The sequence below is a fragment of the Arthrobacter sp. Ha26 genome (genome assembly GCF_059091705.1).
In genome coordinates, this window is record NZ_JBNHGX010000001.1 from 396,959 (window position 1) to 511,039 (window position 114,081).

A 114,081-nucleotide genomic window follows, 5' to 3' on the forward strand; every position below is an offset into this window, starting at 1 on the left:
CGATGGTTTCCAGGGCGTCGCCCTTGGTGTGGCCGATCAGGCCCACCGGTCCGCGCTTGATCCACCCGGTGGCGTAGATGCCCGGCACCGGATTGCCTTCGGCATCCAGCACTCGCCCGCCCTCATTGGGGATGACACCGCGTTTTGGGTCGTACGCCAGCTCATCCAGCGCCGAGCCGTGGTAGCCGATGGCGCGGTAAACGGCCTGGACCGGGTACTCGATGAACTCTCCGGTCCCTTTGGCGTTCCCCGTGCCGTCAAGCTGCATGCGCTCAAACTTGATCCCGGCCACTTTGCCCGTACCGCTTTTTCCACCTTCGGCGAATATCTCCACGGGGCTGTGCAGGAAGTGCAGGTGCAGGCGGCGGGAGGACGGATTCTCCGACTCGGTGTGCTCCTCCACCAGCCAGTTGGTGAGCGTGTTCACCATGGTTTTGATCTGGTTGTTGCTGCGGATCGCCTCGTCCGAGGCCTCATCGAACTCGAAGTCCTCGGGGTAGAGCACAATGTCCACATCGTTCATGTGGCTGAGCTCCCGCAACTCCAGCGGCGTGAACTTCACTTGGGCCGGGCCCCGGCGTCCAAACACGTGAACGTCCGTGACCGGTGAAGCCTTCAGTCCCTGGTAGACGTTGTCCGGGATCTCGGTGCTGAGGAGCTCCTCCGGGTGCTTGACCAGCATCCGGGCCACATCCAGCGCTACGTTCCCGTTGCCGATGACGGCGATTTCCTTCGCCTCCAGGGGCCATTCCCGCGGCACGTCCGGGTGCCCGTCGTACCAGGAAACAAAGTCGGCGCCGCCGAAGGAGCCCTGCAGGCCGATGCCCGGGATGGCCAGGTCGGCGTCCTTGACGGCGCCGGTGGAGAAGATGACGGCGTCGTAGAAGGCGCGGAAATCGTGGAGTGTGAGGTCGCGGCCGTAGGTGACGTTGCCGAGGAACCGGATGTCGCCGCGGTCCAGGACCTTGTGCAGGGCGTTGACGATGCCCTTGATGCGGGGGTGGTCAGGGGCCACACCGTACCTGATCAGTCCGTAGGGAGCCGGGTAGGCCTCAAAAAGGTCGATGCTGACCTCGAAGTCGCCGTCCTTGACACCGCTGGACTTGGTGAGGATGTCCGCAGCGTAGACTCCGGCCGGTCCTGCGCCCACAATGGCTACCCGGAGCGGACGTGTGGGGGTGGTTTCGCCGTGGTTGGACACTCGGAGCCCTTCTGACCGATGAGGATGCGCGGTAAGAGCAGCGCACAGTCATCTATTCTAATTGGCCGGCACACTAGAATTGCGGGCTTCGGCCAGGCCTCATCCGCTTTTGGCCAGCGGAACCACGTTGCCCTCGCGGTAGAGCAGCGCGCGCAGCTCCGATTCAGCGGAGTCCGGCCGCTTGGGGTCAATCGTTTCGCCCTCGTGGTAGTGGTCCAGCACGCGGGGATCCACATAGCTTTTGCGCGCGATCGACGGCGTGTTCCCCAGCACGTCCGCGGCGTCGTACATCGCCCGGCTGATGGCCCGCTTCCGCTTTGCCGCCGTCCTTTGGGCGCCGGTCCTGGCCAGGCTGGCGGCCGCCGCCACGGTTCCCCGCAGGGTCCGGAAATCCTTTGCGGTGAAGTCCGAACCGGTCCGCTCCTTCACGTAGGCGTTGATGTCGGCGCTGGTGACGGGCCGCCACTGCCGGCCTTCTTTGTAGGCCAGGAGCCTCGCGTTGGGGCCCCTCCTCTTGAGCAGGCGGAGCAGGGCGGCAAGGTCGGCGTCGCGGATTTCCGATTCCCAGTCCTTGCCGCTTTTGCCCGGGAACCGCAGGAGGATCCGGTCCTTGCGCACCTGGACGTGGGCGCAGAGCAGGGTGGCCAGGCCCCGGCTGCCGTTTTCGTTGGTGTACCGCTCGGATCCGACGCGCAGGGAGCCGCTGTCCAGCATCCGGAAGGCCGCTGCCAGGACGCGTTCGCGGGAAAAGCCTTCGCTGCGCAGATCCATGGTCACCCGGCGGCGGGCTGCCGGCAGGGACTCGGCCAGCTGCAGGGCACGGTCGAACTTCAGCCGGTCCTTCCGCTCCCGCCACTCGGGGTGGTAGATGTACTGCCGCCGGCCCACCGCGTCCACGCCCGTGGCCTGGATGTGCCCGTTTTCGAACGGGGCAATCCACACGTCCGTCCAGGCAGGCGGTATTCCAATGCTGTCCAGCCGTTCCCGGACCGGGCCCGCGGGCAGGGTGGAGCCGTCCAGGTCCCGGTAACTGAACCCCTTGCCCGCTGCCACCCGTCGGTAGCCACGGCCCGAGGCGTTGCTGCGCCGGAGCCTCATGGGGAAGTCTCCGGCCGGTCGGCGTTTATCATAAAAGCAAGCCTACTGACTATTTGCCGGAATACGTCCCCTCGAACTGATGTTATGGATGTCGTGCCCTCTCCCGATGGATCCTTCTCCCCCGCCCATGTCCCTGCTCCTGCCGCCACTCCCGCGGCAGCGCCCGCGCCAGGAGCTGCAGCACCTGTAAGCGGCGCATCAGCAGGCGGGGGCAGCAGGGCGCCGTTGCCCAAAGCGGTGGACAAGGAGACGACGGCGGGAATCCTCTTTGGCATCGGCGCGTACGGGCTGTGGGGGCTGCTCCCGCTGTACTTCTTTGCGCTGATGCCTGCGGGCGCCGTCGAAATTGTGGCCAACCGGGTGGTGTGGTCGCTGCTGTTCTGCGCGCTCCTCATCACGGTGACCCGCTCGTGGGCCACCCTGGGACGTGCGCTGCGGAACCGGGCCGTGTTTGGCAGCCTTGCCCTGGCCGCCTTCCTGATCGCCGTCAACTGGCTGACCTACACCTACGGGGTGACCACCGGACAGGCCGTAGAAGCCTCGCTCGGCTATTTCATCAACCCCTTGGTTTCCGTCCTGCTGGGAGTATTTGTCCTGAAGGAAAGGCTGCGGCCGCTGCAGTGGGCAGCCGTGGCCATCGGCTTTATCGCCGTTGGCGTGCTCACCTATTCCTACGGCAAACTCCCGTGGATCGCGCTGACCCTGGCCTTCAGTTTTGGCCTGTACGGCTTCGTGAAGAAGCGGGTGGGGCCCAAGGTGGACGCCGTCACCAGCCTCAGCGTGGAAACCATGGTGCTGGCTCCGTTCGCCGCTGTCACCATGATCTACCTGGCAACTGCCGGAACCGCCACCCTGACCACCCAGGGCCCGGGACATTTCTGGCTCCTGCTGGCCAGTGGCGTGATCACAGCGGTGCCGCTGCTGTTCTTCGGCGCCTCAGCCCGCAGGCTCCCCATGACCACCATCGGGCTGCTCCAGTACTTCGCACCCCTGCTGCAGTTCATCCTCGCGCTACTGGTGTTCAAGGAGGCCATGACCCTGGACCGCTGGATCGGGTTCGGCGTGGTGTGGGTGGCGTTGCTGGTCCTGACACTGGACATGCTTCACACTGCCCGCAAAACCTCGGTGGCCCGGCGGCAAAGCAAAGCTTCCCTGAAATCCTCCTGACACACTGTTGCCGGGAAGCCCGGTGGAGTAGGTTGCTCGGATGGAGGACTCATATCAGGTCATCGTGATCGGGGCCGGATTCGCCGGCATCGCCGCCGCAAAAGAGTTGGGCCGCAAGGGCGTCCGCGTGCTGCTCATCGACTCGAACAACTACCACCAGTTCCAGCCCCTGCTCTACCAGGTGGCCACCTCCCAGATCGGCGTGTCCGCTATTGCGCGGCCCATCAGGTCCGTGTTCCGGCGCCGGCGGAACGTGCGGGTCCTCACGGCGGAGGTGACCGCCATCGACGCCGCCAACCACACCGTCACCACGGCCGAGGGTGAGACGTTCCGGGCCCACATCCTGGTTGTTGCCGTCGGCGCCGTACCGAACTTCTTCAATACTCCCGGTGCCGAAGAACATGCTTTTCCGCTCTACTCGGTCACCGACGCAACCCGCCTCGGAACCAGCGTGACCCGCCTGCTGGACCGGGCCGACCGGGACCCAGGCGCGCCGGTGGACATGGTGGTGGTGGGTGGCGGGCCCACAGGCGTTGAGACGGCGGGCGCCCTGGCGGAAAACATCAAGTTCGTCGTGGCCAAGTATTTTTCCCCCGAACTAGCCGCACGGTGCCGCGTGCACCTGGTGGACATGGTGCCCAACGTACTGACTATGTTTTCGGCGAAATCGCAGGAGTACACGCGGAAACGCCTGGGCAGGATCGGCGTCCAGCTGCACATGGGGGTTGGGGTTACGGAGGTCAGGGCGGACGGCGTGACGCTGGCTGACGGGACGGACGTCCCCGGTGGAATCGTGGTCTGGGCGGGCGGCTTGAAGGGCGGGGACCTCCTTGCCGGTTCCGGCCTGCCACAGGGAAAAGGCGGTCGGATCGACGTCCGGCCGGACCTGACTGTTCCGGACACCGAAGGCGTCTACGTCCTCGGTGATGCCGCCAACATCACCGATTCAACAGGAGCCAAACTGCCGCAGCTTGGGTCGGTTGCCCAGCAGGCCGGCAAGTGGGCGGCCCGCAACATCCACGCCGAGCTCAACGGCGGTACCAGGCAGCCCTTCCGCTACGTGGACAAGGGCTACATGGCGATGATCGGGCGGGGCGCCGCCGTCGCCGAGCTCGGCCGCAAGCGCCTCCAGCTCCAAGGCCCGCTGGCTTTCCTGTCCTGGCTCCTGGTGCACCTGGCCCTCCTGTCCGGTTTCCAGCAGAAGGTGCGCGCCCTTTTCTCCTGGCTCAATGGCTATGTCCTGCACAGTCCTGCCCAGGTGGTCATCGGCGGCTCGGATAACGGCAGCAGGTAAACGGCTTAAAACCCCTGGGCCCCGGAACGGTAGTTCCGGGGCCCAGGTTTTGTTCGCGCCGTTGCGAGGGGACGCTAACTCTATGCGGTGTTACGCGTTGGCCTTGATGGCCGAGGCCAGGACCTCAAGGCCGTCGTTCAACAGTTCATCGGTGATCACCAGGGGCGGCAGGAGACGGATGACGTTGCCGTAGGTGCCGCAGGTGAGGATGATGACGCCTTCCTTCAGGCAGGCCGCGGCAACCGCCTTGGTCAGCTCCGGGTTCGGTTCCTTCGAACCGGCCTGGACCAGTTCGATCGCCAGCATGGCGCCCCGGCCACGGACGTCGCCGATCACGGCAGTTCCGGCGTCGGCCAGTTCCGTCTGCAGTTCGCGCAGCCGGGTGGTGGCGAGGGATTCGATGTGGCGGGCGCGGCCGTTGAGGTCGTACTCCTCCATGGAGCCGATGGAAGCCAGCGCGGCGGCGCACGCCACCGGGTTGCCGCCGTAGGTGCCGCCCAGGCCGCCCGGGTGGACGGCGTCGAGCAGGTCGGCGCGGCCGGTAATGGCGGACAGCGGCATGCCGCCGGCGATGCCCTTGGCCATGGTCATGATGTCCGGGACCACGCCCTCATGGTTGACGGCGAACCATTCGCCCGTGCGGCAGAAGCCCGACTGGACTTCGTCGGCGATGAAGACGATGCCCTTTTCCTTGGCCCACTCGGCCAGGGCAGGCAGGAAGCCCTCGGCCGGAACGATGAAGCCGCCCTCGCCCTGGATGGGTTCGATGATGATCGCGGCAACCTGGTCTCCGCCGATCTGCTTCTCGATCATGGTGATGGCGCGCTTGGCCGCCTCGGCCCCCGTGATTGAGGGTTTTTCCTCGCGGTACGGGTAGCTCATGGGCATGCGGTACACCTCGGGCGCGAACGGGCCGAAGTTGGTCTTGTACGGCATGGCCTTGGCGGTCAGCGCCATGGTGAGGTTGGTGCGGCCGTGGTAGGCATGGTCGAAAGCGACGACGGCGTCGCGCCCGGTGGCGAGGCGGGCCACCTTGACGGCGTTTTCCACGGCCTCGGCACCGGAGTTGAACAGCACGGTGCGCTTTTCGTGGTCGCCGGGGGTGAGCCGGTTCAGCTGCTCCGCTACGGCCACGTAGCCCTCGTACGGGGTCACCATGAAGCACGTGTGGGTGAAGTGCTCCACGGCTTCCTTCACGGCGCCGACGACGGCGGGATCGGACGCGCCCACGCTGGTCACCGCGATGCCCGAGCCGAGGTCGATGAAGGAGTTGCCGTCCACGTCGTGGATGATGCCGCCGTCGGCGTCTGCAACGTAGACCGGGACGCCCGAGGCGACGCCGGCTGCGACGACGGACTTGCGCCGTTCAGCAAGGGCCAGGGACTTGGGGCCCGGGAAGTCGGCCTGCACGCGGCGCTTCTGCTCCAGCCGGAAGGTGATGTCTGATGCGGTGGTGGTCATTGGGTGGTGCCTTTCTTGAAAACCGGGAGAATGTCAGGCGTCGAGTGCGGACATCACGTGCTTGATGCGCGTGTAGTCCTCGACGCCGTACATGGAGAGGTCCTTGCCGTAGCCGGACTGCTTGAAGCCGCCATGGGGCATTTCGGCGGTGAGCAGGATGTGGGTGTTGATCCAGACGGCGCCGAAGTCCAGGTCGCGGCTGAGGCGCATGGCGGTGCCGTGGTTGGAGGTCCACACACTGGAGGCCAGGGCGTAGTCCACGTCGTTGGCCAGTTCCACCGCTTCTGCCTCGGTGCTGAACTTCTGCACGGTAATCACGGGGCCGAACGTTTCCTGCTGGACGATGCTGTCCGTCTGTTTGGCGCCGGTGACGATGGTGGGTTCAAAGAAGAAGCCCTTCTCCCCCGCCCGGTGCCCGCCGGTTTCGATCCGGCAGTGCGCGGGAAGGTTCTCCACCACCGAGGAAACCTGCTTGAAGTGGTTCACATTGTTCAGCGGGCCGAAGTAGTTGTCTTCGTCGTTCTGCGAGCCGGTGTGCAGGGTTTTGGTGTGCTCCACCATCGCGGCCACAACGTCGTCGTGGACGGATTCCTCCACCAGCACGCGGGTGATGGCGGTGCAGTCCTGGCCGGCGTTGAAGAAGGCAAACTCGGCAATGGCCGCTGCGCTCTTCTTGATGTCGGCGTCCTTGAACACAATCGCCGGGGCCTTGCCGCCGAGCTCCAGGTGGGCGCGCTTGAGGCTCTTAGCGGCACCGGAGGCCACGGCGATGCCGGCCCGGACCGAACCGGTGATGGACACCAGTCCGGGAACTTTGTGGTCCACCATCATCGCGCCGGTCTGGCCGGTGCCCAGCACAACGTTCAGGACGCCGGCGGGCAGGATGTCGCCGGCGAGGCGGGCAAGAACCAGGGTGGATTCGGGGGTGGTGTCCGAGGGCTTCAGGACAACGGTGTTGCCCGCTGCCAGCGCCGGGCCGATCTTCCAGATGGCCATCAGGAACGGGTAGTTCCAGGGGGCCACCTGGGCCACCACGCCGATGGGTTCCCGGCGGACGTAGGAGGTGTGGCCCTCGAAGTACTCACCGGCGGACTTGCCCTCAAGGATGCGGGCGGCTCCTGCGAAGAAGCGCAGCTGGTCCGCGCCGGCGGCAACTTCCTCAGAGGCAATCAGCGAGCGCACCTGGCCCGTGTTGCGGTGCTGCGCCTCCACCAGTTCGTCGCTGTTGGCCTCGATGGCGTCGGCGAGCTTCAGCAGCATCAGCTGGCGCTGGCCCGGCGTGACGTGCTTCCAGCTCTTGAAGGCTTCCTTTGCTGCGGCCATGGCCGCGTCCACATCTGCCTGGTTGGAGATGGGTGAGTGGGCCACTACTTCACCGTTGGTGGGGTTCACGATGTCCAGCGTGCCGGTACCGGCGGGCGTGACGAAGGAACCGTTGATGAAGTTCTGCAAGGTTTGGACCACGGTGTGCAACCTCTTTCCTGGGGGCCATCGGCGTCGAACAGATGGATCTGACTGCCTTGAGCCTATGCCAGCACCCCAGCGCGGTGAATAGCCACCTGCACACCCTTCCTGCTGCTTTTTAGTGCGGTTGACTAGCGCCCGTTTATCCTTGGTTCATGGCCATTTCCCTTGCCGCCCTCCTGGCTGTCAAATCCCTGAACCTGTCCAAAGTGGGGGTCGCCGAGACCACCTGGCACCAGGACATCAACTGGGTGGCAGTGACCGAACTGGAGGACCCGCAGCGCTTCATCAACGGCGGCGAACTCATCCTCACCACCGGCCTGCGGCTGAAGTCGGCGCCCGAGCAGCGGCGTTTTGTCCGCCAGGTGCAGCGGGCGGGCGCCGTGGGCATCGGTTTCGGCGTGGGGCTCTCGCATGAGGCAGTGCCGCCGGCGCTGCTTGCCGAGGCCAACCGCTGGGGACTTCCCGTGGTGGAGGTGCCTTACGAGACGCCGTTCATCGCCATCGGCAAGCTCGTGGCGGACGCCCAGTCGGCGGACCACTATTCCAAGCTGGAACGGCTGATCGCCGGGCACCAGGTCCTGGCGCGGGCGCTCCTCACGGGCGGCGGCCTGGCGGAGCTGCTGAAACACCTGGGCGGCATGCTGCGGACGGAAATCGCGCTGACCCAGTTCACGGCCCAGCTGTACAACAGCAGCAAGGACAATCCGCAGGCGGACACCTGGGCCTCCTACCCCATCCCCACCGGCCGGCGCGACGCCTGCACCCTGTGGGTCCGCAAGCCCTTTGAGGACTCCGGGATCGTCGGGTACGCCCAGAACCTGATCAGCGTTGAGCTGAACAACATGGTCAAGCAGCGCCAGGCCGAGCGCGCCCTGTGCGGGCAGGTGCTGGAGGACGTGATCCACGGATCCCTCGAAACCAGCGAGGCGCAGCGCCGCCTGGCCGGGGTGGGCATCAACAGCACCCGCAAGAACGTGGTGCTGCTGGCCGTTTCGGCCGCCCATCACAAGGCCTTGGTGAGTACCTCGGTGCCGCGGGAACTGGAAAAGTGCGTTGCCGCGGTGGTGGGAAAGGATCTGGTGCTGGTGATGAATGACGACGGCGGAGCGGCGCCGGCACTGGCGCGGAAGTTGAGTGACCACCTGGCTGAGGCGGGCATCCATGCCACGATCGGCATCGGCGGCGCCTACACGAAGCCGAACGGTCTGCGCTGGAGCTACTTCGAGGCGCGGGATGCGGCCGGCCACGGGCTGCCCGTCAACGAGCCGGAGCGGCTGAGCCTGACGTCGCTGCTCCTGGCCAGCGAGGACGTGCCGCTGGCGGATATGGCGCACGAATCGCTGAATCCGCTGCGGACGTTCGACGCCGCCCACGGTGCCGAGCTGATGACCACGCTGGAAAGCTACCTGAACAACAACGGTTCCGTTGCCGCCGTCGCCGAGGAACTCACCCTGCACCGGAACACTGTCCGCTACCGGCTTGCGCAAATCACGGAACTGACGGGCTACGACCCCGCGGTCACCACCGACCGCGTGCAGCTCTGGCTTGCACTTGCGGTGGCCCGGCTGTCCGCCCGGCAGGGGAAGTAGATCCGCACGCGCTACATGACCCCGCGGCGCAGCAGGCTGCGGGACTTCTTCCGGGCCTTGCGGTACTTGGCCGCAGCAGCATCCATGTGTTCCGCCTGGCGCATCTGGAGGGCCGCCAGGGCTTCGGCGGTGGATTCTGCCACGCCGGGGCCGGATTCGAGGTCCTGCAGCAGGTTCCGGACGACCAGTGCGTCGTGGAAATCGCCGAGGATTTTCTGCTGCTTGTGGGCGGCCTTGGCGACTTTGCCTGCACGTTTTGCCGTTACCAGTGCCGCCGACTCAGCCACATGGCGCAACCACTTGGCGTCCTTGCGCACCTGGTGGAGTGCGTTTTCGTGGTCATTGCCGCGCCTGGCCTCGCGGGCCGCCTTGTGGGAACGCCGGAGCCGGCGGACGGCTTTATCCACGGCCTTCGCCGCGAGCCTGCGGCCCGGTGCCACGGCCTCGGCGCGCACCGGCGGGTGGTCACGGAAGTCTTCAAGATTGTCCAGCAAGCGGAAATAGCGCTCGGACTGCAACGCCTCCTGGACGCGGCGGTAACCGGCGTCGAACGCGGGCCCGACCTTTCGCTCCACCTGCTCCCGGACGGCGTCCTTGCCCGCCCCCGGCGGGAGCGCGTCAAGATCCCGCCGCAACCTGTCCAGCACCACCTCCGAGTCCCGGGGATCCCCCAGGATCCCGCCCAGCCAGTCGAGCTCATCGCGCAGGCGCCGGACGGGTACCGCGCGGTAAAGCTTCCGGTACGCGCCCAGCACTGAGCGGAGCCGGCGCAGGGCGGACCTCATGTTGTGGATGCCCTCGGGCTCCTCGAGCCTCACCGCAGCGTCCTGGCCAAGGAGTTGGCGCAATTGCTCCGTCACATAGACGGTGACCACGGCGGCCGCCGGAGCCTTCTTCCCGGCAAGGAGCGGCGTTGTGCTTTCCTGCTCCTCCACTGCGGCGCCGCCCCCGCCGCTGCCGAGGGCGCGGGCCAGCTTGCTGGCATGGGCGGCAGGCCGTGCACCGGCCGTCGAGAGGAGTTCTCCGGCAGGGGCAAAAAGCTCCGGTCCGCCGTCGACGAGTTCAAGTTCCCACTCGCGCCACCTTTCCGGTTGACCCGCCGTGTCCTCCTGGCCCAAGCGGCTGGCTTCCACATGGTCGTCCGCCAGGTCGGCCAGATGGACTCCGTCCTCGCCGTACAGTGCGTGTGTGGTCCGCCGGGTCTCCAGCCGGACCACAGGCAACACGGCGGTTCCGCGCAGATATGCCTGCACGTGCGCCAACAGGCTGTCCGGGACGGCGTCGGGCCGGCCCAGGGGCGCGTGCACCTCGCGGCGCTGCTGCGCTGCTGCCCCCGCGGATGTTGCCGGAGGCAGCTTCAGGTGCCATCCGGCGTCGGTTCCTCCGGTCCGGCGGCGCAGGGTGATCCGGCGGGAAGCGAGAATGTGCTCGCTGGTATCGAAATAGACAGCCTCAAGGACGGCAGTATGGGGACTTCCAACGCGGACCACGCCGGGCAGTTCTTCCAGCGCCGGCACTGCGGCGTCGTCCCCGACGTCGAACTTCTTCTCGATCTCGATTCCCTGGGAAGCCACCACAGCCGTCCTTCCGCCTTGATCCCTGCCTGGGCGGACCGTATCGGCGTCCTGCCCCCGCTGGCAGTCTATTGCCCGGTGGAATGAGCCGGGAGAGGTTCCCCACAAAACTGGAAACATCAAACGTCTAACCTTTAGCCTTGAAAGATGCCCGCCCCTTCCTCCCCCGCCCCCACTCCTGTCGCACCTTACAAAGCACCTTCCCCCGCCGTCCGCGCGTCCGCCCCGGCTGCCGCTGCGTCCGCTCCCGGCAATGTGGCCGCGGCGGCGCCGGCGCCCGCCGCCGCAGGCACGCCGGCAAGCGCACCGCCTAAACCGCGCTCCGCCGTCGTGTTCGGTGTGATCGCCCTGGTGCTGATCGGGCTCAACCTGCGGGCAGGAATTACCGGAGCGTCGGCCCTGCTGCACGATTTGCAGCTGGTTCTTGGTTATGGGGCGCTGGTGGCTGCGATCATCCCATCGATCCCTACGCTGTGCTTTGCCGTCGCGGGCGCGGGCACGTCCTGGCTCACGGGCAAGCTGGGCGTGGAGAAGGCCATCCTGCTCTCCCTTGCCATGCTGGCCGGCGGGCTCCTGCTCCGCGGTATCCCCGCCACCGGCATGCTGGTGCTGGGCAGCATAGTGGGGATGTCCGGACTGGCAATCTGCAATGTGGCCGTGCCGTCCTTCATCCGTGAGCACTTCGCGCAGCGGACGTCCCTGATGACTGCCGTTTATACGGTGACGATGACCACCGGCGCCACGGTCACCGCCGTCGCCGTGGTTCCGCTGGCGCAGGCCCTCGGATCGCCGTCTGCCGCTGTGGGCGCCATCGGCTTCACCGCTGTGGCCGCTTTCCTGGGCTTCCTCCCGGTGGCCCTGCACGCACACCGCAACCGCACCCGGACCACCACTCGGCCTGTGTCCCCCTGGCCCCTGCTGCGGACCCGGAGAGGGCAGCTGCTGACCGCCATCTTCACGCTTCAGGCCCTGCTGGCCTATGCCCTCCTGAGCTGGTTCCCCTACATGCTCACCACCATGGGCATGGACGCCTCGGACAGCGGGCTGATGTTCGGGCTGATGCAGCTGGTGTCCGTTCCTGCCGGCATGCTGCTGATTGCCCTTGGCTCCCGTCCCGGCATGCTGCGCCCGGCGTTCTACCTGGTGAGCATCACCATGGCCGTGGGGCTGGTGCTGCTCCTGGTGCTGCCGGTGGCGCTGGCGGTTGTTCCTGCCGTGCTGCTGGGGTTCGGGCTGGGCATCTTCCCCCTGGTGATGGTGATGATCAGCCGCAGTGGAGCAAGTACAGCCGAAACCACGGCCCTGTCCACGCTGGCCCAGTCCAGTGGATATCTGCTCGCCACCGCGGGCCCTTTCGGCATGGGCCTGCTGCACAGCGCCACCGGCGGCTGGATCCTGCCCCTTGCCCTGCTCCTGGCCCTTGCACTGGTCCAGATCGTGGTGGCGCACCTGATCACGGGCAAGGCGATGACCCGCGGCGCGGCGGGCGGGGCCGGGGTTGCCGCCGTCGGCTCTGCCGGATCCACCCGTTCCGCCGCCATCGAGGGGAAGTAGGACGCCGTGGCTCTTAGCCCTTCCCACCGCCCGCCGCTTGCAGAGGAAGTCACGGCAAAGCTGCGCGCCATGATCCATTCGGGCGAATGGCCGCTCCACCAGCGCATCCCCTCCGAAACCGGCCTGATGACCGGCTTGGGCGTCTCGCGCGGCACCCTCCGCGAAGCCATCAAAGCCCTGGCTCACAGCGGAATGCTGGAAGTCCGCCGCGGCGACGGCACCTACGTGCGGGCCACCAGCGAAATCTCCGGCGCCGCCCGCCGCATGTACCAGGACCACACCGAGGCGCACATCCTGGAAGTCAGGCTCGGCCTGGACACCCAGGCGGCCCGGCTGGCGGCGCGCAATGCCACGGCCGACGACGTCGCCGCCCTGGGTGCCCTCCTTACCGACCGCACCCATGCCTGGAACAGCGAGGACTACGAGGCCTGGGCACGAGCCGACTGGGGTTTCCATGAGCGGGTGGCCCAGGCTTCCGGCAATCCCCTGCTGCATGAGCTCTACGTCAGTTTCGGCGCCGTGGTGCATGAGGACATGCTCAAGCAGCTCCGCCGGCCGGGGTTCGACGGGCTACAGCATGAGGGGCACGACCTCCTCCTTGAGGCCATCGAGCAGCGCGATGAGGACGCGGCCGTGGCCACCGTCAACCGGAACCTCAACTCCTGCGCGGAGTGGTTGGCGGCATAGCCCGGCGGGGTTTCACGCTCTCCAATCAGTCAGTAGGCTTACTATTTGACACAAGGTTGTCTCCTGCGGGCATATCCGCGCACCACAGGGCACACGGGCACCTGCCGATGATTGAGGAGTCTCCATGGCGCAACCAACACGCCTGACAGAACAGGTGCCGGGCACCGACACCCCGCAGCCGCTGCCGCCGGCAGGTGCGGACAAGCACGGCAACACCGCTGAGGGCGTCCCCCACGCGCAAGCCCCGGATGTGGCCGGAAAGAAGCTTGAAGCCAAACAGCCCGGTGCGCTCTGGGCTGACGGGCTGGGCAGGGTGGGCGCCCGCTCCGCCCAGGTCCTGCTGATCCTCACCGTAGCCGTGGTGTCCGTCTACGCGCTGATGCAGATCAAGCTGCTGGTCATCCCGGTCCTGATCGCACTGATCCTGGCAGCGGCGATCGGACCCTTCGTCAACATGCTCCGGCGCCGCGGCATCCCGGGAGGAGTGGCCACCGGCATTGCCTTCGTGGCATTGCTGGCGTTGCTCGCCGGCATTTCCACCGTCATCTTCTTTTCCGTCCGGAACCAGTGGGGCGAGCTGGCGGCACAGGCGTCCTCCGGCCTGGACGAGCTGGAGCAGTTCCTGCTGACCGGCCCGGTTCCCGTCCAACAGGAGCAGCTGGACCAGGCCCGTGAGGGGATCGTACAGTTCGCTGCCAGCAGCCAAGTCCGCTCCGGCGCCATCACAGGCCTCTCCGTGGTCACCGAGTTCATCGCCGGGGCCAGCCTGATGGTGGTCATCCTGTTTTTCTTCCTCAAGGACGGCGCGAAAATCTGGAGCTTCTTCCTCCGGCCTTTCAGCGGCCAGCGGGAAGCGAAGCTGCGGCGGGTAGGCAGCCGCACCCTTGAGGTGCTGGGCGGGTATGTGCGCGGCACCGCCATCGTGGCACTGGTGGACACCGTGGCCATCGGCGCTGCGCTGCTGATCATGCAGGTTCCCTTGGCCTTTCCATTGGCCATCATCGTGTTCATCGGCGCGTTTGTGCCGCTGGTGGGCGCCACCGTCGCGGGAATCCTGGCCGCCCTGGTTGCACTGGTGGCAAACGGGCCCATTGTTGCCCTGATCGTGGTGGCCGTGGTGGTGGCCGTCAACCAGCTCGAGGGCGACCTCCTGCAGCCCATCGTGATGGGCAAGTCCCTGCAGCTACACGCCCTGGTTATCCTGATGGCACTGACAGCCGGGACCATCCTGGCGGGCATCGTAGGTGCGGTGCTCTCCGTGCCGCTGGCCGCCGTCGCCTGGGCCATCATCCAGGTCTGGACCGCGGAGGATCCGAACATGGAGGACATGAACCCGAACCTGCCGCCGCCCAACAGCCAGCCCGTCTAAGCCAGCGCCGGTCCGGTTCGTTTTCGAGGCGCAAAAAGGCTGGCGCACCCGGCATTCCGGGTGCGCCAGCCTTTTTCCGCGTCGCTTACTTTTCTGGTTGCAGGTTAGCGCTGCAGGCCGGCGAACACGTTCTTGGGCCGCTGCATCTCCCCGTGCTTCGCGCCCAGGATGACCACGAGGCCGGCGAACGCGGGGATGGCCCACTGCAGCATCTTGAGCTGCTGCTGGGCCGCCTTGAGTTCATCGGAAGCATCCGGCCGCGGCTCCGTGGCACCCTCGGCACCCTGGTCCGCCAGCTTCTCCACCTTCTTGCCAAGGATGCCGGAGTACAGCGTCACGGCAGCGCCCGCCAGCGTCACCGCCGTTTTGATCGCGGTGTCCCTGGCCACGCCGTCCTGCTTGGCGATCCGCTCCTTGTTTTCCCAGGCGATGGCGAGGTCCGCCACCAGGTGCGAGGCGAACGCCGCCGTCTGGAACGGCGCCCACTTCATCCAGCCCGCGCTGGAAAGCCGGGTGCGCTCGGATGGGTCCTTGGCCGCCGCCGCTGCGCCGTTCAGGCCGATGGCACCCATCAGGGATCCACCGAACCATGCTGCTGCCGTCAGGTCGTGAACTGACCGGGCAATGAGGTTTCCTGCCATGATGTGCATTCCTAACGTTGAACTGGTTTCAGATGCCGCGCCTGTGGACTTCACTTGCCGTGTCCCATCGAGGTCATGGTCCGCCTATGGTAAGCACACTTACTAATGTTACGAAAGCCCGTCTTACACATGCGGACCGCGTAATATCTTCGGCATGGGAACTACAGGCAGTTTGTTCGGCTGGGCCTTCGGGGACCCCGCCCGTGAAGATGACGACAGCTACGTGGACCGGCTTCAGCGTGAGGCTTTCGGCAATGCCCGGGACACAGCAAAAGCGAAGGGCGTAGCTGTGGTGCCGGGCTCCGAGGTCTTCACGGTGCTGAGCGGACACGATTCCCTGGTGGAGCTTGAGAACGCTCCCGGACAGCTGGTGGTCCGCTGCACGGTCCACGTCGAGGGGCCCGGCGCGGAGAAGATCCGCGCCGAAGGACCCATGAACGGCTAGCAGATGTCGGACAGCGAATCCACCCTTAGCCAGGCAGCGGATGCCGTCGAGGAGGCCTCGAACCACCCGGCGCTGGACGTCCTGGCGCGGACCGGGTTCGCCGTGATGGCCCTGCTGCATGTCATTATCGGGGCCATCGCCATCGCCGTGGCGTTCGGCCAGCCCGGAGAAGCTGAACCCACCGGCGCCATCGAACAGCTCGCGGCCAACGCGTGGGGTCCCGTAGTGATGTGGGTGTGCGTGGCGGCTTGTCTCGGCCTGGCTCTGTGGCAGGCCAGCGAAGCCACGCTCCGGGCCCGCCGCCAGCCCCGCAAGGAGCGCATATCCAAGCTGATCTCGTCCGGCTTCCTGGCCATCGCCTACGGCAGTGTGGGCCTCAGCTTCGCGGGTTTCGCCGTGGGCCTGCGGGGCGACTCCGGCGAGAGCACCAAGGATTTCAGCGCTTCACTGATGGCCACTCCCTGGGGCCTGTGGGCGTTGGTGGGACTGGGCCTGACCATCATCGGCATAGGCATCTACTTCGTCTTCAAGGGTGTCCGGCGCGGCTTCAAGGAAGAGCTTTTCCACTTTGACGGCACCCGCCGCGGCCGGCTTATCGACGGACTGGGCATTTCCGGCCACATCGCCAAAGGTGCCGCCCTGGGCCTCACCGGGCTGCTCTTTGTGATTGCCGCCGCCAAGCACGACGCCAACGAATCAACAGGGCTGGACGGCAGCCTCAAGGCGCTCCGCGACCACCCGTTCGGCCCCTCCCTGCTGGTGGCCATTGGCGCCGGATTCATAGCCTACGGAATCTTCGCCCTGATCCGGTCGCGGTTCGGCCGGATGTAGTTCCGGTTTTTCTGGGTAGGAAGGAAGCATGACGGACTTGCTGCAGGACCGCCCGATACAGCGCGGCGCCGCCCCGCCGGACCCCGCCCCTGGGGTTTCGGAGGCGGCAGGCCGTGCCTTCGCGGGCCTGTTCAGGGTCCTCAAGATGGCCCGGCCCGGGCGCCCCATCCACCCCAAGGGCATTAGCCTCAGCGGAGAACTGACCCGGACCGGGAACTCCGGCGAGCCGAGCGGCCTGGACTGGCTCGACACCCCAGGCATCGACAGCATTGAGGCACGCTTCTCGCGTTCGGTGGGCTTGCCGTCCAAGCTCCCTGACATCCTGGGCCTGGCCCTTCGCGTCACGCCGTCCGGGGCGTCGGCGACAGCGTCGGACGGCGGGGCTTCAGGCGGAGTGCCCGTCGGCAGCGAGGCGGATGTTCTCTTCGCCTCCACCGGCTGGCAACTGCCGGCCAGGTACCTGCTCCGGCCCAAATACAACATCTCCACCACAACCCTGACCACGTTGATGCCCTACCGCGGCCGGAGAGGTCCCGTGCTGCTCGGGCTGCGGACCATCAGTATGCCGGGCGGCTCGGTGGTGTCCGCGCGCTGGGTTCTCGGGCTGTACTGGGCCAAGCCTGCAGGTGCGTGGCGGCAGTGCGGCGAACTGAGGCTGCAGGCCGCCCCGGAACCAACCGATACGCCCCTGCGCTTCAACCCGCTCGAAAACGTGCCGCCCGGCGCCCAAGCCTACCCATGGACCCGCCGCCTCCGGGAGCGCTCCTACCAGACCGCGCAGCAGCCCGCACCGCCCGCCGTCGTGCGTCCCGGAGTCGAACAGGCCGCCGTGGAACGTCCGGAAACCGCAGGCAGCCAGCAGAGCCCAGCCACTATAGGAAGGACCGCCATGTCCACCGTGTCACAGCTGTTCAACACCCCCGCCGCCGATGTGTGGCGGGTCATCGCCGATGGCTGGCTCTACTCCGGCTGGGTGGTGGGCGCCTCGCGGATCCGTGCAGTGGATGACACGTGGCCGCAGGCCGGATCGCGCCTCCACCACTCCGTGGGCGCCTGGCCGATGGTGATCAACGACAGCACGCGGGTGACGGCTTCCGAGCCGGGTAAGTCGCTGGAACTGGTGGCGCGCGGCTGGCCGCTGGGTGAGGCGAAAGTGCTGATCACCCTGCAGGACCAAGGCAACCAGTGCCTGGTCACCATCGCTGAGGATGCCATCCGGGGGCCCGGCCGGAAAATCCCCAAGGCGCTGCGCGACCCCATGATCACCCTGCGCAACCGGGAGACGCTCAAGCGGCTGGAGCTGATGGCAGCGGGCGGGGCAGGAAAGTAGCCCGGGCGGGTTAACTGCACCAGGCCGCTTAAACCAGGGCGGAGCCTTTTCGCGCCCGCTACCCTCCCGGGCCGGGCGCGAAAAAGCTCCGCCTCTCTGTGCTGGTTAGACCTGGGCGGCGACGCCGTCGCGGGAAATGGCGACCATGTCCTCGCGCGGCACTACCTTGATGCGCTCACGCTTGACCTCAACACCGTGCGAGCCGCCGGCCTCCGTGGCAGCGGCGCCAAGGGCGAGTTCGTGGGCGTCCAGGGCCAGCCAGCCTTCCCAGCTGGTGAACTTCACGCCGCGGGCGTCGAGGAGCTCCACGACGGCGTCCTCTGCCGGAGCGGCAGCCACGGGAAGGTTTTCGCGGTCTTCGAGCAGGTAGGTCACGGTCTCCAGGGCATCGCCCTTGGTGTGGCCGATCAGGCCGACGGGTCCGCGCTTGATCCAGCCCGTGGCGTAGATTCCCGGCACGTGGGTGCCTGAGGCATCCAGGACGCGGCCGCCATCGTTCGGGATGACGCCCTTCTTGTGGTCGAACTCCACCTCGGGCAGTGCGGAACCGAAGTAGCCGATGGCGCGGTAGACGGCCTGGACGGGGTAGTCGACGAATTCGCCGGTGCCGCGGGCGTTGCCCGTTCCGTCCAGCTCGGTGCGCTCGAACTTGATGCCGGCCACTTTGCCCGGCGTCTCGGCGTCGTCATAGATTTCCACCGGGCTGTGCAGGAAGTGCAGGTGCAGGCGGCGGGAGGCCTTGAGCTCGGAGAGGTCCTCGGGCTGCTCGGCGATCCAGTTGGTGAGCGTGCCCACCATGGTTTTGGTCTGGTTGTTCGTCTGGATCTGGCGGTCGGATTCCTCGTCGAACTCGAAGTCCTCCGGGTACAGGATGATGTCCACGTCCTTGGAGTGGGACAGCTCGCGCAGCTCCAGCGGGGTGAATTTGACCTGGGCCGGGCCGCGGCGGCCAAAGACGTGTACGTCCGTGACGGGCGAGGCCTTCAGTCCAGCGTAGACGTTGTCCGGGATTTCGGAGACCAGAAGGTCGTCGGCGTGCTTGGACAGGACGCGGGCCACGTCCAGGGCCACGTTGCCGTTGCCGATCACGGCGATTTCCTTGGCGTCCAGCGGCCATTCACGGGAAACGTCGGGGTGGCCGTCGTACCAGGAGACGAAGTCCGCGCCGCCGTAGGAGCCGTCCAGCTCGATGCCGGGGATGTTCAGGTCCGCGTCCTTGATGGCGCCGGTGGCGAAGATGACGGCGTCGTAGTGGGTGCGCAGGTCCTCGATGGTGAGGTCCGTGCCGTAATCCACGTTGCCGAAGAAGCGGATGTCGCCGCGGTCCAGGACCTTGTGCAGGGCGTTGACGATGCCCTTGATGCGGGGGTGGTCCGGGGCCACGCCGTAGCGGATCAGGCCGTAGGGTGCCGGGTAGCGGTCAAAGAGGTCGATGCTCACGGTCAGCTCGCCGCTCTTGACGGCTTCGCTTTTGGTGAGGATGTCCGCGGCGTAGACGCCTGCCGGGCCGGAGCCCACGACGGCGACGCGCAGCGGACGGTCGGCAGAACCTACGGTGGTGCTTGATGACACGGCTGTGTTCCTTTTCTTCGATCCGTCCCAACCAAGTAGCGCTAAGTGCCGTTATGAGGGTTCAAAACGACACGTGGCGCTACCCGGTTGGGTGGGGGCTAGGTGGTGAGGACGCGGGGCTTGTCCGCGGTGGAGCTTTGGGTCTTGGAGCTTTGGGTCTTGCGGGGGCTGTTGGGGGTGGTGGTGCCGTAGTCAGCGGTTTTGAAGTGCAGCGGGGCGAACGGGCTCACGCGCACCACGTCGCCGATGACTATGACTGCCGGGTTGGCCACACCGGCGGCTTCCGCCTGGTCAGCTATGGAACCCAGCGTGCCGATGGTGACGCGCTGATTCGGCAGGTAACCGTTCTCCACGATACCAACCGGTGTGGAGGCGGGCAGGCCGGCTTCGCCCAGCGCGGACGCCGATTCACGCAGCTGGCCCACGCCCATCAGGAGCACCACGGTGTGGTCCGGGCGGGCCGGCACCTCCGAAAGTTCCTCGTGGCCGGTCACCACGCTGAAACCTTTCGCGAGGCCGCGGTGGGTCACCGGAATTCCCGCGGCGGCGGGAACGGAGATCGCGGACGTGACGCCGGAAACAACTTCAACCTCGACGCCGTGCTGGCGGCAGTATTCAGCTTCCTCGCCGCCACGGCCCAGTACGTAGGGGTCCCCGCCCTTGAGCCGGACCACGCGGTGGCCCTTGAGGGCTTCCTCGACCAGGATCCGGTTGATGTCCGACTGCGGCACGGGGTGGTGGCCGGGAGTTTTGCCAACCTCGATGACGCGGACATCCGGTGCCAGCTCATTGAGCAGTTCGCGGGGGCCCAGGCGGTCTGCGACCACGACGTCCGCCTGGCCCAGGAGCCGGCGGCCGCGGACGGTGATGAGGCCGGCGTCACCGGGACCGCCCCCCACCAGGGCTACGGAACCGTTGCGGGCGGCCCGGCGGCGGCGCAGCGGCAGGTCACCGGTTTCAAGCGCGGTGGCGACGGCGTCACGGACCGCCATGGCCCGGCGCGGGTCACCGCCGGCGTTTACGGCGACTTTGACGTCGTCCACTTCTGCGACGGCGGGGGTCCAGGCGGCGGAGGCTTCGTGGTCCGAGGCGTTGACGCACCAGACGCGCTGCGCCTCGGCGTCGGCAGAGACCTGGGCGTCCACGGCCGAATCACCGGTGGCGGTCTGGACGAACCACACGCCGTCGACGTCGGACGGAAGGTAGGTGCGCTGCTCCCAGGTAAGGAGGCCGGCGTCGGCCAGTTCCTGAAGCGCAGCGGAGGCAACCGGAGCCACGACGGTGACGCGGGCACCGGCATCGAGCAGGCCCTTGGCGCGGCGGGCAGCCACCGGGCCGCCGCCCACCACCAGCACGGGGCGGCCCAGGAGGCGCAGTGCTGTGGGGTAGATATCCTGAATTGCCATGAATCAACGGTAGGGCCGCGTCACAATCGCCCACAAAGGCCGAGCAACAACAGGTCACGCAAGGTAACGCTGCGTAACGTACCGGGGGCTGCCGTCGTACGGACACGGCAAAGCCCGACGGCGGGAGTCGCCGTCGGGCTTTGTTGAACGCAAGTGCGGGCTCGCTTAGCGCGTGCTCCCCGAGAGGAGGCCGCGGCTGCGCAGGAGGCGCTTCTCAATGGGCGCGAACACCAGCAGCTCGATCAGGATGCCAACGGCGAGGATCAGCAGGATTGCCGCCATCACCACGGCCATGTCGGACAGCTGCCGGCCCTGGTCCAGCAGCGAGCCCAGGCCGAAACCGATCGTGCCGCCCACAGCGATGATCTCCGCGGCCATGAGCGAGCGCCACGAGAAGGCCCAGCCCTGTTTGAGACCGCTCAGGTACCCGGGCAACGCAGCCGGAAGGATGATCTGCAGCGCCATCTGGAGCCGTGATGCGCCCAGGACGGTCCCCACGCGGCGGTACTGCGGCGGGATCTGGTCCACGCCGGAAATGAGCCCGTTGATGATGGAGGGAATGGCGCCCATAAAAATCACGAAGTACACGGTGGCGTCGGTGAGGCCGAACCAGATGATGGCCGCCGGAACCCATGCCACGGACGGGAGCACCTGGAGGCCGGAAATCAGTGGCCCAAAAGCCCGGCGCAGCGGAGCCACCTGGGCCAGCAGCAGGCCCACAGGAGTTGCGATGGCAACGCTGATCACAAAACCCACCACCCCGCGCTGCATGGAGGTCCAGACCGCTTCCTGGAGTTTGCCGTCACTCCAGAGGACACCCATCTGGCTCACCACATCCAGCGGACCGGGCACCAGGTCGCGGCGCTTCAGCCCCAGGGAGACGTAGAACTGCCAGATGAGCACCAAAGCCACCAGGGCGGCGATGGGCAGGAGCACCCGGCTCCAGTCGATCCGGTGCTTACGGTCGGCGTCGGACTGCAGGGAGTCCAGCCCGGACTCAAGCTCCCGCAGGTCCTCGTGCCCGTTCGAAGTCCTCGTCAAGGCGGCATGGATGTGCCGGGTCTCAGTGGGTTCGGAAGGCGCTTCGGCGAGAGGTGTCTGATTACTTGGCATGGCGGCGAATCTCCTCACGCAGCCGGGCGGTGATTACCCCGGTCAGCTGGCCGGCAAGTCCGGCGTCGGTTCGGTGTTCCTCGGTGACTGCCCATTCCTGGACCACGCGTCCCGGGCGGGAGGAAAGCAGCAGAACGCGCTGGCCCAGCCGGACGGCCTCACGCACGTTGTGGGTCACGAAGACGATGGTGCGGCCGGTTTCCTTCCAGATCCGCTCCAGTTCGTCGTGCAGCAGGTCGCGCGTGATGGCGTCCAGGGCGGCGAAGGGCTCGTCCATGAGCAGCAGCTGCCGGTCCTGGGCCAGCGACCGGGCCAGGGACACCCGTTGGCGCATGCCGCCGGACAGCTCGTGGGGGCGCTTGTCGCCGGCGGTCCCGAGGTGCACCAGTTCAAGGAGCTCCTGCGCCTTGGCCTTGCGCTCGGCTTTTCCCATGCCGCGGAGTTTGAGGGCCAGTTCGATATTCTCCCGGGCCGTGAGCCAGGGGAACAGCGCAGCGTCCTGGAACATAAACGCGGCACCGTCGCTCGGCACTTCCAGGGCGCCCGACGTCGGCGCTTCAAGTCCGGCGATGATGTTCAGCAGGGTGGACTTGCCGCAGCCGGAGGCACCGAGGAGGGCGACGAACTCGCCTTGGCCGATGTTGGCGTTGACGTCGTCCAGCACCGGGGCGCCGTCGCCGAAGCGCTTGCCCAGGTTTTCCAGTACGACTGGCATGGTGCCGTCCTTAGGTAGGTGGGTGGAGGGTCAGTCAGTTTTGGCCGAGGCCGGCAGCGGACAGCGGGTCAATACCGCTGCCGCCGTCTTTAATCACGTCATTGAGCGGGCGGAGGTCGAAGAGCCCGTTGAGGTCGGCCTGCTTGGTGGTGCCGGCCTCCACACCGTCCTGCAGCAGCCGGGGATAGCTTCCGGCCAGCGGGTCCAGGGTGAAGGTGATGTTGGTGAGGGACCGGGCCAGGACGTCGTCCGCCAGGGCTGCGCCCGCTGATTCCTGCAGGGCCGCGTTGATGACCGCGGCTTTCTCCCCGGCGGGAGCTTCATTCAGCCACGCCACGGACTTCGCGTGGCCGGCCAGGAGCGCCTTCACCGTATCGGGGTGGCTTGCCGCGAACTTCTGGTTCACGATCAGGACCGTGGTGGGGAATTCGCCAGGCTTGCCGGTGCCCGTACCGTCCCACAGGTCCTTTTCGTCCACCAGTACTTTCGCTCCGGCCTGGAGCACCAGGCGTGACGCCCAGGGCTCGGGCAACCACGCGCCGTCGAGCTTTCCATCCTGGAACAGCTTCAGGGTCTGGGCATTCTCGGTGGGGTTGATGGCGACGTCGCCGCTGCCGTCAACGTTGGTTTTGTAGCCCTGGTCCGCCAGCCAGGCCCGCAGGGCAACGTCCTGGGTGCCGCCCAGTTGGGGGGAAGCCAGGGTCTTGCCCTTGAGGTCTGCCGCCGAGTTGATCTCCGGTTTCACCACCAGCTGGGCGCCACCGGCAGCGGCACCCGCAATGATCCTCACCGACTCCCCCTGGCTTTTGGCGAAGGAGTTGATGGCAGGGTTGGGGCCGACGTACGCGGCGTCGATGGCGCCGGCATTCAGCGCCTCGATGGCTGCCGGGCCGGCGTTGAAGGTCTCGGTGCTGAGCGCGGTGCTGCCCAGGGCTTCGGCCAGGAAGCCCTCCTTGATGCCCACGAGCGCAGGCGCGTGCGTGACGTTGCCGAAATAGCCCAGCTTCAGTTCCGCCGCGGGCGTGGGTTCAACCGCCTGGGCCTCCGTGTTACGGGAAACGGTGGAGGCCACCACGGCGCCAAGGGCGATCAGCAGGACCAGCCCAATGGCCAAGGCGGCCTCGATGGCACGCTTGCGCTGGGGAACAGCGCTTTCGCCTGCCACGATGCGGGTCATCCCGGGCTTGGAACTAGTCATTGTTTCACCATAGGGAGTGACCCAAACCCGTTCAATGAAGTGGAAACGGGGGGTCACGCAGGTTCATCCAGCGTCACATTTCACCAGTCTCCGCACTACCACTTGGAGACCGCTCCGGCTGCTGCACGCAGGATTCGAGTACCCACTACTCGTGTTTCCAGGGCCCCTGCCACGTAGCGTCCATAAATAGTCCTGCTGGGAGGCTCATGGATGAATTGACTTCTAGGGGCATGTCATGGGTATCGAGCTATGCAGGCATGTGGGTCACCCGGTCGCGTCGGGCGCTGGCAGTGGAGGCGGGCGGTGACCCAGGCAGACGGTTATCCACCGCTCCTGGACCCCTCCGTGCTGGAGAGGCTGCGCGAAGAACTAGAAGACGATGAAGGTGTCTGGAAAGTGTTCGTGCAGAATTTCATCGCCCAACTGCCCGAACGGAATGAAAAACTGCGCCAAGCCCTGACCACAGGTGATGTGACAGGGGCCCTGGACGCTGTCCTCAGCCTCAAGACATCAAGCCAGATGGTGGGAGCGGAACGGCTGGCGGGCCTGGCCTACGACCTGGAACAGGACATGCGCCACGACATCATCGACACTGATCCGACGGTAGCGCTCCCCCACCTGGCTGCGGCCCACCTGCGGCGGATTAAGCAGTGCAGCCGGCAGACCACCTACCTGCTCCAGGCCACCCTGAAGAGGAAACCGGACCTGGGCTGAGCGCGCGAACGGCTTCAGTTTCCCTTGACATTGATCAGTTGCCGCAGCTTGTGCCGGACGGTCACGAGGTCCGCGGCGTCCTGCATCACCTGGTCGATGGGTTTGTAGGCGGCCGGGATTTCGTCGATGAACGCCTCCGAAGCCCGGAATTCGATCCCCCGCATCGCCTTCTTCAGCTCGTCCAGGGTAAAGGTCCTGCGGGCGGCATTGCGGGAGTACTCCCGGCCCGCCCCGTGGGGCGAGGAGTTCAGGGATGCGGGATTGCCCAGGCCTTCCACCACGTACGACGCCGTCCCCATGGACCCCGGGATCAGTCCCGGATCGCCGCTCTCGGCTTTGATGGCGCCCTTGCGGGACACCCAGACGGCCCTGCCGTGGTGGGTTTCCTGTTGGGTGAAGTTGTGGTGGCAGTTGATCCTTTCCTGCTCCTGCACCGGCCCGCCGGCCCAGCGGCCGAACTGGGCGCTGACCCGGTCCATCATTTCCTCCCGGTTCAGGAGCGCGAAGTGCTGGGCCCAGCGCAGCTCTGCCATGTACCGGTCGAACTGTGGCGTGCCCTCGTCGAGGTAGGCAAGGTCCGGGTGGGGCAGGCGGATCTGGTTTTTCCGCGATACATGCTGGGCGACGCCGATGTGGTGCTGGGCGATCTTGTTGCCGATGCCGCGTGAGCCCGAATGCAGGAAGAGCCAGATGTCATCAGCCTCATCGGCGCAGACTTCGACGAAGTGGTTGCCTGACCCCAGCGACCCCAGTTGCAGCTCCCATTTGGCGACGTACTGGGCAGGGCTGAACCCGGCCTTCGCAGCCAGCTGCTTCAGCTCCGCCACCCGGGGCTCGGCGGTGGGCAGCACTGTCCTGTTGTTGTGCCCCGCGGACAGCGGAATAACGCGCTCGATGTCTTCCCGGAGTTTCCTGCGGTCCCTCGGGAGGTCCGCCAAAGAGTACTGGGTCCGGACGGCGATCATGCCGCAGCCGATGTCCACTCCCACCGCGGCCGGGATGATCGCGTGCAGCGTGGGAATCACTGAACCGACAGTGGCACCCTTGCCCAGGTGGGCGTCCGGCATCAGCGCCAAGTGGGGGTAGATGAACGGCAGCCCGGCGGTCATCAGTGCCTGCTCCCGGGTCTGGTCATCCAGGATTGAAGCCCAGTTGAGCAGCTTGCTGTTGATGGTTTCCATGCTGCGCCTCCCACCGCCGGATGAGGACTAACGTGAGTCCTAGGCTACCGCCCGGTCCCGGTGACCGCCCGTGCAACCCGACCCACTCAAGGAGCCACACCCATGGTGAACGTCCAAACCCAGATCCTCATCCGCCGGCCCAGGGTGGAAGTGGCGGAGTACGCGGCCAACCCGGACAACGCCCCGAAGTGGTACGTGAACATCCACAAGTCCCAACGGCTGGGCAGCGGTGCGATGGGGACGGGTTCCAAGGTTGCCTTCACCGCCAGGTTCCTGGGCCGCGAGCTGAACTATACCTACGAGTTCGTGGAGTACATTCCCGGCGAGAAATTGGTGATGCGCACGGCCCAGGGCCCGTTCCCCATGCAGACCACCTACACCTGGAGCGATTCCGACGGCGGCACGCTTATGACCCTCGGCAACACCGGCAAGCCGTCGGGGTTTTCGAAACTCGCCGGACTGGTGATGGCCCCGATGATCCGGCGGGAAACCCGCAAGGACCTGCAGAAGCTGAAGACGGTCCTCGAGGAGCAAAAGTAACCTGTCCCGGAAACGCGGAATCGGGCGAAAACTAGATGCTGTAGCGCTCGTCCTCGTGGTCGCCCGGGTGGTCGTTGACCAGCCCGGCGGCCAGGGTGTTGCCATCCAGCGGGTCGATCACCAGGAACGCTCCGGTGCGGCGGTGGTGCAGGTAGTTTTCCAGCGGCAGCGGCGCGGCGAGCCGGAGCTGCGCGTGGCCGATGTCGTTCAGCTCCAGGGTGGACGCCGGCTCCAGCTTGAAGGTGGACAGGTCCAGCTTGCCGTTCACGTTGCGGACCAAGGCCTGGACGGTGCGGGTACCGTGCTTGACCAGTACCTTCTGGCCCTCACGGAGCGGCTTCGGGGACAGCCAGCACAGCGACGCGTACAGGTCGGCCGATGCTTCACGGACGGTGCCTGCCGCAGCGATGGTGTCACCGCGGGCGACGTCGAATTCCTCGGCCAGGCGGATGGCCACAGACTGCGGGGCGGCGGCTTCCTCCAGGGAAGCCCCTGCGAAGTCGATGCCCACCACCGTGGTGGTGCGCGGGTCCTGGCCGGGAGTCAGGACGGACACCTCGTCGCCCACCTTGACCGAGCCTTCGGTGATCTGGCCGGCGTACGCGCGGTAGTCGCGGTAGGCCTCCACGTCCAGGCCGGCGGCGACGGCGTCCGGGGCCAGTGCGCCCTGCGGCCGGATGACCAGCTGCACCGGGAAGCGGAAGCTCTCCAGGTGGCTTTCCAGCTCGTCGGCAGCCGGGAGGGTTTCCAGGACCTCGAGCAGCGCGGGGCCGGTGTACCACGGGGTCCGTTCGGAGCGCTCCACCACGTTGTCGCCGTCGAGCGCGGATACGGGGACCACCAGCAGGTCCGCAATTCCGTCTGAACCGAGGCCCAGCTCGCGGCCCACCTGCTGAACATCGGCTTCGATCTCGCGGAACACGGACTCGCTGAAGTCCACCAGGTCGATCTTGTTCACGGCCACGATCACGTGGGCCACGCGCAGCAGCTGCAGCACGGACAGGTGCCGGCGGGTCTGCTCCAGCACACCCTTGCGCGCGTCAATGAGTACGACGACGGCGTCCGCAGTGGACGCGCCGGTCACCGTGTTCTTGGTGTACTGGACGTGCCCGGGGCAGTCGGCCAGGATGAAGCTGCGGCGGTCGGTGGCGAAGTAGCGGTAAGCCACGTCGATGGTGATGCCCTGTTCGCGCTCGGCACGCAGGCCGTCGGTCAGCAGGGCGAGGTCGATGCCGCCCTTCTCGCCGCCGAAGCCGCGGTCCGCTGAGGTGCGGGCAACGGCGTCGAGCGTGTCAGCCAGGATCGCCTTGGAATCGTGAAGGAGGCGGCCCACCAGAGTGGACTTGCCGTCGTCGACCGATCCTGCGGTGGCGAACCGGAAAAGCGTAGTGGGGAGGGCCTTCTCGAGGTCGGCAGCCAAAGTTTGCGTGCTCATTTAGAAATACCCGTCCTTCTTGCGGTCTTCCATGGCTGCCTCGGAGATGCGGTCATCCGCACGGGTGGCGCCACGTTCGGTGAGGGTGGAGGCGGCGACTTCGACCACAACGTCGGACACGGTGAATGCGTCCGATTCCACGGCGCCGGTGCAGGACATGTCCCCCACGGTGCGGTAGCGGACGGTCTTGGTGATGACTTCCTCGGTGGGCAGCGGCTGGGACACCTCGCCCACCGCGCGCCACATCCCGTCGCGGGCGAAGACTTCGCGTTCGTGGGCGTAGTACAGACCGGGCAGTTCGATGTTCTCGCGCTCGATGTAGCGCCAGATGTCCAGCTCGGTCCAGTTGCTGATGGGGAACGCGCGGACGTGCTGGCCCACCGTGTGGCGGCCGTTGTAGAGGTTCCACAGCTCGGGGCGCTGGTTCCGCGGATCCCACTGGCCGAACTCGTCACGCAGGCTCAGGATGCGCTCCTTGGCGCGGGCCTTGTCCTCGTCGCGGCGGCCGCCGCCGAAGACGGCGTCGAACTTGTTCCGCTGGATGGCGTCCAGCAGCGGGACGGTCTGCAGCGGGTTGCGGGTGCCGTCGGCGCGCTCGGCGAGCTCGCCGCGGTCAATGAACTCCTGGACGGAGCCCACCACAAGCTTCAGGCCCAGGCGCTCCACCGTCCGGTCGCGGAACTCGATGACTTCGGGGAAGTTGTGGCCGGTGTCCACGTGGAGCACGGGGAACGGGACCTTGCCCGGCCAGAACGCCTTGGTGGCCAGGTGCAGCATCACCACGGAGTCCTTGCCGCCGGAGAACAGCAGCGCGGGCTTCTCGAACTCGGCGACAACCTCGCGGATGATGTGGATGGCCTCGGACTCGAGGGTGTCCAGGCTGCTTAGTCGGGTGGAGACGGCGGAGTCGGTCACCTGGGTAGTCTCCTCGGTTAGGAAAGTGCTCATACGTGTAGTCCGCATTCTGTCTTGTCGGTGCCTGCCCAGCGGCCGGCGCGGGGGTCGTCGCCGGGCGCAACCTTGCGGGTGCAGGGCTGGCAGCCAATGGAGGGGTACCCCTGGGAAAGCAGCGGGTTGACGGGCAGGAGGTTGTCGTCCGAGTACTCCACCAGCTGGTCGAACGTCCACGCGGCCATCGGGTTGACCTTGACCAGGCCGTTGGCCTCGTCCCAGGTCACCAGCGGGGTGTTGGTGCGGGTGGGTGCTTCGTCGCGGCGGACGCCGGTGAACCAGAGCTCGTAGCCCGCGAGGGTCCGGCGCAGCGGAGCCACCTTGCGCAGGGCGCAGCACTGGGCGGCGTCGCGGGCGAAGAGGTCCTTGCCCAGGAGCCGGTCCTGCTGTTCCACGGTGTTCTCCGGAAGCACATCCACCACGTTGACGCGGAGGTTCGCGGCCACCTCGTCGCGCGTGGCGTAGGTTTCCGGGAAATGGTAGCCGGTCTCCAGGAACAGGACGTCGACGCCGGGCAGCTGGTCCGCCACCAGGGCGGGCAGCACGGCGTCAGCCATGGAGCAGGCGACGGCGACGGCGGGCAGGTCGAAGTTGCGCTCCACCCAAGCGATGACGTCGCGGGCGGGGGCGTCCCAGCCGAGCTCGGCAGCGCCGGACTCAGCGAGGGCCTTCAGTTCTTCCTTGGAGCGGAGCTTGGGGGCTGCTGCCGCGACGGTGGCATCAACCTCGGCAGTGGCGGCGGCCGGCGGGGCAACGGGGTCTACTCCGAGTGCATGCTTGCTCATTGAAGTGCCTCCTCGTCTGCTGCGTGCGCCCATTCGGCGAAGGTCTGGCCTTCGGCGCGCTGGGCTACGAAGGTGCGGACTACGCGCTCCACGTAGTCCGGCAAGTCATCGACGTAGACCTTGAGGCCGCGGACGGTGCGTCCCAGGCCTGCTTCCTCGCGGTCGTTCGAGGCCAGCCCACCGCCCAGGTGGACCTGGAATCCCGGGGAGGGGTCGCCGTCGGGCGTTGGAAGCATCATGCCCTTGAGTCCGATGTCCGCCGTCTGGATGCGGGCGCAGGAGTTGGGGCAGCCGTTGATGTGCAGGGACAGCGCGTGCGGCAGTTCGCCGGAGGCTGCGAGGTCGGCCAGGCGGCGTTCCAGCTCGGCCACGGCCGTGGCAGCCGTGTGCTTGGTTTCCACAATGGCCAGCTTGCAGTACTCGATGCCGGTGCAGGCGATGGTGCCGCGGCGGAACACGGACGGGCGGGCGGACAGGCCCAGCGCGTCCAGCTCAGCCACCAGCGGCTCCACCTGTTCCTTCTCGACGTCCAGGACAACGAGCTTCTGGTGCGGCGTGGTGCGCAGCCGGTACGAGCCGCGGGCCTCGAGGGTGTCCGCAAGCTTCACCAGCGCAGCGCCGGACAGGCGGCCTGCCAGCGGGGTGGCGCCGATGAAGAACTTGCCGTCCTTCTGCTCGTGCACGCCGATGTGGTCGCCGGGTGTGGTGGGCTTGGGGGCGGCGGGGCCATCGGCCAGCTTGTAGCCCAGGTATTCGTCCTCGAGGATCTGGCGGAACTTCTCGGGTCCCCAGTCGGCCATCAGGAACTTCAGGCGGGCCTTGGTGCGCATGCGGCGGTAGCCGTAGTCACGGAAGATGCTGGTGACGCCGAGCCACACATCGGCAGCCTGCTCAGGGGTTACGAAGGCGCCGAGGCGCTTGCCGAGCATCGGGTTGGTGGACAGTGCACCACCGGCCCAGAGGTCGTAGCCGACGCCCAGCTCAGGATGCCGGACACCCACCAGCGCAAAGTCGTTGATCTCGTGGACCACGTCCTGGCTGGGATGGCCGGTGATCGCGGTCTTGTACTTGCGGGGCAGGTTGGACAGCAACGGATTGCCGATGAACCGCTCCCCCAGTTCCTCGATCAGCGGGGTGGGGTCGATGATCTCGTCCTTGGCGATACCGGCCACGGGCGAACCGAGGATGACGCGCGGAACGTCGCCGCAGGCTTCGGTGGTGGACAGGCCAACACCTTCCAGGCGGGTCCAGATCTCGGGGATGTCCTCCACGCGGATCCAGTGCAGCTGGATGTTCTGGCGGTCGGTGAGGTCAGCGGAGTCCCGCGCGAAATCCACCGAGATCTGGCCGATGACGCGCAGCTGTTCGGTGGTGAGCGCACCGCCGTCGATCCGCACGCGGAGCATAAAGTACTTGTCCTCGAGCTCGTGCGGCTCAAGCGTTGCGGTCTTGCCGCCGTCGATCCCGGGCTTGCGCTGGGTGTACAGGCCCCACCAGCGGAACCGGCCGTGCAGGTCCTGGCCGGGGATGGCGTCGAAGCCCTCTTTGGAGTAAATGGTCTCGATACGCTCGCGCACGTTGAGGCCGTCGTCTTCCTGTTTCCAGGTTTCGTTGGCGTTCAGGGGCGTTTTGCCGTCCACTTTCCACTGCCCGTGCGGTTTCGCGGCGGGTCGGGAAGGGCGGGCCGGGCGCTTCGGGGCGGCGGGGTCCGCGGACGCTCCGGCTAGAGCTGTATCAGTCATGCATCGACTGTAGGTCCCGTCCGAATAGCGTCACAAAGGCCCCGGAAACGCTAAGTCACCTAGGGAAATATTTCGTCACGAAACGCCGGACGGCCTTGAAGAAGCCACCCTCCTGTGCATCGGCGGGTGCTGCTGAAGGCGCCTCAGTTGGCACTTCAGCAGGGGTTGCCGCAGGTGCCTTAGGCACGGTATTGCCGGCCTTCGCGACGGCGGCGTCATACCGCTCCAGCGCAATCTCGGCCAGCACGGGTGACGGCAGGAGCGGTGCCGTCACGACGTCGGCCCCGGCCTTGGCGAGCTGGTCGTGGAAGTAGCCCGGCGCCAGGAGGTAGGAGGCAATCACCACCCGCCCGCCGACGTCCACAGCCCCGGCGGACTCCCCCGCGCCGGCACCGCCTTCCAGTTCCTCGCGAAGCATCGCAACGGCGTCGGGCACGGAAGGCTTGGCGGAGGCACCATAGGCGGCCACCATCCGGTTGGGCCGGAGCTCCTGGAGCTGGCCCAGCAGTTCCTCAACGCTGACAGCTGCCCTGGGATTGGACGAACCGGCCGCGGCCAGGACGATTACGTCCCGGTCCGTGACGCCGGCCTCGCGCAGCCGCTGGTCCAGCAGTTTGGCGAGCCGCGGGTCGGGCCCCAAGGGAGCGGCCGCAGCATTGCCCGGACGGCTCTTCACGGCCCGGGCGATGTCCACTTTCACGTGGTAGCCCACGCTGAGCAGCAAGGGAACAACGACGGCGGACTCCCCCGCCGGCAGCCCAGCCACCACGTCCACCAGGTCCGGCTGCTGGACGTCCACATAGGCTTCACGGACGTCCAGGCCCGGGCGAAGCTCAGCGATGTCAGCGCGCAGGGCGTTGACCTCCGCGGCGCCCTGTGTGTTGGACGTCCCATGGGCGCAGGCGATCATGATGGGGCTGTTCATAGGGGCTAGCGTAACGTTGGAGCCGCCCTGTCCGCCCTCTTTGAAACTGCCGGGACGCTCCATGACATTCGCCTTTGACAACGCGCCCGTGTGGCTGGATCTGCTGGGCGTCTTCTTCTTTGCCGTCTCGGGTTCGCTGCTGGCGGCGCGCAAGCAGATTGACATTGTGGGGTCCCTGCTGCTGGCTTCCCTCGTGGGCCTTGGCGGCGGGGTGATCCGGGACATTATCCTCGGCGTCGTCCCGGCGGCCTTCACCAACCCTGCCTACCTGGTGCCGCCGGCGCTGGCCACGGTCCTGGTGTATTTCCTGTTCTCCAGCGTCCAGCGCTACACGTCAATGCTGACGCTGTTCGACGCCGGCGGACTGGCCTTGTTCTGCATGACCGGCACCCTCAAGGCGCTGGCCACTGGACTCAACCCGGTGGCATCGGTACTGCTCGGCGTGACTACGGCCGTGGGCGGCGGCCTGCTGCGGGACGTCACCGCCAACGAGGTTCCGGAGCTTTTCAATCCCAGGGACATCTACGCCCTGCCGGCCTTCCTGGGGGCCGCAATGACCGCCGTCCTATCGGTCCTGGGCGTGTTCAACGTCTTGACTGCTGCCGTCATCGCGGCCCTGGTGTTCACGTTCCGGGTCCTGGCCTGGCGCCGCTCCTGGCAGGCCCCGCTCGCGGTTCGCGGGTGGCATCGGGCAGGGGCCGGGAACGGCGAATCGCAGGTCCGCGATTAGCTAGGATATGAGCATGACTGACATGTTCCTCGAGAAGTTCCGTGCGCTTGTTCCGAAGTATCTCGAGGATGAATGGCAGGAAGAGGACGGCCTGTCCGCTGAGGAGCTGGACAAGGCCCTCGCCGACCACCAATTCCAGATTCCCCTGGTCCTGCGCGAGTTCTACCTGGCCATCGGTGGGTGCGAGGACCTGATGGAGGCGTACCACTACTTCTGGGACCCGGACGAGCTCGAAGTGGATGATGAAGGCTTCCTGATGTTCCTCGAGGATGAGGAAGAGGAATACACCTGGGGCTTCCGAGTGGGCGACCTCAGCGTCCCGGACCCCATCGTGTACCGGCGCAACAACGCCCGCGGGCAGTGGAAGTCCGAAGAGGGCACGTTCTCCGAGTTCGTGTTCGACATGTTCGAGTGGGCTTTCGAGGACGACGAAGACTAGGTTCTGCGGCCGCTTGGCCTGTACGTGACGGGAATGCGTGATTTATAGGCTCGGCCCTGCTCCAGATCCCTGAGTTATCTGGGTTGATCCTGAGTTATCTGGGTTGATTCAGCGGGCGGCACTAAGAGTTACGCAAATCGGGCGCTGGCGGGAACCGCCTGCCCCGCCACAGTCTCAGTACCGCCTGGACCTCTTCGACCATGGCATCTGGGGCATGGACGACGTCGTCGTAGTAGCAGCGCAACACCAGGTAGCCATCGATGATGCTCCGGTTATTGCGTCGCTGGTCGCGCTTCACAGAACGTGGCTCGAAATGGGTTGACCCGTCAGTTTCAACTACAAGGCACTCCTCCACAAGGAAGTCCACCTCGCCCACACCGGGAATGTTGACGTGCCTCCGGACCCGCAGCCCCGCCTTCGCGAAATGCGCATTGGCCAGAACCTCAAGCAACGAGTCGGCCCTGGGAATCACCAGATCCAACACTGATCGCACTTTGCCGTTCCGCCGTCCTTGGCATTTCGCAAACAGGAACTCCAGGGAGATGCTCCCGCAGCCCACCGCAGACTGGACCATGACAAGTGCTTCAAGCTCGGGGAGGCAGCGGAGCGCATGAAGCAGGACGTCCGCCAACCCAAGGACCGGCAGCCTGGCATGCGGTGGATGCACGGGGCGCCCATGGTCCTTCAACCCGGGAGTATTTGCGGGATGGCTGCGGGAAAGGTGAACACAAGCAGCGTTGTTCAAGGTCCAGAGTCCGTACACCGGTGCTGCCGAGAGACAGGTCAGCTTGCCCGCGCCAGCCAAAGCCGTTGTGAGGACGCCAGAATCGGCTAACGCGTAGACCCCGCGCCGGGCTCGAATCACTAATCCAACCGCAACCGCCTGCCTGACAGTGGTCCGGCTAAAGCCCGCGTTGTTTAGCTGGCCTGCACGGGCAACGCCGCCACGCCGGTTCAGGTAGTCCGTGATGTCCACAAATTCAGACTGCCGCTGCGGGGCACCGGGGTGCGAGCCGCAACCAGGGGTATGTGGACAAAGGCCGCTTACTGCCTGGAGCGGCCCTACTTGAACCGGATTGCGGGACTTATGAAGACCTCCGCCAACACAGACCCCGCCGTTCAGCGGAGCGCACTGCCTCAACCGCCTAAAAGTTACGCATTCGGGGGAGGCCTCTGGGGGAATCCCGGCGGAAAAATTTTTGACATGGACAGTAACAAGGCACTTGCGCGTTATGACAAATCTGTCATAGACTATTCACGGATCCGCTAAACGCCTCCGGCGGGTCTGATGCGAACGGAGAGATAGCCTCGGTTCACAGCAACATATGACTCGTATTGTTGCTGCGGACCGGGGCTATCCCGTTTAAGCAGGCGTCTTCAGCTAGCAGCAACGAAGAAACCCGGCGCCATCAACGGGTCACGTTCAATGTGCCGGGCTTCCGCAGCAAACGGGCTAGCTGGCGCGGTCCACCACAGCCACCGCGAAGTTGGACAGCGATTCCTTAACCACGCCCTCGGGCAGCGGAGCCAGAGCGGCAATGGCTTCCTCGGACCACTGCCGCGCCACCACCCAGGACTCGGCAGTGACGGGGTGCTCGCGCAGCCCGGCAACCGCCTCGGCAAGGGCTTCATCAGAGCTGAGGTCGCCGTCGATCAGCGTCAGAAGTTCGACGGCGGACTGGTCACCGTCCAGGGCAGCCTTGCGCAGGAGCAGCACCGGAAGGGTGGGAACGCCCTCGCGCAGGTCCGTACCCGGGGACTTGCCGGACTTGACCTTGACCCCCGTCACGTCAATGACGTCGTCGGCAAGCTGGAAGGCAACACCCACCTTCTCGCCGTACTCCACCAGCACGGATTCGTACGCGGGATCGGCCTCCGCAAAGATGGCGCCGAGCTGCCCCGACGCAGCAACAAGGGAGCCGGTCTTATCCGCGATGACCGAGAGGTAGTGCTCCACGGGGTCCTCGTCCGGGCGCGGCCCCACGGTCTCGTGCAGCTGGCCCAAGCACAGCCGCTCGAAGGTCCGGGCCTGGATTCCGAGCGCCCGGGAGCCGAGTTCGGACACCAGGATGGACGCCCGCGCGAAGATCAGGTCCCCCGTGAGGACAGCCACCGAGTTGCCCCACACCTCGTGCGCCGTGGGAGCACCGCGGCGGAACGGGGCGGAGTCCATCACGTCATCGTGGTACAGGGTGGCCAGGTGCGTCAGTTCAACTACGACGGCGGCCTGCACCACAGCAGGCAGCGACGCGTCGCCGAGATGTGCGCAGAGGAGCGTCAGCAGGGGCCGGATGCGCTTGCCGCCGGCTTCAACGAGGTGGCGCGACGTTGCGTCAGCCAGCGGATCCGAGTTGGCGATGGCTTCGCGGAGCTTCTTCTCCACCCGGGCCAGGTTGTTGGTGATGGCCGGCCCCAGCTCGGCGTCCCCGGCGATGGCGGCGAACCCCGCGGGCAGCTGTAGGCCGGTGGCGATGGCTGTGGTGTTCAGGCTGGGCTCGGAGTCGGCGAGGCCGTGTCCGGCATGCGTCCAGCTGTGGTCTGCGGGGTTGGTCACGGGTTAACCCTAACTTTTTGTTGCGGATACCGCTGGTTCGAAGCCGACGGGGTGGCGGATGTATTGGATGTGGCCGGAACCAGCGATTCGAGGACCCGGATCACCCGGTCCTCGAAGCCCTTGGCGGACGGGTCCGTGAGGTTGGCCAGGAGACGGACCACGAACCGCATCAGCATGGGTATGGGCATGCCGGTCCGCAGCGCGAGCTTCATGACCGTGGGCTTGCCGATCAGCGCGGCGAACGCCCGGCCCAGGGTGAAGTGCGATCCCCACTGTTGCCGCACATACTCCGCGTACCGCGAAAGGTGCGCATCGGCGTCGTACGTTCCCTTCGCGGTCAAAGAGCGCGAGGAGACATCGATGATGAACTCGGCGGCGAAGCGCGCGGACTCCATCGCGTAGGAAATGCCCTCGCCGTTGAACGGGGAAACCATGCCGCCGGCGTCGCCCAGGAGGAGCAGGCCGGGCGAATAGTGCGGGGTGCGGTTGAAGCCCATGGGAAGGGCGGCGCCGCGGATGTCTCCCACCTGGTTCTCCGGCGTGAAGCCCCATTCGGCGGGCATGCCGGCGGTCCATTCGCGCAGGACCTGCTTGTAGTCGAGTTTGCCGAATTCCTTGGACGAGTTCAGGATGCCCAGGCCGACGTTGGACGTGCCGTCGCCGACGCCGAACACCCAGCCGTAGCCGGGCAGCAGCTTTCCGTCGCGGTTCAGAGAGCCGGCGCGGGCCCCGCGCCGGGCCTGCGAGGCGTGGGGAGCAGGCGAACGAAGCTCGAGCCAGCCTTCCATCCAGTCGTCGTCTGTGCGCGGGGAGGTGAAGTAGGTGCGGACGGCGACGCCGAGCGGGCGGTCGTCGCGCTTTTGGATGCCGAGGGACACGGCTGTGCGGGTGGAGTTGCCGTCCGCAGCGAGGACGACGTCGGCGCTGAACTCGCGCGTCTCCCCCGTCTTGCGTCCGGACTCGTCCAGGAGCGCTGCGCGGGCACCGGTGACCCGGCCGTCGTCGTTCCGCAGCGCTTCGGTGACGCTGTGCCGCTCAAGGAGGGTGGCGCCGGCGGCCTGGGCGTGCCGGGCCAGTTCCTCGTCGAAGCCGAGGCGGGTCCGGATCAGGCCGTACTGCGGAAAATCCGATACCTCGGGCCACGGCAGCTCGATGGTGCGGCCGCCCGCAATCAGGCGCAGGCCCTTGTTGCGGCGCCAGCCGTCTTCTTCGGGGTGCGGCAAGCCGAGCTTCTGGATTTCACGGACAGCCCGGGGTGTGAGGCCGTCACCGCACACCTTCTCGCGCGGGAAGCTCGTCTTCTCCAAAACGGTGACGTCGATGCCCGCCTTGGCGAGGTAATACGCGGCGGTGGAGCCAGCCGGCCCCGCGCCGACAATCAATACCCTCACAGGTCAGCGCGTGATGTTGCGGCGCAGCTTGGCCACCGGGCCCTTGTGCGCGGCGATGGCGGCAGCAGCAGTGTCCGGCGTTGACCCTGCAGGCTTGAAGGCACGGTGGACCGCCACGATGCCGCCGGTGAGGTTGCGGTACGTGACGTTTTCCCAGCCGGCTTCCTGCAGCCAGGCAGCCAGGTGGTCCTGGTCCGGCCAGGCGCGGATGGACTCGGCAAGGTAGACGTAGGCGTCCGGGTTGGAAGCAACCTTCACGGCGATGGCGGGCAGGGCACGCATGAGGTATTCGGTGTACATGGTGCGCCAAAGCGGGACCACGGGCTGCGAGAATTCGGCGATGACCAGGCGGCCGCCCGGCTTGGTGACGCGGAGCATCTCCTGCAGCGCCTTCTTGGGCTCGTTCACGTTGCGCAGGCCGAAGGAGATGGTGGTGGCGTCAAACGTGTTGTCGGCGAACGGTAGGTTGGTGGCGTCGCCGGCAATGAAGTCGATGTCCGGGCGGCGGCGCTTGCCCACCTTGAGCATCCCGAGGGAAAAGTCGCAGGCCACCACGTCTATGCCTGCATCCGCATATGGCTCGCTGGACGTCCCGGTGCCCGCCGCCAGATCCAGGACGCGCTGGCCCTTGGACACCTCCATCGCCTCCACCACAACCTTGCGCCAGCGGCGGGTCTGGCCCATCGACAGGACATCGTTGACGACGTCGTATTTCGGTGCGACGTCGTTAAACATCGTGGCTACTTCGTCCGGACGCTTATCCAAGGATGCTCGGTTCACCATGTCATTGTCTCAAATGTTCAGGAGGGTCCGGACCAAGGCGGGCCTCGGACCCCGGACCCCATCGTTGCAGGCCATCGGGCTGTGGTTGAGGCGTGGGTTCGGGGCGGGTGCTTCTTGCCAACCGGGCCCCGGAGTAAAAAGGAGTACCGTGGAGCCATCATGACCAGCACGTTCCGCACCTTGACAGTCCCCCTCGATGGCCAACGATTCGCCGGGGGGCTGCCGTCGTTTTTGGTTCGGGACGATGTCCTCTGCTGGACCCGCCGCGAGGCCGGGCTGGTGGGCTTCGGCGAGATCAGCCGCTTCACCGCCACGGGGCCGGAGCGTTTCCTTGAGGCGGACATCTGGTGGCGGCACCTGGTCCTCGAAGCCGAGATCACCGACGCCGTGGAGCTCCCCGGCACCGGTCCTGTCGCTTTCGGCTCCTTCGCTTTCTCCAAGACTTCGGCCCACGAATCCCGGCTGATCGTTCCCGAGATAGTTGTGGGTGTCCGCGACGGCCAGGCCTGGCTGACCCAATTGACCTTCGATGACGGCCCCCTCACCGAAGAGGGCGCCCTCGCCGGGCTTGAGCGCTGGCTTGCCGGCGGTTCGCCGGCCCACGGCCGGACGGCGGCCGCGGACCTTGCCGGGGGCCCGGCCGGGGACGGCACCTCCGGCGGGGCTCCCGTCCCGGGGGGCGGCGCCGTCGTACGTCCCCTGCCGCTTGCCGCCGGGGCGACCCTTCACACGGGTTCACTGACCGAGGAGGACTGGAAGGCGGCCGTCGCCGCGGGGGTGGCAGAAATCCGGACCGGGGCGCTGGAGAAGCTGGTGCTCGCGCGCGACATCGTGGCCACGGTTCCTACCGGCGTCAACGCCGCGAAAGTGCTGCGGGAGCTGGCCGGGCGCTACCGGGAATGCTGGACCTACGGTGTGGACGGGCTGGTGGGCGCGACGCCGGAGATGCTGATCCAGGTGGAGGGGCGGACTGCCCAGGCGCGTGTGCTGGCCGGTACCCTGGACCGCCGTGATGCCCATGGCGAGGACGGACTTCCCATGGACTACGCCACGCGGGTGCTGGCGGGGTCGGAGAAGCAGCGGCACGAACACGAGATCGCCATCCAGTCGCTGACCACCCAGCTGGCGCCGTTTTCCGAGGCCATGAACGCCCATGACGAGCCGTTCATCCTGGAGCTGCCCAATGTCTGGCACCTTGCCTCCGATGTAAAGGCAGAGCTGGCGGAGGTGGAAGGCCACGTGCCAACCTGCCTGGCGCTGATCAACGCGCTGCACCCCACGGCCGCGGTCTGCGGAACTCCCACCCAGGTAGCTGGGGCCTTGATCCGCAAACTGGAGCACCTGGACCGCGGTCCCTATGCCGGGCCCGTGGGCTGGCTCGACGCGGCCGGAAACGGGGAATGGGGCATCGCGCTGCGGGGGGCCGTCATCGAGGCCCCTGACACCGTGCGGCTCTATGCCGGCTGCGGAATAGTCGATGGTTCCCAGCCCGAAGCGGAACTCGCCGAGACCTGGGCCAAGTTCCGGCCCATGCTGGAATCGCTCGGAATCAGCAATTAAGCCAGCGAGTCCGGTATCTGAGACACGACTGCTTCGCCTAGGCTTGAAAACAGGAGTAATTTAGTTATCCAATAGTGAAACTAAGTTTCCTGTGATGCACATCTCTTATTGGGCGCTACACTATGAACCGATTTAGTACCGCATACTCCTGCAACAAAAGGTAAGAAACATGCAGCTCACGTCCCTGGCCACGGCCAAAATGACCGCCAAGGCAGCAGCACTCTTCGCCGTCGGCGCCCTCACCCTCACAGCCTGCGGCGGTGGAAGCTCCACCCCGGCAGCCTCCGAAGGCGGCGTCCAGCTCATCAACTCCGGCAAGCTCACGGTCTGCTCCGACATCCCCTACGAGCCGTTCGAATTCGAAAAGGACGGCAAGACTGTCGGCTTCGATGTGGACATCGCCAAGGAGCTCGCCAAGGACTTCGGCGCCGAACTGAGCATCGTGGACAGCTCCTTCGAGGCCATCGAGACCGGCACCGCGCTGACCCAGTGCGACCTCGGCATCTCTTCGATCTCCATCACGGACACGCGTAAGTCCGTGATGGACTTCTCCACCCCCTACCTGGACGACGACCTGGCCCTCGTGGCCAGCGACACCTCCGGCATCAAGAGCCTGGAAGACGCCAAGGGCAAGAAGGTGGGCGTCCAGCAGGCCACCACCGGCGCGGACTACGCCGAAAAGCAGGGAATCGACGCCCAGCAGTTCGAGGACACCGGCCTCCTGGTGCAGGCGCTTGAGGCCGGCACCATCGACGCAGCCCTGGGCAACCAGTCCGTCCTGGGCTACGCCATCAAGGACCAGCCCAAGTTCAAGAGCGTTGAGGACTTCGCCACCGGCGAGCAGCTGGGCATCTCCATCAAGAAGGGCAACACCGCCATGGCGGAGAAGGTCAACGGAACCCTGAAGCGGCTGACCGACGACGGCTCCCTGGAGAAGTTCAAGACCACCTGGTTCGGCGAGACCGCCAAGTAACCACCGCCCTGTAGTCGCCGTGCAGGACTGAGGCTCCCCCGCCTTGGCTCCTGCCCAGCCCTCAGAATTACGCAGCAGGGGCCCCGGACGGGCTGTACCGCAGTCCGTCCGGGGCCTCTGCCACGCACAACGAATGTGAGCACCCCATGGCAATGACCGCACGTCAGCGAGCCAGAGTAAGCCTGTATGTCCAGGCCGGAATCTTTGTGGTGGCAGTCGCCGCGCTGATCTTGGCCACCGACTGGAAGACCATCGGCAACAGCGTCTTCAACTTCGGCAAGATCGGGCCGATGTTCCCCGGCATCTTCACCACCGGCCTCGTAAACACCCTGATCTACACGTTCCTCGGTTTTATTGTGGGCCTCTCCGGCGGCCTGCTGCTGGCCCTGATGAAGCTCTCCAGCTTTCCCCTGTACCGGTGGATCGCCACGGGCTACATCGAGTTCTTCCGCGGTGTTCCGGCGCTGCTGGTGTTCATCGCCTTCGGTTACGGCGTTCCGCTGGCGTTTGGTGTCTCGTGGAACATCACCCTGGTGGTGATGGTGTCGCTCGGCATCGTGGCCGCTGCCTACATCGCCGAAACCCTCCGTGCCGGCCTGCAGGCGGTACCCAAGGGCCAGCTCGAGGCGGCCCGCTCCCTGGGCATGCCGCAGTGGCGGGCCATGGTGACCATCGTGATCCCGCAGGCTTTCAAGATCGTCCTGCCGCCGCTGACCAACGAGGTCATCCTGCTCACCAAGGACTCCTCCCTGATCTACGTCCTGGGCCTCACAGCCTCCCAGTATGAGCTGACCAAGTTCGGCCGCGACGGCATCTCCAGCCTCGGCGCGGGCCTGACTCCGCTGCTGGTTGCCGGCGCCTTCTACCTGGTGATCACCATCCCGTTGAGCCTCCTGGCCCGGAAGTTCGAAAGCCGCTCCGCGCGGACCAAGCGATAGGCAGGCAAGACCATGAACGACGTCGTCAATAACTCACACGGTGGCACGGCCACCCTGCACGCCGCCGGGGTGGACATCAAGGACCTGCGCAAGTCCTACGGGTCCAACGAGGTGCTCAAAGGCATCAGCCTGAACGTGGCGCCAGGCGAAGTGGTGTGCCTGATCGGGCCATCCGGCTCCGGCAAGTCCACCCTGCTGCGCTGCGTCAACCTGCTGGAGCAGCCCAACCAGGGCAGCATCCACGTGGGCGGTTTTGAAGCTACCGACCCCGACGTGGACATCGACAAGATGCGCCGCAAGGTGGGCATGGTGTTCCAGCAGTTCAACCTCTTCCCGCACCTGGATGCCAAGCGCAACTGCTCCATCGCCCAGACCAAGGTCCTCAAGCGTTCGCAGGCAGAGGCGGACAAGGTGTCCATGCACAACCTTGAACGCGTGGGCCTGGGCCACCTTTCCGACCGGTTCCCGGACCAGCTTTCCGGCGGGCAGCAGCAGCGCGTGGCCATTGCCCGGGCGCTCAGCATGGACCCCGAGCTGATGCTCTTTGACGAGCCCACGTCCGCCCTGGATCCCGAGACCGTGGGCGATGTCCTCTCCGTGATGCGCAACCTCGCCAAGGAAGGCATGACCATGCTGGTGGTGACCCACGAAATGGGCTTCGCCCGCGAAGTGGCCGATCGCGTGGTTTTCATGGACGGCGGTGTTGTGGTGGAGGAAGGTGTGGCCGAGCAGGTCATTTCCGCCCCCACCCAGCCGCGCACCAAGGAGTTCCTGCGCCGCGTGCTCGACCCGACGCACATCGAGATCGAGGAATAGGCTCCGGCCTCCGCTCTTATCGACGCGCAAGTTCCCTCGCGACGCGCAAGTTACCTCGTGACGCGCCAATGCCCTGGCGCTGCCGGAATATCGGTAGCGCCAGGGCATTTGCGTGTCACGGGTGCTTTCGCGCGTCGCCACCATGAGTCCGCGCCGGCAGCAGCTGGGCATCGCCAGGGAAACGGGGCTCGGGGGTGAAATCCTTCGACAGGACGACACCGACTGGACGCGCGATGTCCTGATCCGGGATCCGCAGGGAGCAACGTTCAGCGCCAGCCAGTTCACGCCCCCTGCAGGCTGAAACGCGAAACCCGGCTTCAGGGCAGTGCGGGCTTCGGGGCAGCACGGACCTTTGGGGCAAACTGGACGATGGACCTATCCGGCCAGGACTCCGGCCACCGCCGCAGCCACCGCTTCCTTGATCCTGGCATGCAGGGCGCGCAGGCCGCTGCGGTCCGTGCGGACTTCGATAATGGTGCGGCCCTCCACCGGCCGGGCGAGCGCTTCGGTCAGGGCCGCCGTCGTACCCACCGCGCTATGCCCGACGCCGTACGCTGCAGCAAGTGCAGCAAGGTCCACTGTGTGCGGGGTGCCGAAGAGGCGTTCGACGGCGTCACCATACGTTCCAGCCTCCCGCACCGCGCCGTGTTCCAGCAGGTCGAAGATGGCCCCGCCGCTATCGTTGAGGACCACGATCCGAAGCTGCGGCTCCTCCTCCCCCGCCCCGATCAGCAGGCCCCCGGCGTCGTGCAGGAAGGTGACGTCGCCCAGGAGGACAGTGGTCTCCTGCCGGCTGCCGAGCGCGATGCCTGTCGCGGTGGAGATGGTGCCGTCGATTCCCGCCAGGCCACGGTTGGCATAAACGGTGGCGGCGGGTTCAGGGGCGGGCAGGCCGGCCAGGTCCACGTCCCGGATGCCGTTCGAGGAGCCGAGCATCAGTTGCCCGCGCGCATGCTGCCAGACGAGCGCCCCCACGGACGGGCCGGTGGCCGGTGCATTTTCGCCCAGCACGAGGTCCAGTGCATGCTGTGCAGCGGAGCCCGCGAGCAGCCAGGTATCAAGCCAGTCGCCCGGCCCTCGGCCGGCAAAATCAGCGAGGTCGGCGAGGTTCTCCAGCGGCAGTTCGGTGCGCCGGCCGGGCTCGTACCAGGCCACGGGAACCGGCTGGTACAAGGCCGACGGCACGTCTGCCCTGGCCAGGAGTGCGGCAACCGGCCGGGACAGCGTGGGGCGGCCGAACAGCACCACGCGTTCGATGGACTGTGTCTTACCCGGCCCGAAGTGCTCCAGCAGCAACCGGTACGGTCCCACGGCGTTGGGACCGAACCGGGCATTCGAGGAGGGCTCGGCGAGCAGCGGCAGTCCATGGGCCCGGGCGAACGCCTCGGCGAGGGGACCGGCATCGTGCCCAGCCAGGACCACGGTCCGGCGCTCGGGCAGGTCCGCCGACGCCGGCGGCAGGTTCATCATCAGCGGCTCAGTGCCGATGCGGTAGCGCTGCCGGTCAGCCGTCTCAGGCAGCCCCTCTTCCGGTGACGGGACCAGCGGATCACGGAACGCGAGGTTGAGCTGCACCGGGCCCGGCGCGAGGTCCGGGAACGCGCCGGTGGCGGCCGAAAGTCCGGTCTGCACCGCCCTTTTCGGGTCTGATCCGGCAGGGATGTCGACGGCGAAGCGCACCTGGTCGCCGAAGATGTCCGGCTGGATGGTGGTCTGGTTGGCGCCGGTTCCGCGGAGCTCGTCCGGCCGGTCCGCGGAGAGGACGATCAGCGGAACAGCCGCGTGGTTGGCCTCCATCACCGCGGGCAGCAGGTTTCCGACGGCGGTCCCGGAGGTGGTGAGCACGGCGGCTGGCGAGCCGGTGGACAGGGCCAGGCCCAGTGCCGTGAATCCTGCGGAACGTTCGTCGATCCGGACCAGAAGCTCCACCAGGCCCTGCGCCGATGCCTCTGCGAGCGCATATGCCATGGGGGCGGACCGGGAACCCGGAGCGACCACCACGTGCTGCACGCCGCCGTCGAGCATTGCCTCTACGGCGATCCGGGCAGCCGCCAACGCACTCAGCAACGGTGCGGTGCCTGACGGAGCTGCGTCGGAAGTGTGGGAGGCGTCAGGGGCAGGTTCATTCAGCGAAGTCACCAAACCAGTCTGCCACCCTGCAACGCCCCATCACCCATGCGTTGCCCTATCACTTATCGTTCCCAAACCCGGGTTTTAGGGACCGTAGGTGATAGGGCAACGGGTGGGCTGGGACTACGCGTCCGCGCGGAGCACCTGGATGACGGCCGGGCGGGGTGCGCGCACCTGGCCTGCTGCCGGGGTGGCGCCTGCCGCAACATAATCCGGGAAGTAGGACAGTGGCGCTTCGAAGGTGCCGTCCTCACCCGGGTGCTGCACCGCCACGAACACGGTGCGCTCCTGGTCGTGGATGACCGGGCCGCACGTTTCGGCGTCGCGCGGCACTGCCAGGAACTGCTCCACCTTGCCGCGTTCGGGGCCCTCAAGCATGACCTTGAACAGACCGTCGGCCTTGCCGATACCGGAGGGGGCGCCGTCGGTGGAGATCCAGAGGTTGCCCACGGAGTCGAACGCGACGTTGTCCGGGCAGGATATGGGCGAGACCTTGTCCGCCGGGAAGCCGGAGAAGTAGGTGACGTCGCCCTGCGCGGGATCGCCGCAAACCATGAGCAGGTTCCAGCTGAAGGTGGTGGAGGCCTGGTCACCCGTTTCGGTGATCTCCACTATGTGGCCGTCGCGGTTCTGGTTGCGCGGGTTGACCTCGTTGGCGCCCTCGTTGGTGCCCACGCCGCGGTTGGAATTGTTGGTGCAGGCCACGTAGACCTTTCCCGTGTGCAGGCTGGGCTGCACGTCCTCGCACCGATCCATCTTGGTGGGGCCAACTTTATCGGCGGCCAGGCGGGTGTACACCAGGACCTCTTCCACGGACATGCCGGGGACCGTGGAGGCACCGTTCACCACGAGGGGCAGCCACTCGCCGATGCCGTCGAAGGCACCGTCGGACGGAACAACCCCGGTTCCGGTGATCTCGGCATCGGGCGAGTTGCCCGTGAACCTGGCCACGTAAAGGTTGCCGGCGGAGAGGAGGGTCATATTGTGCGCCCGGTCGCCCTCGCGGTACTTGTGCTTGGATACGAACTTGTAGAGGTAGTCGAAGCGCTCGTCATCACCCATGTAGGCCACCACGTGTCCGGACTCGGCCACGATCACGTTGGCGCCCTCGTGCTTGAAGCGGCCCAGCGCGGAGTGCTTCTTGGGCGTGGAGGCGGGATCGAACGGGTCAACTTCCACGATCCAGCCGAACCGGTTGGCTTCGTTCTCGTAGCCCTTGTTGCGGGTATCCCAGCGGGGATCGTCCAGCTCCCACTGGCGGGCCGTTGCCTTGGACGTCAGGCCGTAGCGCTTGTCCGCGGCGGAGGTGCCGGGCGCCACGAAGTAGCCGTTGAAGTTCTCCTCGCCCGAAAGGATGGTGCCCCAGGGGGTGGTGCCGCCGGCGCAGTTGCCCAGGGTGCCTTTGATGGCGCGGCCGGTCGGGTCCGCCACGGTCTTCACCAGGGACGAGCCTGCGGCCGGGCCGGTCAGTTCGTACACCGTGCTGTTCAGGTAGCGGCGGTTCAGTTCCGCGCCCTTCACGTAGGTCCACGGCTTGGTGGTGTTCCTGCGCTCCAGTTCCACTACCGAAAGGCCGTGGGCGGCTGCACCCACAGCACGCACCTGGTCCGCCGGCATGGTGGGCGGGAACATGATGTTCTCGTTGGTGTATTCGTGGTTGGAGAACAGCACTGCGCGCCGGCCCTTGCTGCCCGGAATCTCCAGGATGTCGGTGTAGTCGTTGTTGTAGCCGAACTGCTTCTCCTGCGCTGCGGCCGTCTGGCTGTTCACGTCGAAGTCCGGCGCGTCGTTGAAGATGGGGTCACCCCAGCGGATGACCGGCTGCCAGGTGAAGCCCTCCGGTACGGTGACGGCGTCAACGACGGCATCCACCGGAGCGATCGGCGTGAACTGGAGCTTGGACTTGCCGAAACCTTCCTTGGCGGCCTTGGAAAGACCCGCGGCCGTGGCCGGTTCGGCAGAGGTAACAGCACTGCCGAGGACGACGGCGAGGGCACCGGCGGCGCCGAAGCCCAGGGCGGCGCGGCGGGACATGGTGGCGGAGGCGATGTCGCGGAAGTAGCTGTTGGAGCTGGTGTTGCAGACGTCGCCGGCGCAGGCGTTGTCGCATTTAAGCGCGCAGGTCACGGGGCTGCGCTTGCCCTTGGTGTGGCCGAGCATCGGCAGCAGGGTGAACTTGCGGGCAGTCGTTTCAGACATGGGGGCCTTCCAAAAAATTGATGCGGTCCGCCCACCCTCCCAGCCGGTCCCTACGCGCAGTAGTCAGCAGGGTGAAGTTCCGGTGAACCGCCGGTGACCTGCAGGAATGTGCGACAGCGTCGCAGGATAGGGCACATCAAGTGATGGAGCGTCGCAGGATAGGGCACATCAAGTGATGGAGCGTCCGGGCTGGGAAGGCGTCAGGCGGCGAGGAGGGCGTGGACGCGGCGGAGCCGGGCCAGCCACCAGTCGCGGCGTTCCGGCGAAGCCGCATACCGCTCCAGCAGCCCGGGATCGGCGGCGACGTCGCGGAGGCGGATGGCGCCGTCGTCGGCCACTAAAGGATCCGTGGTGACGTCGGATTCGAACAGGGACACCGTTCCCAGCCCGCACGCGTAGGGCAATTCGGGCAGCGCAGCGGCCAGGGCAAGGCCGGCGCGGATCCCCACAGAGGTGTCCAGCGCTGAACTGACTACGGCGGGCAACCCGGCCTGCGCCACGATCTCCAAGGCGCGCCGCACTCCCCCGAGCGGCGCCACCTTGACCACGATCAGGTCCGCCGCCCCTGCCCGCGCCACCTTGAGGGGGTCGGACTCCTTGCGGACGCTCTCATCAGCCGCCACCAGTACAGGGGTTCCGGCTGTCCCCAGGGCACGTCGGACCTCCGCCAGCCCCTCGATGGTGGGAACGGGCTGCTCAGCATATTCGAGCCCGACGCCGGCCAGCCGGGTAAGCGCCTCGATGGCAGCGGGGACATCCCAGCCTCCGTTCGCGTCCACGCGAATGGCGGCGTCCGGGAAGGCGGAGCGCACGGCGGCGACGCGGGCGGCGTCGTCGTCCAGCGTCTGGCCCTGCTCGGCGACCTTCACCTTGACGGCGTCCACCCGGCCAAAGCGGGCAAGAACCTCCGGCACCCGCTCGGCTGGAACGGCGGGGACGGTGGCGTTAACCGGAACCACCTGCCGTAACGGAACCGGAAACCCTTGCCAGCCCGCCTCCACGGCGGAGGCCAGCCAACGGGAGGCTTCGGCGTCGCCGTACTCGGGGAAGGGGCAGAATTCACCCCAACCGGCGGGACCGCGCAGCAGCAGGGACTCGCGCTCCATGATGCCCCGGAACCTCACCCGCATGGGAAGGCTGACCACGTATGCGCCTGCCAGCAACTCGTCCAATGGGGGAAATTGGGAATCGCGGGCAGGCATGGCTTCACTGTACCGGCGCCGCCGTGCCCGAAGTCCGGACGGCCGCGGCTATGTGGACAACTAAATCCACTTGTTGTGCCGGAACGTCCAGTAGAGCACCAGCCCCATGGCAACCATCAGGCCCAGCGCGAACGGGTAGCCGAACACCCAGTCCAGCTCCGGCATCGAGCGGAAGTTCATGCCGTAGATCGTCCCCACCAGCGTCGGGGCGAAAAGGATGGCCGCCCAGGATGAGATCCGTTTGACCTGCTCGCTCTGGGCAAAGCTGGATTCGGTAAGGCGGCGCATCTCGTCATTCTGCCGCTGGGCCACGAGGGCTGCGTTGACTGCGAGCGCGTTCTGCAGCAGCGCCCGGAACGATGCCACGCGTTCGTTGAGCCGCAGGACGTGGTCCAGCACGTCACGGAAGTGGTCCTGGAGTTCGGGGTCCGGCACCCGTTCCGGCGTCCCGGCCGTCAGGCCCTGCAGGATGCCCACAAGTGGGCTCGTGGCGCGCTGGAACGTGATGACCTGGCGGGACAGTTCGTAGATCCGGCGGGACACGTCCGGGTCGGCGCCGAAAAGATCGTCCTCGATCTCGTCGATGTCATTCTCGAGCCCGGCTGCCACCGGCTCATACTCGTCCACCACCTGGTCCAGGATGCCGTAGAGGACGGCATCCGGGCCCAGCGCGAGGAACTCCGGCATGCCTTCCATCCGCCGCCGGACCCTGGCGAGGTCCGGGGATTCTGCATGCCGGACGGTGACCACATAGTCCTGCCCCACAAAGACGTGGATCTCGCCGAAGTCCACTTGTTCGACGTCGTCCAGGTAGCGGGCGGGACGCAGCACCAGGAACACGCATTCGCCGTAGTGCTCCAGCTTGGCCCGCTGGTGCCCGGCGAGGGCGTCCTCCACGGCAAGGGGATTGAGGTCGAATTCCTCCGCCACGGACTGCAGTTCCTCCGCGTCCGGCCGGTAGAGCCCGATCCAGGCCATCCCCTCACGCTGGCGCAGGATGAAGTAGGTTTCGTCCAGGCTCCCGGGGTCCTGCGTGCGCAGCCCGTTAACGTACACCGCATTGTCCACGATGGTCACGGCCCCGCCTCCTCGAGCGCGTTGTTGCGTTCCTTCTCCCAGTCGTCCAGCAGCGCGGGCATCCGGCTGTTGAGGAAGCGGTAGAACCGTGCCATCTCCGCCACCCGTGCCCGCGCGGCGGATCCGGCAGGCAACGTCTCAGCAGTCGCGTCGGTCAATGCCGCGAGTTTTTCGTAGACAGGGCTGTTCCGCATCGACACCACGTACCACTCGTCATCGTGCAGGGCGTAGAGGTCCCGGCGGCTGCCTGGCTGCGAGATCCGCTGCACGAAGCCCACGGTCTGGAGGTAACGGACGGCGTTGGAAACCGCTGCCGCGCTTGCGCCGAGGCGTTCGGCGAGCCCGGCAGCGGTGAGGCATCCCTGCTCGGAGGAAACGAGGGCAAGCAGTGCACGGGCCGGCATCTTCGGAAACCCCGCCGCCGCAAAGGCCGCGGCCGTCCGTTCCGCGGCCGCGGTGACCTCGGCATCCCCGGGACTCATGCGGTGCCCACCTCGCGCCGGCGCATGGCGGCGATGGCTGCTGCGGCGGTGACGACGGCGATGGCCAGCATCCACCAGGCGCCGCTCCAGTCGGTGGCGCCGTTGGGGACGGGGGCGTGGGAGAACGGGGACAGATCGCGGATGTTCTGGTCGAGCCCCACCATTCCGCCGAAAATGCCGAGCACGACGCCGAGCCCCAGGAACACCCAGCCGAGGCCGATGGTGGCCGAGGGCCAGAGAACAAATACGAGCGCGGGGACCGCGAGGTAGATCAAGGCGGCGGGCACTTGTGCCGCGGCGGTCTCCCAGATCGTGGCGGCATCCATGGAGGTGTCCCCCGAACCCGACAGCGTGGCCCAGGCCCCGAGTCCTGCCAGGATCATGACCAGCACCACGGCGGCCGTTCCCAGGGCGAGGTAGCTGGCCAGCCACCGTGTCCGCCCCACCGGTGCGGCGAGCAGGAGCTCGGCTGTTCCGGCCGCTTCCTCCTGCCGCATCCGGATCACCGCCTGCAGGGCGCAGGTGGCCGCCAGGATGCTGGCCATGGTAAACAGCACCGAGACCATGAGCTGGGTCAGGGACGTCCCCTGTGATTGGAGGATCGCCCGCAGCGCCGCGGTGACGTTGCTGTCGGCAAGGTCGACGGCGGAAATCGCCTTACCCAGCGAGCCGGCAAGGAGCCCGGCAGCAAGCCCGCCCAAACCCCAGCCGATGATCGATCCGGCCTGGAGCCGCAGCGCCAGGGCGGCAGGACTGTTCAGGCCGGGCCGCGCGGTGGTCCGTGCGGGGCGGGAACCCCAGATGCTGTCACCGCTGTCCCGCACGCCCAGGAGGAGCCCGGACACCGTGAGGGATAAGGCCGCGAGGGCAAGGGGCAACAGAAGTGGCCAGGCGCGGTTTCCGGTGAAGGCGAAGGTCTGCTGTCCCCAGCCGATCGGGGACAGCCAACTGGCCGCTCCCTCCGTCATCACCGTCCCGTCGCCGCCCGGCGTCCCCGTGGCATCCCCGATCCCGCGAAGGACGTAGGCAAGGACCACAAAGGTGGACGCGAGGCCGTTGGCCCCGCGGGAAGTACCAATGAACTGCGACACGAGGAATCCCACTCCGAGGAAGGCAATGCCGACGGCGCCCGTAGCGGCTCCGGCTACCAAGGAGCCTTCCGGGTCCAGGCCCTGGCCCGCGAACCCGGCAAAGACGGCGAGCGCTACCAGGACGTTGGCGGTGATGCCATGCAGGCAGGTGGCCATCGCGGGGGTGAGGCGGCCGGCAGAGGTGGCGGCCACGAGTTCGGCGCTGCCGGTTTCCTCCTCGGCGCGGGAGTGGCGCACCGCCAGGAAGGTGCTCATCAGGCCGGCCAGCAGGGCCAGGAAAGCGTAGATCTGGAAGAACGTGAAAGCCCCCTGGTCGGCGCCGCGGGGCAGGCCGCGCAGCATCAGGATCGCGGGGGTCGCGGTCGCTATCTGGAGGATCTCGGCGCGGTTGGCCTGGTCGCCGTACGTCTGGTGGATGGCGGCGGCGGAGAACATTGCCAGTGCCCCGATTCCGCCAACCCAGATCACCAGCTGCCAACGGTCACGCCGCAGGCGCTGGCCCCAGAGAACCCGGAGGACGCCCACGTCAGCCACGGCCCCGCGCGCCCAGCAGATGCCGCCGGCGCCCATGTTCGCCGTCGGGTGCGGCGGCGTGCCTACTGCCAGCCGCGTCTGTTCCCGCCGAAGCGTCACCGTAATGCCGCAGGAACAGCTCCTCCAGGGACGGCGGCGTGATGGTCAGGCCCTGCACGTTCAGGGCGCCCAGCTCGGGAAGCACCTCGGCTATCCGGTCAGCGTCGGCACCAAACCGGACCCTGCCGCCGTCGGCCGTCACATCATGCACGCCGGCCAATTTCGCCAGCGCGCTGGCATCCACGCCGTCCGCCGCGAAGGACACCTCGGTGCGGGTGAGGTGGCGCAGCGAGTCCAGCGTCCCGCCGTCCACGATCCTGCCCGCGCGGATGATGCTCACGCGGTGGCACAGCACCTCCACCTCGGAGAGGATGTGGCTGGAGAGCAGCACCGTGGAACCGCGTTCGACGACGGCGAGCGTCTCGCGCCGGAAGACCGCCTCCATGAGCGGGTCAAGTCCGCTCGTGGGCTCGTCGAAGAGGTAGAGCTCGGCGTCCGTCGCGAGCGCCGCGATCAGCGCCACCTTCTGCCGGTTGCCCTTGGAGTAGGTCCGGCCCTTCTTGCCGGGGTCGAAGTCGAAGGCATCGCAGAGCCGGTCTTTGCGCTGCTCGAAGGCCGGACGGTCAGCGGTACCGCCGCGCAGGCGTGAGAGGAGGTCGATGGTCTCGCCGCCGGAAAGGTTGGGCCAGAGCCGCACATCGCCCGGAACGTAGGCCAGCCGGCGGTGCAGTTCCACCGCCTGCGTCCACGGGTCCAGGCCCAGGACCGTAGCCCTTCCGGAGGTGGCCTTGGCCAGGCCCAACAGGATTCGGAGGGTGGTGGACTTGCCGGCGCCGTTGGGCCCGAGGAAGCCGTGGATTTCCCCGCGGTGGACCTCGAGGTCCAGGCCGTCCAGGGCCCTGACCTGACCGAAATGCTTATGCAAACCAATGGTCTTGATGATGGTCTCCATACTTCGCAGAGTACTCATATTCAGAGTTTTGTGAAGACTGAAAATGTCCGGCCGCTTACTCAAGGGCGGGGAGAAATCCGGGATACTCCAGGCGCTGGCGGTACGCTCCCATGACGTGCAGCGGCTACACTCGCCGATGTGACCGCCTCCGGCCCCGGCCTTGCCACCCGCCCATCCTCCGCCCCGCTGTACGCGGCGGGATTCGTCACGGCGTTTGGGGCCCACAGCATCGCGGCTGGCCTGGGCGCCCAAAGCGACAACATCGGCCTGACGCTGCTCAACCTGGGCATCCTCCTGGCGCTGTACGACATCTCGGAGGTATTCCTCAAACCCGTTTTCGGCGCCCTCAGTGACCGGGTGGGCCCCAAACCGGTGATCATCGGCGGGTTGTTTGCCTTCGCGGCGCTGTCCCTGATCGGACTCTGGGCGGACCAGCCGTTGATGCTCGCGCTCGCCCGGCTGGGGCAGGGCGCGGCGGCGTCGGCATTCTCCCCGGCGTCCTCGTCCATGGTGGCCAGGCTTGCCCGCGGCGGCAAAGCCGGCACCTACTTCGGCCGGTACGGATCCTGGAAGAGCCTCGGCTACATCATCGGGCCACTGCTCGGGGCCGGACTCATCATGGTGGGCGGGTTCCCCCTGTTGTTCGGGACCCTGTCAGCGCTGGCCGCAGCCACGGCGGTGTGGGTCATGGTGGCTGTGCCGCACCTCGAACCCCTCCCCCGCCAGCGGTACACCGTGATGGATCTTGCCCGGCAGGTGGGCGAACGCAGGTTCCTGGTGCCCACGCTGGTGCTGGCAGCGTCCACGGCTGCGCTTGGCGCCGCCGTCGGCTTCCTTCCCGCGCTGGCCACCCGGCACGGGCTCGGGGCCTTGGCCGGCACGGCTGCCGTGAGTCTCCTCGCCGCCGGTTCGGTACTCGTCCAGCCATGGATGGGGCGGATGCGGGACAGCCAGCGTGTCACGGACAACAGGGGCACGACGGCGGGACTGCTGTTGATTGCCGCGGGCGTCGGACTGCTGGCATTTGCCCCGGGGGTGGTCACCATTTTCCTTGCCGCGGCAGTGATCGGTGCCGGCATCGGTGCTGTCACCCCGCTCGGGTTCGCCCATCTGGCGGATACCACGCCCCCGGAGCGGATGGGGCGCACCATGGGCTCGGCCGAACTCGGCCGGGAACTGGGCGACGCCGGCGGGCCGCTGCTGGTGGGCGGCGTTGCCACCTTGTTTGCCCTGCCGTTCGGGTTGGGCGCCCTGGCAGTACTCGTTGCAGCGGCGAGCATCCCGCGGCTGGACCCGGTCAAACCCTCCCTGCCCGGCTGACTCGCATTAGCGTCTTGCAGACCCGTTGTGAGGACTCTAAACGCAAGTCACACGGTTGCGGCGGGCTCCCAGCTTTCTGTGCCACCCTTAACCAGTGACGATCTCGCGGCATGCATCCCCCAGGACATCCAGCAGGCCCGCTCCGGGCTCGGGATTCCTGTTTGTGCTGGCCACGATGGCCTGCATTGCGGGCCTGTTCGCCACGTACCACTACTTTGTCCAGACCACCACTGGCCAGTTCATTGACGAATCCGCCCTCGTCGAAGCCGTCGACATCCACGGGCCGGCAGGAAAGGCGAGCACCAAGTTCCTGGACCTGCTGCCCACCATCTCCCTGGTGATGGCCGCCGTCGTGGTCCTGTTCGTCACGGTGATCCGCAGGCACTGGACCGAAGCCGGCATCGCGGTTGCTGCGTGCGTTGGCGCCAATATTGCCACCCAGGTGCTGAAGGATCTATTGCCGGCGCGTCCGGACAAGGGCGTGGTGACGCTGGAACTGAACTCGCTGCCGTCCGGTCACACCACGCTGGCGGCGTCGGCGGCGGCCGCGGTGTTCCTGATGGCCTCACCGCGCTGGCGGCCGATGGCGGGTTTCGTGGGCGGAACATTCGCCATCGCCTCCGGAGTGTCCACGCTGATCAACCAGTGGCACCGGCCCGCCGATGTGGTCGCGGCCTTCCTGCTGGTGGGCGCCTTCATGATTCCGGCGGGCTGGCTGATTATCCGGCGCGGAACATGGAACGCGTGGGAGGGCTTCGGCGCCCATGTGGGGTCAGCCAGGATCTGGCTGACCCTGCCGGTGGTGATCGGGCTGGCGTCGGCGGTGGTGGCCGTGTATTCGCTGATCCGGATCGCACCGAGCCCGTGGCAGGAAACCAGCACCACCAACTATTTCTGGGCCGGGATCTCGCTGATCGTCATTGCCGGGTACCTGGCCACCGTAGCCACCACGGCCCTCTTCGCCTATGCCGCACGACGGCGGGACTCACCCAGGGGCTAGCCCACCCCGTGGTGCTGGAGCCACATTTCCAGCAGCGCCAGCTGCCAGAGCACGTTGCTGTTCACGGGCGTCCGCTCCATGTTGGGGTTGGCCAGGAGTCCGTCGACGTACGCAGGCTGGAAGAGCCCCCGCTGTTTGGCCGCCGGGGTGTGGAGTGCCTCGCGGACCATGGTGATGAAGGGTTCTTCCAAATGCCGGAGGGCCGGGACGGGGAAGTATCCCTTGGGCCGGTCCACCACGGCGGCGGGAAGGAGTTGGCGGCCCAGGTCCTTCAGTATCCCCTTCCCGCCCTGGGACGCCTTGAGCTCCGGCGGGCAGGCGGCGGCGAGTTCCACCAGTTCATGGTCCAGGAACGGGACCCGGGCTTCGATGCCCCACGCCATGCTCATGTTGTCCAGCCGCTTGACGGGATCGTCCACCATCAGCAGGTGGGTGTCCAGCCGCAGTACCGCATCCAGGGCTGTCTCTGCTCCCGGGGCGTCGAGGTTGGCGGCGAGGACCCTGCTGCTCACATCGGAACCGCAGTACCACTCGGGTTCCAGGATGTTGAGGAGCTCCGCATGGCTGTGGTCCACAAAACTTGAGGTAAAGGCCCCCAGCGCATCGGTACGTGCCACAGTGGCTAATGGCTGGTGGTACCCGTACCCGCCGAACACCTCATCGGCACCCTGGCCGCACTGCACCACCTTCAGGTGCTCGGCCACGGTCCGGGACAGCAGGTGGAACGCGGTGACGTCATGGCTGGCCATGGGTTCGGACATCGCCCCCACGGCCCCGTCGATGGAGGGAGCGAACTCGGAGGTGCTGATATGCAGCTGTTCATGCCGCGTCCCAAACTCACGTGCCACCAGGTTCGAGAAAGCGAACTCATTCCCGGAGTCACCGCCGGCACCGTCGAACCCGATGCTGAACGTGGACAGGCCGTGCTGTCCCTCTTCGGCGAGCAGCGCAACCAGGAGGCTGGAATCCAGTCCCCCGGACAGAAGGACGCCCACGGGCACGTCGGCCACCATCCGGCGTCGTACTGCTGTACGGAGCGAGTCGCGGACCGCGTCGTGCCAGTCCGAGGCGGACCACCCGCGGTGCTCGTCCTTCCGCGTGTAGGAAGGCTTCCAGTATTCGCGGTCGTGCCAGCTGCCGTCCGGGCGGATGGTCCTGATGGTGGCGGCCGGCAGCTTCTGAACCCCGCGAAGAATGCTGCGCGGCGCCGGAACGATCGAGTGCCAGCTCAGGTAATGGTGCAGGGCCACCTCGTCGACCGAGGTATCGATCCCGCCGGAGGCCACCAGTGCGGGCAAGCTGGACGCGAAGCGCAACCTGCCGTGCAGGTGGGAAACGTACACCGGCTTGATGCCCAGCCGGTCCCGGACCAGGAGGACTTCGTACCGCTGCGGATCGTACAGCGCGATGGCGAACATCCCCACCAGGTGGTGGACGAAATCATCGCCCCACTTCCGGTAGGCCTTCAGGATGACCTCGGTGTCACTCGTGGACCGGAAGGTAAACTCGGGTTCGAGTTCGTGGCGCAGTTCCTTGTAGTTGTAGATGCAGCCGTTGAATGTGACGGCCAGGCCGCCGTCGTCCACCATGGGCTGCGCCCCCGCCTCGGAGAGGTCGATGATGCTGAGCCGCTGATGCCCCAGTGCAACCCAGCCCGCCTCCCACGTTCCCCGCCCGTCCGGTCCCCGCGACGTCATTGCCCCCATGATTTTCAGGACCGCCTCCTGGGAGGCGTGTCTTCCGTTGAAGGCGATTTCGCCGGCTATGCCGCACATGCTGGTGTCCCTCGTTCCTCGCTGTTTACTGCAATCGGTTTGGCGCTTCGCGGACCACCAGCGGCGGTTTCGTTGGAGCGCGCCGGGTGGGCAGTGGGACGACGGGCGGGCAGGAAGTGGCCATTTCGGCGGCACTTCGGCCCCGGGTTACCTCGTCCGGGGCCTGTAACCCCCTGTTGCCGAAGATGGAGACGCCGATCATGACAAGCGCGGACAGCAAGGGCATCTCTACGGAAACCGGCCATCTGTACTCCCTGGAATCGAACCCATGAAGCGTTGGCTTAACCTCAGTGTCTACAACATACTAAGCATGCTTATTTATTGTCGGCAAGCCTTAACGCAAAGAACCGCCCCGGGAAGCAGGCGCTTTGGCGCTGTTCCCGCGGCGGTTCCTTAACCCTTGAGGGGAGCTTCTGTCCTACCCGGGTGTGGGGCCTGCCAGGCTGGCATTGATCCCTGCGGAAACGGTGGACGGCGTTGTGGCCGGCAGGAGCCGGGACAGGAACTTCCCGCGGGCTGCTTCCACAAAACCGCGGAACAGGCCGAAGTCCTCGGGCAGTTCCTCCGGGTGCCACTGGATGCCCATGGTGAACGTGCAGGCCGGGTACTCGATGGCTTCCACCACCTGGTCTTCGCTCCAAGCGGCCGCGATAAGGCCCTCCCCGAGCTTGTCCACGGCCTGGTGGTGGGACACAGGCACGGGTCCGGGGTTCGCGCCGATCAGTTGCTCCAGGCGGGAACCGGGCCTGATTTCCACCGGGATGCGGTTGAACGTGTAGCCGCCGGGCTGGTACTGGCCGTTGCCGATGACGTCCGGCAGGTGTTGGTGGAGGCTGCCGCCGAGCGTCACATTCAGCAGCTGCTCGCCGCGGCAAATGCACAACAACGGGACGTCCTGGCGGATGGCCTCCCTAATGAGGGCCTGCTCCCAGGCGTCACGTACAGGATGGGGCGCATCCGTCGCGGTGTGTGCCTCCTGGCCGTAGAGGGCGGGATTCACGTCCCAGCCGCCGGGAACCACCAGGCCATCGAGCCTGCTGACAAGCACTTCAACCATGCCTGCCATCACGGGCTGCGGCGGCAGGAGGATGGGCATACCGCCCGCCGCGATGATGGGGTTCAAGTACGTCTCGGGAAGGAAAGCCGCCCTGACCGTGCCGCAACCCTCGGTACCTGCCTGCTCCAGGTACGTGGTGAGTCCGATGACAGGTTTCATCGCGGCGTCGGTGGTGTGCACTGTGGTCCCTCCAGGAAGATCTGACTGCCTCCAATTTTATGGCCGCGGGAGGGCCGGAATGTTTCGTCAGTGTCAATTCCCCGTGTCAAGACGATCACACTTTCGCGGCTCATTCCCCGTCCATCGGAACCACCCGGAAACGGCGGTTCCGGAGGGAGGGAACGCGCGTCCGGACAGCTGCGATACGTTCCGGTTCCAGCTCCGCAAAAACAAGGCCGGGGGCTTCGCCGGCGCTGGCGATCACCACCCCGAAAGGATCCACCACCACAGAGTAGGCCGTGGCCAGCGGCCCGCACTGGTTCGCCGTCACCACGTAGGACGTATTCTCGATGGCCCTGGCACGCACCAGGGTGCTGAAGTGGTCCTCTTTGCCCGGGCCAACGATCCACATGGCGGGCAGCAGCAGGACGTTCGCCCCGGCGTCCACCAGGTACCGGGCGCTCTCCGGGAACCTTAGGTCGTAGCAGGTGAGCATGCCCAGGCGCAGCTGCCCGTAGGAGAGGAGCGCCGGCAGGTCAATGGCGCCCTGGCTGGTGCCCTCACTTTCCCGGTACCCGAAGGCATCGTAGAGATGCACTTTGCGGTACGTGCCCTGGACAGCACCTTCGGCGTCGAGCGCCACCAGGGTGTTGAAGGGAAGGCCGCCGGGATTCGCCTCGGTGGTTCCCACCACCACCGGCAGGTGAAGGCCCCGGGCCACTGCGGCGATACCGCTGATGAAAGGGCCGTCCAGCGGCTCCGCCACGCCCGCTAAGACGGTGGAGGGCTCGGCGCTTGCGTAGAGGCTGGACTCGGGAAGCACCAGCAGATCCGCATTGCGCAAAGCCGCAGCTTCCATCAGCCTGGAGATCTGCTGCAGGTTCCCTTTGGGGTCCCTGCCGGCGCTGAACTGCCCGGCGGCGATTCTCATGTCAGCCCTCCTGCCACGGCAAACGGCCCCCTCACCAAAGACTGGCACAGCCGGGTCCGCGGGAACAGACCCGGCCGCCCCGTCCTGCGCAAACGCCGATGAACTTTTGACCCAACCTTGAGTCATTACCCCGGTGTAATTTGAGCGAGCTCCACGAAGCTATTCCTATCGGAGCCGCAGAGGCTCACAAGGTCTCAGCGGAACACCGCACAACACTTTTTAGGGGCACACCATGGGCATCAGCATGAAAAGCACTTCAGGCAAGATCCTGGCTTCCGTCGCACTGGTCGGCACTGCTGCCGCCGTCGCCGGCCTGGGGACCTACGGCGCCTTCACGTCCACCACAAACGCGAGCCAGGAAGTAAAGGCCGGCACGGTGGTCATCGAACTGGGCGGAACCGTGAACACACTCAGCACCGCTGTTTCCGGCATGCTCCCCGGCGATTCTGTCGAGAAGTTTGTCACGCTGAGCAACAACGGCGACTCGGACTTCAACGCCGTTACCCTGACAACCACCGCCACCGTAGCCTCCCTGCTCACGTCGGATGTCCAAAACGGCCTTCAGTTCACGGTTGAGTCCTGCAGCACCGACTGGGTGACAGTCGCGAATGGGCCGGACACGTGCGCGGGCTCCAAAACCCTGGTGGCCAGCGCTCCCATCCTCGGAACCAGGGTTCTCGCCGCTCCGGCTTCCCTTACCGCCACCAAGTCCGACCGCTTGAAGATCACCACCTCGCTGCCCACCGGCGCCACAGACTCCTTCCAGGGCCTCACCAGCACCGTGAATTTCAAGTTCGACGCTACGCAGCGCACAGGCACCGTCAAGTAGCCCTCTAGTCTCCTGGCGGCGTTATGAAGCGGCGCCGCCAGGAAACCTTTCCCGCACCCCGTCTCCCCTAAGGGCCGTACCGCCATGAGCACACTGACTGATGTCCCTGCATCCAGCGCTGCAAATGCCCCCGAGCCGTCCCGGCGTCGCAACACCCCCCAACGCGATGCCGGGACTTCGGCGGAGACACTGAGCACAAAATCCAGCGGCCTGAAGACCGCAGTCCGCAAAACGGTCAATATCCTGAGCAGCCTGCTGGTCGTCTTCGCTGTAGCAGGCTTTTTCTTCCTTGCCGTCGGTCCCCGCCTCATGGGCTACCAGACGTCAACCATGCTGACCGCATCCATGGCTCCCCTGATCAACCCGGGCGATGTTGTGGTGACCGTACCTGCGCCCGTTGCGGACATCCGGGTAGGCGACGTCATCACGTACCACATCCCCGTGGAGGATCAGCGCGTCGAGACCCACCGGGTTGCCGAACTCCTGGCAAACGCTGACGGTTCGATAGCGGTGCGCACCAAGGGGGACGCCAATGACGGCGTGGACCCTTGGATCGCCAGCTTCAAAGGTTCGATGGTGGACAAGCAGATCCTCACCATCCCCTTCGCGGGCCAGGCCATCCGCACCCTGCGCCAGCCGCTCGTCCTGAACACCCTGATGTACGGCGCTCCCGCGGTCCTGGTTGTCGGGCTGCTGGCATCGATCTGGCGCAAAGACCCTGAACCGGCATCCAATGGCTAGGCATCACATGAGGAGCGGGACCGCCACAACGCTCGGCATCGTCGTCTTCATCTTCCTCGTTACTTCGCTTTGCCCCTCGGCGAACGCTGCCTTTGCCGGGGGTGCCTTGTCACAGACGAGTCTCTCCACGGCAAAGCTTGAGGCACCCGCAAGGCAGCCTACGAATGTCACTATCAACTGCGGACTTGTCAGCGCCACCATCACCGTTAAAAACTATGGCCGCGTGGCCTTTGCCAACTACCACGAGCTGACCATTTACAACGGGGAGAGTACAACGCCGGTATTCACCGGGGACCTGAGTCAAAAGTCGGGCCAGGCGTACACAACCCTGTCACTGCTGTCAGGTGGCTGGCGTGCTGAGATCCGCGGCAAATACCTGGTCCCGGGAACAGCGAACATCTGGACAGGGCCGCCATTTTCGCAAACTCTTAAGTGCTAGTTCCCGGCCTTACGCAGCCGGTCCGGCGGGTGCAGGTCGATGATGGGCAGATGCCCGTCGGTGCGGATGGCGTCACCGCCGCCGTTGCGGTGATGGTAGCCGCTGTAGTAGTTCAGGATGATGTGGATCGATTCCACGGCGTTGGCCGAGCGGAGCGTGTCGATGATGAAGTCGCGTTCCTCATCGGTGCGGTCGGCGATTTTGTGCGTGATCTGGAACGTGAACAGGGACAGCCCCACGCTTCGGTCGTAGGTGCCGGCTCCCACCCAGTCCACCGCCAGGCCCCCGGGCAGCCGCCACCCGGGCGGGCATTTCCAGAACCGCACGTGGTGGCGTTTCCGGGGATTCCCGTCGATTTCGCGCTGGAACGCGAGGTCCTGTTTGTTGCCGAAGACGTAGAGCGAACTCACCGGGGCCGCCGGGTAGCTGCGCCCCAGGAGTGTGGAGGTGAGCGTGTGCCAGGCAGTGGCAGGGGTAATGGGATCGGCCTCCACCCAGCCCGCCGTCAGCATGGCCTGCCGCAGCTCTTCCCTGGGCCCCACCACGGCGAGGTTAACCGGATCGCCCAGGACGCCGTCGCCCGTCCTTGTCCGGCCGATGAAGTAGTCCGGGATGTACAGGCTGCTCAGGATCTTGTGGACGCGCGGCAGCAGGGCGTACGCCAGGATCAGCCAGACCGGCAGGAACACCCACGCCTGCTCGGGGCCGCGGGCCAGCCGGGCGAGCAGGAAGTAGAAGACGGCCCAGCCCACGGCAATGGTCACCAGCAGGTAGAGCAGCCGCTGCAGGACCGCCAGGACGGTGGCCCACCTGCTTTGCCTGCGGACCGCCGGGCTGCTGGAACGTGAGTGGTCCGGCTCTTCCGGAACAGCCCGCTGGTCGCCAGTGGACGTCACGGCGGTTCTCCTTTCGATGGCTCACCAACATGAACAAGCCTAAAAGGTTCGCCGGAGGTCCCTGGCCTACCGTTCCGGGCTACATCGGAAGGCTGAGCTGCTCCACGATGATCCGCGCCGTCTCCGGGTCGCCCAGGATGCGAAAGTGCCCGGCGGTGGGCAGCTCGATGTTGGTGGCCCCCGGCAGGACGCTGCCCTCGGGAATGTGCGGGTCAAACGGCCCGTAGATGGATGTGATCCGGCTGTTGATGGTCTCCTCGCGGGCCAGCTGGAGCGTCAGGGCGTTGCTCGGCGAAAAGATGCGCAGGCTGGGCAGCAGCATGTACTTGGCGTAGCGGGACCCGGAAAACGGGGTGCACACGGCCACCATGCGCTCGATCCGGTGTTCAGGGTCCAGGTTCAGCATGGCGTACTTCCCGATCAGCCCGCCCTTGCTGTGAGCCACGATGACAGCGTCGCGCAGGCCCGCCTCCTCCAGGTGCTGCGCCACCATACGGGCGGCGGCCGGAACGTCCAGCTTGTTCCGCTGGAGCACCGTGACCACGTGGACGGGGTGGCCAGCGTCGTGGATGGACCGGATCAGCGGCATCATGAACTGCCAGTTTTCATAGACGCCGGGAATGATCAGCACGGGATTGCGGTGGCCCTTGTGGAAGGAGCCCGGCTGCACCCTGGATACGGCGCCCTGGACCTGGCAGGCTGCGGCATAGGCATAGTCTTGCAGCCACCAGGCGGCCTTCTGCAGCGGACTGGTGCGGGCGGACGTCCGCGTTTCACTCATCTGTTGAGGATAGCCCCACACCCCGTTGCGCTATCACTTTTGGTCCCCAACGGAGCGGCTTGGGGACCAAAAGTGATAGCGCAAGTCAGTAGTTCCGGCGGTGCTTCAGGCGGGGAATGACGACGGCGAACACGGCCGCCGCCGCGAACCCCAGGACGCCCGTGGCCGAGATCCCCGCGCCCAGGGAAGCCACGGCGGTCACCCCGGAGAGCAGCACCGGGCCGCCGGTGGACCCGGCATCGGCCATGAACCGCCACAGCCCCAGGAACTGCCCGCGCCCCCGGTCGGGCGAGAAGTCCGCCCCCAATGTCATCACCAGCCCAGAGCTGATCCCGTTGCCGAACCCGATCAGCAGCGCCGCCAGCAGCAGTCCCACAAAGGACCCGGTCAGCGGAATCAGGAGCAGGGCGGTGCCCATCAGCAGGGTTGACGGGACGGCCACAAACTGCCTCCCCTTCCGGTCCATCAGCTTGCCGGCAGGGTAAAAGACCAACATGTCGATGGCCCCGGACAATCCGTAAATCAACGACGCGGAAGTAGCGTCCATGCCGAGGTGGTCCGCCCACAGCGGGATGACCACCTGGCGCGACGAGCGCAGCGCGCTCAGCAGCAGGATCCCCACGCCCACGCTCAGGAGCACCTTCGCGTGCGATGCCGCCACATTACGGAGGGTGGGCTCCGGACCTTTGGGGCCGCCGTCGGACGCCCCCGCCACCTCCAGGTCACGGATGGTGAGGGACAGCAACGCGGCGGCAGCCATGGCCGCCACCCCCACCCAGTACGCGCCGCCGATCCCGGAGAACTGTATGACCGCGGCGCCCAGGAACGGTCCGATGAACACACCGATCCGGTTGACCCCGCCCAATGTGGACAGCGCCCGTGCCCGGAACTCCACGGGGACCGCTTCGGTGAGGTACTTTTGCCGGGCCAGCCCGAACACTGCCCCGGACATGCCGACGACGGCCATCGCCACCGCGAGCAGCCACAGTCCGTCCGGGATCAGGGAGGACAGTCCGGCCGCGGCGAGCGCCAAGCCGGCAGCCACGGCGGCGCCCACGATGGCCCAGCGTTCCCCGAACTTCAGCGTCACCAGGGATGCGGGCAGGTTGAAGAACCAGGACCCTAGCCCGATCAGCGTGACGATCAGCGCCGCGAGGGCCACGGAGGCGCCAAGATCACGCGCGGTCAGGGCCACCACCGGAAGGATGGCGCCCTGGCCGATCCCGAACAGCAAGGTGGGGCCAAAAGCGGCCACCGCAATGGCGCGCAGGCTGAAAGGCTTGTCATCGGGGGAAGTCATCAGATTTATTTTATGGCCGTGGGCAGCCGTGAATTTCCCTCCCGGGGTGCGGGGAAAATTCCGGAAAATTCGGGTCACATCCGGCCTGCGGAGGAGTAGCGTTCGACTTATGGGGCGTTGTTCCGCGCCCATAGCCAAAGGGGAGGTTCATTCGATGGGTGAAGTGTGGATCCGTACGCTCGGCAACGGGCTGGTCCGGGCAGACAGAGTCACCGAAATAACATCAACCCGCGGATCCCTCCACGAGGACCAGGGCTATTCACTGAAGGTCATCGTGGACGGGAAAGGCCACGTCCTGATTGACGACGGCGACCTGCAGGGCGCCCTGTCCGACCGGCTTGAATACGCCCGGCACGTTGAAGACGCGCTGCTGCTGGCCATCGATGAAGCGCGGGACAACGAAGCCTCCGTGGTGATCTCCTACGAGCCGGAGCGCGAGCGCTGGTCAGCGGCCCCGGTTTCAGTATTAACCGGAAGCCTTCCCGAAGTGGTGTGAAGCGGTGCGGGGTGGGCCTGGCCCCGAGAAGCACGCCGGCTGGCGTCACAACCTCAGCATCACCAATCGGTGTAATAACTCCGTAACTGTTGCGTGGATCACATTCACCCCCTACTCTGATTGAGGCTTAAGAAACAGGCCATGCAAGAAGCTGCAGCGTCGCAGCCAATGCCGGGGAAGGCTTTAAAACTTGAATTCCAAGCTGAACATCGTTGTCCGTGTAGATCTTGACCACGCCAAAGCTCTGGTGATTGCCAAAGGGCACGTCACCGTCCACAGCGTCAATGCCCTCTATGTAGTGGTTAAACGCGCTAATGCCATCAAACAGGGCCTGGACCTGAAGTTGGATATCTCCCATGCCCTCGTGGATGACGAGGTCCTGGAGCAGTTGCAGAACTGCTCGGAGACCCACCATCTGCCCGCGAAAATCGATCCGTACCAGAAGCCGTGCACCATCAGCGTTCTGGCACCCCGCGCGCATACCACCTCGCGGCCCGCACTGCTCGCCGCATAAAAGCTTTCAGGCCACGGCACCCGAAGAGTCCACACATCGGGCCAGGGTCCCGGCCGCACACTATTTATCTTGCCACTTTCCACCGGACCGGAAGTGCAGTTGTATCCGAATAAACGGGTAGCTGCACTCCCGGCCTGATGGAATCTTTTACCAACCCGCCCCTTGGCCCGCACGCATGGCCTTCGGTGCGAAGAACTAGACCTATCCGATGATGGGGCGTTCCTCCGGGAGCCGGTAGAGGCGCGGCCGGGCTGACAGGGCCAGGGCCGATGCCACCGTCACCGTGCCGATGCGCCCGGTGAACATCAGCGCCATGAGCACCCACTCCGCTGACGGCGGAAGGGTATACGTGATGCCGGTGCTCATACCCACCGTGCCGAACGCCGAGATGGATTCGAACAGGACCTTCTCCAGGCTGTAGTCCGTGAAAATCAGGAGCAGCATGGTTCCGATGACGACGGCGGCAATCCCCAGGAGTGCCACGGAGAGGGCCTGCCGTTGGGAAGAGGAGCTGACGGACCGGTGGGCGATGGTCACCTGGTCCCGGCCGCGGACTTCGTTCCAAATGGCGAAGCCCAGCACCAGGAACGTGGTGATCTTGATGCCGCCCGCGGTGCCGGCGCTGCCGCCGCCGAGGAACATCAGGATGTTGGTAACCATCAGCGTCTCCGGGGCGGCGGCTCCGTAGTCGATGCTGTTGAACCCCGCGGTTCGGGGAAAGACGCTGCCGGCGAAGGACCCCAGAATCTTGCCGGTCACGGAGAGCGGGCCGAGCGTTTCGTTCCGGTTCCATTCAAACGCGGCAAACAGGACCATCCCGGCGGCCAGGAGGAACAGCGTTCCGTAAATGGTCAGCCGCATGTGGACGGTCCAGTTCCGGGGTTTGGTTTCGCCGCGGGTGAGCTGGATGATCACCGGAAAGCCGAGGCCGCCCGCGATGATGGCCAGGCAGATGGGCGTGATGATCCACGGGTCCTCGGCGAAGCCGATGAGGTTGTTGCTGTAGACCGAGAAGCCCGCGTTGTTAAAGGCGGAGACGGCGTGGAAAATCCCGTGCCAGAGGGCTGTCCCAGGGTTGGGATCATAGGCGATCCAGAACCGGACCGTCAGTACCAGTGCTGTTGCGGCCTCGAACGTGAGCATGATCTTCGCAACCCGCAGCAGCACCGCGCGCACGTCGCCAAGGTTCAGGGTGTGGGTTTCTGTCTGAGCCACGAGCTGGCCGCGCAGGCCGATGCTTTTGCGGACCAGGAGCGCCAGGAGGGTGGCCAGGGTCATAATCCCGAATCCGCCCACCTGGATGAGCACGAGGATGATCACGTGCCCGAAAGGAGTCCAGAACGTTGCCGTGTCCACGGTAATCAGGCCCGTCACGCAGACCGCCGAGACCGAGGTGAACAGGGCGTCCATGAACGCGCCGGACGCCGGATCAGTGCGTGCCGCGGGAAGCATCAGCAGGGCCGCGCCGATGATGATGACCATCAGGAAGGCGACAGGAACAGCCCGGACCGGGTGGGTCATGATCCTGCGGACGATGTTGCCTTTCCGGCCCTCCTTTTCATTTTTGGCGTCCCGGAGCATCTTCTGGACGGCGGCGACGCTGGAAGGGTCGGGACCGGGCATGACGGGTTCCGACGGCGGGAGGCTCCTGCGCAGGCTCATCCCACGTGGACGCCCGGGCGCCGGTCCGGGTCCGGTTCGTTTTCGCGGATGATTTCCCGGACCACGGGTGCGGTGTCGCCGCGGCCCAGGAGCAGGTAGCGCATGAGGTGAGCCAGCGGGTTGCCTTCGGACCACTCGAAGTAGGCGTGCGGCTTAACTCCGGTGCCGTCGCGCAGGGCCAGGAGGATGGCAGCGATCGCATTGGGCGCGGCGGGGCTTTGGGCGCGCAGGACCCGGTGGCCGTCCACTTCCACGCCCCGGACCTGCAGCGTGTCGCTGAACTCTGACGGGTCCGTGACGTCGATTTCCAGGAAGATCACATCCGCCGTTCCCGGGACCGGGTTGTTCTCCCGTTGCACGGCTTCCTTGTCCGCGTACTCGGCCGCGTCCCGCGCCTGGGGCCGGTTGGCGATCAGGTTGATCCGGCCGTCGTAGTCCAGGGTGTCGCTGATGAAGCGGCGTGCAACGGCGTCGAACTCAATCCTGTCCACGCGCAGCTCGGTGGTGCGGCTGATCCGGGAGACGAGGGAGACGGCCACGATGCCCAGGATGAAGAACCCGGAGATGGCCAGGCCGTCCGGCTTTTCGACGACGTTGGCAGCCAGTGCGTAAAGCATTACCAGTGTGAGCACCGTGAACCCGATCGACGCCGCACGCTGTTTGCTGCGGATGGCGGAGATGGTGACGGCGATCGCGCCGGAGACCATCATCGCCAGGATCCCGGTGGCGTAGGCGCCGGCCTGGGCGTTGACATCGGCCTTGAAGCCGATGGTGATCAGGATGCTGATGGCAGTGTAGACGAGTACGACAGGGCGGACGGCACGGGACCATTCCGGTGCCATGCCGTAGGAGGGCAGGTAGCGGGGAACGATGTTGATGAGGCCTGCCATGGCGGAGGCGCCGGCGAACCACAGGATGAGGATGCTGCTGACGTCGTACACGGACCCGAAGCCGTTGCCCAGGTGTTCGTGGGCCAGGTACGCCAGGGCCCGGCCGTTCGCCTCTCCCCCGGCCTGGAATTCCTCGGCGGGTATCAGCAGGGTGGTGACGAAGCTGCTGCCCAGCAGGTAGACGCTCATGATGAGCGCCGCCGTCGTCAGCAGCTTGCGGGTGTTGCGCACCCGGTTGGCCAGCTTTTCCTCAGCCGTCGCACCTGCGGCGGCCACCAGGGGCATCATGCTGACGCCTGTCTCGAAGCCGGAAAGTCCCAGGACCAGCAGTGGGAACGCCATCAGGGCCGGGCCCACGATGCCGCCAAGGCCGCTGCCTGAAGAGGTCAGGGCACCGCTCCAATTGTCGAGCGCGCCGGGGGTGGCCAGGACTTCGGCGATTCCGGCTCCGATGATGATGGCGTTCAGCACCAGGAACACGGCCACGAGGGGAATGGCAACGGCGACGGCTTCGGAAAAGCCCATCAGGAACACGGCGCCGAGCACCAGGAGCAGGAACACTGTGATCGGCACCGCCTGGCCTTCCAGGAACGGCGGCAGGTAGGGGTTCTCGAGCAGGTGCACGGTGGCGTCTGCCGCCGAGAGGGTGATGGTGATGATCCAGGAGGTGGCCACGAAGCCAAGCAGGACCAGCACGAAGACCTTCCCCCGCCAGAAGGGCAGCAGCCGTTCAAGCATCGCCACCGAGCCCTGCCCGTGCGGGCTTTCCTTGGCCACCCGCCGGTACATCGGGAGCATCCCCAGTAGCGTCAGGGCCACGATCAGGAGGGTGGCCAGCGGGGAAAGGGCCCCGGCGGCGAGCGCCGCGATGCCGGGCAAATACGAGAGGGTGGAGAAGTAGTCCACGCCGGTGAGGCACATAACCTTCCACCAGCTTTGCTGCGTCCCGTGGTTCTCGTTGGCCTCCGGCCCCACCGGCTGGCTGACCCTGTGTTCCAGCAGCCACTTAGCCAACGGACTGCGGATTTCGGTTTCACGTTCAGGATTGGGAACGATGGCGGGAAGGGAGGACCGGGCGGGAGCCGTCAAGGGACGTGACTTTCTTTGGTGCCCGTCACGGGCAACAACTTCCCGGTGCCAGGCGCGAGGCTGAGCTGATAACTAACGGAGCCTAGCACCGGGCAAATCGCCTCCCCGGGCCCATTCCGGGGATCTTAACGCTTTCTTAACGCGTGGCCCATTCCTCGCGACTAGCCGGTTTCGCCCGTGTCGTCGTGCGCTGAGCCTACGGGCTTGGACTCAGGTGAGCCGCGCTGGCGGAGGTAGATGGACAGGACCACCATGGACCCGACCGCGAGGAATTCAGACTGCCAGTTCTGCAGGGTACGGTTCCAAAACTCTGCGGACGCTAGGTACCCGGCCCAGGTAACGGGCTGCTGGAAGTTCCTGATTTGTTCTTCGTTGTAGGCGCTGGTGCCGGTAAAGGACTGGACCAGCCAGCACAGCACGAAGATCAGCCCCATGGTGGTCCCCAGCGAATTGGAAAAGACCTTGCGGCGCCAGCCGGTGGCTTTGGCCCAAGCCGGCGATTTCTGGTTGCTGTACTCGCCCACCAGTTGATCCTCGTCGGATTCGAGCCCGGTTTTGTCCAGTTCCTTTGATTCGGGGGATCCTTTTTGGACCAGCCAGATGGTGGCAAGGATGTAGAGCAGGAACTGGAGATATTCAGACTGCCAGTTCTCCGAGACATCCACCGCGAAGCTTGAGGAGGTGAGGTACTGTGCGAGGCTGATTTCTTCCAGGCCGGCTGTTACCTGCTCTTCGTTGAACATGGCATGGCCGGTCAACCCCTGCCCCAGCAGGGCCAGGAGGAAGATCAGCCCGAAGAAGAGGCTAAGCCCGTTGTTCTTAAGTGCTTTTTTCACCGGTTCCTCCTATCCGTGGATGAGTCCGACGACGGCCATGTAGGCCAGTCCCCCGAAAATCAGGATCAGGTACAGGGCAAAGCTCCAACGCATGACTACTTGCCTCCCACTTCGCAGGTATAGGGCGCGTCGCCGTTCGGTGCGCAGGCGGCCCCCGTGATCTTCCAGCCGCCTTCAGCGGCAGCCAGGAATACTGCGTCGTTCTCAAATTCCACGAAGGCGCCGCGGCCGTACGTTTCGGTGTGCGTCATCTTTCCCGGGTCCTGGATCCGCAAGTTCCGCAGATGGTCCTCGCAGGTACTCTCCTGCTCCCGGGCCGTCTTCTCGCGCGTATCGGAGAGCAGCATGGAGCAGGCGGAGGACCAGTCCGATGAACTCAGGGCCTGATGGAATTCCTGCGCAGCATCCGCGGCGGCAGTCGCGTCAGGAGCGCATCCGGATACTGCCAGTAAGGCGGCGATGCCTGCCGCCGCTGCACCCCAGGTGCCGGGCCTGGTTGAGGTTCTACTTGGCATTCCTCTCCTCCATCACTCGGCGACGATCAGGGCTTGGGGCGCGGCTTGTTTCATGCGCGTGGACAACCACTGAAGCTGGGTTTTTGTCTCGCCCTCACAGCGGGTGACCACGTCGAGGAGCTCCGCGTCACGTAGTCCCTGGGCTGCCTGCTTGACGGCCGTCCACGTGATGTCCACAAGGGATCCGAGCACGTAGAGATCCTGCAGGTCCCGCAGCAATCCCACAGGTCCCGAGCGGGTGGTGGAGAGCCCTTCGGCATGCAGCCGTTCCGGCTCGTCGTCCTTGTCTACCTCCCCGTACCGTCCAGCGATGGGCAGCAGTGCTTGCTCATGCTTCTCGCACTGGTCCGCCAGCGAGCGGCAGAGGAAGTACACGTCCGGCTCATCGCCGTGCCCCTCGGCCACCTGCCGGAAGGACTCCGCGAGGGTGCGTTCGGACCGGTGGAGCAGGCCCAGGTAGATGGGAAGTTTCATGACCTCTCCTCCTGTGCTGCCGCAACCGGCGGTTCGGCCGGCGCTATTGTCTCGCTGACCTCGCCTGCAGCTCCGCCCACAGTGGCCGGGACGCGGCCGGTCCGGGCAGGCCGGGAGGCGGTAGTGGTGGGGGCAGGCGCCGGACCCGTGCCGTCGGCCACCTTGGTGACCCGAACTGCTGCAGTCTTGTACACCGGCTGCTTGGACACTGGGTCCCACTCGGTCAAGGTCAGCTCGTTGGCCGCGCGGGGGCGTTGAGCTGGATCGGCTCCCTCCGGGTCCGCGGCATCCCAGTACCCGTAGTGGAAAGGGGCGAAGACGGTACCCATGCGGACGTCCGCAATCCGCAGCGGGGCGAAGAGGTGCCCCCGGCGGGATTCGACCCGGACCTCGTCGCCCTCCCGCAGTCCCAGCGCATCGGCGTCGCTTTCGGCCATTTCCACCCACATGGCCGGGGCGGCATCACGCAGTTGGGGCGAGCGGCCTGTCTTGGTCCGGGTGTGGAAATGGTAGGCAGTTCGGCCCGTGGTGTAGCGGAAGGGGTAGTCACCGTCGGGGGTTTCGTGCGCCCCCTGGTACTCGGCCGTTTTGAAGATCGCGCGTCCGTTCGGCGCCATCGCCTTGAAGGCCTGCGGTCCCACGGTGGCCCCGGTGGCGAGGTCATGGCCGTAGTCTTCGGTGTCTTCGCCGTGGGTGGGAAAGACCCCGTCCCCGTACAACCGGTCTGTACCGTCGGGGTGTTCCTCGTTAACGGGCCAGGGGATGCCGCTGCCGCCCCGCAGCCGGTCATAGCTCAGGCCGGTGTAGTCGCAGAGGCGGCTCCTGCTGCACTCACGCCAGGCATTGAAGCCGTCCTCGGGACCCTCCCAGTCCAGCAGCGGACGGCCGGAGTTGGTGCGGAAGCCCATCCGCCGGGAATAGTCCAGGAAGATCTCAAGGTCGCTCCGTGCCTGGCCGGGCGGTTCCACCGCCTGCTCGGAGAGGTGGACGGTGCGGTTGACGTTGGTGAACGTCCCGGTCTTTTCACCCCAGGCGGCGGCCGGCAGGACGACGTCGGCATACTTCGTTGTCTCGGTCATGTAGAGGTCCTGCGCCACCAGGAACAGGTCCGGCTTGGCAAGGATGTCGCGGATGCGCGGCAGCTGGGGCATCGACACGGCAGGGTTGGTGGCTGAGACCCACAGGAACTGGATGGACCCTTGCTCCGCGTAGCGGAAGATCTGCGCTGCATGGGTTGGCGGGGCCCAGTGCGGGATCACCAGCTCGTCCACGTCCCACAGTTCCGCCAGCTGCCTGATGTGCTCAGGGTTTTCCCAGTTGCGGAAGCCCGGCAGATCGCCGTCGGCCCCTGCCTCTCGGGTGTTCTGGGCGGTGGGCTGGCCGTTCATCTGCAGGATTCCGCAGCCTGGCTTGCCGATCATGCCGCGCAGCAGGTGGAGGTTGTTGACCTGGCAGGACGAGGCGGTGGCCTGGGCCGACTGGTAAAAGCCCTGCAGCACCGTGGAGAGCACACGCCGGGAGGTCCCGAAGATCCGGGCCGCTTCCACCACCGCAGAGGCATCCACTCCGCATTCCGCGGCGACAGCCTCCGGCGTCCACGGCTCGATTTTGTCCGCCAGATCCTCAAAACGGAGGGTGTGCGCGGCGATGTAATCCTCATCGATCCACCCGTTGCGGATCACTTCACGGACCAGGCCGTGCATCAACGCCAGGTTGGTGCCGGGCCGGACGGGCAGGTGGACGTCGGCGTGCCGCGCCACTTCGGTGGAGCGCGGGTCCACGCACACCACCAGCGGCTTGTCGGGCCCGGAGATCCGGTCCAGGACCCGCGCCCACAGCACCGTCTGCGTCTCGGCCATGTTGTGGCCGTAGAGGAAGATCGCATCGCACTCGTCGATGTCGGTGTAGCTGCCGGGCTGGCCGTCCGAGCCGAAGGACTCCTTCATTGCCGCCGCGGCCGTGGCCGTGCACAGCCGGGTGTTGCCGTCCATGTGCGGAGTGCCCAGCCCTGCCTTGCCGATGATGCCCAAGGCGTAGTACTCCTCGAGGAACAGCTGGCCGGAGGTGTAAAAGCCGTGGGTCAGCGGCCCTTTCTCCTCCAGCAACGCCTTGCTGCGCGAGACAATCCGGTCCATTGCAGTGTCCCAGTCAGTCTCCACGAGGCCGCCGTTTTCGCGGATCAGAGGCTGGGTCAGCCGGTCCTTGTTGCTGACCCCCTGCCAGGAGGCGAAAAGCCCCTTGGGACCAAGCCGGCCGTGGTTGACGATGTCCAACGCCCTGCCCCGGACGCCCACCATGGTGCCGTCCTTGACCGCGATGTCGATGCCGCAGCCGTTGCTGCACAGCACGCACGCAGACTGGACCCACCGGTCCACGTCCTGCTCGCTGAGCCCCTTCGCGAGAACCTGGTCTACCCTGACTGGCCACTGCTCCGCCTGGGCGAATGGCGTTCGGGTCCCCCATATGTCAGCAATCCGGTCCACCATGGCCGTCTCCCTTCCGCCGGGGACATCCTTGTCCGTTTTCCTGCCTGCGGATGACGGGCTGAAGTAGCGTTTACGCAGGTCAGCCGTAAGGTCATCTTGATGATTGACAGTAGCCTTACCATCCGGGCGAGTAAAGCGCGCCCGTCCCCAGCCCGCCGGCCCATCAATATCGTCGGTCATTGACTGAAGACCCGCACCCCTGTCACGGCAGCCCCTTCTCATTCCCTGTATGACGGAAGCGCGGGGCGAGTGACGTCTGGATTCTTTCTCTGGGTGGCGGGCACGCAGTAGGCTTCGGGGATACTGACCTGTTGGGGCAGGGCTGGGGGAAACAATGTTTTTTGAGTGGATCGCGCGCTATTTCCGTACGTTAGGGCCCAGGGGCCGGACCGTGATGTTTCAGCTTCCGCTGTCCATCACCATGCTGCTGGTAGTGGTTTTGGCCGCACTCCTGCATCCGGCGTTCCAGTGGTCCGGTCCTTTCCCTTTTACCCTCCTCGGCCATCTGGCCCTGCTTGTGGCCTGTGTCCTGGTGCCGTGGGAACGGCTTCCGGAACGGGCAACCCTCATCATCCCGGTTCTCGACTGCCTCGCCATTGGCCTGTCCCGGGAAGCCGGGGACCAATACCTGTCGGCGCTCAGCTTCCTGCTGGTTTTTCCTGTCGTCTGGCTGTCCTACGGTCCCGAACGCAGCGGGGTGGTAATCGCTGCCCTGGCAGCCCTCCTCAGCGTCGCCCTGCCGCCGGCCATCCTCGGCACGGGCTACACCAGCGCCTCCTTTATCCGCATCGTGCTCCTGGCGGTCATCCTGACCGCGATGGCACTGACCACCTATGGAGTGGCCAAAGCCCTCCGCCAGCAGCGGCTCCGGCTGGAAAAACAGGAAACAGAGGTCCGCCGGCTGCTGGCCGCCAGTGAGGACCGCGAGCAGTTGCTGGGCACCGTGATGGACACCGTCAGCGTCATTGTCTGTGCCCTCGACGACAAGGGCCGCACCGTCCTCACGAACCAACACCAGGGCAGTGACCCTGCCGGAGTGATCCAGGCGGAGCTTCCGGCAGGTAGCGGCGCTGGACTTCCCGTGTATGGCATGGACAGGAAACAACCCCTTCCCCCCGAGCGGCATCCACGCAACCGCGCCGCCCGAGGGGAGCCCTTTACCGATGATCTCGTGTGGGTCGGCAGTGGACCCGCGCAGCGTGCGTACTCGGCCACCTGCCGGCTGATCAGGAATCCGGACGGCCGGCGTGCCGGCGCCGTCCTGGCTTTGACCGACGTCACGGCACTTGTTGAGGCTCTCTCTGCCAAGGACCAGTTCGTGGCAAGTGTCTCCCATGAACTCAGGACACCGCTGACATCGATCCTGGGTTACCTGGCCCTCGCCCTGGACGAAGAGGGCCTGGATCCGACACTGGAACACTCCGTGAGTGTGGCGAAACGAAACGCCGAACGCCTGCTGACCCTGGTGGGCGACCTGCTCACCACCGCCTCCGGCACGGTGACGGTCACGCCCCGCCCGGCCGACCTGGCCGAAGTTGCCGCCCGGAGTGTTGAAGCTGCCCAGCCCCGGGCCAAAGCCGGCGGCATCACGCTGCAGCTGGAGAGAGGCGGTCCAGCCACGGGACGGTTCGACCCCGACCGGATGGGCCAGGCCATCGACAACCTGGTTTCGAACGCCATCAAATACACCCCCGCCGGCGGCACTGTCACCGTCCGCGTCAGCACCGACGGAAAAAATCTTTGCTGCGAGGTGGTGGATACCGGGATGGGGATGACGGAGGAAGAACTGGCCCACGCTTTTACCCGGTTCTTCCGTACCGCCAAAGCCCACTCCTCCGCTATTCCCGGCGCCGGCCTGGGGCTGGCTATCACCCGCTCCATCATCGAAAACCACCGGGGAAGCATCACCCTCAACAGCACCCCCGGAGAAGGAACCACGGTCAGGGTTACGCTGCCGAACGCGGATGCAGAGGCCCGCCCCCTGGTTTCCGCCTAGGGGCAGGTCCAGGACTTGAGCTGTTCTTGAGCAAGACTTGACCCTTTCCGCGCCGGTCCTTGAGTAAGGCCATGCAGAGTATTCCGTGTAAGGCTTGAAGCGCGAGGCACCAGCAAACCGGGATCTGGGCCCGGTGGCGTCAGGGCCTTAATTCGGGAACAACCGAAGGTCTTAGCGCCTGGCGGTGTCGAGAAGCCGGCACCGCCAGGCGGATCCTTCACATTGGGGTCCTTGCAGCTGCGTCAGCGGCTCCCCATGCGCGCATCATCCGGAGCAAAGGCGTCCGACGGCGATCGCGGACTCCTGCGAAAAATTCCTGGCTTGTGTGCCCGGTACCCTGGGCGGGGCATTGCTCCTTCCTCCAAGTAAGCCCTGGACCTATACCCGCAGTAATGCACCCCTGGAAAATCGAGTACCCGTTACTCGGTACTCCTTCTCCCATGCCCCGTAATCTGCACATGAGGTGTCGGCGAAGACACCCGCTGGTGACGGGAGCAGGTTGTGGGAATCGAGCCGTGCCACCAATGATGAAGCTCCCCTCCAGCTCTTCGCACTGGCTGGCTGAGACGATGCTCCGCTGGGCGGCGCACCTTCCATATATTTCACGACATGAAGCTCTGCGCCCTTCCGATGGAAGGCCAGCAATGCGCACCCCAGAGTTCGACGACGACACCCCACCGCTGCTGGACGGCTCCGTCCTGGAAATGCTGCGTGAGGAACTGGACGACGACGAAGGCATCTGGAAAGTGTTCATCCAGGACTTCGTCGCTCAGCTGCCGGCCAGGATCGAGGCGCTGCGGCTCGCGCTGACCACGGGCGACAACGTGGGCGCCATGAAGGCCGTGCTGAGCCTCAGAACCTCGAGCCAGATGGTGGGGGCCGAACGGCTGGCAGGGCTGGCCCTGGATCTGGAGCAGCTGCTCAGGGGCGAATCCTGCGGGCGCGACCCTGCCGTGGTCCTGCCCCGGCTGGCAACCGGCCACCTGATCCAGATCAAGCGCTGCGCACAGCAGACCAAGTATTTCCTGCAGAGGCAGCTTTAGCCTTGGTCTGGCCGGCGTGGGGAAAGCCAGTGGAAGTCCCGCATCACAACACAGCAAGAAACTTGAGCGAACCTTGAGGCATTCGGGTCAGCAAGATTCTAGGATCAGGGAAGTGCCGGCTGGCACTCACCTGACCGCTGCCGGACCGGCAGCCACCACGACTGCGGGGACCAATCGCTGTGTTCAAGTTTGTGAAAGTTCTTACTGCTGCCCTTGCCGCCAGTGCCGGCCTGACGCTGGCAGGGGTACAACCCGTACAGGCGGCACCGGCAGCGGCGGCGCAAATCACGCTGAGCCCAGCAACCGGACCAGCGGGATCTGCGGTAACGGTCAGCGGGACGGGTTTCAAGGTCTCCACGTCCGGGACGGTCATTGCAGGCTCGGCGACATTTCCATTCCGGACGGCATCCACCGGGGCCTTTAGCACGGCGATCACCATTCCGGCGACCGCAACGGGAAAACTGACAATCACGGCCAAGACCTCTTCCGTACAGGCGTCCGCTGTGTTCACCGTGACTGTGCCGGAGCAGACCCTCCCGCCGGTCAGCACGGCCCGCCTGGGTTTTGGGGTGGCCACGGCCAACGGTCCCTTGGCCGGCGCTGAGCTGGATGAAGTGTCCCAATTGGCAGGAGAAAGCCCGTCCAGCATTCTCTTCTACAAGGACTTCCTCCAGGCACCGCCTATCAGCGAATTGGATGCTGCACGCGCCCGCGGCGCCGTTCCCCTGGTGACCTGGGAACCCTGGGCCTGGGGAGGCGGAGTGGACCAGGCGGCCTACTCCCTCGACAGGATCACGGCCGGCGACTTCGATGCCAGGATCAGCCAATGGGGACAAGCCCTGGCTGCATGGGGTTACCCGGTGCAGCTGCGGTTCGCCCACGAGATGAACGGCAACTGGTATCCCTGGGCTGAAGGCGTCAACGGCAACGGAGCCGGGGACTACGTTCAGGCGTGGCGCCACGTGCATGACGTTGTGGCCGCCAACGGCGCAACCAATGTCTCCTGGGTGTGGAGCCCCAACGTCCCCTATTCGGGTTCCACCGCCCTGGCCGGTTTGTTCCCCGGCGCTGACTACGTGGACGTGGTGGCCCTGGACGGGTACAACTGGGGAACGTCGGCCACATGGAGCAGTTGGATCTCACCGCAGGACCTCTTCGCTCCCGGTATTGCCGAACTGCGCTCACTCGCACCGGGCTTGCCGATTCTTATCGCCGAGACGTCCTCGAGCGAGGCAGGCGGCTCGAAAGCCGGGTGGAACACGGACCTGGTGTCCTACCTGGCAGCCCAGCCGGATGTGACGGGGTTCGTCTGGTTCCATATGCAAAAGGAAGCCGACTGGCGCATCAACAGCAGCGACGCCTCGGCAGCCGCCTTCAAATCTGCCTTGGCGGCCCGCCGGGCGTCCTAGCGCTGCGATCAAGGTTCGGTCAATAACGCACAAATCTTCATCCGCCTGACTCCAACCGGCTTAAGATTTCCTCCATGAGGATTGCCGTTGCAGGGGGAACCGGGACTGTGGGCCGCCACGTTGTGGCCGTCGCCAGCGAGCGCGGACATGACGTGGTCATCCTCAGCCGGACGGAAGGTGTGGACCTGGTGAGCGGGCGCGGCCTGTACCAGGCGCTCGAGGGCGCAGACGCCGTCATCGACGTGTCCGGCATCCAGACCGTCTCCACCAAGAAGGCGGTGGACTTTTTCACCAACGCCACACAGAACCTGCTGGCCGCGGAGAAGAAGGCAGGCGTGAAGCACCACGTCGCGCTGTCGATCGTAGGCATCGACAAAGCCAACTCAGGACTGTACGCCGGAAAACTGGTGCAGGAGGACGAAGTCAAGCATGGCGGCATCCCATGGACCCTCCTGCGGTCCACCCAGTTCCACGAGTTCGTGCCCATGACCATCAAGGTTTCCTCTGCAGGGCCACTGGTGTTCGTGCCCAGGATGTTCACCCAACCGGTGGCGGCGAAGGAGGTGGCCTTGGCCTTGGTGGACGCGGCCGAGGCCGGGCCGAAGGGACGCGTCCCGGACCTTGGCGGGCCACGAACTGAACAACTAAAAAGCCTGGTCGAGGCGTACCTCTCCAGAACCAGGCAGAAAAAGCGGGTCGTCCCGCTGCACGTCCCAGGCCCCATGGGCAAAGCGATGCGTAAGGGTTGGCTGATCCCGAGGGCGGGTGCCGCCGTCGGACGCCAAACGTTCCTGGAGTGGCTGGAAGCCAGCGTAGATTCCGTCGGCGGGCACCACCACGCCTAGGGAACTCAACGCCAGGATAAGGCTCTCCGCCTCCAGCCTCTGCATCCCGAATCAGGTACCCCGTTCCCCGCCCGCAAAAAATTCGAGTACACGCTACTCGTGCCCCAAAGTGGCCGCACCGTTAAGTTCAAGGGGAAGCGCCACACCGCTTCGCGGGCGCCGTTCTAAGGGGGAACGAGAATGACAGTGCATGTGCAGGCCACCTACAGAACCGTGCTGAAAGCCGACGGCGAAAGGCAGGCCATGGCGGATCTCCCGGACGAGCGGCGGTTTGAGCCGCCCGGGTTCCTGTTGGATCTCAGCACGGACACTGACACGGACGCCGGCTCGCTGCGGCGTCTCACTGAAGCAGCTGCGGCGGCGCTCACCGACCTTATGAGGGTGCAGATCGACTGTGCCGCCGTCCTGACCCCGGCCCAGCGTGCTCCCGTCCGTGCAGCGAACAATGGCAGGGCCGCGGGCCTGGGCTATTTGGAACAGGAGCTCGACGGCGGCCCGCTGGTACAGGCGGTGGCTGCGGGCAGTCCCATTGTGGTGGGCGCCGGGGCATCGACGTCGGAGGCGGGGGTGAGCTCGGAGGCCTATGGCCGCCGCTGCCTCGACGCCGGGTACGGCGAGGTCCTTGCCGTGCCGCTCCGGCTGGACCCGGGCACCACCGCAGCCCTGGCATTCTTTGCACCGCCGGACGTCCGGTTCGATTCCGATGCGGTCAGCTACGCCACGTGGTTCGCCCGGGTTGCCTCGCAGAGCCTGAAACTGGCCCTTGAAATCCGCAGCGTCCGCTCCGCGGGGGACAACCTGAAGGCGCTGCTGGAAAGCAGGACATCCATCGACGTGGCGTGCGGTGTCATCATGGGCCGCAACCGCTGTTCGTACGCGGATGCCTTCGGGATACTGGCAGGTGCGTCGAGCCACCGGCACAAGCAGGTCCGCGAGGTGGCCGAGGGGTTCCTGAAGAACCTGCCACACGGCTCACCGAGCACGCGCTTCGAGCCCTGAGCCCCGCCCCGCCCCGGCTCGAGGAGCCAGCCGGCCGCTCGCGGCCGAGGCCCGGCTGCGTCCCGGCCGCGAGTCGCACTAACCACCTATTTTTCGATGCTGAACGAGTCATTGAAGGGGCCGGTAGTCGGAACGAACCTCACGTCCATGCGCGTGCCGGTGACGGTGACCTCCAGGGTGCCCCGTTCGTTGTTCCCGTTCTTTCCCAATGAACTCGCAAAGTAGGGCGTTTCGGGGTCGTCGGGTTTGATCCTGGTGAGTCCCACGCCGCCCGTACCGGCGGTGGCGAAAACGGTGCCCTGCCCCTTCTTCATGGAGTTGTCCCTGTCCGCCACGCACGCTTCGGAATATTCGTCCGCGAACATGCTGGGGCATTCCTCGCCCAGGGCCAGCTGGTGGGTGCGCTGATACACGTGTTCATGGCCGCTCAGGACCAGGTCCACTTTCTTGTCCAGCAACTGGTTGGTGAATGACTGGCCAGCCACGCAGCCGTAACGCCCCAGGCTGAAGCATGGCGTGTGCATGGCCACCACGGTCCAGGGGATGTCGCTGTCGCGGGCACCATCGATGGCGGACTCGGTCCACCGCCAGCGTTCACTGTCCTGCGAATAATCGAGGACTCCCTCGGGAAATTCGATGCCGGGCGACAGAAGGATGACGCGCACCAGTGGCTTCTCCTGGGGGACATCCACATACCACTGCTTGCCATATTCGCCCTGCTGGCCGGGCAGCTTGTTGGGGAGGCAGTGCACAAAATTCCTGATGTCCCCATCTCCGCCGTCGCTCTCGTGGTTGCCGGATATCAGTTCGTAGGGAAAGTCCGTTCCGAGCTTGTCCGTGACCATCGAGCAGAACTCCTCCTCCGCTCCCGCCTTGTAGGAAAGGTCACCGAGAGCGATGTTAAAGTCCGGGTTCAGCTGGGCCACCAGGTCCAGCACAGATTGGGCTCCCCTGCCGAGCCCCATATCGCCGGCGGCGGTGAAGCGCACGGATCGGTCGTCCTGGGAGTTGCAGCCACCCAGCACCAGGGCTGCGAGCACTGCAACCGCGGCAGTCACGGCACGAATGAATGACGGACCCGTCGATGCCATCCACGTTCCCCTTTGTCCAAGGCGGTGTGTTCGAGCCTAGCGGGGGCAGGTCTGCTTGCCGATGAAGTGTGCGGAAACTGCGGGGTTCCGCATATTCGCCCTTGCCGTCTTCCTTTCCGGCGCGCCACCCGTATTATTCATCCATGTGGACAAAACAGCACCAGTCGTTGTGCACCTCGTGCGGCAGGAGCACCAAACACGTCACGCATTTCCGTAAGGACGACGCCGGTTCCCTCATTGCGGACGTCCGTTGCCTGGAGTGTCCTGAAGCTTCAGAGGTGGCCGCCTAGGACCCGTCTGGTCAAGGATGGCAGCGGCAAGCGGACAAGGAGAAGGCCCCTCCTGGGAGGGGCCTTCAACGTAATGGTCATGTGTCTTCAGGTTTAGATCGGCCTTGATGCATTCCCCCTCTCCAGACGCCCCCCGGCGCCCATCCGGACTATGACAAGAAAAGACTTTAGTGACCTCGGACGAAGTAGTAAAGGGTTTCTGCTAACCGGACTGGTTCAGTTACGCAGCCCGGGCCGCGGGCACAGGTTCCTGCTGCCGTTCCCGCTCCTGTTCCGGGGCTGGTTCAGCCCCGGAACGGACGACGGCGGGCTCCAGCCTTTGATTGGCCCAGTGGCGGACAGGCGTCTCCACCAGGCGGAAGGACGCATACGCAAGCACGGTGGTGAGGGCCGCCGCCAGCGGTACGCGGAGCCACAGTGACGGAACGAGCGGCATCAGCAGCAGGTAGACGGGCAGGTGCCAGAGGTACAGGGCGTAGGACAGGTCGCGGCCCGGGCCCGCGAGCCACGGGTGGCTCAGGATCCGTGCGGTGAACCCGGCCGGGGAAAGGACCAGCCATCCGATGGCCAGGGCCGCCAGCAGGGCCAGCACGGTAGGTCCGAGTGTCCAGAAGGCACTGAACCAGGGGCCAGGGGTGCCGGGCTCCTGCAGCAGGAACACCGCAGCCAGCAGGACCAGGGCCGCCGGCGGGCCCGCCCACCGGGCTGCAGCGAGGAGAGAGGTGTGGAACCGGGAGCCGGGGCGGACAACTGTCAACACGAGCGCCAGGGTGCAGCCGATCAGCAGTTCATCGGCCCTGGTGTCCGGCCCGTTGTAGAGCCGGTTCAATGGCGCCCCGGCCCCCACCAAAATGAACCGCTCCAGCAGGAACACAGCAGCAAGGCCAGCCGTGATCCAGGCGACGGTACGGACCGTCCAGAACCGGAGCAGGACCAGGAGGAGAAGCGGCCACACCAGGTAGAACTGCTCCTCGACGGCGAGCGTCCAGGTGGGGCCGAGCGTTTCGCCGGTAATGGAGTTACCGAACAGGCCGAAATGCGCCAGGTTCATCACGTAGCCGGCCGCCGGCAGGACGAAGCCTTCCTGGCCCGCCCACTTGGAGCCCGGAAACAGGACCCCCACAGCAACAATGACCCCGCACAGGGCCAGCAGTGCGGGCCACAGCCGGGCGAGCCGCTTGGCGTAGAAGATCCCCAGCCGCAACCCGCCGGTGGCCAGGTATTCCTTCATGATCAGAAGGGTGATCACAAAGCCGCTGAGGGTGAAGAAGACGTCCACCCCAATGGATCCGCCGGGCACCAGGCCGGTGGCGGCGTGAAAGAGGAAAACGAACGCCACGGCGATGGTCCGGAGCCCATCCAAGGCGTGCTTCCGCCCGGAAAGGAGCCCGGGCGGGGGTGCTTCCGGGCGTTGGAGGGCTTGGACAGGTCCGCTGCTTGACGTAAAAACCACTAAGCAAGCATATATAACGTTTCCATAACTGCGCTGGGTGCAGGCTAAGCAGACGCTGGGAAAGCCGCGGCGAAGCACCGGCCGGACCACGCGTCAGGGACGCCGCCAGCCGGTGCAACAAAGTGACTAGCGGGACACAGCCGGGCCCCCGTCGTCGGCCGCTATGAGCATGTTCCCTTCGCTGACGGAGAGGCCTTCCGTGCCTTTCGGATTACGCCATTTCCCAAATGGCTATCCAATCAAGGTAGACATGGCCCGCTGTTTCAGGCAGCGGACAGTCCGGCAGGCAAGACTCGGTCTGGAGGATATAGTGCATAGGCTTGTCCGGTACGAATTTGGAAGCAACCCCAAGGGAAACGCCGTCGAGGAAGAACTCGATGCCCCCGGGCTTCCACTCGGTGGTGGCGATATGCCAGTCGGTATAGGGAGTTTTGGGGCGAAAAACCTCTTGCTGGTGTCCCTTTGGGCCGATACCGTGCACGGCAGCATACATCACCGTCGAGAGGTCCCCCTCTGGAAAATCGATCTCCCCGTCCTGCGGCCATTGCTTGCTGTCGGGCCAAAGCAGCCAGGCCACTTTGTAGCCGGCTAAGGGATCGGCCTTGAAGCGTACAGAATAGCGCCCGTAGACCAGGCTGTTGTAGGGCCGCTCACTAGCCCCGGAGAATCTGGGAGAGGGCGCCGCTCCCATGGATTTGCCGTTTTCCGAGTGCAGATAAAAGTCGAGGAGACCGTCATGAACACTCAAAACCTTTGACGGATAGTATCCGGACCGTGCTTGGTCCTTGGTGGGGTATTTTTTACCAGCTGTGTCCGGCGTACCATCAACGTAGTTTTCACTCCATCGCGCCTCGTAGGCGGGGCCAGGGAAGCCGCCAATGGGGACATCTCCATGCGTGAAGTCTTCTGTAAAGACCTGCCTCCAACCAGGCAGGTCGCCCAGCGGCATGGCGTCGGAGGCCGCAGAAGGATCATTGGCTGCATTAGGATCTGGGTTGGCGGCCGGATCAGAGGTTGCAGAGGGCTCTCCGGATGGAGAAGTGGCGTCTGTGGTTGGCTGTGCAGAACCGGATGCGGGGCTGCTTGGCTCTGAACCTGCTTTAGTACCTTGGGGCGGAGCTGAAGTTCCAGGCCCGCGGAGGTCGCCGCAAGCCACAGCCGTCAGAGCCATGATCAAGACGAGGACCAAAGCGCGGGCACGGTGCTGAATTGTCTCCAAGGCGTCACTCCGTCCAAGAGGAGTCATTGGATTCTACCCCCGGGGTCCATCCGGCCGGCACCGGTATTGCGACGGATGCTTGCATGGCTGTCCTCCCCTGGTTCAGCGGGGGACCCCAATCAAGACGCTGCGTTGCGGTCATCCCTTATCCGGTTACCCTACGGACGGCGCTGCAACCGGTCATGGGTGCCGGGTACTCATCTTTTGCGCCGCCATCTCGGCGGGACTACTTGCTGTACCTGCTTTTTGCATTAACTGGCCTTCACACCGGCACGTCCACCGGCTACTGTTCCCGGCGGGTCTCCTGGAGCCGCTTGATGAACCAGCGCGACTGCTCCGGCCCGTAGGGCAGCACCGGTATGGCCTTGGTGGCATCGTCCGGAGTGTCCCGGATGGATTGGCGTGCCTGGCGGACAGCGGTGGTCATGGTGTCCGCCATGGTCTTGACGAACTGGTCGCTGCACGGCTTCCCGTGCCCCGGAATCAGGAACTCGTAGCGGTGGCGGAGGGCCGAGATATGGCGGAGAGCGTCCGCCCACTCCTCCGGATACGAGTCTTCGAAGGACGGGTGCGCGCCCTGCTCCACCAGGTCGCCCACGTAGAGAGTGGTGGGGGTGCCCACCAGCAGGTCGCCGTCGGTGTGGCCTCTGCCCAGGTAAAACAGGGTGGCGGCCAGGCCGCCCAGGTCAACCAGCACGGGCTGGTCCTTCACGATCGCGTTGGGCACCACCAGCTCCACGTTCCGGCCTTCGCCGGTGGACATCTCCGGTTCCAGCGTCCCCACGAAGCGGCGCTGGAGGTCCCCGCGTTCATCGATTTCGGTGGCGCAGTTCCGGTGCGCCCAGAATTCGGTGACACCGGCTTCGGCAAATACCGCATTGCCGAAGAAGTGGTCGTAATGGGCGTGGGTGTTGACCACGACAAGCGGCAGCCGGGTCTTCTCCCGCACGGCGTCCAGGATCTCCTGGCCTTGCCTCGGGCCACAGCCGGTATCGATCACCATGGCCCGCTCGGATCCGACAATCAGTCCCGTGTTCAGCAGCGATCCTTCGGTGACCAGCACATGGTTGTTCGCGCCGACTTCGAGCCATTCCGACATTGTTTCTCCGTACCTCCGGCAAAGCAGTGTGCGTTCGTTAGTGGTCGATTCTACCCATGGGCCCTTGAAGTTCCCGGGAGGCACCCGGCCCATTAGGTTTGTCTTCAAAGAGCCGGCTGCACTTTGTCGATCTGGGCCATGGCTGTGCGTCGAATAAGTGAGGGCCCGGCAGGAAGGGCCCGATCACAAACCGAAAGGATTACGGAATGTCCAAGTATCTGGTCCTGATATTCCAGGATGAAACGGTGGCAAGGCAGGCCGAAGGCGAGTCCATCAGTGCCTCCTACCAGGAGTTTATGCAGCGCCGCGCAGCGTCCCTGGTGAACGGGGCAGCCCTGCAGCCGGCTGCCACGGCAACATCCATCCGGAAGGACGGCTCCGGCGGCTTCTCGGTGACTGACGGCCCGTTCGCTGAATCGAAGGAGGTTCTGGGCGGCTACTTCCTGATCGAGGCGAAGGATCTCGATGAGGCCCTGGAGATCGCCAAGGAAGTTCCTGCCGGCGTCGGGGTGGAGGTCCGGCCCGTGCGGGTGGTCAGCTGATGCCACAGGCCGCCAGCTCGGAGGTTGCTGCCGCCGTTGCCGATGCGCACCGCCGGGAGTGGGCCTTCGTGCTGGCGGCAACGGTGCGTGTTGCCGGTGACATCGATAACGCCGAAGAAGCCGTCCAGGATGCCTATGCCAGCGCGCTGGCCACGTGGGGTCAGCGCGGCATTCCGAAGAATCCGGGGGCCTGGCTTACGGTGGCCGCCCGCCGCCGGGCCCTGGACATGCACCGCCGTGCAGCCACAGAACAGCGGGCGCTCCCCAAGCTGGTGGAGCCGGAGGAGTCCCCACCCGGTGAGCCGGAGCAAGGAACGGTGGAGATCCCCGATGACAGGCTCCGCCTGATTTTCACCTGCTGCCACCCGGCCCTTGGTCAGGATGCCCAGGTTGCCCTCACGCTGCGGCTGGTTTGCGGGCTGTCCACCGCCGACATTGCTCGGGCGTTCCTCGTCCCGGAGGCCACCATCGCCGCCCGGATCACCCGGGCGAAAAAGAAGATCGCTGCGGCAGGAGTCCCCTACCGGGTACCGGCAGCGTCGGAGCTGCATGAGCGGATCGACGGCGTTTTGTCCGTCGTGTACCTCGTCTACACCACCGGGCACACGGCCCCATCGGGAGCGGACCTGATGCGCGGAGATCTCGCGGAGCGGGGCCTTGAGCTGGCGCGAATGCTGCGCCTCCTGCTTCCCGGCAACATCGATGTGGCCGGGCTTTTGGCCCTCGTGCTGCTCACGGACGCGCGCCGGGACGCCCGGCTGGATCAGAACCGTGAACCGGTCCTGCTGGAGCACCAGGACCGGTCCGTATGGGACAGGCCGGCCATCGAGGAAGGAGTGGCGCTCCTGCGTGAGGCGTTGACCTCCCGGACGCCGGGCCGCTTCGCGCTGATGGCCGCGATCGCGGCCGTCCATGACGAGAGCGAATCGTGGCGGGAGACCGACTGGCGGGAAATCCTGGGCCTCTACGATGTGCTGATGGAGAGGTGGCCATCCCCCGTGGTCCAACTGAACCGGGCCATAGCCCTTGGCTTCGCCGTGAGCTTTGCGGAAGGCCTGGCCGAACTGGACGCCCTCGGAGTGGACCCGCAGCTGGCCCGCTACCCGTACCTTGCCGCCGCCCGCGCCGACTTCCTGGCTAGGCTGGGCCGCCATGAGGAGGCCCGCATCGCTTTCGAGGAAGCATTGATCCTTACCGATAACGACGCCGAGCGGACCTACCTCCGGGACCGGGTGAGCCGCCTGCCCGGCTGACCGAAGCTTGCCTGCTGTAACAGGCCACGAATTCCCCCGGCGGTGCAGTCCTCGCACGGCTTATCCGGACCAAGACCACTGCCCTGATCCGCAAAATATTTCCGAAATTGCTGTAATTACCTTGGGTGCGGCAGCTAGCGACCTAATTCAGCAAGATAGTGCTGATCTTCCTAAGCGAAAGGCGTACGACGGCGGCGCTTGCCGCCGTCGTACGCCTCACCTTTCAGCCAGCGTGGGCTGGGCGGAGTTCACGAGCTCGTAGTGCTCCACCAGGGGAAACGGCTCGTAGAACCTGTGCAGCAGTTCCCGCCACTGCTGATATTCCGGCGATCCCCTGAAACCCTCGGTATGGTCTTCCAGGCTCTCCCACTGCACCAGCAGCAAGTACGTGCTGGGAGTCTCGATGGAACGCGAGAGGGATAAAGAGATAAAGCCTGGCATCGAGGCGATAATCGTACGGGCGCGGTCGAATGCGGCCTCAAATTCCTCTTCTTGGCCGGTGATGACGGGAAGCAGCGCGTGTTCGGTAATCATCGGGCAAGTCTTGCATATGGCTATTCGGTCAGCCCGGCCCAGGACTCCAGGAACTTCCCCGCGATGTAAGCGTGGCCGGCGGTGTTTGGGTGGGCGCCATCGGCGTCGAAGCGCGGACTGTTGGCGTTCGTGAACCAGCCAGCCTCGAGGGCATCAACAAACGGGGCGTTGGCCGCTGCCGCACCAGCACGGACGGCGCTGTTCACGGGGCGTAGTTCCTCCGCGAGGGGTTGCGGCGCCGACGGCCCGAGCACTACCACCTGGACACCGGGCCAGAACCGGCGGGCAGCCTCGATGGTCTGGGCAGTGGCCGCTTCAACTTCAGCCGGATTGGTGACCTGCGAGTCGTTTTGGCCGCCCTGGAGGATGAGCACATTCGGCACAAAGGAAGGGTTGGCCGCGATATCCCGCAACCGGACTTCGTACTCGCCACCCAGCTGATCATTCGCCCCGCCGCCCCAGGCGAACCCGGTTCCGCCCACGCCGTCTACGTTGGCGGGGTACCCGAGCTCCCCCGCAACGAGGTACGCCCACCCCCGGTCCGGCCGGTCGGCACCATCCCCGGCTGTGTAGGAGTCACCGACGATCAGCAGAATGGGTTCGGCCGGCAACTCAATTCCGGGCTGTTGAGCCGTTGCGGTTGCCGTGGGTGTGGGAGTCAGGGACGCCGGGGGTGCGCTAGCAACGGAGGCAGTAGCGGCAGGCCTGGCCGCCGCCGTGCTCACTGACACCGGGAGGGCTTCGGCAGGGCCGCGCGGACTCGTCAGGGCCAGTGCCGCCACCCCGAATGCGGCCACGGCCAGCACAAAAAGTGCAGCGTACCTGAGCCATTCCTGCCTGGTGATACTGGGGCCCCCACCGTTCCTCGTCACCGGCACATCATACCGGCACCAGGCACCCCGGAACCCTGCCAGACAAGCCAACGCAGAGCTCTTGACAGGGCTCAGGGAAGTGAACAACGTACTGAGCCGGGTCTTGCAGTGTTGACCGAGGGTGCTACCGGCCCAAAGAAAAATTGCGTTGACCTCTCCATCGCTGCGGATCAGACTCGTAGGTGCGGATCGACTGAAAATGCCTGTCCGTCGCTATTCGGAAGTTCCTTTTCCGTTCACATAGAGGGAGAAGGATCCGTACCAGGAGGCTGGATTCCTTTGATGGGGGGCTCATGGTGCTGGGGATGGACGCGGAGGGGACGGCGTGGTCCCTTCCGCCTCTGAATCACTTTCCGGCCACCCGTGTGTCCTGCCTGAGAAGGGGTTTGGCCAACCAAGTGCCTCCGTCCAGTGGGGTACGTGTTTCATTCAGGAACGACAAAGGGTGAGGTTGTCTGAAAATGGGCATTGAAGAGTTGTGGGACCGGCTCGAGCCAGACACGCGGCAATGGTTTGTGGATAATCCCGGGTGCAAAATCCTTCCAAGGGCTGTGGTGGCAACCATCGAGAAGACCACCGGAGCCCAACTCGACCAGGACCGGCACGGTGAAACTGTCCTCTCGCCCAGCGACTGCGACTTCATCCGCACCGCTGCAGACCTCGCCGAACGCCGGGCCTAAGTCCTCCAGAAGGTAAGGCGTACGACGACGGCGCGCGGCCGCCGTCGTACGCCTTACCTTAGCCAGACGGCGTTGACTGTGATTCGAAGTAGATGGTCAGGCCCACCCCCACCAGGATGCCGAGAATTACCCCCGCCACGGTACCAACGAGTTCGGGTGGGCCGCTCAGAACTATCCCACAGGCCAGGTCCCCCGGGTTTCCCGGGGAAACCCGCTGTTCCCTCATAAGAAAACTGGCGGTGTCCGGATTGCCCCGCAAGAACGTGGGGTCGTAATGGAACCTGCAGGGGTTCACCCAATTTCTTGCCCACCAACCCAGAAGACCGCCCACTACGGCATGAGTTCCCACGCTCCACCTGAAGGCGAAGGGATGCGCTTTGGCTTCGCTCATTGCATCAGTTTCTGCCCGGCGCCTCTTCCCAGACAACGGCATTTTATGCGTGTGCCTACCCTATTTTTTTGTTTCGGGATTTTAGCGCCGCCCGGCCGCGATCATGCGGCTTAGGGCGTGGATGGAGACGTACGACGACGGCACGCGGCGCCGTCGTGAGCCTCACCATCAGGAGCTGGCTGGGTCAGATATCCGCGAGGAGGCCCGTCGGGTTCTCGATCGCGTCCGCGATGAAGCGGAGGAAGCCGGCAGCGGTGCCGCCGTCGCACACGCGGTGGTCGAACGTGAGGGTCAGCTCGGTGACCTTGCGGACGGCCAGCTCACCGTTGACCACCCACGGCTTGTCGATGATCCGGCCGAGGCCGAGGATGGCCACCTCCGGGTGGTTGATGATCGCGGCCGAGCCGTCCACACCGAACACCCCGTAGTTGTTGAGCGTGAAGGTTCCGCTGCCCAGTTCGGTGGGTGTTGCCTTGCCCTGGCGTGCAACGTCGGTGAGCCGGCGGATCTCCGCATCCAGCTCGCGCGCCGTCAGCTTCTCCGCGGCCCGCACCGAGGGCACCACGAGGCCGCGGTCGGTCTGGGCAGCGATGCCGAGGTTGATCCCGTCGAACGAGACGATCTCCTGGGACCCGTCATCCGCGGTTTCGATACGGGTGTTCAGCTCCGTGTACTTTTTTAGCCCAGCTGTGACAAAACGCGCGATGAACGCCAGCAGGCCCGGTACTTGGGCGCCGCCAACCTTAAGCCCCTCGCGGAGTTCGAGGAGCGCTGTGGCGTCCACGTCCACCCACACCGTTGCTTCCGGAATCTCGGAGCGGCTCCGCGCCATGTTGGCGGCGACGGCCTTGCGCACTCCCCTGACGGGTGTCCGGGAGGCAATGCCCAGGCCTGTACGGGCGTCCCGGCCCTGGGTTTCGGCAGGCTGAGTTTCGACAGGCTTGGTTTCGACAGGCTTGGTTTCGGCCGGCTCAACCGCCGGCGCACTGATCGCCTTTTCAACGTCCTTGCGCATGATGAGTCCGCCCTCGCCGGAGCCGGGGAGCTCGCCGAGGTCCACGCCGTGCTCCCGGGCCATCCGGCGCACCAGCGGGGAGATCACGGCACCGAGCTTGCCGGGGACACGGGTGCGCAGGAGGGAGAGGTCGTCGAGGTCCTTGGCTGCGGTGGCCGTGGAAACGGGCTCGGCCACCGCAACAGACGATTTGCGGGCGCGTGTCCGGCGGGCAACACCATGACCGCCCGGAGTTCCGTAGCCGATCAGCACGTTGCCGGACCCGGCCTTTTCTTCTTCCCGGTAGGCCTCCGCCTCAGGCTGGCTTTCCCCAGCAGAATCCGCGGGCTCACCCAGTTCGGTTTCGTCTGGCTCTGTTTCGGGCTCGGCAGGCTCAGGCACCGGACCTGAATCAACTACGGGAGAAGCACCAACAGGCGTCACCGAGATCAGCGGCTTTCCAACGTCCAGGGTCTCGCCAGGCTGACCGTACAGCTCGGCAACAATCCCGGCATACGGGGAAGGCACCTCAACCGTGGACTTGGCGGTCTCCACCTCGGCGATCGGCTGATCAACAGCGATCGAGTCGCCAACGGCAACGTGCCACGACACCAGCTCCGCTTCGGTGAGGCCCTCGCCCAGGTCCGGCAACAAAAACACACGCGTCTCGCTCATAAAAATCAGTTCTCCCACTGAAGGTCGTCGACGGCGTCGAGGATGCGGTCCACGCCGGGCAGGTAGTACTTCTCAAGCTTGGGCGCCGGGTACGGAATGTCGAATCCGGTGACACGGCGGATGGGCGCGGCCAGGTAGTGGAAGCAGCGCTCCTGCACCCGGGCCACAATCTCCGAGGACACGGACGCGAAGCCGTGCGCCTCGGCGATCACCACGGCCCGGCCGGTCTTGCGTACAGATTCGCAGACGGTGGCGTCGTCGAACGGGACGATGGTGCGCACGTCGATCACTTCCAGGGAGCGCCCCTCCAAAGCAGCCGCTTCGGCGGCGGCGAGCGCGGTGGGGACGGAGGGCCCGTACGCGATCAGGGTTGCGTCGGTGCCGGGACGCGCGACGGCGGCACGCCCCTCAGACGCAAGGCCCGCCGTCGTGCCTTCCGTGTGAAGGCGCCGCAGCTCACCCAGGTCCACCAGGTCCTTGGACCAGTAGAGCTTCTTGGGCTCCATAAACACCACGGGATCGTCCGAGTCGATGGCTTCGCGGAGCATCCGGTACCCGTCCGCCACGGTGGCCGGGGTGAACACCTTCAGGCCGGCGGTGTGGGCGTAGTAGGACTCGGAGGAGTCGCAGTGGTGCTCCACTCCCCCGATGCCGCCGCCGTAAGGGATCCGGATCACCAGGGGCAGCTTCACGGCACCGCGGGTGCGGTTGTGCATCTTGGCCACGTGGCTGACGATCTGCTCGAACGCCGGGTAGGCGAACGCATCGAACTGCATCTCGATCACGGGGCGCATCCCGTTGATCGCCATGCCCACGGCCATGCCCACAATGCCGGACTCGGCCAGCGGGGTGTCGAAGCAGCGCTGCTCGCCGAACGTTGCGGTGAGTCCGTCGGTGATGCGGAAGACTCCCCCGAGTGTTCCGACGTCCTCGCCGAACACCAGGACGGAGGAATCAGCCTCCATCGCGTCAAACAGCGCGGTGTTCAGCGCCTTGGCCATGGTGACCGGCTGCGGGCCGGCGGCTTCGGCGCTGGCAGCGGCGGACGCGGCGGCCCGGGCGGTTGCGGCGCTGACGTTGCCGTTGGCCTCGGATGAGGTGGTGATGGTGGGGCTCATTTGCCGGCCTCCTGTGATGATGCTGCTGCGTCGCGGGCGAGTTCGTCGGCGAGCAGAGCGGACTGTTCCTTCAGCTGGGGCGTCTGCTTGGCGAACACGTGGCGGAAGAGTTCCTGCGGGTCCACGGGCACGTCCTCGCTGAGCCCTTCGCGCAGCTGGGTGGCCACCGCTTCTGCGTGCGAAGCAATCCGCGCCTCAACGGCATCGTCCAGCAGGCCGCGGTCCGTCAGGTACGCACGCATCCGGTTCACCGGATCCTTCGCCCGCCACTCGGCAACCTCAGCGCTCTCGCGGTAGCGGGTGTCGTCGTCGGCATTGGTGTGGGCCTGCATGCGGTAGGTGTTGGCTTCCACCAGCAGGGGGCCGGAGCCCTCCCGGGCCAGTTTCACGGCCCGGTCCAGGACGGCGAGGAGGGCGACGACGTCATTGCCGTCCACGCGTTCGCCGGCCATGCCGTAGCCCACGGCCTTGTGCGCGAGCGACGGCGCCACGGACTGGTGTGCCAGCGGCACCGAGATGGCGTACTTGTTGTTCTGGACGAAGAAGATGACGGGCAGGTGGAAGACGGCGGCGAAGTTCAGCGCTTCATGGAAGTCGCCTTCGCTGGTGGCGCCGTCACCGCACATGGCGAGCACCACGGTGTCCTCGCCGCGGAGCTTGGCTGCGTGGGCCACGCCCACGGCGTGCAGCAGCTGGGTGGTCAGCGGGGTGCACTGGATCCCCACCTTGTGCTGGAGCGGATCGAACCCGCCGTGCCAGTCGCCGCGGAAGATGGTCATCACCTGCACGGGGTCCACGCCGCGGGTCATCACTGCCACGGCGTCGCGGTAGGTGGGGAACATCCAGTCACCCTCGGACAGGCACAGGGCGGCCGCCACCTGGCAGGCTTCCTGGCCATGGCTGGACGGGTACACGGCCATCCGGCCCTGCCGGACCAGTGCAGAGTTCTGGTCGTTGACGCGGCGGCCGACGACGAGCTGTTCGTACGCGGCCAGCAGTTCCTCATCGCCGGGCAAGGGGTACTCGTGGCCGGGTTCGGTGCCCTGCTCACCCTCGGGCAAGAGCCGGCCGTCCGGGTCCACCATCTCGATCTGGTGCCTAGCCGGGAGCATGTAGTCCTCGGCGGTGATGCCGAACTTCTTGACGGCTTCGGTGAGCGCGTCCTCTGCCGGCTGCGCGCCCGCACGGTGCGGCGCGGTGTGGTCTGCGGAGATCGTCATTGTTCCGTCCTTCTGTTGCCACTATTCCTTCCCAGTATCTGCCCGCCGCAGGTTTCGTATCCAGCATCTTGAGGAATCGTGGAGAAGCTGCTCTGAAATGACTTATCCGCAAGACGATTTGCAATTGTGAGCTGGCTTACGGGCAGGGGTTGTGGACGAAATGCCCGACTCGGCCGGACGGAGGATTGCCAGGTCGGGTGGGTCGGGGCGGGCGGGCGGGCGGGGAAACGCCGACGACACCCTCGGTCGTCTCCGACGCGCACATTCTTCGACGCGGCCCGGAACGCGTACCGCGCTTCATCCCGTGAGCCGTAACCAGAGGGGGCCCTGAAGGATAACTGCGGGCAGCCAGTGGCTTATTGCCGGGCGGGCCGGGATCTGTAGACGTGTCCGGGCGTCAGCGGTGTGCCTTCGAAGAGTTGCGGGACGGACACAAGGTGGTAGCCCTGGCTTTGTAGGGCGGAGATCAGTTCCTGCTGCCCGGCAATGGTGGTGGGCTGGACGTCGTGCATGAGGACGACGGCGCCGGGCGTGGTTTCATTGAGGACTTTCGGCACATACGCGGCCGGGTTTTTGCTTTGCCAGTCCAGCGAGTCAACGGCCCACATGATCAGGGGTTTGCCCACGGCCGTCTGGACGGCGGCGTCGGCCGCCCCGTAGGGCGGGCGCATCATCGTCGGGGTGGAGCCCGTGGCCGCGAGGATTGCGGCATCGGTGCGGTCGGTCTCTTTCCGGACGTCCGGTGCGGACAGCTTCGTTAGGTAGGGGTGGCTGAAGCTGTGGTTTCCGATGGCATGCCCGGCGTCGGCGACCTGCCGTGCGATCGAGGGGTTGGCGGTGGCATTGGACCCGGTCATGAAGAAGGTGGCTTGGGCGTTCTTCTCCTTGAGTATGTCCAACAGTTGCGGTGTGGTGCGGGCGTCCGGGCCGTCGTCGTAGGTCAGTGCCGCGCAAGGTACGAGGTCGCAGTTGATGTGACGAAGTGCGGGTGGGATGGCTGGCCTGGGCGCCGCGGCCGTATTTAGCTGGGCCAGGGCCTGCTGGCCATAATCGCTCAGAAGCTCCGAGGTTTCGCTGGCGTTCAGTGTCGTCGTCAGTTCGCGCGCTGCCTGGCCGGGCACCCCGGTCAGCTGCGCCGTCACGGCGAGTTCGCCGGCGGGGTCCAGGACCAGGTCGGTCACCGCGGGTTCCTGCCCGGACGGCACCGCTATGCCGGCCGGGACGCCAAGAACCCGCGCCCGAATGTCCCGCACGGCCTCGGGCCGCAACAGGTCCGTGCCCGGGTGCATGGCGCCGGAAACGGTGTCAAAGTACATCGTGGCCGAACGTACGGAAGTGGTGCCGTCGGGCGCGGAGTCTTCGACTCTTTCCCGGACAACCATCAACGTCCCCAAGGCCTGAACCGGTTTGGCGGAGATACTCAGTGCCTGATGTGTTGGCTCCCCGGCGTTCAGTGCCATCGCGGGACGGTACCGGCTCCCCGCGCCCGCCGTGGCGTCCAGGATTACGAGCAGCCACGAATCCATATGCCCGTTCAACGCCGGCAGCCCGTCCACGTACGTCCAGGATGCACGGACACGACGCTCGCCGACCCTGGCGTTAAGCGACATCGCGTACCCGCCGTTGACCTGCGCGGGACGCTGCAGCACGCCTGCCAGGGGGTCGGGCATAAAATTCGGTGTCGTGGTACTGCTGACTCGCTCGTGAGCAGCCGTCATGGCAGCAGGGGGCTCAACAGGTTCATCCCCGCCGCAGATGATCGCCGTGGCACAGATAGCAGCCAACGCAGCCCGCAGGCATGCCGGAGCCACCTTGCCGCCCCCGCGCCAAGACCCTCGTTTCACAGACCGAAATCCTCCCCAGATGTCCCCTTAGTGCTCGATTTTGCCCTACTTCCAGAACCGCTCGAAACCCGGCGCACGGGCCGTCGACACTAACCAGCTGCAGGCCTAGCCTTAAATCGCCACGCATCACTATGGATTAACAGAGAGGTTGGTGGACGTGAGATGGGTGCTCAGGAAGACGCGGAATTGGTGCGCCGCGGGTATGAGGCCTTCAACGCCGGAGATATGGAGACACTTTCCGGCCTCTTTGCCGAGGACGCCGTCTGGTATCCGGCCGGCAGCGGCGCGTTGTCCGGAAAGAAGCAGGGGCGCGAGGCGGTCCTGGCGTATTTTGGCGAGCTTGGCACACGCTCCCAAGGATCCTTCCGGGTGACGGTACAGGATGTTGTCGGCGGCGAAAACCACACCGTTGGGATCCAGCAAAGCCATGCCCAAAGCAACGGCAAAACCATGGACACCGAAGCCGTTATCGCCTTCGTGATCCGCGACGGCAAGGTCGTAGAGGGCCGGGAGTACTTCGATGACACAGCCAAGGCGGACGAGTTCTGGTCATGAGGCTGGCACGGACAAAGTTCTAAAGCTTGGCCGCACCGTTTGCTGAACGATGCGCTATTGAGGTGGCCGCGGCTATGCGGCCACCGGCTCGAAGAACGGCGGACTATCCACTGCGCTGAACCTGAGGCATCACGGAAGGAGCGGACATGCCCAGGGTGGAAATTGCGATGAATTCCCGTGTACCAGCGGAAAAAATCCGGGACGCGCTCCTGGACTTCAGCCCACGCCGGCCGGAGATCTGGCCTGGCATTTACGCGCCCCTGTACGAGGTATACGAGATCGGAGAGACCTCTGCGGACATCAGGGAGGGCAGCAAGGCTCCCGGCGGCACGATCTGGGCCAAGGAACACTATGACTGGTCCGCGCCAGACGCCGTTACCTGGACAGTGCGCGAGAGCAATTTCTGCGCGCCCGGCAGTTATGTCACCGCGCGGATCACTCCAAGGGACGGCGGGTCGCAGATCCACGTCATCTGGGACCGGACTCCAACCAGCGTTCAAGGGCGCATTGCAGCGTTTGTCATTGTGGCGACGCGCGGTGCACCCGTGGCGGCCTCATTGCGGCAGGGCCTGAAACGGCTCGAAGCACAAGGCGCGCGCTAGTCAAAAGCTACGAGCCGACGCTCGATGCCACCATGCCCAGGCCGAGCGCGGCGAGGACGCCGCTGCTGCCGCGTTCGAGCGAACTGCTCACCCGGGGCCGCTGCAGCCACGCCATGGCCTTCGCCGCGGCGATGGATACGGCCACCAGGTAGACGAACCCGATCGCGCTCTCGATGCCACCCAGCACCATGGCCGTGTCCAGCGTGTTGCCGCCGTGCGGAATGAACTGCGGAACTACGGCCAGGTAGAACAGGCCCACCTTAGGGTTGAGCAGTGTGGAGAGCGCTCCCGCGCCGAATCCGGCCTTCCGGCTGTACTCCCGGCGCGGCGAGGGCCCCGGCGTGCCGGACGGTGTGCCGCGCCGTGCCCGGATCAGCGACGAGATTCCCAGGTACAGCAGGTACAGCCCGCCCGCGATCTTCAGCCAGCGGAACACTTCCGCCGACTCCTCCAGCACAGCGGCAAGCCCCACGCCCACCAGCACGGCCCAGACCATGGACGCCACGGCCGAGCCGAACGCCGCGGCAATCCCGGCGCCGGCACTGCGGAGCGAGATCCGCAGCACCAGGAACGTATCCGGGCCCGGGGTCACGGAGAGCAGCAGGCACAGGCCGCCGAAGGCCAACAGGGACACAGCAGTCATGGGCACCATTGTCGGGGCGTCCGACTCCGGCCCGCAATTCGCCTGCCGGTCACGTAACCTCGCCGTCGCGGTCACCGCACTCGTGCTCGCCTCGAACGCGACGGCGTTATCGATCCGCCCTGTGAACCCACTATTCCTTCCAGGCACGGGTTCGGGAGAGGTTTCGTATCCAGCATTCTGAAAATCGTGGAGAAGGTGCCTAGTTCTGCCTACACTGGGAGACGTATTGCAAATATGAGCCAGCTTACCGACGGGTGCGTGGACAATTGGCAACGAGGGATGCGGCAACGGAACCTGTTCCGCTGGACGAGATTGACCGCAGGATCATTTCCGAGCTGACCCGGGACGGCCGGATGTCCGTCACGCAGGTGGCTGAGAACGTCCACATCTCCCGGGCGCACGCCTACACGAGGATCGGCCGGCTCACGTCAGAGGGCGTACTGTCCAGGTTCACAGCACTGGTGGACCCGATCAAGGCCGGGCTGCGCTCGTCCGCCTACGTCACGCTGAAGCTGAAGCAGGATGCCTGGCGGGAACTGCGCGACCAGCTGGGCGCCATCCCGGAAGTGCACCACGTGGCTTTGGTGGGCGGCGACTTCGATGTGATCCTCTTGGTGCGTGCGGTGGACAACATCGACCTGCGCCGGGTCATCTTCGACCAGCTGCAGTCCATGCCCGGCGTCCTCGATACCCAGACCTTCCTAGTGTTCGAGGACCTGGATACGCGCTAGACCGTTGGTTGTAGTTCTCTCCCAACAAACTCCTTTAGACGCACGGGATGCCACTTTCTGCCACAATTGCGACAGCCACGGAAGGCAAGTTGGATGCCTCCGCAGCGGATAGGGCATACTCACCCCGCGTGGTTAGCCGGGCCGTGGGGAAGCTGCACGCTGGCTTTGCCGCCCGGAACAGCGTCCCGGCGCGACTGGTCTTCACAGGCTCATCCACGACAGCCGGTCACGCAGCAACGTCCGCGGACGCCCGCTACACGGACATCATGCTCCGTCGAATCCAGGCGCAGTCCCCCGCATCCGGCACCGAACCGAACATGGTCGTATCAACGCCGTCTGCAGCGCGCCTGGTGTTCACTGGTACAACGCGGGTGAATCCGGCACCATCTCCGGGAACTACCTCACCGACGCCGAAGCGGACAAGGTTGCCGCCATCGCGCCGCTAGCGGTCTTCCACATAATCGGCTCCAACGACTTCTCGCCCGACGTTGCTTTGGCTACATACCGGTCCAACGTCCTCAGTCGGATCAGCCGCGTTAAGGCCGCGGTCAGCACTCCATTGGTTCAAGTACTGTTACAGCCTTACGAGCGGTTCGATACCGCGGTGACGGACGGTACGGCGAACACCTGGGCCGCCTACGGGCAGGTCCTCAAGGAGATCGCGGACGTTGACCCCGAAAAGTCGCCTTCCTCGACGTTTCCGCACCGTTCTACGCCGCTGGCGGACCTGGCACTGGCCCGCTCAACCTCGCAGACCCAGACGCAATCCACCTGACTGACGCTGCGATACGGGTCAGTGTGCGGCGGGTCAGTGTGCGGCTCATGATGGCACCTGGGCTTTCGTTTGAGTGGGTAGGGAGAACAGGAACCGAAGTCCCAAGCGTTGCAGCAGTGCCCGTATTCCGAGCGCTGCTGCGACGAGGACTCCGGTCAAAAGGAGCGGATAGACGGCCCCGATAACTACGGACAGTGGCCCGCTTTCGAAGCCACTATTACTCAGCACCGCCACGAGGGCCAGCAACGGCAGGTGAAGGACGTATATCGGCAAGGTGTTCCTACCAATCGTCCCCCAAAACCGAGTAAAGAGTGGATGCCTGGCTAGGACTGCAACGACGGTAAGTCCGACCCATGTGGCTGCGGCATTGCCCAGAGGACGGATACCCGGAACGGTTTGTGAGCCGAGAAGGAACAGCCCCACCACGGCAAGGTACACAAAGCAGGCCGCCACCGCAGTCTTGGGTGTAGCCTGCGCCACCACTGCCTTGATCTGATCGGGGTAGAACGCGCCGGCAAGGAAGAACACAAAGTTCCCGAGAACCCCAATCTGCACCGTCAACGGCCAGAACGAAGCCACCAACGCTAACAGCCCGGCAATCCCCAGCCCTGCATGCTTAGGCAGAAACTGGAACAGCAACTTCGCGACGAGGAAATATGCAGCAAGAGCATAGAGATACCACAGGCTCGATGCCGGGTAGAGCAGGGCCCATGCTGTCCCCGCCGCGGTGGCCGCGCTGTCACCATCCAAGCTGCTCCCTAACGCTGCATAGATAGCGCAGGAGATGACCAGCCAAACAGCGTAGAGGTAGTACGGCTGCGCAACACGTTTCCGCCTTACGACGCCCCAAGGTCGCCGTAATGAGGCAGCCGCAACCAGCCCCGATACCAGGAAAAACAGGGGCATTCGCAAAGGATTGAGGCCGCGGCCCAGCGCATCCCACAATACGTGCAGCCAGATCGGAGCGGGGGTCAAGAGGAACTCTTTGTTGGTCACATGCACGAGGACGACAAGGACGATGCAGACACCCTTCACGGCGTCCACCCATTCCAGGTGAGTGGATTGGCGCAGATCGGTCTCCATCAGCCTGCAAGCCCCCTCGCGCAGTACCCAGCGGTGCTGATGTGACTAATGATACCGGGTGCTGCGGGCAGCACCACCTGGCAAATAAATCCAGTTATGCTCCATGACCATATGAGCCCGGCCCTCGTGCCTGCGCCCTTCGAAAACCGCCGTTTGCCGGGCGGCACGCATGCACGCGGATCGGCCGGCTGACTTCCGAGGGCGTGTTGTCCAGGTTCACCGCGCTAGTGGACCCCATCAAGGCCGGGCTCCGCTTGTCCGCCTACGTCACGCTGAAGCTGAAACAGGATTCCTGGCGCGAACTGCCCGATCTGTTGGCAGCCATTCCGGAAGTGCACCACTTGGCCCTGGTGGGAGGCGACTTCGACGTGATCCTGCTGGTGCGTGTGGTGGACAACATCGACCTGCGCCGGGTCATCTTCGACCAGCTGCAGTCCATGCCCGGCGTGCTCGATACCCAGACGTTCCTGGTGTTCGAAGACCTGGGTACGAGGTAATTGCCCTAGTGGCGGGCTTTGGCCTTGATGAGAGCGGCGGCCAGGAGCCCCGTTCCTGCCAATGATGCCAGCATGCCGCCCAGTGCTACGGCGTATTCGGTGATAGTCATGTCCGTTGCCCTTCCTGGTGTTTCCTGCCTGAGGACCCAAGCTACGCGCGAAGGTTCAGGATCCTGTGAAGAATCGCCCGCAGGTTTGGTCAAGATTTGGACAGCATAAAAATCAAGGGCACAGGTCTGCACGTCCCCTCGGGCTTCTCTGACAACTGCCTCCCGCACTACCTGTTCAAGTTCGTCCGCCCTCAATTGCAGGGCAAAGGAGCACCACCCCACAGATTCGAGTACCGGCTGTGGTCCGAGTAGTAACGCCGGAAACCAAGTAGTACCTTGCCCGGATGCACGCACATTCGGGTACAGCTACGTGTTGTTGCGCAGGCCGGCAGCCGAAAATATTGGGTCATCGATCCACCGAAAGGCACCTGGATGGGGCCACTCATGGGGGAACGGGTTCTCACTCACCACTTTCAAGGAGTCTTTCCATGCGTCCAATGACCAAGAAGAACAAGATCGCCGCTACCGCCGCTTCCGTGGCACTCGTCGCCGTCAGTGGCGGCGCAGCCTACGCCTACTGGAGCACCACGGGCTCCGGTTCCGGGCAGGCCGCAGCGGGTTCTGGCACGTCACCCGTAACCATCAACGTGTCCTTCGAGCAGGGCATCACTCCCGGCGGCGAGGCCAAGACCATCACCTACAAGGCGGTCAACCCGAACTCAAGCAGCACGCCGGTGACCCTGGTGGACCCGGTAGTGACTACCAGCGATGGTGCCTGCCTCCCAGCGTGGTTCAAAGCCACTGTCCCGTCAGGCGCAACTACCGTCCCCGCCCGAGTTACCTCACACCCTCTCGGTACCGGACTGCTCACGTTCACCGATGAGCCCGCCGTCGACCAGAACGCCTGCAAGGGTGCCACCATCACGGTGACCGTCGGCAGCAACTAGCCAGCTGCGGGCCGGGGATGGGTGAAAACCCCGTCCCCGGTCCGCCGTCATTTGCACCAAATGGGAAGGGGCACGGGGTGCACACCAAGGACGGACACCCGCGGCATCGTTTGCGGACAGCCATAAGAGTGGCGCTGATCGGGGTTGCCGTGATGCTGGCCAGCGCGGGGGCGCTGTTCGCGGCGTCGCAGGGCACAAAGCCGGGCATCACCGTCCAGGTCTCCCCGGCCAGCCAGTCTGTCCAGCAGGGACAGTCCGCGGCATACACGGTGACAATAACCTCCACCGGAGGCTTCAGCGGCGCGGTCAACCTGACCACTGCAGGACTGCCGGCAGGAGCAGCAGGTGCCTTCACGCCGTCGTCCGTCACCCTCACCTCTGGCGCCAAGTCAGCCACCACGCTGAACGTCACCACCGCCGCGACCACCCCGGCGGGGACCAGCTCCCTGACCATCACCGGCACCAGCGGCAAGATTTCCGGCAGCGTTACCGCCAGCCTCACCGTCAACTACAAGTTGTCCTCCGCCTTCTCCATGACGGCCACCCCGGATTCCCTCAGCGTCCCGCCGGGCGCCACTGCCGTCTATACGGTCCAGCTGACCCGGAACAACTTTTCCAGCCCGGTCAGCTTCAGCGTCCTGGGCGGACTGCCCGCCGGGGCCACAGCGCAGTTCTCGCCCAACCCCGCCACCGGCAACTCCACCACCCTGCAGGTCACAACAACAGCCGCTTCCCCGACCGGAAGCTACAACCTGTACCTGGTGGGCACGGGGAAGGACTCCGCCGGCAAGTCGCAGTACGCCTACGCGAACGTCCAGCTGGTCCTGGACTCCACCATCAAGCAGTTCGTCCTGTCAGGAAACGTCCCCGGATCGCTCTCCCCCGGAACATCCGCCGGCCTGGACCTGCAGATCAACAACCCCAACACCAAGCCGTTGTCCCTGACCAATGTCTCGGTCGCCGTTGCCGGAGTCACCAGGAGCGCGGACGCCGCGGCCAGGAACCTCCCCTGCACGCCCGCTGACTTCAAGGTCACGCAGTACAGCGGCCCGTACCCGCTGGCCGTTCCCACCGGCACCAGTTCCCTTTCCGGAGCCCGCATCGCCCCGTCGGCGTGGCCCCAAGTGGGGATGCTCGATTCCTCCGCGAACCAGGACGGCTGCAAAGGCGCAACCCTTCAGCTCACATACTCAGGATCAGGACAGGGGAACTGAGATGACCACCACCGCCAGGACGGCCCGCGCCAAACGCGGGCTCAAGGCAGCCGCCCTCGCCACAACACTGATTGCCGCAGGAGCCGGAACCGCTTACGCCTATTGGAGCAGCGCGGGCACAGGCAGCGGATCCGCCGCCGCCGGCACCATGCAGGCCATCTCCGTGGATGCGCTTGTGGCCGGGGACAGCCCGCGGGCTACGCTCGTTCCGGGCGGTACTGCCGACGTCGTCCTGCGGATCACGAACCCCAACTCCTACGCCGTGCAGGTTTACAGGGTCTCCCCCAACGGTGCGGCCACCGCGGATTCGGCTCATTCCGGCTGCACCACCACTGGGGTTACTTTCACCGGAACCGCCGCACCGCTGGCCCCGGCGACCGTTATTGCCGCGAACTCGTCAACCCTGCTCACCCTTCCCGGATCGGCCGCCATGGACACCACTTCACTTGCAGCCTGCCAGGGCGCCACCTTCCGCCTTCCCGTCACGGCGGAGGTGCGCAAATGAGCAGCCTCGCCATCCGGAAAACGCCGCAGGGCCTCCGCCGTCTCCTCCCGGCACGGCTGGCGTGGATTATCACCGCGCTCCTGCTCCTGCTGGGCACGGCCACTGCGGCCTACGGCTTCTGGGCCTCCACCACCAGCAGCAACAACGCGGCCACCGCCGCCGACACCCTGTCGCCGGGATCCCAGCCGGCCGTCACTGCGAGTGGGGCGTCCCTCAACGTCACCTGGGCAGGCGGAACCACCGTCAACGGGCGCCTCGCGAGCGGGTACCGCATCACCCGGTACTCCGCCGCCACGGGCGGCACCGGAACACCGGCCACCGGTGGCTGCACCGGGACCGTCACTACCCTTTCCTGCACTGAACAGAACGTGCCCGGCGGCATCTGGTACTACACGGTCACCCCCACCATCTCTCTCTGGAGCGGCGCGGAAAGCCCGCGCAGCACCGGCATCAGCAGCGACTCCACGGCGCCGGTAGCCGCGGTCTCGGCCATCTCCCCCACCCCCAACGCTGCAGGGTGGAACAACAGCAGCCCCGTCACCGTGACCATCACGGCCGATGACGGCGCGGCAGGCTCCGGCGTTGCCTCCATCAAATACGCTGTCGACGGCGGCGCGCAGCAGACCGTGAGCGGCGCCGTCGCCAGCGTCCCCGTCAGCGGGGACGGAACCCATACGGTGTCCTACTTCGCCACCGACAACGCCGGCAACGCGGGGACGGCTCAAACCCAGACCGTGCGGATCGACAGCGCCGCACCGGCGGCGCCGGGGCTCAGCGTCCCCGGCTACGTAAACTCCGCCAACGTTGCCGCGGTCCCCGTCACGGGCACAGCGGAAGCCGGCGCCAAAGTCACCCTTAAAGCCGCAGACACGGGCACAGGCACCCCGCATTCGGTGACGGTTACGGCCACCGCCTCGGGCACGGGAACCTGGTCCGCCAGCCTGGACCTGAGCAGTTTCAAGCAGGGGACCATCAACTACACTGCCAGCGCCGCTGACGCCGCCGGCAACACCGGCACAGCCACCACGGCTACGAACACCAAGGACACCGCAGCTCCCGCTGCGGCCCAGGGCCTGAGCGTGCCGGCGTACGTGAACATCGCGAACGCCGCGGCAGTTCCGGTCTCCGGCACCGCGGAAGCCGGCGGAACTGTGACGGTTTCGGCCGCCGACGGCGTGCCCGCCAACACGGTCACGGGCACGGCCACTGCATCCGGGACCGGCGCGTGGTCCCTCAACCTGAACCTGAGTGCCCTCAACCAGGGAACCGTCACCTACACCGTGACTGTGCGGGACACGGCGGGAAACACCGGCGCAGCCAGCGGCACCACCAACACCAAGGACACCGTGGCGCCCGCGCTCACCATCACCGCACCGACGTACGCCAACAGCACCACAGCCAGCTCCATCCCGGTCAGCGGCAGCACGGATTCAGGCACGGCAGTCAATGTCACAGCCAGGGACGCCGCGCTCAAGAGCGTTACTACCCAGGCCACGCCGTCCGGCGGGTCATGGGGCGCCAGCCTCAATCTGTCCACGCTGGGTGACGGCAACGTCACCTACACCGCCGCCACCACCGATCCCGCCGGCAACAGCACCACAACGACGGCCACCGGGCCGAATATGAAGGACACCGTGGCGCCGACAGCCACAGGCTTGGCCCTGGCGAACGGAACCGGCGGGGCCAAGGCGGGGACTCCCGATGCCCGTGACACGGTGACCATCACCTATTCGGAGGCGATGGATCCGGCGAAGTTCTGCCCCGGCTGGAACGGGTCCGCAGCGCTTAGCGGGACCGTCACCATCACGAATGGAGCCGCTGCCACCAACGACACCATCAGCTTCTCGGGCAGCACCTGCACGGCACCGAACATCGGAACCGTCTTGCTCGGAGGGGATTACGTGGGGGCAACATCCGCCGTCTTTGGAGCCAGCGGCACCGTGTCCACCCTGACCTGGGATGCAACAACCAAAACACTGGTCATCCAACTGGGGAAGGCACCTACCGGCCAAGGAGCACCGAACACCTCGGTGGCGCCGGGCACGCCCTCCTACACTCCAGCTTCGGGCCTCACGGACTTGGCGGGGAACTCGCTGGGGACCGGCAACGTCAATGGTTCCAGCTCGGGTTTCTAGCGCCCGACAACAACACGGCTCCTCAACGACCAAGTCGTTGGGGAGCCGTTTGCGTAGGAAGCCCGAGCAGCGTTCAGCTCCTACCGGTACCCGTCCACGATTGCCGCCGCAATTTCCTTGTACGCGCGCCGGGTTTCCGGCTTAAGCACATCGAGCGTAACGAGGTCGCCATCAGCCACGCCACGATCGTGCGGAACAGCGATCAGTTCACGGCATATGCCGGAGAGGTGTTCCTCGATGGCGTCCTTGTCCACCCGGGAGGAGACTTCGTCTTTGTCGGTGATCACCACAATGGCGTTCCGGGCCAAGTCCTCGTAACCGTGGCTGGCCAGCCAGTGAAGGGTGCTGCGGGCGCGCTTCGCACCACTGACGGCGTAGCCGGCGGCGATTACGAGGTTGTCCGCGGACTGCAGGATCCCGCTCATGGCGTTGTGTGTCACGCCGGTGCCGCAGTCTGTCAGCGCGACGGAGTAGTAGCTGGAGATGAGCTTTCGGATGCGCAGGTACTCGGCGGCGGTGAGCGAGTCTGAGACCTCGGGATCCTGCTCCCCCGCTATCAGGTGCAGCCGGCCCGCATGGTGCATGTACCGGGCCAGGGCGGTGAGCGAGTCGACTGACTCGATGTTCTTGAGCAGGTCGGTGATGGTGCGCGGGCTGGCCTGCTGGTAGATCCCCTCGCCCAGGGCCCGCTCGACCAAGTCACCGGAGTCCGGGTTGGCGTCGATGGCGCACGGGGCGTCGCCACGGTATTCAGCGAGAGTCAGACCCACCCCCACCGTGGTGGAGGTTTTTCCGATGCCGCCCTTGAGGCTGAGTACCGCGGTGTTGTAGCTGCCCTGGAGCTGACGGGAGATGCGTTTTGCTAGCTCGTCTTCCTGACGCTGCTTTGAACCGGGTCCCAGGTTCCAAGCGCCCCCGGTCAGGTTGTAAAGGGCACCGCGGAACCCGCCGACAGGCCGCGGCTTCTGTTCTTTGACGAACAGCCCTGGAGAGCTGATGAAGTCCGGCATGGGGCTTTCGGCGATTGTGTCCGCGACTGTCGGGCGGGCTCGCCGGAAAACAGGCGTTTCCGCGGGAGCGGCGGACGGGGCCTGCGCGGGTGTCACGTCGGCCGCAGCGCGGGCGGAGGAGATGATGTCTCGTGAAACTTGCTGCGCTGATACCGGCGGCCGGTTGGGGGCTGCTGGCTGGGCGGCGTCCGCGGCGGCTGCTGCCTCTGCCCAGGAGGTCCGGCGTGTTGGCAGATTGCCTGCGTCGGGCTGGACGGAGGGGTTGGGTGTTACAGCTGGCATGGTTCCTGTCCGGGCATCCGCCAGCTCACCGTCGACGCGACGGAGGTCGCGGCGTCGGCGCAGTCGCGGCTGCCCTTCTTCCTCTGCATGGGCGCGTGCGTTCTGATCCGCCGGATCGGGCATTTATGTCCCCCCAGGACGTTCGGCAAAGAGTTTTTGCAGCACTGGTTCAAACAGTAAGTCTAGGGGCTAGGTTGAAAAGCCCGGGTCAGATGCGGGTGAGCGCGGCCGCCACCACGGCTGCGGTGAGGATCAGAAGAAGCGCGAGGACAGCGTAGCCCTGCCACTTGGGCCGGCGTTTATGGGGGTTAATGTCAACGTACGGCATGCTAGCGGTGACTACCTCGGGGTGCGGTGGGGTGTGCGGCGCCCCGGACGGCGCGGCGCTTCAGCCGCAGCGTCTGGAGCAGGACAAGAAAGGGGATCAACAGCGTGCCCAGCAGCGCACAGAGCGCCAAGGCATAGTCGGCCAGGGCCATACAAACCTCCGTTTGGTCAGTAGCATTTCCCCATGTCAAATTAGGGAGGACGCTACCTGTATGTCCCCGCCAACACAAACCACGTCAACATCCGTGCTCCCGGACCCGCGTTCTGCCACTTTTGCAGGTATCCAGCTGGGGCCACGATGAACGGGTCATTGTAGCGGAGTATGGCGACCCGCCGCGGCACCGTCATGGTTATGGACAGGACAAGGGGACCGCGCGCTGGGGGCAAGGAACTCTCCATCACGACATCCCCTGCAGGACGCGAGACAAGCTCGAATAAGCCGACCAGGCTGGGCTCCCGGCAGGACTCGACACAGGTCCTCAACGAGCGAGTTCACCGTGCCTGACCAGGACGGTCACCTCGCAGCAGGGAACGGCAACCTGCCCGCAGACACCTACGTTGCATCGGTCAGCCCGCCCAATTCCCTGATCCTGACAAGCAGGCACTGGCCACCGTGGGCGCACAGAATGGTGTGATTTAGGGTGAAATGTACCTCAATAACACCTATTGCTGGGCGGTTGACGCGGCCACGGGCATCTACTACTGCGTCGCCAACGTCTCATCCAACGCCGGAACCATGCAAGGAATCTTCTATCTCGACCAGCCCGACGGGCAAAGCCCACGTCCTTGACCCCGGCGGTGTGAACGTCAGCATGAACGGATTCGCGTTCTGCTATCGCGGCCGGGTCTGGATGTGGTGCAGAGCGTTGACGGACCTCCTCGAAACCAGGCGTCGTGGTTGGGGCCGACTAGACCTCGAGCGGATTACATTTTGCAGCCAGCCGGAAGTGCTATGCACCATCTCGGTAGTCTGTGCCCAGGTCACGACGAAGCTGTTAGGCTACGGAGTCACCCTGCGCAAGAAGGACGTAAACGCAAGGAAGGCGACCGAGCCAAGGATTAATGATCGTGATGCGCCCCGCATGCGGCAGCGCACACCAGCGGCGAGAAATCGTCAGGGAAGCCCTGTTCACACCCAACGTACTGACTAAACAACAGCCGCGGAGTTCATGTTGGAAGGTCCAAGCCATCTTGAGAGCTTATGGCTTGGGCCTTCGATAGCCCTGAAGAATATCTCTGAAACAACCAGAGAGATCGGTAAGGCGGTAACCAGAACGAGCAAAGGCGAGGATGTTCCTCCTAGGAGGAACGCGCTGCTGGAGACTATCGGGTCATGGATGAGGTACAAACTGAATGACCGGCCGCCCAACCACTGAACCGGCCTTGCTTCCAGAAACGCCCGCGCCGGAAGCCAGCACAACGCTACGACGACGATCACAGCGGCCCCTGCGACTTGGGCCAGCCGTGATGCCGACACCAAAAATGAAGGCACAAACTCCACTGCCTGCAGCATCCAGTGGGACGTAAGCAGGACTATCGAGAACGTCAATAGCAGGGGCCAGGCGCCGCGGACCTGGTCTGCCATTTTCGCCGCTGCAAGGATCCGGTCTTTATGCAAAAACATAAGGACACCAAGGGCGAATATCGGGAGGAACCTGAAGGCATCCAAGTCGGTGAAAGCGAACGTACCCATTAGTACAAATACCGCAATGATGAATACGACGGTGCCGGTCCGGGTGCTGTGGGCCCGTCGTGCGGCGACAAGGTAGATAGGCAGTAACAGTGAAAACCAAACTTCCCACTGCAAGGACCAAATGGGGGAATTGAGTACACTTATCGTTCCCATGAGCGTCGCATCCATGAGCCCATCAGACAACGTGACTGCCTGGTGCACGTTAGTCCACCAACTGGCTCCTTCGATAGGCGCGCGAGGTACGAGCGTAATCACGAGTGCCGCGAAGAGCAACGATGCCCATACTGGCAGGTACAGGCGCGGCAATCTCTGACGATAGTAAGCGACCCAAGAAAACCCGGGTCTTTGCGTGGGGCCGCTGAGGACGAAACCACTGAGTATGAAGAACACAAAGACAGCCTCGGTCCCGGCCCAGAACAAGTGCAAGGGGGTGTAAGTCAGCCACCACCCTGCACTGAAATCTGACGCCCTCCCGCGTTCCTCAATTGCGTTGGCTAAAGTCGGGGACGTGACCATCGAGTGGTTGCAGAGCACGATAATTGCCGCAACGCCTCTGAGTCCATCCAAGGAGCGAAACCGGTTGGTTTTGGTCACAGCCGTAGCCAGGGTCGAGTTAGTCAAGGTATCCCCCATATGATCGTACTTGCCCAATAGTACCGGTCAGGGAACCACTGCTATTCGAAAAGAAGTCGTGAAATTCCATCTTCATGGCTCCTGATAATCTATCGGGATGACCTCAGGGGAACAGACCAAGGCGCGACTTCCAGTTATTTTGGCAATCGCCATGGCATTCCTAGTGGTCCAGGACACCCTGAATACTAAATTTGGGGTTCAGGGGCCTGCCACGATAGCCATTGCTGGACTCTGCGCCATCCTCATTCTCGGCTCAGCAACATCGCGCCCGTCCTCCTTCGCAGCAGGCGTAGTCCCGATAGCGATGTGGCTATTTGTGGCATGGGCTCTCTTTCGGCTAGCAGTAGATCCAAGCGTCGAGGGCCTTCAAAATTGGCTTGTCTGGTTCATACTCCCAGCATCTGCTGTTGCTGTCGCAGCCCGGGCCACGAGCGGGACGCTTGAACGTGCGTACCCCTTCTGGAGGAACGCGGTTGTTCTTGCGAGCCTGATCTACCTTGCGGCGACGGTGGTTGATGGTCCGGGCAGCGCAGGTCTCCCTTACTCTGCTCGTGGCGCTGGTTGGCTCGGGCTCATCGGGCTATGCCTCGTTCTTCCGTGGGTCGTCATATTCCGAAAAAGCTGGGTACCAGTGGCAATCATCACGGCCGGAATCGCACTTTCTGAATCGCGGACACCACTAGCCATAGCAGCGGTCCTAATTGTCGTGGCAATATCGCTGAGGCCGTTTAGGGGAAAATCGCCCGGTACTGCGCGGGTAATCTTCCGCGTGATCATCATGGCAACCGTCGTCGGCATCGCAACATGGTGGGCGGTTACAAACCTACCGTTCCTCGCCGAGCGCTTCGTCGTTGGCGATGGGTTCACCGTGGGCGGCGTCCAGATCAACGCGTCTGGCCGCGCTAACCTCTGGGCAACTACTTACGAATACTGGCAGACGGCGCCCTGGCTCGGACACGGCCCCGGGTCATCCCAAATTTTGGTCACGCAGATCTACTCCGTGTTGAGCTCTCACCCACACAACGAATACCTAAGAATACTTGCCGACACAGGGATCCTTGGCATGGTCTTCTGGGGATCAGCGATGCTAGTTACATTTCGTCAGTCGATCAGGAGACTTCTCGGCACAAAGAGTCAGGCAGGTTCTGCGACTCACATGTCAGCACTATTGGCCACACTCGTGATGCTGTTTGGAGCGGTGACGGACAACATCACTATCAGCGTCTTCTCCGTACTCCTGATTGGTTCTCTATGGGGCCTGAGTGCAGCGCAGGAACGATCTGAGGACATCGGTGCAGGCTGCTACGACGCCAAGAGGACCCTACCAGCGGCATATCGCCATTTGCAGCGGCGAACGGTGGGCCGAGTTTAGGGCTTTGAACGTCCCGTTATCAGGGCTCCAAGGTTCTACCGCGAGAATCGCCAGAAGTCGTCTGCAGAGGCTCCCCCGTTCGTCGAATTCTAGACGAGGAGTTTGATAGGGAAAACAGCCACCCGAAGCCGCCTCGTTGGAGCAGACTACTTAGACAAAGCGCTGCCCCCACGAGGGAAGCGACGAGCAGTAACGGATATGCTGCGGCGAAGGCCGCGGCGACCCATCCACCTGTGAAGTCCCATGCGACGAGCCTCTCCATCAACGCAAGTAGCGGCAAGTGAAGAAGGTAAATGGGCAGAGTGTTCCTGCCTACGTACCCCCACACCTTTGTGAAAGCGTGGAACCTCGCGAGGAATGCCAGGACAGTCACACCCGCCCACACGGCCACGGCGGCTGCAAGGGGCCGCACCCCGGGAATAGCGCTCAGGTTCAGAACGTAAACCCCGACCACCCCCAGGTAGGCGCCACAGGCCAGCATCGCACGAGTGAGACTTGCCCTTGCGGCTACTGCCCTGACCGCGTCGGGAAAATAGGCGCCGGCAAAGAAAAATACAAAGTTTCCAACGACCCCCAACTGAACGGTCAACGGCCAGAGTGAAGCTACGAATGCCAGCATCAAGGCGAACCCAACACCAGCAACTCTGGGCAGCGCGGTAGACAGCTTGGCGAGGACAAAGTAAGCGGCCAACGCGTACAGGTACCACAGGCTGGACGCCGGAAAGGCGAGGGCGCCCAGCACGCCCGTAAGGCTCGCCGCGCTGTCTCCATCAACGTGGACACCCAGCGCCCAGTAGGCACAGGCGGAGAGTCCCAGCCAGAGTGCATAGACGTAGTAGGGTTGCGCAATCTTCCCCCTCCAAACGCTCCGCCACGGCCTTAGGACGGCACGCGACGCAAGCAGTCCGGAGACCAGGAAGAACAAGGGCATGCGCACGGGATTGAGGCCACGCCCCAGCGCATTCCAGACGGCATGTATAGGCTCAGGCGCGGGTATAAGTAGGAAGTGCTTGTTGGTCACATGTACAGCGACGACAAACACGATGCACACACCCTTGATGACGTCGGCCCAAGCAAGACGCCCGGTGATGCTCACATTCACATCTTGCACATAGGCCTCCCAGAACGCCTTTGCCACACCGTCCTTGATCATAGGCCAACAAGGAAGCGCCCTCGACGTCAGGTCAAAGGGCGGACATATTTGCTTGATCATCCGCATCCGCTTCAGGGCAGCGGGTAGAGCAGTATGAGTATCCGGCACATAAATCCGGCAAGCAGACGAGGATGTGGGTGGACGTTGAGCCGACAGTGCCCGGCAGATGCGAAGTCCGCAGCGGTGCAGAGAACAATGGCTGATGGTCAGCGGATTCCGGTGGCAACAACGGCGGCGCTGGCCCGCTTTCTAGGCTCCGCGCGTCATAACCGGAGTTGGTGTCAGATCTCCGCTAAAAGCGAGCCGGGCTTTTCGATGGCGTCCGCCACAAACCGCACGAACCCGGCCGCCGTCCCCCGTCGCAGACCCGGTGGTCAAAGGTGAGCGTCAGCTCGGTGACTTTCCGGTCGGCTAGCTCGCCGTTCACCACGATGATCCGGCCAACGCCCAGGATGGCCACCTCCGGATGGTTGATGATCGCCGCGGACCCGTCCACGCCGAACACGCCATAGTTGTTGAGCGTGAACGTCCCGCTGCCGAGTTCAGCCGGCGCGGCTTTACCCTGCCCGGCAACGTCGGTGAGCCGCCGGATCTCTGCGTCCAGTTCGCGGGCAGTCAGCTTTTCGGCAGACCGGACCGACGGCACTACTAGGCCGCTGTCGGTCAGGGCGGCGATTCCGAGGTGATACCGTGGAACCCGACAATCTCCCGGGAGCCGTCGCCTGAGGTTTCGATGCGTGTGTTCTGCTCCGGGTACTTCCTGAGTCCCGCGGTCACAAAGCGGGCGATGAACGCGAGCACGGCCGGGACCTGGGAGCTTCCTGTCTCGAGTCCCTCGCATAGTTCCACCAGCGCGGTGGCATCGACAGTTCCGCCTCTACCTCGAACTGCCTGAGGAAACGCACCATTGATGCCAACGATTCATTGGCCGTCTCGTTCTTTAGTGAGTCCACAGGCGACAGTTCGGGTGCTGTGCTGGCTGATCACCGACTGGTGGCCCGCTACGCAAGCAGGCTGGCCGAGTACGCGCCTACCCACCGCGCCGTGTCCCGGCTATGGGACCGTGCCCTGACTTGTTGATCTCCATGTTTCCAAGAAGATCGCCTTCACATGCCCCCCCACACCATGGCCAACAGGACGGTTCTGTTGCCCAGAGAGCCCAATCCTGCCCGTTCTTCTCGCATTAAGGTGTCGCAGCGCGTCTAGCCCGCGAGCCTCGCCCCTGAAAGCCGCCGCAACACCGGCGGCCATCTTCTGATGACCGAGGGTGTTCGGGTGCCACGATCGTCGGTGTACAAATCCGAGCCCTCAGCAACCCAGTGTGTGAAGACCTCCGAGTGGAATAGGGCTGGGCTAGAGTGCAGTTCCACAAGGGCCAACACGCGCGTTACTCTAACCAAGTTCGAAACCACCCTCTACCTGACCATTACGGTGTTAGCGGATGCCTGCGCCTGGAGTTGTCCAGAACTGAAGACAGGTACAATTCTCATGCAAGGCCATACTAGTTCTGGCCGCTGACAGGAATGGCAGCCTCAGCACTCGACTCAGGGGGACCCGGGCTTGGATTTACGCGACTATTTACGCATCATTCGACATAGCTGGAGATTAATTGTCGCCGTTTCGTTGGCTGGCCTTCTCGTTGGCGGAGGTGCCTCGCTACTCAGCAAACCGACCTACACGGCCGAAACGCAACTGTTTGTTGCAATCCAGAGTTCGGGCACGGTCACAGAACTTCAGCAGGGCAATACATTTACTCAAGCTCGTGTCCTGTCATACGTCAAGACCGTTGCGTCTCCTTTGGTCTTGCAGCCAGCCATCGACGCGTTGGGGCTAGCAACTCCTGTCGACATATTGGCGAAGCGGGTCGAAGCCAAATCCGAGCTGAACACGGTCCTAATCGAAATCTCCGTTAAGGATGAGTCTCCGATTCAAGCTGCCGCGCTCGCCCAAGCCGTAGCAAACAGCTTAATAAAGGCCGTGGATACACTCGAAAAGCCTCAATCGGGAGGCGGTTCCTCGCCCGTCAATCTGTCAATCATCAAACCAGCAACCGCCCCCACTAGCCCGTCCGCACCTAATGTCGAGCTGAACTTGCTCGTCGGTTTTCTGGGAGGCATTGCCCTTGGTGTTGGCGGTGCAATCCTTCGGAGCACCCTCGACAACCGCATTCGCGGAGAAGCCGATCTGCGGCGAGTAACAGATGCTCCACTTCTGGGCGGAATCTCGTTCGATCAGGATGCGACCCGAAAGCCCTTGCTAACGCAAACGGCGTCGCAAAGTCCCCGCGCGGAGTCCTTCCGGCAGTTTCGAACTAACCTTCAATTCGCCAACGTCTCGGGTCACGCAAAGACAATACTTATAACATCTTCGGTACCTGGAGAAGGCAAAAGTACAACGGCCACAAACCTAGCAATAGCTCTAGCGCAGGCTGGAGAGACTGTGTGCCTTGTCGACGCCGATCTCCGACGACCAATGATCAATGAGTACTTGGGACTAGACCGGAGTGTGGGACTCACAACCGCTTTGGTGGGACGGGGCGATGTCAACGACATCCTCCAACCCTGGGGCGAGCACAACCTCTACGTTCTAACTTCGGGCCAAATTCCCCCTAATCCGAGTGAGTTGCTTAGTTCTGAGGAAATGAAACAATTAATTACCGGACTAGAAAGTGCCTTTGACACCGTGGTCATTGATGCGCCGCCGCTACTGCCGGTTACCGACGCGGCGGTTCTGTCTCAGCACGTCGGCGGAGTAGTCGTGGTGGTTGGATCGGAAAAGTTGCGACACCATGATTTGGAAAAGTCCCTTGGGGCACTTGCAATGGTGGGCTCAAACCTACTAGGAGTCGTATTGAACCGGCTTCCAAGCAAGGGTCCCGACGCATATTCCTACTCATATTACGGCCATGACGAGAAATCTTCAGCGAAACCGTCACAAAAGAAACTGCGAACCCCTAGAGACCGCACTCCGAGTGATGCTGGGCCTGATGAGTTCAACCAAATTATCTACGGGACGGAGCGGGAGAAGGCTCACATAAGCCCAGTACGCCCGGAAAACTAGGCGCCAATTGGCTATGTGTGATGCCCGCGGACGCTAACAACTGAACCAAAGGCACGAAACGCATACTGAAGGCTTCAGAGCTTCACTTATCAGCAACGCCAGGGCACACTTTGGGCGTGCTCCTGTGACTATCAGCGGCTTAGCTCACAGGCGATGGTCAGCTCCCCCGCCGCATGGTTGATCAACTAACGGATCGGTCCCCGTTGTCAAATATGCGGTCGGACCAAGGTGCCGTGTGAAGCAGCTTTTCAGAGGTACATTTTCGAAATGAGATCCATGGAAATTATTACTAAGCAAATAGGTGCCGTCCGGTTTTGGGTGTCATCGCCCTCTGAGGCTGTCGACAGGATCGTTGAGCTTGCTGCAGGCGTGAAACGACAAGGTCTCCCCATCTTCTTCGCCAACGCCTATACGGTCTCCTTGGCCGATTCCGATAGAACCTACCAAGAATTATTAAACTCTGGAGGAATTACCTTCGCTGACGGGAAACCGATATCTTGGATTTCTCGCTTCCTGGACCACAATCCTCGGGTTAACCAAGTGCGAGGGCCAGACACCTTTGAGAGAGTTATCCAAAAGGGCCAACAACACCAGTTGCGGCACTTCCTTCTGGGATCCACACCTGACGTCTTAGAGAAGCTGGAATCCAAACTACGGCGACGGTTCCCTGAGGCGCTAATAGTGGGAAAATATTCACCTCCATTCCGGCCGCTTAACCCAGATGAATTGACTGAACAAGACGACCGAATAGAACGTAGCGGCGCCCAGATCGTATGGGTTGGTCTCGGAACCCCCCGACAAGACTTCGAAGCAGCCCGCATTGCATCGACAACAGCCGTACTTGCCATTGCAGTTGGGGCTGCCTTCGACTTTACTGCGGGCACCAAGCCTGCTGCTCCTGCCTGGATGCGCAATGCCGGGCTGGAATGGGTTTTCCGCTTCGTGTCCGAACCACGCCGGCTGTGGCGACGCTATCTTGTTGGCAACCTCTTATTTTTGAAGTCCTGCTGGAAACATCGGGGGCTTGCGGAGGCATAATGTCGAGCGAACCACATAACACGAGCTCCAAAGCCCTCCCCCAGGTCCTCGTAATTAGCCAACTCCCCCCACCGGTCCATGGATCCACCGTTATGACGCAGGTATTCCTAGAGGCGCTTGAGCGACTCGGCTACACAACGAACC

At 65.2% G+C, this 114,081-nt stretch carries 101 protein-coding genes and 2 pseudogenes (2 of these 103 only partly in view); 46 read left to right on the forward strand and 57 right to left on the reverse strand.

Annotation, left to right across the window (positions count from 1 at the left end; translation table 11 throughout):
- Positions 1-1,201, reverse strand: the 5' portion of a protein-coding gene (locus AC5RVY_RS01875) for an FAD-dependent oxidoreductase (protein ID WP_493952996.1). 242 nt of this gene lie to the left of the window's left edge; the window shows 1,201 of its 1,443 coding nt (coding positions 1-1,201); its start codon is at positions 1,199-1,201; its stop codon lies off the left edge, out of view.
- 99 nt (positions 1,202-1,300) lie between these two features.
- On the reverse strand, positions 1,301-2,299 hold the full coding sequence (locus tag AC5RVY_RS01880; protein WP_493952997.1) for a DNA topoisomerase IB: 999 nt from the start codon (positions 2,297-2,299) through the stop codon (positions 1,301-1,303).
- Between the two features lie 84 nt (positions 2,300-2,383).
- Here AC5RVY_RS01880 and rarD point away from each other — a divergent pair, with 84 nt between their 5' ends.
- Positions 2,384-3,466 (forward strand): EamA family transporter RarD, encoded by a 1,083-nt coding sequence (gene rarD / locus AC5RVY_RS01885; RefSeq protein ID WP_493952998.1) that lies wholly within the window; start codon positions 2,384-2,386, stop codon positions 3,464-3,466.
- A gap of 40 nt (positions 3,467-3,506) precedes the next feature.
- A complete protein-coding gene (locus AC5RVY_RS01890) occupies positions 3,507-4,760 on the forward strand; it encodes an NAD(P)/FAD-dependent oxidoreductase (RefSeq protein WP_493952999.1) in 1,254 nt (417 codons plus the stop codon).
- Positions 4,761-4,850: 90 nt separating this feature from the next.
- Here the strand turns inward: AC5RVY_RS01890 and gabT are convergent, their stop codons facing one another.
- Positions 4,851-6,221, reverse strand: coding sequence for a 4-aminobutyrate--2-oxoglutarate transaminase (gene gabT / locus AC5RVY_RS01895; RefSeq protein WP_493953000.1), 1,371 nt, complete (start codon positions 6,219-6,221; stop codon positions 4,851-4,853).
- A 33-nt stretch (positions 6,222-6,254) separates the two neighbouring features.
- A complete protein-coding gene (locus AC5RVY_RS01900) occupies positions 6,255-7,685 on the reverse strand; it encodes a gamma-aminobutyraldehyde dehydrogenase (protein WP_493953001.1) in 1,431 nt (476 codons plus the stop codon).
- Between the two features lie 155 nt (positions 7,686-7,840).
- On the opposite strand from AC5RVY_RS01900, the gene AC5RVY_RS01905 reads away from it, so the two are divergent.
- Positions 7,841-9,277: a PucR family transcriptional regulator gene (locus tag AC5RVY_RS01905; protein ID WP_493953002.1), complete on the forward strand. Its 1,437-nt coding sequence runs from the start codon at positions 7,841-7,843 to the stop codon at positions 9,275-9,277.
- Positions 9,278-9,288: 11 nt separating this feature from the next.
- Here AC5RVY_RS01905 and AC5RVY_RS01910 read toward each other — a convergent pair whose 3' ends face one another.
- Positions 9,289-10,851 (reverse strand): CYTH and CHAD domain-containing protein, encoded by a 1,563-nt coding sequence (locus AC5RVY_RS01910; protein ID WP_493953003.1) that lies wholly within the window; start codon positions 10,849-10,851, stop codon positions 9,289-9,291.
- A gap of 147 nt (positions 10,852-10,998) precedes the next feature.
- Here AC5RVY_RS01910 and AC5RVY_RS01915 point away from each other — a divergent pair, with 147 nt between their 5' ends.
- The 3 genes from AC5RVY_RS01915 to AC5RVY_RS01925 all read left to right on the forward strand — a co-directional run bounded on the left by AC5RVY_RS01915 (position 10,999) and on the right by AC5RVY_RS01925 (position 14,461).
- Positions 10,999-12,405, forward strand: coding sequence for an MFS transporter (locus tag AC5RVY_RS01915; RefSeq protein ID WP_493953004.1), 1,407 nt, complete (start codon positions 10,999-11,001; stop codon positions 12,403-12,405).
- Between the two features lie 6 nt (positions 12,406-12,411).
- Entirely contained in the window at positions 12,412-13,092 is a 681-nt protein-coding gene (locus AC5RVY_RS01920) for a FadR/GntR family transcriptional regulator (protein WP_493953005.1), read from the forward strand.
- 124 nt (positions 13,093-13,216) lie between these two features.
- Positions 13,217-14,461: an AI-2E family transporter gene (locus tag AC5RVY_RS01925; protein WP_493953006.1), complete on the forward strand. Its 1,245-nt coding sequence runs from the start codon at positions 13,217-13,219 to the stop codon at positions 14,459-14,461.
- A 104-nt stretch (positions 14,462-14,565) separates the two neighbouring features.
- Here AC5RVY_RS01925 and AC5RVY_RS01930 read toward each other — a convergent pair whose 3' ends face one another.
- Positions 14,566-15,102, reverse strand: a complete 537-nt coding sequence (locus AC5RVY_RS01930) for a hypothetical protein (RefSeq protein ID WP_493953007.1) — start codon at positions 15,100-15,102, stop codon at positions 14,566-14,568.
- A gap of 154 nt (positions 15,103-15,256) precedes the next feature.
- Between AC5RVY_RS01930 and AC5RVY_RS01935 the strand changes: the two genes are divergently transcribed.
- The 3 genes from AC5RVY_RS01935 to AC5RVY_RS01945 are packed head-to-tail and all read left to right on the forward strand — an operon-like array spanning position 15,257 to position 17,708.
- Positions 15,257-15,547 (forward strand): hypothetical protein, encoded by a 291-nt coding sequence (locus AC5RVY_RS01935; RefSeq protein ID WP_493953008.1) that lies wholly within the window; start codon positions 15,257-15,259, stop codon positions 15,545-15,547.
- Between the two features lie 3 nt (positions 15,548-15,550).
- Entirely contained in the window at positions 15,551-16,378 is an 828-nt protein-coding gene (locus tag AC5RVY_RS01940) for a DUF1206 domain-containing protein (RefSeq protein ID WP_493953009.1), read from the forward strand.
- Between the two features lie 28 nt (positions 16,379-16,406).
- Positions 16,407-17,708: an SRPBCC family protein gene (locus tag AC5RVY_RS01945; RefSeq protein ID WP_493953010.1), complete on the forward strand. Its 1,302-nt coding sequence runs from the start codon at positions 16,407-16,409 to the stop codon at positions 17,706-17,708.
- Between the two features lie 105 nt (positions 17,709-17,813).
- Here AC5RVY_RS01945 and AC5RVY_RS01950 read toward each other — a convergent pair whose 3' ends face one another.
- From AC5RVY_RS01950 to AC5RVY_RS01970, 5 genes are all read right to left on the reverse strand, one after another.
- Complete coding sequence (locus AC5RVY_RS01950) at positions 17,814-19,280, reverse strand: FAD-dependent oxidoreductase (RefSeq protein ID WP_493953011.1); 1,467 nt, start codon at positions 19,278-19,280, stop codon at positions 17,814-17,816.
- Between the two features lie 98 nt (positions 19,281-19,378).
- On the reverse strand, positions 19,379-20,686 hold the full coding sequence (gene cobA, locus AC5RVY_RS01955; protein ID WP_493953012.1) for a uroporphyrinogen-III C-methyltransferase: 1,308 nt from the start codon (positions 20,684-20,686) through the stop codon (positions 19,379-19,381).
- Between the two features lie 165 nt (positions 20,687-20,851).
- Entirely contained in the window at positions 20,852-21,799 is a 948-nt protein-coding gene (locus AC5RVY_RS01960; RefSeq protein WP_493953013.1) for an ABC transporter permease, read from the reverse strand.
- Positions 21,789-22,514 (reverse strand): ABC transporter ATP-binding protein, encoded by a 726-nt coding sequence (locus AC5RVY_RS01965; protein ID WP_050054183.1) that lies wholly within the window; start codon positions 22,512-22,514, stop codon positions 21,789-21,791. Before AC5RVY_RS01965 ends, AC5RVY_RS01960 begins: the two co-directional genes overlap by 11 nt.
- 34 nt (positions 22,515-22,548) lie before the next feature.
- Positions 22,549-23,691 carry an ABC transporter substrate-binding protein gene (locus tag AC5RVY_RS01970; RefSeq protein ID WP_493953679.1) on the reverse strand — a complete coding sequence of 381 codons (1,143 nt, stop codon included), beginning with the start codon at positions 23,689-23,691 and terminating at the stop codon, positions 22,549-22,551.
- A gap of 324 nt (positions 23,692-24,015) precedes the next feature.
- On the opposite strand from AC5RVY_RS01970, the gene AC5RVY_RS01975 reads away from it, so the two are divergent.
- Complete coding sequence (locus tag AC5RVY_RS01975) at positions 24,016-24,426, forward strand: Hpt domain-containing protein (RefSeq protein WP_493953014.1); 411 nt, start codon at positions 24,016-24,018, stop codon at positions 24,424-24,426.
- A gap of 14 nt (positions 24,427-24,440) precedes the next feature.
- On the opposite strand, the gene AC5RVY_RS01980 is transcribed toward AC5RVY_RS01975, so the two are convergent.
- A complete protein-coding gene (locus tag AC5RVY_RS01980; RefSeq protein ID WP_493953015.1) occupies positions 24,441-25,607 on the reverse strand; it encodes an RtcB family protein in 1,167 nt (388 codons plus the stop codon).
- Between the two features lie 102 nt (positions 25,608-25,709).
- On the opposite strand from AC5RVY_RS01980, the gene AC5RVY_RS01985 reads away from it, so the two are divergent.
- Positions 25,710-26,147: an SRPBCC family protein gene (locus AC5RVY_RS01985; RefSeq protein WP_493953016.1), complete on the forward strand. Its 438-nt coding sequence runs from the start codon at positions 25,710-25,712 to the stop codon at positions 26,145-26,147.
- A 31-nt stretch (positions 26,148-26,178) separates the two neighbouring features.
- Here the strand turns inward: AC5RVY_RS01985 and AC5RVY_RS01990 are convergent, their stop codons facing one another.
- The 5 genes from AC5RVY_RS01990 to AC5RVY_RS02010 are packed head-to-tail and all read right to left on the reverse strand — an operon-like array spanning position 26,179 to position 31,985.
- Positions 26,179-27,582, reverse strand: a complete 1,404-nt coding sequence (locus tag AC5RVY_RS01990) for a sulfate adenylyltransferase subunit 1 (RefSeq protein WP_493953017.1) — start codon at positions 27,580-27,582, stop codon at positions 26,179-26,181.
- Positions 27,583-28,530 (reverse strand): sulfate adenylyltransferase subunit CysD, encoded by a 948-nt coding sequence (cysD, locus tag AC5RVY_RS01995; RefSeq protein WP_493953018.1) that lies wholly within the window; start codon positions 28,528-28,530, stop codon positions 27,583-27,585.
- Positions 28,527-29,318 carry a phosphoadenylyl-sulfate reductase gene (locus tag AC5RVY_RS02000; RefSeq protein WP_493953019.1) on the reverse strand — a complete coding sequence of 264 codons (792 nt, stop codon included), beginning with the start codon at positions 29,316-29,318 and terminating at the stop codon, positions 28,527-28,529. Before AC5RVY_RS02000 ends, cysD begins: the two co-directional genes overlap by 4 nt.
- Positions 29,315-31,060 carry a nitrite/sulfite reductase gene (locus AC5RVY_RS02005; protein WP_493953020.1) on the reverse strand — a complete coding sequence of 582 codons (1,746 nt, stop codon included), beginning with the start codon at positions 31,058-31,060 and terminating at the stop codon, positions 29,315-29,317. The genes AC5RVY_RS02000 and AC5RVY_RS02005 overlap by 4 nt, the downstream gene beginning before the upstream one ends.
- A 55-nt stretch (positions 31,061-31,115) precedes the next feature.
- On the reverse strand, positions 31,116-31,985 hold the full coding sequence (locus AC5RVY_RS02010) for a sirohydrochlorin chelatase (RefSeq protein ID WP_493953021.1): 870 nt from the start codon (positions 31,983-31,985) through the stop codon (positions 31,116-31,118).
- Positions 31,986-32,046: 61 nt separating this feature from the next.
- On the opposite strand from AC5RVY_RS02010, the gene AC5RVY_RS02015 reads away from it, so the two are divergent.
- The gene (locus AC5RVY_RS02015) at positions 32,047-32,715 is read left to right on the forward strand and encodes a trimeric intracellular cation channel family protein (protein ID WP_493953022.1); all 669 of its coding nucleotides are present in this window, start codon (positions 32,047-32,049) and stop codon (positions 32,713-32,715) included.
- A 13-nt stretch (positions 32,716-32,728) separates the two neighbouring features.
- Positions 32,729-33,154: a hypothetical protein gene (locus tag AC5RVY_RS02020; protein WP_493953023.1), complete on the forward strand. Its 426-nt coding sequence runs from the start codon at positions 32,729-32,731 to the stop codon at positions 33,152-33,154.
- 121 nt (positions 33,155-33,275) lie between these two features.
- On the opposite strand, the gene AC5RVY_RS02025 is transcribed toward AC5RVY_RS02020, so the two are convergent.
- The 4 genes from AC5RVY_RS02025 to AC5RVY_RS02040 all read right to left on the reverse strand — a co-directional run bounded on the left by AC5RVY_RS02025 (position 33,276) and on the right by AC5RVY_RS02040 (position 37,879).
- Entirely contained in the window at positions 33,276-34,130 is an 855-nt protein-coding gene (locus AC5RVY_RS02025) for a type IV toxin-antitoxin system AbiEi family antitoxin domain-containing protein (protein WP_493953024.1), read from the reverse strand.
- A gap of 477 nt (positions 34,131-34,607) precedes the next feature.
- Complete coding sequence (locus tag AC5RVY_RS02030; RefSeq protein WP_493953025.1) at positions 34,608-35,708, reverse strand: polyprenyl synthetase family protein; 1,101 nt, start codon at positions 35,706-35,708, stop codon at positions 34,608-34,610.
- Positions 35,705-37,099, reverse strand: a complete 1,395-nt coding sequence (locus AC5RVY_RS02035) for a geranylgeranyl reductase family protein (RefSeq protein ID WP_493953026.1) — start codon at positions 37,097-37,099, stop codon at positions 35,705-35,707. The genes AC5RVY_RS02030 and AC5RVY_RS02035 overlap by 4 nt, the downstream gene beginning before the upstream one ends.
- Before the next feature lie 3 nt (positions 37,100-37,102).
- On the reverse strand, positions 37,103-37,879 hold the full coding sequence (locus AC5RVY_RS02040; RefSeq protein ID WP_493953680.1) for a demethylmenaquinone methyltransferase: 777 nt from the start codon (positions 37,877-37,879) through the stop codon (positions 37,103-37,105).
- Positions 37,880-38,041: 162 nt separating this feature from the next.
- Between AC5RVY_RS02040 and AC5RVY_RS02045 the strand changes: the two genes are divergently transcribed.
- From AC5RVY_RS02045 to AC5RVY_RS02065, 5 genes are all read left to right on the forward strand, one after another.
- Positions 38,042-39,442 carry an isochorismate synthase gene (locus tag AC5RVY_RS02045; protein ID WP_493953027.1) on the forward strand — a complete coding sequence of 467 codons (1,401 nt, stop codon included), beginning with the start codon at positions 38,042-38,044 and terminating at the stop codon, positions 39,440-39,442.
- 169 nt (positions 39,443-39,611) lie between these two features.
- The gene (locus AC5RVY_RS02050) at positions 39,612-40,415 is read left to right on the forward strand and encodes an ABC transporter substrate-binding protein (protein ID WP_493953028.1); all 804 of its coding nucleotides are present in this window, start codon (positions 39,612-39,614) and stop codon (positions 40,413-40,415) included.
- 146 nt (positions 40,416-40,561) lie between these two features.
- A complete protein-coding gene (locus tag AC5RVY_RS02055) occupies positions 40,562-41,353 on the forward strand; it encodes an amino acid ABC transporter permease (protein WP_493953029.1) in 792 nt (263 codons plus the stop codon).
- A gap of 12 nt (positions 41,354-41,365) precedes the next feature.
- On the forward strand, positions 41,366-42,169 hold the full coding sequence (locus AC5RVY_RS02060) for an amino acid ABC transporter ATP-binding protein (protein WP_493953030.1): 804 nt from the start codon (positions 41,366-41,368) through the stop codon (positions 42,167-42,169).
- A gap of 112 nt (positions 42,170-42,281) precedes the next feature.
- Complete coding sequence (locus AC5RVY_RS02065) at positions 42,282-42,470, forward strand: hypothetical protein (protein ID WP_493953031.1); 189 nt, start codon at positions 42,282-42,284, stop codon at positions 42,468-42,470.
- A 74-nt stretch (positions 42,471-42,544) separates the two neighbouring features.
- Here the strand turns inward: AC5RVY_RS02065 and menD are convergent, their stop codons facing one another.
- From menD to AC5RVY_RS02100, 7 genes are all read right to left on the reverse strand, one after another.
- A complete protein-coding gene (menD, locus tag AC5RVY_RS02070) occupies positions 42,545-44,194 on the reverse strand; it encodes a 2-succinyl-5-enolpyruvyl-6-hydroxy-3-cyclohexene-1-carboxylic-acid synthase (RefSeq protein WP_493953681.1) in 1,650 nt (549 codons plus the stop codon).
- Positions 44,195-44,422: 228 nt separating this feature from the next.
- The gene (locus AC5RVY_RS02075; protein WP_493953032.1) at positions 44,423-46,498 is read right to left on the reverse strand and encodes a PhoX family protein; all 2,076 of its coding nucleotides are present in this window, start codon (positions 46,496-46,498) and stop codon (positions 44,423-44,425) included.
- A 200-nt stretch (positions 46,499-46,698) separates the two neighbouring features.
- Positions 46,699-47,700 (reverse strand): o-succinylbenzoate synthase, encoded by a 1,002-nt coding sequence (locus AC5RVY_RS02080; RefSeq protein WP_493953033.1) that lies wholly within the window; start codon positions 47,698-47,700, stop codon positions 46,699-46,701.
- A 60-nt stretch (positions 47,701-47,760) separates the two neighbouring features.
- A complete protein-coding gene (locus AC5RVY_RS02085) occupies positions 47,761-48,777 on the reverse strand; it encodes a magnesium and cobalt transport protein CorA (protein ID WP_493953034.1) in 1,017 nt (338 codons plus the stop codon).
- Positions 48,774-49,259: a GbsR/MarR family transcriptional regulator gene (locus tag AC5RVY_RS02090; RefSeq protein ID WP_493953035.1), complete on the reverse strand. Its 486-nt coding sequence runs from the start codon at positions 49,257-49,259 to the stop codon at positions 48,774-48,776. The genes AC5RVY_RS02085 and AC5RVY_RS02090 overlap by 4 nt, the downstream gene beginning before the upstream one ends.
- Positions 49,256-50,983, reverse strand: coding sequence for an ABC transporter permease (locus tag AC5RVY_RS02095; RefSeq protein WP_493953036.1), 1,728 nt, complete (start codon positions 50,981-50,983; stop codon positions 49,256-49,258). The genes AC5RVY_RS02090 and AC5RVY_RS02095 overlap by 4 nt, the downstream gene beginning before the upstream one ends.
- Positions 50,877-51,875 carry an ABC transporter ATP-binding protein gene (locus AC5RVY_RS02100; protein WP_493953682.1) on the reverse strand — a complete coding sequence of 333 codons (999 nt, stop codon included), beginning with the start codon at positions 51,873-51,875 and terminating at the stop codon, positions 50,877-50,879. The genes AC5RVY_RS02095 and AC5RVY_RS02100 overlap by 107 nt, the downstream gene beginning before the upstream one ends.
- Positions 51,876-52,013: 138 nt before the next feature.
- Here AC5RVY_RS02100 and AC5RVY_RS02105 point away from each other — a divergent pair, with 138 nt between their 5' ends.
- Both AC5RVY_RS02105 and AC5RVY_RS02110 read left to right on the forward strand, forming a co-directional pair.
- Positions 52,014-53,195 carry an MFS transporter gene (locus AC5RVY_RS02105; protein WP_493953037.1) on the forward strand — a complete coding sequence of 394 codons (1,182 nt, stop codon included), beginning with the start codon at positions 52,014-52,016 and terminating at the stop codon, positions 53,193-53,195.
- 94 nt (positions 53,196-53,289) lie between these two features.
- Positions 53,290-54,195, forward strand: a complete 906-nt coding sequence (locus AC5RVY_RS02110; RefSeq protein ID WP_493953038.1) for a phosphatase PAP2 family protein — start codon at positions 53,290-53,292, stop codon at positions 54,193-54,195.
- Here AC5RVY_RS02110 and AC5RVY_RS02115 read toward each other — a convergent pair.
- The 3 genes from AC5RVY_RS02115 to AC5RVY_RS02125 form a co-directional block, all read right to left on the reverse strand.
- Positions 54,192-55,970 (reverse strand): N-acetylglutaminylglutamine amidotransferase, encoded by a 1,779-nt coding sequence (locus AC5RVY_RS02115; RefSeq protein ID WP_493953039.1) that lies wholly within the window; start codon positions 55,968-55,970, stop codon positions 54,192-54,194. The two genes, AC5RVY_RS02110 and AC5RVY_RS02115, sit on opposite strands and share 4 nt — an antisense overlap.
- A gap of 418 nt (positions 55,971-56,388) precedes the next feature.
- Positions 56,389-57,207 (reverse strand): gamma-glutamyl-gamma-aminobutyrate hydrolase family protein, encoded by an 819-nt coding sequence (locus AC5RVY_RS02120; protein ID WP_493953040.1) that lies wholly within the window; start codon positions 57,205-57,207, stop codon positions 56,389-56,391.
- 109 nt (positions 57,208-57,316) lie between these two features.
- A complete protein-coding gene (locus tag AC5RVY_RS02125) occupies positions 57,317-58,117 on the reverse strand; it encodes a carbon-nitrogen hydrolase family protein (protein WP_493953041.1) in 801 nt (266 codons plus the stop codon).
- A 244-nt stretch (positions 58,118-58,361) separates the two neighbouring features.
- Between AC5RVY_RS02125 and AC5RVY_RS02130 the strand changes: the two genes are divergently transcribed.
- The 3 genes from AC5RVY_RS02130 to AC5RVY_RS02140 all read left to right on the forward strand — a co-directional run bounded on the left by AC5RVY_RS02130 (position 58,362) and on the right by AC5RVY_RS02140 (position 60,126).
- Entirely contained in the window at positions 58,362-58,946 is a 585-nt protein-coding gene (locus AC5RVY_RS02130) for a TasA family protein (protein WP_493953042.1), read from the forward strand.
- Between the two features lie 84 nt (positions 58,947-59,030).
- A complete protein-coding gene (locus tag AC5RVY_RS02135; RefSeq protein ID WP_493953043.1) occupies positions 59,031-59,687 on the forward strand; it encodes a signal peptidase I in 657 nt (218 codons plus the stop codon).
- Positions 59,688-59,694: 7 nt separating this feature from the next.
- Positions 59,695-60,126 carry a SipW-dependent-type signal peptide-containing protein gene (locus tag AC5RVY_RS02140; RefSeq protein ID WP_493953044.1) on the forward strand — a complete coding sequence of 144 codons (432 nt, stop codon included), beginning with the start codon at positions 59,695-59,697 and terminating at the stop codon, positions 60,124-60,126.
- Here the strand turns inward: AC5RVY_RS02140 and AC5RVY_RS02145 are convergent.
- From AC5RVY_RS02145 to AC5RVY_RS02155, 3 genes are all read right to left on the reverse strand, one after another.
- On the reverse strand, positions 60,123-61,022 hold the full coding sequence (locus tag AC5RVY_RS02145; protein ID WP_493953045.1) for an LssY C-terminal domain-containing protein: 900 nt from the start codon (positions 61,020-61,022) through the stop codon (positions 60,123-60,125). The two genes, AC5RVY_RS02140 and AC5RVY_RS02145, sit on opposite strands and share 4 nt — an antisense overlap.
- Before the next feature lie 79 nt (positions 61,023-61,101).
- Positions 61,102-61,803, reverse strand: coding sequence for an esterase/lipase family protein (locus AC5RVY_RS02150; RefSeq protein WP_493953046.1), 702 nt, complete (start codon positions 61,801-61,803; stop codon positions 61,102-61,104).
- An 85-nt stretch (positions 61,804-61,888) separates the two neighbouring features.
- Positions 61,889-63,103: an MFS transporter gene (locus AC5RVY_RS02155; protein ID WP_493953047.1), complete on the reverse strand. Its 1,215-nt coding sequence runs from the start codon at positions 63,101-63,103 to the stop codon at positions 61,889-61,891.
- Between the two features lie 154 nt (positions 63,104-63,257).
- On the opposite strand from AC5RVY_RS02155, the gene AC5RVY_RS02160 reads away from it, so the two are divergent.
- Together AC5RVY_RS02160 and AC5RVY_RS02165 are read left to right on the forward strand one after the other, a co-directional pair.
- Positions 63,258-63,599: a hypothetical protein gene (locus tag AC5RVY_RS02160; protein ID WP_493953048.1), complete on the forward strand. Its 342-nt coding sequence runs from the start codon at positions 63,258-63,260 to the stop codon at positions 63,597-63,599.
- Positions 63,600-63,789: 190 nt separating this feature from the next.
- The gene (locus AC5RVY_RS02165; RefSeq protein WP_493953049.1) at positions 63,790-64,113 is read left to right on the forward strand and encodes a hypothetical protein; all 324 of its coding nucleotides are present in this window, start codon (positions 63,790-63,792) and stop codon (positions 64,111-64,113) included.
- Positions 64,114-64,314: 201 nt separating this feature from the next.
- Here AC5RVY_RS02165 and AC5RVY_RS02170 read toward each other — a convergent pair whose 3' ends face one another.
- The 6 genes from AC5RVY_RS02170 to AC5RVY_RS02195 form a co-directional block, all read right to left on the reverse strand.
- Positions 64,315-65,736, reverse strand: coding sequence for a TrkH family potassium uptake protein (locus AC5RVY_RS02170; protein WP_493953050.1), 1,422 nt, complete (start codon positions 65,734-65,736; stop codon positions 64,315-64,317).
- A gap of 35 nt (positions 65,737-65,771) precedes the next feature.
- Entirely contained in the window at positions 65,772-67,754 is a 1,983-nt protein-coding gene (locus AC5RVY_RS02175; RefSeq protein WP_493953051.1) for an APC family permease, read from the reverse strand.
- 161 nt (positions 67,755-67,915) lie between these two features.
- Complete coding sequence (locus AC5RVY_RS02180) at positions 67,916-68,590, reverse strand: DUF6766 family protein (RefSeq protein ID WP_493953052.1); 675 nt, start codon at positions 68,588-68,590, stop codon at positions 67,916-67,918.
- A 95-nt stretch (positions 68,591-68,685) separates the two neighbouring features.
- Positions 68,686-69,105: a hypothetical protein gene (locus AC5RVY_RS02185; protein WP_493953053.1), complete on the reverse strand. Its 420-nt coding sequence runs from the start codon at positions 69,103-69,105 to the stop codon at positions 68,686-68,688.
- A gap of 12 nt (positions 69,106-69,117) precedes the next feature.
- Positions 69,118-69,579, reverse strand: a complete 462-nt coding sequence (locus AC5RVY_RS02190; protein ID WP_493953054.1) for a hypothetical protein — start codon at positions 69,577-69,579, stop codon at positions 69,118-69,120.
- Positions 69,576-72,065, reverse strand: coding sequence for a molybdopterin oxidoreductase family protein (locus AC5RVY_RS02195; protein ID WP_493953055.1), 2,490 nt, complete (start codon positions 72,063-72,065; stop codon positions 69,576-69,578). Before AC5RVY_RS02195 ends, AC5RVY_RS02190 begins: the two co-directional genes overlap by 4 nt.
- 394 nt (positions 72,066-72,459) lie before the next feature.
- Here AC5RVY_RS02195 and AC5RVY_RS02200 point away from each other — a divergent pair, with 394 nt between their 5' ends.
- The 5 genes from AC5RVY_RS02200 to AC5RVY_RS02220 all read left to right on the forward strand — a co-directional run bounded on the left by AC5RVY_RS02200 (position 72,460) and on the right by AC5RVY_RS02220 (position 78,357).
- Entirely contained in the window at positions 72,460-74,061 is a 1,602-nt protein-coding gene (locus AC5RVY_RS02200; protein WP_493953683.1) for a sensor histidine kinase, read from the forward strand.
- Between the two features lie 644 nt (positions 74,062-74,705).
- Entirely contained in the window at positions 74,706-75,104 is a 399-nt protein-coding gene (locus tag AC5RVY_RS02205; RefSeq protein WP_493953056.1) for an Hpt domain-containing protein, read from the forward strand.
- Positions 75,105-75,295: 191 nt separating this feature from the next.
- Positions 75,296-76,513, forward strand: a complete 1,218-nt coding sequence (locus tag AC5RVY_RS02210; RefSeq protein ID WP_493953057.1) for a glycosyl hydrolase — start codon at positions 75,296-75,298, stop codon at positions 76,511-76,513.
- Positions 76,514-76,587: 74 nt separating this feature from the next.
- Positions 76,588-77,358, forward strand: a complete 771-nt coding sequence (locus AC5RVY_RS02215) for an SDR family oxidoreductase (RefSeq protein ID WP_493953058.1) — start codon at positions 76,588-76,590, stop codon at positions 77,356-77,358.
- Positions 77,359-77,538: 180 nt separating this feature from the next.
- The gene (locus AC5RVY_RS02220; RefSeq protein ID WP_493953059.1) at positions 77,539-78,357 is read left to right on the forward strand and encodes an ANTAR domain-containing protein; all 819 of its coding nucleotides are present in this window, start codon (positions 77,539-77,541) and stop codon (positions 78,355-78,357) included.
- An 86-nt stretch (positions 78,358-78,443) separates the two neighbouring features.
- Here AC5RVY_RS02220 and AC5RVY_RS02225 read toward each other — a convergent pair whose 3' ends face one another.
- The 4 genes from AC5RVY_RS02225 to AC5RVY_RS02240 all read right to left on the reverse strand — a co-directional run bounded on the left by AC5RVY_RS02225 (position 78,444) and on the right by AC5RVY_RS02240 (position 83,509).
- On the reverse strand, positions 78,444-79,448 hold the full coding sequence (locus AC5RVY_RS02225; protein ID WP_493953060.1) for a metallophosphoesterase: 1,005 nt from the start codon (positions 79,446-79,448) through the stop codon (positions 78,444-78,446).
- Positions 79,449-79,958: 510 nt separating this feature from the next.
- The gene (locus AC5RVY_RS02230) at positions 79,959-81,191 is read right to left on the reverse strand and encodes an acyltransferase family protein (protein ID WP_493953061.1); all 1,233 of its coding nucleotides are present in this window, start codon (positions 81,189-81,191) and stop codon (positions 79,959-79,961) included.
- 211 nt (positions 81,192-81,402) lie between these two features.
- Positions 81,403-82,140 (reverse strand): glycoside hydrolase family 16 protein, encoded by a 738-nt coding sequence (locus AC5RVY_RS02235; protein ID WP_493953062.1) that lies wholly within the window; start codon positions 82,138-82,140, stop codon positions 81,403-81,405.
- Between the two features lie 553 nt (positions 82,141-82,693).
- Positions 82,694-83,509, reverse strand: coding sequence for an MBL fold metallo-hydrolase (locus AC5RVY_RS02240; RefSeq protein WP_493953063.1), 816 nt, complete (start codon positions 83,507-83,509; stop codon positions 82,694-82,696).
- 206 nt (positions 83,510-83,715) lie between these two features.
- Here AC5RVY_RS02240 and AC5RVY_RS02245 point away from each other — a divergent pair, with 206 nt between their 5' ends.
- The gene (locus AC5RVY_RS02245) at positions 83,716-84,051 is read left to right on the forward strand and encodes a YciI family protein (protein ID WP_493953064.1); all 336 of its coding nucleotides are present in this window, start codon (positions 83,716-83,718) and stop codon (positions 84,049-84,051) included.
- A complete protein-coding gene (locus tag AC5RVY_RS02250; RefSeq protein ID WP_493953065.1) occupies positions 84,051-85,304 on the forward strand; it encodes an RNA polymerase sigma factor in 1,254 nt (417 codons plus the stop codon). Before AC5RVY_RS02245 ends, AC5RVY_RS02250 begins: the two co-directional genes overlap by 1 nt.
- Before the next feature lie 216 nt (positions 85,305-85,520).
- On the opposite strand, the gene AC5RVY_RS02255 is transcribed toward AC5RVY_RS02250, so the two are convergent.
- Both AC5RVY_RS02255 and AC5RVY_RS02260 read right to left on the reverse strand, forming a co-directional pair.
- Positions 85,521-85,838 (reverse strand): antibiotic biosynthesis monooxygenase family protein, encoded by a 318-nt coding sequence (locus AC5RVY_RS02255; protein WP_493953066.1) that lies wholly within the window; start codon positions 85,836-85,838, stop codon positions 85,521-85,523.
- A 20-nt stretch (positions 85,839-85,858) separates the two neighbouring features.
- Complete coding sequence (locus AC5RVY_RS02260; RefSeq protein WP_493953067.1) at positions 85,859-86,710, reverse strand: SGNH/GDSL hydrolase family protein; 852 nt, start codon at positions 86,708-86,710, stop codon at positions 85,859-85,861.
- A gap of 461 nt (positions 86,711-87,171) precedes the next feature.
- Between AC5RVY_RS02260 and AC5RVY_RS02265 the strand changes: the two genes are divergently transcribed.
- Positions 87,172-87,390 (forward strand): hypothetical protein, encoded by a 219-nt coding sequence (locus AC5RVY_RS02265; RefSeq protein WP_493953068.1) that lies wholly within the window; start codon positions 87,172-87,174, stop codon positions 87,388-87,390.
- A gap of 58 nt (positions 87,391-87,448) precedes the next feature.
- On the opposite strand, the gene AC5RVY_RS02270 is transcribed toward AC5RVY_RS02265, so the two are convergent.
- The 5 genes from AC5RVY_RS02270 to AC5RVY_RS02290 form a co-directional block, all read right to left on the reverse strand.
- Positions 87,449-87,616: a hypothetical protein gene (locus AC5RVY_RS02270; protein ID WP_493953069.1), complete on the reverse strand. Its 168-nt coding sequence runs from the start codon at positions 87,614-87,616 to the stop codon at positions 87,449-87,451.
- Positions 87,617-87,965: 349 nt separating this feature from the next.
- Positions 87,966-89,450 carry a dihydrolipoamide acetyltransferase family protein gene (locus AC5RVY_RS02275; RefSeq protein ID WP_493953070.1) on the reverse strand — a complete coding sequence of 495 codons (1,485 nt, stop codon included), beginning with the start codon at positions 89,448-89,450 and terminating at the stop codon, positions 87,966-87,968.
- A 5-nt stretch (positions 89,451-89,455) separates the two neighbouring features.
- Positions 89,456-90,568 (reverse strand): alpha-ketoacid dehydrogenase subunit beta, encoded by a 1,113-nt coding sequence (locus AC5RVY_RS02280; RefSeq protein WP_493953071.1) that lies wholly within the window; start codon positions 90,566-90,568, stop codon positions 89,456-89,458.
- The gene (gene pdhA / locus AC5RVY_RS02285) at positions 90,565-91,788 is read right to left on the reverse strand and encodes a pyruvate dehydrogenase (acetyl-transferring) E1 component subunit alpha (protein WP_493953072.1); all 1,224 of its coding nucleotides are present in this window, start codon (positions 91,786-91,788) and stop codon (positions 90,565-90,567) included. The genes AC5RVY_RS02280 and pdhA overlap by 4 nt, the downstream gene beginning before the upstream one ends.
- Before the next feature lie 356 nt (positions 91,789-92,144).
- Positions 92,145-93,458, reverse strand: a complete 1,314-nt coding sequence (locus AC5RVY_RS02290; RefSeq protein ID WP_493953073.1) for a polysaccharide deacetylase family protein — start codon at positions 93,456-93,458, stop codon at positions 92,145-92,147.
- Between the two features lie 336 nt (positions 93,459-93,794).
- Between AC5RVY_RS02290 and AC5RVY_RS02295 the strand changes: the two genes are divergently transcribed.
- Both AC5RVY_RS02295 and AC5RVY_RS02300 read left to right on the forward strand, forming a co-directional pair.
- Positions 93,795-94,187, forward strand: coding sequence for a nuclear transport factor 2 family protein (locus tag AC5RVY_RS02295; protein WP_493953074.1), 393 nt, complete (start codon positions 93,795-93,797; stop codon positions 94,185-94,187).
- A gap of 146 nt (positions 94,188-94,333) precedes the next feature.
- Positions 94,334-94,789 (forward strand): hypothetical protein, encoded by a 456-nt coding sequence (locus tag AC5RVY_RS02300; protein WP_493953075.1) that lies wholly within the window; start codon positions 94,334-94,336, stop codon positions 94,787-94,789.
- Between the two features lie 7 nt (positions 94,790-94,796).
- On the opposite strand, the gene AC5RVY_RS02305 is transcribed toward AC5RVY_RS02300, so the two are convergent.
- Positions 94,797-95,432, reverse strand: coding sequence for a LysE family translocator (locus AC5RVY_RS02305; protein WP_493953076.1), 636 nt, complete (start codon positions 95,430-95,432; stop codon positions 94,797-94,799).
- Between the two features lie 266 nt (positions 95,433-95,698).
- On the opposite strand from AC5RVY_RS02305, the gene AC5RVY_RS02310 reads away from it, so the two are divergent.
- Both AC5RVY_RS02310 and AC5RVY_RS02315 read left to right on the forward strand, forming a co-directional pair.
- On the forward strand, positions 95,699-96,163 hold the full coding sequence (locus AC5RVY_RS02310) for an Lrp/AsnC family transcriptional regulator (protein ID WP_493953077.1): 465 nt from the start codon (positions 95,699-95,701) through the stop codon (positions 96,161-96,163).
- Positions 96,164-96,767: 604 nt separating this feature from the next.
- Entirely contained in the window at positions 96,768-96,938 is a 171-nt protein-coding gene (locus AC5RVY_RS02315) for a hypothetical protein (protein ID WP_493953078.1), read from the forward strand.
- Positions 96,939-96,983: 45 nt separating this feature from the next.
- On the opposite strand, the gene AC5RVY_RS02320 is transcribed toward AC5RVY_RS02315, so the two are convergent.
- Positions 96,984-98,021 (reverse strand): acyltransferase family protein, encoded by a 1,038-nt coding sequence (locus tag AC5RVY_RS02320; protein WP_493953079.1) that lies wholly within the window; start codon positions 98,019-98,021, stop codon positions 96,984-96,986.
- Between the two features lie 164 nt (positions 98,022-98,185).
- On the opposite strand from AC5RVY_RS02320, the pseudogene AC5RVY_RS02325 reads away from it, so the two are divergent.
- From AC5RVY_RS02325 to AC5RVY_RS02345, 5 genes and pseudogenes are all read left to right on the forward strand, one after another.
- A pseudogene (locus AC5RVY_RS02325) lies at positions 98,186-98,518 on the forward strand (Lrp/AsnC family transcriptional regulator); the annotation flags it as partial.
- Between the two features lie 538 nt (positions 98,519-99,056).
- Positions 99,057-99,515 carry a hypothetical protein gene (locus tag AC5RVY_RS02330; RefSeq protein WP_493953080.1) on the forward strand — a complete coding sequence of 153 codons (459 nt, stop codon included), beginning with the start codon at positions 99,057-99,059 and terminating at the stop codon, positions 99,513-99,515.
- Between the two features lie 77 nt (positions 99,516-99,592).
- Positions 99,593-100,729, forward strand: coding sequence for a COG1470 family protein (locus AC5RVY_RS02335; RefSeq protein ID WP_493953081.1), 1,137 nt, complete (start codon positions 99,593-99,595; stop codon positions 100,727-100,729).
- Position 100,730: 1 nt separating this feature from the next.
- Positions 100,731-101,234, forward strand: a complete 504-nt coding sequence (locus AC5RVY_RS02340) for a hypothetical protein (RefSeq protein ID WP_493953082.1) — start codon at positions 100,731-100,733, stop codon at positions 101,232-101,234.
- Positions 101,231-103,369 (forward strand): beta strand repeat-containing protein, encoded by a 2,139-nt coding sequence (locus tag AC5RVY_RS02345; RefSeq protein ID WP_493953083.1) that lies wholly within the window; start codon positions 101,231-101,233, stop codon positions 103,367-103,369. Before AC5RVY_RS02340 ends, AC5RVY_RS02345 begins: the two co-directional genes overlap by 4 nt.
- An 80-nt stretch (positions 103,370-103,449) precedes the next feature.
- On the opposite strand, the gene AC5RVY_RS02350 is transcribed toward AC5RVY_RS02345, so the two are convergent.
- The gene (locus AC5RVY_RS02350) at positions 103,450-104,661 is read right to left on the reverse strand and encodes a MinD/ParA family ATP-binding protein (protein ID WP_493953084.1); all 1,212 of its coding nucleotides are present in this window, start codon (positions 104,659-104,661) and stop codon (positions 103,450-103,452) included.
- Positions 104,662-106,135: 1,474 nt separating this feature from the next.
- Positions 106,136-107,314, reverse strand: a complete 1,179-nt coding sequence (locus AC5RVY_RS02355) for an acyltransferase family protein (protein WP_493953085.1) — start codon at positions 107,312-107,314, stop codon at positions 106,136-106,138.
- A 97-nt stretch (positions 107,315-107,411) separates the two neighbouring features.
- Here AC5RVY_RS02355 and AC5RVY_RS02360 point away from each other — a divergent pair, with 97 nt between their 5' ends.
- Entirely contained in the window at positions 107,412-108,686 is a 1,275-nt protein-coding gene (locus AC5RVY_RS02360) for an O-antigen ligase family protein (protein WP_493953086.1), read from the forward strand.
- 19 nt (positions 108,687-108,705) lie between these two features.
- Here the strand turns inward: AC5RVY_RS02360 and AC5RVY_RS02365 are convergent, their stop codons facing one another.
- Both AC5RVY_RS02365 and AC5RVY_RS02370 read right to left on the reverse strand, forming a co-directional pair.
- Positions 108,706-109,839, reverse strand: a complete 1,134-nt coding sequence (locus tag AC5RVY_RS02365; RefSeq protein ID WP_493953087.1) for an acyltransferase family protein — start codon at positions 109,837-109,839, stop codon at positions 108,706-108,708.
- A 281-nt stretch (positions 109,840-110,120) separates the two neighbouring features.
- Positions 110,121-110,706: pseudogene (locus tag AC5RVY_RS02370) on the reverse strand (2-oxo acid dehydrogenase subunit E2); the annotation flags it as partial.
- A 693-nt stretch (positions 110,707-111,399) separates the two neighbouring features.
- On the opposite strand from AC5RVY_RS02370, the gene AC5RVY_RS02375 reads away from it, so the two are divergent.
- The 3 genes from AC5RVY_RS02375 to AC5RVY_RS02385 form a co-directional block, all read left to right on the forward strand.
- Positions 111,400-112,899: a tyrosine-protein kinase domain-containing protein gene (locus AC5RVY_RS02375; protein ID WP_493953088.1), complete on the forward strand. Its 1,500-nt coding sequence runs from the start codon at positions 111,400-111,402 to the stop codon at positions 112,897-112,899.
- 276 nt (positions 112,900-113,175) lie between these two features.
- Positions 113,176-113,937: a WecB/TagA/CpsF family glycosyltransferase gene (locus AC5RVY_RS02380; protein WP_493953089.1), complete on the forward strand. Its 762-nt coding sequence runs from the start codon at positions 113,176-113,178 to the stop codon at positions 113,935-113,937.
- Positions 113,938-114,029: 92 nt separating this feature from the next.
- Positions 114,030-114,081 carry the 5' end (the start) of a glycosyltransferase family 4 protein gene (locus AC5RVY_RS02385; protein WP_493953090.1) on the forward strand. It continues 983 nt past the right edge of the window, so 52 of the gene's 1,035 nt are visible here — the first part of the coding sequence; the start codon lies at positions 114,030-114,032; the stop codon falls past the right edge of the window.

Excerpts from the sequence above, each read along its gene's own strand:
- AC5RVY_RS01880 (WP_493952997.1), bottom strand. The coding sequence starts at position 2,299 with ATGAGGCTCCGGCGCAGCAACGCCTCGGGCCGTGGCTACCGACGGGTG.
- rarD (WP_493952998.1), top strand. The coding sequence starts at position 2,384 with ATGGATGTCGTGCCCTCTCCCGATGGATCCTTCTCCCCCGCCCATGTC.
- AC5RVY_RS01890 (WP_493952999.1), top strand. The coding sequence starts at position 3,507 with ATGGAGGACTCATATCAGGTCATCGTGATCGGGGCCGGATTCGCCGGC.
- gabT (WP_493953000.1), bottom strand. The coding sequence starts at position 6,221 with ATGACCACCACCGCATCAGACATCACCTTCCGGCTGGAGCAGAAGCGC.
- AC5RVY_RS01905 (WP_493953002.1), top strand. The coding sequence starts at position 7,841 with ATGGCCATTTCCCTTGCCGCCCTCCTGGCTGTCAAATCCCTGAACCTG.
- AC5RVY_RS01915 (WP_493953004.1), top strand. The coding sequence starts at position 10,999 with ATGCCCGCCCCTTCCTCCCCCGCCCCCACTCCTGTCGCACCTTACAAA.
- AC5RVY_RS01925 (WP_493953006.1), top strand. The coding sequence starts at position 13,217 with ATGGCGCAACCAACACGCCTGACAGAACAGGTGCCGGGCACCGACACC.
- AC5RVY_RS01930 (WP_493953007.1), bottom strand. The coding sequence starts at position 15,102 with ATGGCAGGAAACCTCATTGCCCGGTCAGTTCACGACCTGACGGCAGCA.
- AC5RVY_RS01935 (WP_493953008.1), top strand. The coding sequence starts at position 15,257 with ATGGGAACTACAGGCAGTTTGTTCGGCTGGGCCTTCGGGGACCCCGCC.
- AC5RVY_RS01940 (WP_493953009.1), top strand. The coding sequence starts at position 15,551 with ATGTCGGACAGCGAATCCACCCTTAGCCAGGCAGCGGATGCCGTCGAG.
- AC5RVY_RS01945 (WP_493953010.1), top strand. The coding sequence starts at position 16,407 with ATGACGGACTTGCTGCAGGACCGCCCGATACAGCGCGGCGCCGCCCCG.
- cobA (WP_493953012.1), bottom strand. The coding sequence starts at position 20,686 with ATGGCAATTCAGGATATCTACCCCACAGCACTGCGCCTCCTGGGCCGC.
- AC5RVY_RS01960 (WP_493953013.1), bottom strand. The coding sequence starts at position 21,799 with ATGCCAAGTAATCAGACACCTCTCGCCGAAGCGCCTTCCGAACCCACT.
- AC5RVY_RS01965 (WP_050054183.1), bottom strand. The coding sequence starts at position 22,514 with ATGCCAGTCGTACTGGAAAACCTGGGCAAGCGCTTCGGCGACGGCGCC.
- AC5RVY_RS01970 (WP_493953679.1), bottom strand. The coding sequence starts at position 23,691 with ATGACCCGCATCGTGGCAGGCGAAAGCGCTGTTCCCCAGCGCAAGCGT.
- AC5RVY_RS01980 (WP_493953015.1), bottom strand. The coding sequence starts at position 25,607 with ATGGAAACCATCAACAGCAAGCTGCTCAACTGGGCTTCAATCCTGGAT.
- AC5RVY_RS01985 (WP_493953016.1), top strand. The coding sequence starts at position 25,710 with ATGGTGAACGTCCAAACCCAGATCCTCATCCGCCGGCCCAGGGTGGAA.
- AC5RVY_RS01990 (WP_493953017.1), bottom strand. The coding sequence starts at position 27,582 with ATGAGCACGCAAACTTTGGCTGCCGACCTCGAGAAGGCCCTCCCCACT.
- cysD (WP_493953018.1), bottom strand. The coding sequence starts at position 28,530 with ATGAGCACTTTCCTAACCGAGGAGACTACCCAGGTGACCGACTCCGCC.
- AC5RVY_RS02000 (WP_493953019.1), bottom strand. The coding sequence starts at position 29,318 with ATGAGCAAGCATGCACTCGGAGTAGACCCCGTTGCCCCGCCGGCCGCC.
- AC5RVY_RS02005 (WP_493953020.1), bottom strand. The coding sequence starts at position 31,060 with ATGACTGATACAGCTCTAGCCGGAGCGTCCGCGGACCCCGCCGCCCCG.
- AC5RVY_RS02010 (WP_493953021.1), bottom strand. The coding sequence starts at position 31,985 with ATGAACAGCCCCATCATGATCGCCTGCGCCCATGGGACGTCCAACACA.
- AC5RVY_RS02015 (WP_493953022.1), top strand. The coding sequence starts at position 32,047 with ATGACATTCGCCTTTGACAACGCGCCCGTGTGGCTGGATCTGCTGGGC.
- AC5RVY_RS02020 (WP_493953023.1), top strand. The coding sequence starts at position 32,729 with ATGACTGACATGTTCCTCGAGAAGTTCCGTGCGCTTGTTCCGAAGTAT.
- AC5RVY_RS02045 (WP_493953027.1), top strand. The coding sequence starts at position 38,042 with ATGACCAGCACGTTCCGCACCTTGACAGTCCCCCTCGATGGCCAACGA.
- AC5RVY_RS02050 (WP_493953028.1), top strand. The coding sequence starts at position 39,612 with ATGCAGCTCACGTCCCTGGCCACGGCCAAAATGACCGCCAAGGCAGCA.
- AC5RVY_RS02055 (WP_493953029.1), top strand. The coding sequence starts at position 40,562 with ATGGCAATGACCGCACGTCAGCGAGCCAGAGTAAGCCTGTATGTCCAG.
- AC5RVY_RS02060 (WP_493953030.1), top strand. The coding sequence starts at position 41,366 with ATGAACGACGTCGTCAATAACTCACACGGTGGCACGGCCACCCTGCAC.
- menD (WP_493953681.1), bottom strand. The coding sequence starts at position 44,194 with ATGCTCGACGGCGGCGTGCAGCACGTGGTGGTCGCTCCGGGTTCCCGG.
- AC5RVY_RS02075 (WP_493953032.1), bottom strand. The coding sequence starts at position 46,498 with ATGTCTGAAACGACTGCCCGCAAGTTCACCCTGCTGCCGATGCTCGGC.
- AC5RVY_RS02080 (WP_493953033.1), bottom strand. The coding sequence starts at position 47,700 with ATGCCTGCCCGCGATTCCCAATTTCCCCCATTGGACGAGTTGCTGGCA.
- AC5RVY_RS02090 (WP_493953035.1), bottom strand. The coding sequence starts at position 49,259 with ATGAGTCCCGGGGATGCCGAGGTCACCGCGGCCGCGGAACGGACGGCC.
- AC5RVY_RS02100 (WP_493953682.1), bottom strand. The coding sequence starts at position 51,875 with ATGGAGACCATCATCAAGACCATTGGTTTGCATAAGCATTTCGGTCAG.
- AC5RVY_RS02115 (WP_493953039.1), bottom strand. The coding sequence starts at position 55,970 with ATGTGCGGCATAGCCGGCGAAATCGCCTTCAACGGAAGACACGCCTCC.
- AC5RVY_RS02125 (WP_493953041.1), bottom strand. The coding sequence starts at position 58,117 with ATGAGAATCGCCGCCGGGCAGTTCAGCGCCGGCAGGGACCCCAAAGGG.
- AC5RVY_RS02130 (WP_493953042.1), top strand. The coding sequence starts at position 58,362 with ATGAAAAGCACTTCAGGCAAGATCCTGGCTTCCGTCGCACTGGTCGGC.
- AC5RVY_RS02135 (WP_493953043.1), top strand. The coding sequence starts at position 59,031 with ATGAGCACACTGACTGATGTCCCTGCATCCAGCGCTGCAAATGCCCCC.
- AC5RVY_RS02140 (WP_493953044.1), top strand. The coding sequence starts at position 59,695 with ATGAGGAGCGGGACCGCCACAACGCTCGGCATCGTCGTCTTCATCTTC.
- AC5RVY_RS02150 (WP_493953046.1), bottom strand. The coding sequence starts at position 61,803 with ATGAGTGAAACGCGGACGTCCGCCCGCACCAGTCCGCTGCAGAAGGCC.
- AC5RVY_RS02155 (WP_493953047.1), bottom strand. The coding sequence starts at position 63,103 with ATGACTTCCCCCGATGACAAGCCTTTCAGCCTGCGCGCCATTGCGGTG.
- AC5RVY_RS02160 (WP_493953048.1), top strand. The coding sequence starts at position 63,258 with ATGGGTGAAGTGTGGATCCGTACGCTCGGCAACGGGCTGGTCCGGGCA.
- AC5RVY_RS02170 (WP_493953050.1), bottom strand. The coding sequence starts at position 65,736 with ATGCCCGGTCCCGACCCTTCCAGCGTCGCCGCCGTCCAGAAGATGCTC.
- AC5RVY_RS02185 (WP_493953053.1), bottom strand. The coding sequence starts at position 69,105 with ATGCCAAGTAGAACCTCAACCAGGCCCGGCACCTGGGGTGCAGCGGCG.
- AC5RVY_RS02190 (WP_493953054.1), bottom strand. The coding sequence starts at position 69,579 with ATGAAACTTCCCATCTACCTGGGCCTGCTCCACCGGTCCGAACGCACC.
- AC5RVY_RS02195 (WP_493953055.1), bottom strand. The coding sequence starts at position 72,065 with ATGGTGGACCGGATTGCTGACATATGGGGGACCCGAACGCCATTCGCC.
- AC5RVY_RS02200 (WP_493953683.1), top strand. The coding sequence starts at position 72,460 with ATGTTTCAGCTTCCGCTGTCCATCACCATGCTGCTGGTAGTGGTTTTG.
- AC5RVY_RS02205 (WP_493953056.1), top strand. The coding sequence starts at position 74,706 with ATGCGCACCCCAGAGTTCGACGACGACACCCCACCGCTGCTGGACGGC.
- AC5RVY_RS02215 (WP_493953058.1), top strand. The coding sequence starts at position 76,588 with ATGAGGATTGCCGTTGCAGGGGGAACCGGGACTGTGGGCCGCCACGTT.
- AC5RVY_RS02220 (WP_493953059.1), top strand. The coding sequence starts at position 77,539 with ATGACAGTGCATGTGCAGGCCACCTACAGAACCGTGCTGAAAGCCGAC.
- AC5RVY_RS02225 (WP_493953060.1), bottom strand. The coding sequence starts at position 79,448 with ATGGCATCGACGGGTCCGTCATTCATTCGTGCCGTGACTGCCGCGGTT.
- AC5RVY_RS02235 (WP_493953062.1), bottom strand. The coding sequence starts at position 82,140 with ATGCCGCTGGGCGACCTGCCTGGTTGGAGGCAGGTCTTTACAGAAGAC.
- AC5RVY_RS02240 (WP_493953063.1), bottom strand. The coding sequence starts at position 83,509 with ATGTCGGAATGGCTCGAAGTCGGCGCGAACAACCATGTGCTGGTCACC.
- AC5RVY_RS02245 (WP_493953064.1), top strand. The coding sequence starts at position 83,716 with ATGTCCAAGTATCTGGTCCTGATATTCCAGGATGAAACGGTGGCAAGG.
- AC5RVY_RS02250 (WP_493953065.1), top strand. The coding sequence starts at position 84,051 with ATGCCACAGGCCGCCAGCTCGGAGGTTGCTGCCGCCGTTGCCGATGCG.
- AC5RVY_RS02255 (WP_493953066.1), bottom strand. The coding sequence starts at position 85,838 with ATGATTACCGAACACGCGCTGCTTCCCGTCATCACCGGCCAAGAAGAG.
- AC5RVY_RS02265 (WP_493953068.1), top strand. The coding sequence starts at position 87,172 with ATGGGCATTGAAGAGTTGTGGGACCGGCTCGAGCCAGACACGCGGCAA.
- AC5RVY_RS02270 (WP_493953069.1), bottom strand. The coding sequence starts at position 87,616 with ATGAGGGAACAGCGGGTTTCCCCGGGAAACCCGGGGGACCTGGCCTGT.
- AC5RVY_RS02275 (WP_493953070.1), bottom strand. The coding sequence starts at position 89,450 with ATGAGCGAGACGCGTGTGTTTTTGTTGCCGGACCTGGGCGAGGGCCTC.
- AC5RVY_RS02280 (WP_493953071.1), bottom strand. The coding sequence starts at position 90,568 with ATGAGCCCCACCATCACCACCTCATCCGAGGCCAACGGCAACGTCAGC.
- pdhA (WP_493953072.1), bottom strand. The coding sequence starts at position 91,788 with ATGACGATCTCCGCAGACCACACCGCGCCGCACCGTGCGGGCGCGCAG.
- AC5RVY_RS02290 (WP_493953073.1), bottom strand. The coding sequence starts at position 93,458 with ATGCCCGACCCCCTGGCAGGCGTGCTGCAGCGTCCCGCGCAGGTCAAC.
- AC5RVY_RS02295 (WP_493953074.1), top strand. The coding sequence starts at position 93,795 with ATGGGTGCTCAGGAAGACGCGGAATTGGTGCGCCGCGGGTATGAGGCC.
- AC5RVY_RS02300 (WP_493953075.1), top strand. The coding sequence starts at position 94,334 with ATGCCCAGGGTGGAAATTGCGATGAATTCCCGTGTACCAGCGGAAAAA.
- AC5RVY_RS02305 (WP_493953076.1), bottom strand. The coding sequence starts at position 95,432 with ATGACTGCTGTGTCCCTGTTGGCCTTCGGCGGCCTGTGCCTGCTGCTC.
- AC5RVY_RS02320 (WP_493953079.1), bottom strand. The coding sequence starts at position 98,021 with ATGGAGACCGATCTGCGCCAATCCACTCACCTGGAATGGGTGGACGCC.
- AC5RVY_RS02330 (WP_493953080.1), top strand. The coding sequence starts at position 99,057 with ATGCGTCCAATGACCAAGAAGAACAAGATCGCCGCTACCGCCGCTTCC.
- AC5RVY_RS02340 (WP_493953082.1), top strand. The coding sequence starts at position 100,731 with ATGACCACCACCGCCAGGACGGCCCGCGCCAAACGCGGGCTCAAGGCA.
- AC5RVY_RS02345 (WP_493953083.1), top strand. The coding sequence starts at position 101,231 with ATGAGCAGCCTCGCCATCCGGAAAACGCCGCAGGGCCTCCGCCGTCTC.
- AC5RVY_RS02350 (WP_493953084.1), bottom strand. The coding sequence starts at position 104,661 with ATGCCAGCTGTAACACCCAACCCCTCCGTCCAGCCCGACGCAGGCAAT.
- AC5RVY_RS02355 (WP_493953085.1), bottom strand. The coding sequence starts at position 107,314 with ATGGGGGATACCTTGACTAACTCGACCCTGGCTACGGCTGTGACCAAA.
- AC5RVY_RS02360 (WP_493953086.1), top strand. The coding sequence starts at position 107,412 with ATGACCTCAGGGGAACAGACCAAGGCGCGACTTCCAGTTATTTTGGCA.
- AC5RVY_RS02365 (WP_493953087.1), bottom strand. The coding sequence starts at position 109,839 with ATGATCAAGGACGGTGTGGCAAAGGCGTTCTGGGAGGCCTATGTGCAA.
- AC5RVY_RS02380 (WP_493953089.1), top strand. The coding sequence starts at position 113,176 with ATGGAAATTATTACTAAGCAAATAGGTGCCGTCCGGTTTTGGGTGTCA.